Consider the following 109,372-nt stretch of genomic DNA (forward strand, 5'->3'; position numbering starts at 1 on the left):
CGGCCAGTCGGAGGCCGCGCCCTTCTGGATCGACTTCCTGCGCTCGCTCAGCCGGCGCGGCCTGAAGGGGGTGAAGCTGGTGATCTCCGACGCCCACGAGGGCCTGAAGCTGGCCATCGCCCAGGTGCTGGGCGCCACCTGGCAGAGGTGCCGCGTGCACACCATGCGCAACCTCCTGGCGCGCGTGCCCAAGGCCCAGCAGTCGCGCGTCGCGACCATGATCCGCGAGGTCTTCGTCCAGCCGACCCAGGAGAAGGCCCGCGAGCTGTGGCGCGCCATCGCCGCCTCCGCCCACAACAGCCTGCCCAAGCTCGCCCAGGCCATGGAGGCGGCCGAGGACGACGTCCTGGCCTACATGACCTTCCCCGCCGCTCACCGTCAGAAGCTGCACAGCACGAACACGCTCGAACGGCTGAACAAGGAGGTGAAGCGCCGGGCCGACGTCGTCGGCATCTTCCCAAATGAGGCCTCGATCATCCGCCTCGTCGGCGCCGTGCTCATGGAGCAGAACGACGAATGGCAGCTGCAGCACCGCTACCTCAGCCTGGAGCCGCTCGCCGATCTCGGCCAGCCCCCCGACGAGGATCAGATCCTGCTTGTTCCACCCGCCGCAGGGCCCATACTTACACCGCGCTCGGCCTGAGACGTCACACCGCCAGGCCAGCCCAATTTCCACCACTCAGGTGGACGTGACCGGGGGCGGCGCAGGGGTCTGCGGCGTCACGCGTCGGAGCCCCGCTTGGTCAGCGGTCCGAGCTTTCGCCGACCGGCCGAGGACAGTCCTGGCGGGCGGTCAGACCCGATCATGATCGCTGCGGCGCAAGCTGGTGCGATGGCGCCGGGCGATTGGCAGGCGCGCCGCCTGGTCCTTGTCCCGCATGGCGGTCCTGTCCCACTCGGCCGCCAGCCAAAGCAGATACTCCCTCTGTGCGGGATCGACGGCTTGCGCGCGCAACCGGAGTTCGGCCGCGCGCTCGGCGGGCGTGCGACGAATTGGGACGTTCGGAGCAGCGGAAAGCACGGTTGCAGGATAACAGCAAGCCCGTCGTGGGGCCAGGGGATGCTGCCGTCGTGGGCGCGGCGCACCGCGCTTCCGCGGGCATCAATCGGCCTCGGAGCGCTGCCGCTCGCACGACGAATTTCCACGGCCTCCTTGGACGCCACGGCAGTCGTCGTCGCTGCGAAGGCCCTTGCTCGGAGAGACTCGTCATTGCCATGTTACCAACACGGCCGCCCGCCACCGAGGCGCGCCCGCCCCCTGGGGCGTCCCGGAACTGAACGGCGCCGGACAGACGGCGGTGAACGAGAACAGATATGCGGATCAAGATGGACAAGCTCCCCAACGCATGGGTCGAACTCAATGACCGTGTCATCATCGCCCGGGTGAGGGGCGAGGCCACCGAGGAGCTTCTCGCCGAGGTGCAAGCCAAGGTGCTACTCCTGATGGAAGACACCCGCGTTCACCGGATTCTCTATGATACGCTTGAGATGAATTCTCCCACGGTCGAACTCACGCTTGTTCAACAGCAATATAGCGAAAAGATTCACGCCCTGGGGGTCAGGGTCGCGATCCTCGTTCCAACCACAAGGATCGCATATCTCGCCCGCATTGCGTTCGGGCAGGGCGACCACCGTGTCTTCTACAACGATATCGCGGGCGCGCTTCAGTGGCTCGTGGAGGACGGTTCTGCCTGAGATCCCAGCAGTCGCTTCGATGAGGTCCCCGCGATCGCGGCCGCCTCTCCGCGATCCCGCGTATCCGCTCGCCGCTTCTGCATCGCGGGCGTCGCCCCGCTCCTCGTGAGCGAACTCGCGACGAGCGCCAGACGCGTCGCTGAGCATGCGAACCGCCCTGCGCTTCGCCATGCTTCGGAACTGGTGTCGCCCAGGATCGATGTCGCGGCGACCTCCATTCCATGGAGAAGCACCGAAGCGGATCGCCGATGAGCTCGTGCCAGCGGTCGATCGGGACCTGCGTGGTGATGATCGCCGCGCCGCAGCCGTAGCGCTCCTCAAGGATCTCCAGGAGGTCGTGGCGGGCCTGGGCGTTCAGGGGCTCGAGGCCCCAGTCGTCGATGATCAGCAGTTTGACGCCGCCCAGGGCGCGCATGACGCGGGGATAGCGGCCATCGGCCTTGGCCAGGGCGAGGTCCGCGAAGAGCTTCGACGCCCGCTTGTAGAGGACGGAGCGGTTGTTGCGGCAGGCCTGATGGCCGATGGCGCAGGCGAGCCAGCTCTTGCCCACGCCCGTGGGGCCGCTGAGGATCAGGTTCTCGGCGCGGTCGATCCAGCCGGTCTGCAGCAGGCTCATCACGAGCGCTCGGTCCAGCCCCCTCGCGGCGCGCCAGTCGATGTCCTCCGGCGCCGCCGGGTGGCGCAGATGCGCGTAGCGCAGCCGCGCCTGCAGCCGGCGGTCCTGCCGATGCGAGTTCTCGGATTCCAGGATCAGGCCCAGCCATTCGGCGTGGGATAGCGCGGCCGCCTCGGGGTTCTGGGTCAGCTCGGCGAAGGCCTTGGCCGCGCCGCGTAGGCCGAGCTCCTGCAGGCGTTCGACGGTGGGATGGGTGAGCATGAGTGTCTCTCCTTCAGTGGTAATAGGTGGAGCCGCGGATGTTGGCGTGATGGATGGGTGCGGCCTCCTCGGCGTCGGCGGCGAGAGGCCGCCGGTCCAGGCCATGGTCGAGGATCGAGCGGATCGAGCCGTAGCTGCGGGCGCCGATCTCGAGCGCCCGCGCGCAGGCGCGCTCCAGCCGCTCGCGCCGAAGGGGCGCGCCAGGCCCACCACGCCCTGGCAGGCGCGCAATCCGAGGAGCGGGTGGCGTTTAGCCTCGAAGATCAGCTGCACGGCGAGGGCCGTGGCCGGGCCGATCGCTTCGGCCTGACGGCGCACGCTCTCGATGGTCCAGCCGGCGTAGGCGCGATGCGCCTCCGGCATGTGGGCCATGTCGGTCGTGTGCTTGCCGCAGCCGCCCTCGCGGACATGGGCGGCGATCCGCTCGCCCTTGTGGAAGATCTCCACCGTGCGCGTCGTGGCGCGCACCTCCACCTGCTCGCGAACGAAGCGGTGCGCGACGGAGAAATAATCGCCGTCGACGTCGACATGGTAGTCGAGCGCCACCCGGCGGATCTTCCACTCCGCATAGACGTAGGGCTCGGCCGGTAACGGCTTGAGCACGGCCTTCTCCACCTGTTCGAAGAGATCTCGCCGGGAGACGCCGAGCTTCTTCATCAGCCGCGCATTCAGCGTCGCCGTCAGCTCGAAGATCGCCTGGTTCAGCTCGGCCAGCGAGGTGAAGCGCCGGTTGCGGAGCCGCGCCAGGATCCAGCGCTGCACGACCTGGACGCCGACCTCGGCCTTGGCCTTGTCCTTCGGCCGGCGGACCCGCGTGTTGAGGGCGGCCATGCCGTAATGGTCGCAGAACTCGGCGTAGGTGCGCTGCACCGCCGGCTCGCAGATCAGCGCCTTGGCGATCGTCGCCTTGGCGTTGTCCAACACGCTGAGCTGCGGCGCGCCGCCGATCCGCCACCAGCCGCTTCAACTTGGCGTTCTCCTCCTCCAGCGGCTTCAGCCGCCGGATATCCACGCCGCCCATGCCGGCGAATTGCTTCTTCCACCGGTAGAACGTCCCGCCGGAGATGCCCGGCCTGCGGCAGATCTCCTCCACCGAGGTCCCCCCGTCTGCCTGGCGCAAGGCGAAGGCGATCTGCTCGTCCGAGTACCGTTTCCGCTTCATGGCATCCCCCTCCTGCAGGGATCAGGATGCTCGAAAAATCGCGTCCACACCGGACCAGAATTCCGGGTCAGGACCACCAGGCCTCCGCAGCGCAGGTTCGTGCCATCGACGTTCGATCCATCAACGCACCCTGTTCGGGAAGGATACTCGCCGTTCGGCTCGGCCCGTCAGGTGAGTTGCGCCGTTCGGCGCGATCTGGCGCCGCCGTTCGGCGTCGCGGAGCCTGGTGCGGGCGGAGGGACTCGAACCCCCATGCCGTAAAGCGCTCGGACCTAAACCGAGTGCGTCTACCAATTCCGCCACGCCCGCAATGGGGGCAGGTGTATATCCGGCCCGCCGCCGACAACAAGGTCAGTGGTGCGCCTGCGGCGCGCTTTGCTACCTGGGCGCGCTTCGTCGCGCCGCTTTTCGCGCTGCCTTCGGCCGCATGACGTTGATGGCGGAGGCGTCGATGCGGTCCTTGATGTGGGCGGCGTAGAACTGCTCGATCATCTGCACGCTGGTGCGGCAGTTGTTGGCGATCTGGTGGATGTTCGCCCCCTCCATGAGACGCATGGAGATGTAGGTGTGCCGCAGGCTGTAGGCTGTCCGGCGGCGCCCATCGCGGTCGAACTTGAGGTTCTCCTCCTCAAGGATCTTGTTGAAGAGGTCGCGGCTGTAGTCCGGGAAGACCTTCATGGTCGGCAGGAGGCGGGCGATCTCCTCGGCCGACTTGCCTTCATCCTTGAGCTTCTGTTCCCGCCGCGCCCGCAGCGTCTCGAACGGATAAACGGCGTTTGGCATGCTCTTGCAGTAGCCGACGCCGGTCTTTCCGCGCACGTCGATCACGAGGATGGTGTCCTTGGTCACGTAGTCGTCCTCGATGGATACGTCCCGGAATTCCAGGCCCCAGGCTTCGTCGGGGCGAAGGCCGGTGTTGGCCATGATCAGGACGAAATCGTGCAGGTCCTCGTAGCGGCCTTTCCATCCTGGCCGCTTTCCCTCCCTGATCCGGCGGCGGGTCGCCTGATAGAGGCGGGTGTACTCCTCATGGGAGAACCAGGCCCGCCGACCCTTCTTGCCCTGGGTCATGTAAGGCGTGGAGAGGCTGGGGACGTAGGGAATCCAGCCGAGCCCTTCGGCGTGCTTCAGCACCTGCCGGATGAGGACGATCTCCTGGAGCATGGTGCTGCGGGCCGGCGGCTTTCCGGGTGTGTCCGGCGCGCCGTCCTTCCCCTTGATGGTGGTCTTGGCGATCGTCTCCTCGGCGCGCTGGACGCGGTAGCGCTGCACGAGCCCCTTGTTGATCGCCGAGAGCGGCTTGTCCTTGAAGAACGGCAGGACGTGGGCGTTCATCCGCAGCTCCAGCATCTCAACGTAGGAGGGGCTGCGTACGCTGGCCGCGAGGACGCGGACCTCGCGCAGGTAGGCCTGGGCGGCTTCGCCGAAGGTCTTCTCCTTGGGCGCCAGTGGCCCAAGGCGCCCAGTACGGAGCTTGCCGCGGAGGTCGAGATACCATTCCTCGGCCACGTCCTTGGCGCGGTCCAGGGCCATTTCGCCGGTCGTCTGGCGGAAGCGCTGGCCGCCGACGCGGGCGGCGGCTTGCCACGGGCCGGCCGGGGAGCGGCGATAAATCTGTACGCGGCCGTCGAACAGGGTGTGCGTGGTCATGGCTTTCGCCTTTCGGGCTTCGGCTTGTATCCAACGTGTCCGCGGTGCGTCCGATCCTAGGGCGAAGTTTAGTTTTTGTAAGCAGTTGAAGATGTTAGAGGAATCTGGCGTGACTGCTGGACGCACTGGATTTAGGTTCCAGCGCCGCGAGGCGTGGAGGTTCGACTCCTCTCATCCGCACCACCCTTGGCGGAGGCTGCCCTCCGAAGCCTCGTGCGAAGGAGGGCTGCCGCCGTCCGACGTGACAACCGCCCCTCGCCCCGGCAAAACGGCGCCATGTCGGAAGGCGTCCTCTTCGTCCACAACAACTTCCCCGCCCAGTTCGCGGATCTGGCCCGGAGCCTGGTGGCCCGCGGCGTGCCGTGCTGGGCGATCGGCCAGGCCCATGCGCCGGGCGTGACGGGCGTGCGGCTGGCCCGCTACGGCCTGTCACGCGGCACGACGCCCGGCATCTACGAGCCTGCGGTCCGGGCCGAGGCCGACCTCATCCGCGCCGCCGACGCCTATCGTGCGGCCAGGGCGCTGAAGGAGGAAGGCTGCGATCCGGCGGTGATCGTGGGCCATCCCGGCTGGGGCGAGACCCTGCACCTGGCCGACATCTTCCCGGACGCCCGCCAGGTGATGTTCGCCGAGTTCTTCTACCACGGCCGCGGCTTCGACGTCGGCTTCGACCCGGAGTTCGGCCAACCCGACGACAAGGACGTCCAGCGGGTCAACGCCAAGGGCCTGTCGATGGCCTACGCCTACGCACACGCCGACGCGATCGTCACTCCGACCCCGTTCCAGGCCTCCAGTCTGCCGCGCGCGTTCCGGGACCGCGCCCTTGTCCTGCACGAAGGCGTGGACGTCGCGGCGATCCGGCCCGCCCCGCCCGAGCCGTTCGACCTGCCGGACGGCCGGGTGCTCCAGCCAGGGACGCCGGTGATCACCCACGTGAACCGCAGCCTGGAGCCCGCCCGCGGCATCCACACCTTCGCCCGCGCCCTGCCCCGCCTCATGGCCGAAGTCCCCGACGCCCACGTGCTGGTGATCGGTCAGGAGAAGACCAAGGGCTACGGCGCGGAGGCGCCGGACGGCGGCAGCTGGAAGGCCTGGGCGTTCCGCGACCTGGCCACAGACCCGCAGCGGCTCCACTTCCTCGGCAAGGTCCCGCACGAGCGGATGCACGCGGCGCTGCGCCTCGGGGCGGCCCACGTCTACTACACCATCCCCTTCGTGCTCTCCTGGTCCCTGGCGGAGGCGATGGCGCTGGGCTGCTACGTGATCGGCTCCGACACCGCGCCGGTTCGGGACGCCATCCAGGACGGCGTGAACGGCCGGCTGTTGCCCTTCACCGATCACGAGGCCCTGGCGGGCGCGCTGATCGCCGCCTGCCGCGACCCGCAGGCTTCCGCCCCGCTCCGGAAAGCCGCCCGGGCGACGGCCGAGGCCATGTTCGACGGGGCCAAGGGCCGCGCCGCCTGGTTCGACCTGCTGCGCGGGCTGGGGGTGCGGATCCCCTAGCCGCACCGCACCTCTTTGATGATCCCCGTCTCGGCGTCGAAGAGGAAGTTCAGCCGGTTCGGATTGGAGTCCTGCGTCACCGGACAGGTCGTGCAGGCCACCCGCTGCAGCTCGGGCTTGAGCGGCACGGGGATCTCGGTCCTGGGTCGGCCCACCAGATGCTGCACCGCCTGGGCGCCACAGGCGTCGGGCGCGGGGGCCGGCGTCGCCACGGGCGCGGGCGCAGGCGGCGGAGCGGGCTGCGGCGCGGGCTCCGGCTCCGGCGTGGCGCAGCCCGCAAGAGCCAGGATCGCGGCCATCAGGCCCAGACGGATCTCACGCTTCATGCCTGCTTCTCCCAGCCTCTCGCCTGCTGCTTCCAGTACGACACCGAAAGCCCCTGCCCCTTGGCGGCGCTCCACTGCCGGCGCGCCAGCGCGAGCTGGTCCGGATCGCCGCCGTCGAACAACACGACGCAGCGCTGGTAGCCATCCAGCTCCCCCGGCTCGGCTCCGTCCACGAGGAACAGAGCGTCGGCGCCGTTCGGATTGTCGAACTCGGTGGTCAGCAGGATCGGCTGGCGCCCCGCCGCGGCGTCGCCCGCCGGGGCGTGCGGCAGGAAGCTGTCGTCCCGATAGCTCCAGAGCCAGCCGTCCAGATGCTCGATCCGCTCCGGTGCGCCCGAGCGGACGATGGCCTTCCAGCCCCGCTGAAGGGTCTTCTCCAGCAGCTCCGGCAAGGCCTGGTCCAGCCCCGTCCGCTCCAGATGATAGAACCAGACCTCCGCCACGACCGCCTCAGCCCTCGTACTTCTCCTGCACCATCCGGTTCAGCAGCCGCACGCCGAAGCCGGTCGCGCCGTCGGGAATGGTGGGAACCGACGAGGGCTTCTTCCAGGCGGTCGACGCGATATCGAGGTGCGCCCACGGCAGGCCGTTGACGAACCGCTGGATGAACAGCGCCGCGGTGATCGACCCGCCCGGACGGCCTCCGGTGTTCTTCATGTCGGCGATCATCGAGTCGATCTGCTTGTCGTACTGCGGGGGCAGCGGCATCCGCCACAGCGGCTCGCCTTCGAGGCCGGAGGCCGCAAGCAGGTTGCCCGCCAGCTCGTCGTTGTTCGAGAACAGGCCGGCGTAGTCGTTGCCCAGGCTGATGATGATCGCGCCCGTCAGGGTCGCGAGGTCGACCATGAATTTCGGCTTGAAGCGGTCCTGGCAGTACCAGACCGCATCGGCCAGCACGAGGCGGCCCTCGGCGTCGGTGTTGATCACCTCGATCGTCTGGCCCGACATCGAGGTCACCACGTCGCCCGGGCGCTGGGCGTTGCCGTCAGGCATGTTCTCGACGAGGCCCAGGATGCCCACGGCGTTCACCTTGGCCTTGCGGCCGGCCAGCACGTGCATCAGGCCCGAGACGGCGGCCGCGCCGCCCATGTCCCACTTCATGTCCTCCATGCCATCGGCCGGCTTGATCGAGATGCCGCCAGTGTCGAAGCACACGCCCTTGCCGATGAAGGCCACCGGCTGGGCGGTCTTGTCGTCGGCCCCGTTCCAGCGGATCACCACGAGCTGGCTCTCGCGCACGCTGCCCTGGCCGACGCCCAGCAGCGAGCCCATGCCCAGCTCGGCCATCTCCGCCTCGCCCAGGATCTCCACCTCAAGCCCAAGGGCCTCCAGCTCCTTCACCCGGCGGGCGAACTCGGCCGGATACAGGATGTTGGCCGGCTCCGAGACCAGGTCTCGGCTGAACGCCACCGCGTCCGCCAGCGCGGCCAGCGGCGGGAAGGCCGCGAGCGCCGCATCGGCCTCCGCCGTCGCGACTTGGGTCTTCACGATCGAGGGCTTCTTCTCCGCCGGCTCCTTGGTCCGGTACTTGTCGAAGCGGTAGGAGGCCAGGCGCACGCCGAGCGCGGCCCGCGCCGCCAGCGCGGCGTCGCCGTTCGGCGTCTCGATGCGCAGCACGTCGAGGCCCGACGTCTTCACCGCCGCATAGGCCGAGGCCGCCGCGTGCTCCGCGCCCAGGGCGTCGAAGGTCTCACGCTTGCCAGCGCCGACCAGCACCAGCCGCGCGGCCTCGGTCCCCGCCGGCGCCAGGATATCCAGCGTCTGGCCCTTGCCGCCGGTGAACCGGCTGCCCGTCGCCGCCTGGGCCAGCGCCCCGTCCAGGGCCTCCCCCTCGAACACGATCCGCGCCAGGGCCGTCCTGGGCGCGACGGCGGCGGAAGCGGCGACGAATTCGATGTCCATGGAAACTCTCTCGTTGTCTTCGACTGTCTTCGTGGGCGGCCGGCCGACCCCCGCAGGCAGCGTCCTGCGGTTGTCTGTCGCGGCGACGCATGATTTAGAACACCTCCGCGGCCGGGGCAGGCCCTAATCTGCGGGCTCGCCGTTTTTCGCCACGGTTTTCCGTCTCCCAGCCAATGCGCCTGATCGACCGATACCTCCTGCGCCAGCTCCTGGGCCCGGTCCTCCTGGCCACCCTGGCGCTGACCGGCGTGGCGCTGCTCAGCCAGACGCTCTCGGGTCTCGACCTGATCGTGAACCAGCGCCAGAGCGCGCTCGTGTTCCTCAAGGTGACGCTGCTGGCCATGCCGCAGCTCATCAACATGGTCCTGCCGATCGCCGTGTTCGTGGCCGCCCTCGTGGCGCTGAACCGCCTGCACACCGAGCAGGAGATCGTGGTCTGCTTCGCCGGCGGCATGAGCCGCTGGCGCGTGATCTCGCCGGCGATGCGGCTGGCCTGCACCGTCGCCTTGATCGCCCTGGTCATGAACCTGTGGGTGCAGCCCGCGGCCTACCGCGAGATGCGGAACGAGCTCTTCCAGATCCGCACCGATCTGGCCTCTACCCTGGTGCGGGAGGGCGAGTTCACCGAGCCGGCTCCGGGGCTCACCGTCTATGCCCAGGGCGTGGACGGCGCTGGCGATCTCGAGAACCTGTTCATCCACCAGGAGAAGGCCGACGGCTCGGCCACCACCTACACCGCCGAGCATGGCCGCGTGGCGCGCAGCCAGGGGCGGCCCGTGCTGGTCATGCGCAACGGCTCCAACCAGGAATTCTCCCGCACCGGCGTCCTGAACTACCTGACCTTCGACGAGTACATCTTCGACCTCTCGGCCCTGGCCAGCGGGGACGAGCTCGTCCACTACAAGCCGTCCGACCGCTATCTGCACGAGCTGTTCTTCCCGGACCTCCAGCAGGACTGGGAGAAGCGCAACCGGCTCGACCTCCTGGCCGAGGGCCATGCCCGCATCGCCACCCCGCTCTATAACATCGCCTTCATGGCCATGGCGCTGTCCGCCATCATCGGGGGCGGCTTCTCGCGCCTCGGCTATGGCCGGCGCATCGCCATCATGGGCGCCGCGGCGGTCTTCGTGCGGATCCTGGGCTTCCAGGTCCAGGCCGCCGCCGAGGACGAGGCGTGGCTCAACGTGCTTCAGTACCTGGTGCCGCTGATCGCCACAGCTGTCGCCTTCCGCAGCATCTTCCGTCAGCGGGTCAGCCGCTACATCGACATCGCCCGCCGGCCGGCCACCATCGCCGGAGCCGCCGCATGACGGGCGTGGGCCGCCTCGAGCGCTACGTGATGGGCCGGCTGATGGGCGGCGTCGGCGCCGCCCTGGCCGTCATCTCGGCGGTCATCCTGCTGATCCAGTTCGTCGAACTCTCCAGCCAGGTCGGCACCCGCGCGGACGTGGGCGCGAGTTCGATCATGGGCCTGACGCTGCTGCGTGCGCCCTCGCTGATCCAGATCCTGCTGCCGTTCTGCTTCCTGTTCGGCGGGATGGGCGCCTTCGTCGGCCTGAACCGCAAGAGCGAACTCGTGGCCATGCGCGCCGCCGGCATCTCGGCCTGGCGCTTCATCCTGCCCTCGGCGGGCCTTGCTGCGGTGCTGGGGCTTCTGGCGGTGGGCCTGCTGAACCCCGTCGCCTCCTCCCTCAACGCCCGCTTCGAGGCCGAGCGCGCCCGCCTGATGGAGAACTACCTCGGCGACCAGCCGCAGGACGTCTGGATCCGCCAGGGCGACGACCGCACCCAGATCGTCATCCACGCCCGCGACCGCGAGACCCGCGCCGGCACCGTGATCCTGCGCGGCGTCTCGGTCTTCGTGTACGAGAAGGACGGTCGCGGCGCGCCCGAGTTCCGCCGCCGGCTGGAGGCCACCGAGGCCCGCCTGATGCCGGGCTTCTGGCAGCTCAGCAACGTCGCCGAGGCCGGCGCGGGCGAGAGCTCGATTCGCTCCGAGAGCCTGTCGATCCGCTCGACCCTCGACGCCGAGGCCGCGATGGAACGCTTCGCCTCGCCCGAGGCGATCGCCTTCTGGCGCCTGCCCGCCGCCATCCGCCTGACCGAGCAGGCCGGGTTCTCCGCCGCCGGCTACCGGCTGCGGCTGCAGCAGCTCCTGGCGACCCCGGTGCTGTTCGCGGCCATGTCGATCCTGGCGGCCGCCTTCTCGCTCCGGCTGGTGCGGCTCGGCGGCCTGGCCGGCCTGGCCGGCGTCGGCGTGGCCCTGGGGTTCGTCATGTTCTTCTTCAACCAGTTCGCCGGCGCGCTGGCCAAGGCCGACATCATCCCGCTGGCCGCGGCCGCCTGGGCGCCGGTTCTCGTCGCGCTGCTCGCAGGCCTGACCCTGCTTTGCTACACCGAAGACGGTTGAATCATTGTCGGGCCGGGCTATGCATCGCGGCTTGGCCAGCTTCGCCGCGCAACGTCGCGAGAGGGGATACGAGAGCGTCATGAGTCCGCGCCGGCTTACGCCGCCACGAGTAGGCAAGCGCGCCCTCCTGGCCGGGGCTGCGATGGCGATCCTGTGCGGGTCGGCCGCCCTTGCGCAAACCGCCGCCGCGCCGGCCCCGGCCGCCGCCCCGGCCCAGGGCCTCATCGGGCGCGATGGCCTTCAGGAGGGCGAGCTCTACATGGAGGCCGATCAGGTCGTCCGCGAGGACAAGATCGGCCGCACGACGGCGGAAGGGAACATCGAGGTCCGCTACAACGGCCGGACGCTCCGGGCCGACCGAATGGTCTACGAGGAAGGCGCCGGCACGATCCGGGCCTCCGGGAACATCGCGATCGTCAACGCCGACGGCTCGTCCGAATTCGCCGACGAGATCCTGCTGGACGACGAGATGCGCGCGGGCGTGGCCCAGGGCTTCGCCGCCCGGCTGCCCGAGAACGTCAAGGTCGCCGCCGCCTCGGCCGTGCGCCGCAACGAGAACATCCAGGAACTGAATCGGGCGATCTACACGCCCTGCGACATCTGCACGAAGGACGGGGCCTACAAGAAGCCCACCTGGTCGATCTCGGCCGACCGCGTGGTCCAGGACAAGAAGCGCAAGACGATCACCTACCGCAACGCCCGCTTCCACGTGCTGGGCGTGCCGGTGCTGTACCTGCCCGTCTTCTGGCACGCCGACCCGCAGGCCGGCCGCTCGTCGGGCTTCCTGCCGCCCAAGGCTTCCGCCTCGGACCGCCGCGGCGCCTCGTACGAGCAGCCCTACTACTGGGCCATCTCGCCCTACTCGGACCTGACCATCAGCCCGCAGTTCAACTCGAAGGTGAACCCCTTCCTGAACCTGCGCGCCCGCAAGCGCTTCTATTCGGGCGAGGTCGACCTGCGGCTGGGCTACACCCGCGAGCGCGACTTCGACGGCAAAGGCAACGAGTTCGGCGAGAAGACCGACCGCAGCTACATCCTCGGCCGCGGGGCCTTCCAGATCAACGAAGACTGGCGCTGGGGCTTCACCGCCGAGCGCGCCTCGGACGACCTCATCTTCGACAAGTACGAGATCGGCAGCGTCTACGAGAGCCGCGGTCCCTACGTGGCCGACGACCGGCGGCTGATCTCCCAGCTCTACGCCGTCCGGCAGGACCAGCGCTCCTATTTCTCGGTCGCGGCCATGAGTATCCAGGGCCTGCGGTCCTCGCTCGACATCGTCGATCCCGTGACCGGCTTCTCGCCCGGCGAGAACGACCGCGTCTTCCCGGTGATCGGCCCGCTGGTCGAGGGCCGTTACGACGTCGGCCGGATGGCCGGCGGCCGGCTGCGGGTCAACACTTCGGCCGTGGTGCTCAGCCGCGAGCAGTCGCCGACGGACCTCTCCGTCCGCCTGCCCGGCCTCGACAGCGCCCGCGTCACCGGCGAGCTGGACTGGCGGCGCGACTTCACGTCCCAGGCGGGCGTCCGCGTCTCGCCGTTCGTCAACGTCCGCGCCGACGCCTATCGCATCCAGGACATCCTCACCGGCGTGGGTTCGGCCACCCGCAAGGACGACATGACCCGGGCGCTCGCCACCGTCGGCGCCGACATCACCTATCCGGTGTTCCGCCGCTTCGGCGACAAGACCGTGGTGCTGGAGCCGGTCGTCCAGGTCCTGGCCTCGCCCAACGCCAAGCAGGTCGTCATCGGGACCGATACGGCGGGCAAGCCCGTCTACCTCAACGAGGACAGCGTCGCCTTCGAGTTCGACGAGACCACCCTCTTCCGGCCCAACAAGTTCCCCGGCTACGACCTCTACGAGGACGGCGTGCGCCTGAACGTGGCTGGCCGGGCCATGGTGCTGTGGGACGACGGCCGCCGCGCCAACCTGCTGGTCGGCCGGTCATTCCGCACCGAGGAGAACCGCGTCTTCCCCGAACGCTCGGGCCTGCGCGGCAAGTCGTCGGACTGGATCGTCTCCGCCGACGCCCAGCCGTTCCGCGGCGTCTCGATGTTCGCCCGGGCCCGTCTGGACAGCGAGAACCTCGACATCCACCGCCTGGAAGCCGGCGCCAACGTCTACAACAAGTACGGCAACGGCTTCGTCCGCTATCTCACCGACGACTTCGACATCAACGGCGACAAGCGCGAGAACCTCGATCTCGGCGGCGAACTCTACCTGGCCAAGGGCTACGGCGTCAGCTTCTACGGCAGCCGCGACCTGAACCAGGACGCCTGGGTGGTCCGCGACGTCGGCGTCTTCTATCGGGACGACTGCATCCGGGTGGATGTGATCTATCGCCGCGAAGACATCATCATCGGCCGTCTGCTACCCAGCGAGACCGTCTCGGTGCGCCTAACGCTCGCCACATTGGGCGGCACAGATGGCCGTTAGAACTATGGGCGCTGACCGCCCCCTCAAGGAAACGATCCCGTCCATGAAGTCTCTCGTCTCGGGCCCCCATTCCTTCCCGGGCCTGGCGCGAAGCGCGGCCTTGGCCTGCGCCCTTGCCGCGGCGACTTCGCCGCTCGCCTACGCCCAAGCTCCGCAACCCACGGCCCCGGCCGAGGCTCCGCCGGCGCCGGCCCAGCCCGCGCCGCGCTCGGGCATGTCCGAGTCCGTCGCCGCCGTGGTCAATGACGAGATCATCTCCACCTACGATCTCGGCCAGCGGATGCGCCTGCTGATCGCCACCTCCGGCGTCCAGCCCACCGAGCAGACCCTGCCGCAGTTCCAGCGCGAGGCCCTGGTCAGCCTCGTCGATGAGCGCCTTCAGTTCCAGGAACTGCGCCGCGTCGAGCGCGAGCAGAAGATCGACATCGTCGCCTCCGACGAGGAGGTCGATGCGGAAATCGCCGACATGGCGAAGTCCAACAACATGTCGGCCGAGCAGTTCCTGCAGTTCCTGCGCGCCCGCGAGATCGGCGTCGACACCCTGCGCCAGCAGATCCGCGCCCAGATCTCCTGGGCCCGCTGGATCCGCGGCCGCTACGGCTCGCGCCTGCGTATCGGCGACGACCAGATCTCGGCAACGCTCACCCGGATGCAGGCCGACGCCGCCAAGCCGCAGTACCAGGTCTCGGAAGTGCTCATCGACGCCAACCGCGTCGGCGGCATGCAGCAGGCCATGCAGGGCGCCCAGCAGCTCGTCGCCCAGATGCAGCAGGGCGCGCCCTTCCCGGCCGTCGCGCGGCAGTTCTCGGCCCTGCCCACGGCCGCCGCCGGCGGCGACGCCGGCTGGGTCGGCCAGGGCGAGATGCCGCCCGCGGTCCAGCAGGTCCTGGAGCAGATGCGCCCGGGCCAGCTCTCTCAGCCGATCCAGGTCCGCGACGGCGTCTACATCGTCTACCTGCGCGACAAGCGCTCGGGCGGCGGAGCGACGCTGGTCCACCTGAAGCAGGCCGCCGTCGCCCTGCCCCAGGGCGCCGACGAGGCCGCCGCCCGCGCCAAGCTGGAGCAGCTCCGGCCCCAGATCACCAGCTGCGACGCCCTCGAGGCCGCCGCCGGCAAGGTCGAGGGCGTGGTGGCCAGCGACCTGGGCGAGGCCGAGCTCACCGATCTCGCGCCCCAGTTCAAGGCCGCCGCCGAAGGGCTGCAGGTCGGCCAGGTGTCCGAGCCGATCCGCACCGGCGCGGGTCTCCACCTCGTGGCCGTCTGCGGCCGCCGCACCGCCGGCGGGGCCAACATGGATCGCGACGCCATCGAGAACCGCCTCTACGGCCAGCAGCTCTCGATGATCGCCCGCCGGTACATGCGCGACCTGCGCAACTCGGCCACCATCGAGACGCGGTGAGCGGCCCGCCGCTCGCCCTCACACTCGGCGATCCCGCGGGCGTCGGCCCCGAGATCGTCGCCAAGGCCTGGACCGCGCTGCGTGAGAGCGGCCCCGCGTTCGTCGTGGTGGGCGACGCCCAGGCGCTGGCCTCCGCCCCCGGCGCCGCGCCCGTCCGGGCCGTCCATTCCTCGGACGAGGCGACGCGCATCTTCGCCTCCGCCCTACCCGTCCTCGACCTGCCGCTGAAGGCGCCCGTCGTGGCGGGCCAGCCGTCGGCCGCCGCCGCGCCGGCGATCATCCGCTGGATCGAGACCGCCGTCGGCCTGGCGCTGTCCAGGACCGTCTCCGGCGTCGTCACCGCCCCCATCGCCAAGGCGCCGCTCTACGAGGCGGGCTTCAAGTTCCCCGGTCACACCGAGTTCCTGGGCGAGCTCACCACCCAGGCCGCCTTCGACGGCGCCCGCGGCCCGGTCATGATGCTCACGGCCGCCGACCTGCGCGTCACCCTGGTTACCGTCCACGAGCCGATCGCCCGGGTGCCCGCCGCCCTCTCGGTGGAGAAGATCGTCACCGCCGGCCTGGTGACGGCCCAGGCGCTGCGCCGCGACTTCGGCATCGCCGCCCCGCGTATCGCCGTCGCCGGCCTCAATCCCCACGCCGGCGAGAGCGGCGGCATCGGCCGCGAGGAGATCGAGATCGTCGACCCCGCTGTCCGGGCGCTCAAGGACCTGGGCGTCGACGCCCGCGGCCCCTACCCCTCCGACAGTCTGTTCCCCGCCGAGATGCGCGCCGGCTACGACGCCGCGCTCTGCATGTTCCACGACCAGGCCCTCATCCCGGTGAAGATGCTGGACTTCTGGGGCGGGGTGAACGTCACCCTGGGCCTGCCCATCGTCCGCACCTCGCCCGACCACGGCACGGCCTTCGACATCGCCGGCCGCGGCATCGCCCGGCCCGACAGCCTGATCGCCGCCATCCGCCTCGCCGCCGACATCGCGGGCCGCCGGGCATGACCCTCGATCAGCTTCCGACGCTGCGTGAGACGCTGGAGGCGCACGGCCTGTGGGCCAAGAAGGCGTTCGGCCAGCACTTCCTCCTCGACCTCAACATCACCCGGAAGATCGCCCGCCTGGCCGAGGTCGGCGACGACGACCACGTGATCGAGGTCGGCCCAGGCCCCGGCGGCCTCACCCGCGCCTTGGTGGAGACCGGCGCCCGCGTCACCGCCATCGAGAAGGACGAACGCTTCCGCCCGCTGCTGGAGGAGCTGGCCGCCGCCTCCGCCGGCCGTCTCACGCTCATCTTCGGCGATGCGCTCACGGCCGACGAGGCCAACATCGCCGGCGGCGAGCCCGCGCACCTCGTCTCCAACCTGCCCTACAACGTCGGCACGCCGCTGCTCATCAAGTGGCTGACCGGTCCGTGGACGCCCGCGTCCCTGACGCTGATGTTCCAGAAGGAGGTCGCCGACCGGATCACCGCGGAGGCCGGCGACGACGCCTACGGCCGCCTCGCGGTCATCGCCCAGGCCACGGCCCACGCCCGGCCCGTGCTGGACGTGCCGGCCCGCGCCTTCACCCCGCCGCCCAAGGTGGAATCCGCCGTCGTCCGTGTGGAGCCCCGCGCCGACCGGCCCGCGCCCGACCGGCTCGACGCCCTGCAGAAGATCACCGCCGCCGCGTTCGGCCAGCGCCGCAAGATGCTGCGCTCCAGCCTGAAGGCGCTGGGCGGCGAAGCCCTGGTCGCCTCGGCCGGGCTCGACCCCGCAGCGCGCGCCGAGGTCATCCCCGTCGAGGGCTTCCTCGCCCTGGCCGACGCCTGGCTGGCGGCGCGGTAGCGCCGGGGTCTAGTCCTCGCCGTCCTCGATCGGCTCGTCGTGCCCCGGCGGGCTCCATGACGGCGGGTCGCTGGCCGGGAAGCTCTCCTCGCCCGCCTCCTCCACCAGGTCGAAGTCCTCGTCGTCAGGGGTCTTGGGTCCGCTCATGGCGCGGAGCCTACGCCGTTGCCGAACCGCCCTCCAGCCGTTCCAATGCGCTTTCGGAATCGGGGGCCCCTGAATGCTGACCCTGCTGGGCGTCGTGGTCGTGGTCGTGGGCTTCGCCGCCCGCCTCAACCCTCTGCTGGTGGTGCTGATCGCCGCCTTCACCACGGGCCTCTTCGCCGGCCTCTCGCCGCTGGAGGTGCTGGCCGCCTTCGGCAAGGCGTTCAACGAGAACAAGTTCATCACCATCGTCTATCTCGTCCTGCCGATGGTGGGCGTGCTGGAACGCGCCGGCCTGCAGGAGCGCTGCCGGACCCTGATCGCCGGCCTGCGCGGCGTCTCGGTGGGCCCGCTGCTGATCGCCTACCTGGCCTTCCGCCAGATCACCTCGGCCATCGGCCTGCACTCCATCGCCGGCCAGGCCCAGAGCATCCGCCCGATCGTCGCCCCCATGGCCGAGGCCGCCGCCGAGACCGCCCAGGGCAGGCCCCTCGATCCCGGCGCCCGCCAGGCCGTCCGCGCCCAGGCCGCCGCCACCGACAACATCGGCCTGTTCTTCGGCGAGGACATCTTCATCGCCATCGGCTCCATCCTGCTGATGGTCGGCATCCTGGCCTCCAGCGGCATCGTCATCGACCCGCTGCACCTGTCGCTGTGGGCCATCCCCACGGCCATCGCCGCCTTCCTGATCCACGCCGCCCGGCTGATCCTCTTCGACCGCCGGCTGAAGGTTCACGCCCGCGGGGGAGACGCCGCATGATCACGCTCTCGGCGGTCTATGTCCTTACAGGCCTGCTGTTCGCCGCCTTCGCGGTGCTCAGCGTCGGCGACCGCGCCAACGCCCGCCGCTTCGGCAATGCGCTGTTCTGGGCGCTCGTGGCGACCAGCTTCCTTGCCGGCGACCGCATCGGCGACCTCGGCAACGGCGTCGTCGTGTTGGGCCTGGCCCTCCTGGCCGGCTTCGGCCTGCTTGGCCGCGGCCAGCCTGCCACCACCTCGCCCGACGAGCGGCGCGCGCTCTCCGACCGCTTCGGCGCCCGCCTCTTCGCGCCGGCCCTGACCCTGCCCCTCGTCGTCGGGCTCGGCGTCTTCCTCCTCAAGCACGTGCAAGTGGGCGGCCAGCCGCTGCTGGACCCCAAGCAGGTGACGCTCATCTCCCTGGCGCTCGCCGCCGTCGCCTCCCTGGGGGTCGCTCTTGTCCTGCTGCGCCAGCCGCCGCTCGCGCCGCTGCAGGAGGGGCGCCGCCTGATGGATACGGTGGGCTGGGCCGCGCTGCTGCCCCAGATGCTCGCGGCCCTCGGCGCCGTCTTCGCGCTCGCCGGCGTCGGCGAACTGATCGGCCAGCTCGTCACCGCCTGGATCCCGCTGGACACGCGCCTCGCCGCCGTCGCCGTCTATTGCCTCGGCATGGCCGCCTTCACGGTCATCATGGGCAACGCCTTCGCGGCCTTCCCCGTGCTCACCGCCGGCGTCGGATTGCCCATACTGATCAACAGGTTCGGCGGAGATCCTGCGGTGATCTGCGCCGTCGGCATGCTGTCGGGCTTCTGCGGCACGCTGATGACCCCGCTGGCCGCCAACTTCAACCTGGTGCCGCCGGCCCTGCTGGAGCTTCCCGACCGCTATTCGGTGATCAAGACCCAGATCCCGACGGCCCTGCCGCTGCTGATCGTCAATGTGGTGCTGATGTATGTCCTCGCGTTCTGAGCTCACCGCCGAACTCGCCTCGTCCTTCGCGCGGATCGCCCTCGGCCACGTCGCCCGCGAGTACCCGAACAAGCTGGACCACGTGCTCGACGGTCCTCAGGACGCCGAGGGGCCGCGTGCGCTGCACCCGATCTATTTCGGCAGCTTCGACTGGCACTCCTGCGTCCACGGCTACTGGACCCTCGCCACGATCCTGCGCCTCTTCCCGGACATCCCGGAGGCGCCGGCCATCCGCGCCCGGTTCGACGCCGCCTTCACGCCGCAGAACGTGGCCGCCGAGGTCGCCTACCTCGCCCGCCCCTCCGCCCGGGGCTTCGAGCGTCCCTACGGCTGGGGATGGCTGCTCAAGCTCCAGGCCGAGCTCCTCGCCCACGACGGGCCTTGGGCTGGCGTCCACCAGCCGCTCGCCGACGCCTTCGCCCAACGCTTCTTTGATTTCCTGCCCAAGGCCGCCTACCCGATCCGCACCGGCGTCCACTCCTCGACCAGCTTCGCCCTGGCCATGGCGACCGACTACGCGCGTCGCCGCGATCCGGCGCTCCTGGCCCTGTTCGCCGAAAAGGTCCGCGCGTGGCACCTCGCCGACCGCGACGCCCAGGCCTGGGAGCCGTCCCTCGACGAGTTCCTCTCCGCGACGCTCACGACCGCCGAGTGCCTGCGTCGCCTGCTGCCGCCCGACGAGTTCTCCGCCTGGTTCGCCGCCTACCTCCCGGGGATCGCCGATGGGCGGCCGGCCACCCTGTTTACCCCGGCGACCGTCACCGACCGCACCGACGGCAAGATCGTCCACCTGGACGGCCTGAACCTCTCCCGCGCCTGGTGCTGGCGTTCGCTCGCCTCCACGCTCTCAGGCCCGGCCCGCGCCGCCGCCGAGGCCGCCGCCGACCGCCACCTCGCCGCCAGCCTCCCCCACGTCGCCGGCGACTACATGGGCGAACACTGGCTCGCCTCCTTCGCCCTCCTGGCGCTGACGGCCTAGCCCCCCCACCGTCATCCCCGGGCTCGTCCCGGGATCCAGACACGCCGACCTTTGGCGCAGGCCCGCAGCGTCCGGCCCCCGCATCCGGTGGCCGGGACAAGCCCGGCCGTGACGTTCGGAAGGGCGCCGTTGGTGGTGAAGCTTCGAACTTCCGCCTCGGGTCGAATGCAGAGCCTTAGTCAGCGCCGAAAAGCTGATGTTCCGGCTACTCGCGATGGGACGGGACCGGACGCTGAACATAGCGACCCTACTACGCTTCTCGCCCTGATCGGCCTTCGCTGGGATGACGATCATGCTGCCGCGTAGTGGCGGCCGGCGACGTACTGGAGCATTCTGCTGTTCCATGAATATCCGGACTGCTTCCTGCACCTGTGGCGCACTGACGGTCACCGCGCGCGGTGAGCCGCTGAAGATCAGCGCCTGCCATTGCCATGCCTGCCAGCGTCGTACAGGCAGCGCCTTCAGCGCGGCCGTGTTCTATGATCGAGATCAGGTGACGCTGAACGGAACGTCGAAGACCTTCAGCCGTCCGGGCGACAGCGGTCAGAAGGTAGAGTTTCACTTTTGTCCCGATTGCGGGACGAACATCCTTTGGTACCCGGAGTTTCGACCGCGCTATGCCGGAGTGGCGATTGGATGCTTTGCGGATGCTGGTCCCGGCGGGCCTACCCAAGCCGTCTATGAACACCTGCGCCAACCATGGGTTAGTTTGGCGATCGAGGGCGCCTAGCCAGGCTAGCTGCAGAGGGTGATAGCGAGCGCTGCGCTCTTCCATCCCTCAGCAGACTTCACGAACGCCCGCTATCGACCCAAGGCGGACCTTAGCGCGGGAACTAGCCGCCCCGCCCGCCTAGCACCGCCTGCGCCGCTTCGGTCAGCGTCCAGCGCGAGCGGCACGAGGCCTGCGCCAGGCGGCCGTCCCATCCCACGAACGCCAGCCAGCCGCGTTCGCCGAGGGCGAAGCAGCGCCGCTCCCTCTGGAAACCGACGTCGAGACGTTCGCCGCCTTCGTACAGCACGTTCACCAGTTCGCCGGCCGGCAGGGCCTCGCGCAGCAGTTCCCGATTGGGGGGCGAGAGGTCCTCGACGTTCACGGGCGGTCTCCCCTTGGCCGATGATGCGACGCCTAACGAAAGCGCGCTTCGGAGCCGCGGCAAAGCGGCGCATTAACCAAGCCTGTGGAAAGCCGGGGCCTTGCTCGGGGATAAGGCTACTGGAGCGAAAGGATGACGGGGAACGAGCCCTTGTAGACGCCCGCCGCCGCGCCGGCGTCGACACCAACGGCGCCCTGCACCGCGACCGATCCGCTTGCGCGGGCCCCGTACGTTCCAGGCAGGCTGCTCACGGCGCCGGCGGGGGACAGTTGCAGCAGGACCTCGCCCGCCCCGTCCGTGCGCATCAGCTTAAGCGAAGACGGAATGGCCAGGCTGTAGCTGTCCCCGGCGACGCCGCTCACCTCGTAGCGGCCGCTGACCGCCCTTGCAGTGACGCCGCCGGCACGGGGACGGCTGACGGGGTCCACCGAGATCTCCGCGCCCTTTGCAAGGGCCGGCGGGTCTACGATCGTCACCGAGCCCTGCGTCACCACGGAAGCCTGCGCCTGGGCCCACGCCGGCGTCGCCGCCGAGGCGGTCATCAGCCCGATCGAGGCCGTCGTGGCCAGGAGGTGTTTCGCCGCCGTCATCGCGCCAAGGTAGTCGGTACGCATTAATACGACAATGACGACGCCCGGCGTTCCCCAGAATGGGTTGGCGCCCAGATTGCAAACATGAACGAGCGTCGGTATCAGGCGGCTTCGCTGTAAGTTTTCGGCACAGTTTCCGTCCGTACAACTTTAGCTAAGTCTAAGCGCGCCAGATGCCCGTTTAGATTGCGGTTCTACTGAGGTTAAACGTGGCTCAGGCTCGGAAATTCTTCATCGCGGCCCTTGCGGCGACCGCCGCGGCGGCTGCCGCCTCGGCTGCGCACGCCCAGCACACCGCCAGCGTCCAGACCAATTCGACCGTGACGGTCTTCCGGCCGATCACGCTCACCAAGAACACCGACCTGTCGTTCGGCACCGTCGTGCGTCCGCTGACCGGCTCGGGCACCGTCCTGATCAACAAGGACGACGGCTCGCGCAGCCTTACGGGCAGCGGGGCGCTGCTCAACACCGGCAACCCGAACAGCCAGGCGGCCCCCGGCCGGGCGACCTACACCGTGAACGGCGAAGGCGGCCAGACCTTCTCGATCACCGTGCCGCCCACGTTCAACATGACCCGCACCGGCGGCAGCGAGAACATCCAGGTGGTCCTCACGCCCTCCGCGACCACGGGCCTGCTCAGCAACGCGCTGGGCCAGGCGGGCTCGGCCACCTTCGGCGTCGGCGGATCGATCATCGTCGACACCAATTCGGCCGGCGGCGCCTATACGGGTTCCTTCACCACCACGGTCGCCTACAACTAGGGCCATGGCCCGTCTCAGCCCCCTCCTCGCCCTCGCCGCCCTCGCCCTGGGCGGCTGCGCCACCGAGTTCGAGGGCGAGAAGCCGTCGTCCCTCTACGGCCAGCCCACCGATGCGGCCGTGGCGCTCTACGGGCCCTGGGACGAGGCGCTCACCCTGGAGGGGCGACGCTACTACCTCTGGCGGCGCAGCATCGAAACGGAGGATGGGGTCCGCTTCTGCGAGCTGCGGCTCGAGATCACCTCCCGCAATCTCATCGCCCGGCGGCTGATGCAGGGCTACCCGGGCGCCTGCGAACTCTTCATGGCCCGCTTCGTCCCGGCCAAGAACAGCTAGCCGCCGCGCCGGCGGGCCTCGAGCAGGTCGGTCCAGCGCCAGCTTCCGCCGCCGAGCGCCACGCGCGAACCGTCGGCCATCGAGATCAGCACCAGGCCGCGCATCGCCTCGTTCCGGCAGGCCTCGGGCGCGAACGCCACTTCCATCGAGATCGCCTGGCGCACGCCCGCCAGGCCCTTGCCCTCCTGGCCTGGATTGCGCACCCACTCGCCGTTCCAGATCAGCAGCGCCCGGCGTCCCGCGTTGGCGCTCCGGTGCGCGGCGCCGATCGCCGACCGCACCTGCGCGTCCTTGCGCAGCGCCGTCTGCAGGCGCTCGACCATGTCGCAGCCGCCGCCGGCCCCGTCTCCCGTCCCGCTGCCCGTGCCGCCCCCCGACCCCGAACCGGCCGTGCGGGCGCCGGCAAGCTGGGCCTCGCCGACCGTCGCGACCGGAGGCGGATCGGGCGCCGGCGTCTCGGTCACCGCCACGCGCAGCGGCTGCACCGTCGGCGGCGGGGTCAGGGCTGGGCGGGCGCGCGCCTTCGGCGGCGGGGTGGGCGACGGCGCGGGCGTGGGCGACGTGGCCGGGGTTCCGCCCGCGGGGTCCGGCGCCGTCGGCTCCGGCGGCGGAGGCGGCTTCGGCGGCGGCTGGACGAGGCTCACGACGATGGGGTCGAACTCGCGCGGGACCGGCGCGTCGCCCTGGCTCGCGATCAGCACGAACGGAATCGCCGCGTGCGCCGCCAGGCTCAGCGCGATCGCCACGCCGCGACGTCGTCGGCCGGCGGACCGGGTCGTCGTCCGTCCTCCCATCGCCCAAGGCTCGCCCGCGCTTTCGTCAGGATCGTGGCGGCGCTTACGGTCAAGCTGCCCCGTTCTCGCCACGGTCGCGTCATGGCGACGCCACGGCCCCAACTGCACCTTGGCTGCGGCGAAGCGCCTTGGGGTGGGGCCTTGGCTAGAAGGAAAAGAGACTTGAAAGACGGGAAGCTTAGGGTTGCCGCCATCAGCGGCGCGCTGATTTTTGCAGGGATCGCGGCCAGCGGCTGCGCCAGCCATCGGTTCGTCCGCGACCAGGTGGCGGTGGTCGACACTCGCGTCACCACGGTGGAAGGCACGGCGGGAGAGGCCTTGGCCCGGGCCAACGCGGCCCACAAGCTGGCCGAGGGCAAGTTCCTCTACCAGGTGGTCCTCTCAGACGACTCCGTGAAGTTCCCCACGGACGTCCATTCTCTGTCGCCTGAGGCCGAGGCGCGGCTCAACGAGTTCGCCGAACGCCTGAAGACCGAGAACCGCAACGTGTACCTGGAGATCCAGGGTCACACCGACGCCTCGGGCCCGGAGGCCTATAATGACCAGCTCGGCGAGGCCCGCGCCGAGGCGGTCCGCAAGTACCTCGCCAAGCAGGGCGTGGCGCTGAACCGGATGGCGACCATCTCCTACGGCGAGGAAGCCCCGGTGGCGCCGAACGACACGCCGGACGGCCGGTCGCAGAACCGCCGCGTGGCGATCGTCGTCCTGAGCTAGGCGGTGCGAGGCGGCGGCTCCGCATCCGGCGGAGCCGCCCCCTTGCCTTCCGCCGCGGGCGACCTAGGTGAGGCTCCCCCATCCGTGGAGCCCCCCATGACCGAGCAGCCGCTTGTCGCCCTGAACGACGGAAACGCCATCCCGCAGGTGGGGCTGGGCGTCTGGCAGACGCCGAACGACGTCGCCGTCGAGGCGGTGAAGACCGCGCTCGAGGCCGGCTATCGGCACGTCGACACCGCCGCCATCTACGGCAACGAGGATGGCGTGGGCGAAGGCCTGCGCGCCGGCGGCGTCCCGCCCGGCGAGGTGTTCGTCACCACCAAGGTCTGGAACGAGGACCAGGGCTACGACGAGGCCCTGCGCGCCGCCCAGGCCAGCCTGAAGCGTCTCGGCCTGGAGCAGGTCGACCTGCTGCTGATCCACTGGCCCTCGCCCTGGCGCGGCAAGTACCTCGAGACCTGGAAGGCGCTGGTCCAGGCGCAGAAGGACGGCCTCGCCCGCTCCATCGGCGTCTCCAACTTCGAGCCCGAGCACCTGGAGCGCATCGTCGGCGAGACGGGCGTGGTCCCCGTGCTCAACCAGATCGAGCTGCACCCGCGCTTCCAGCAGAAGGCGGCCCGCGCGGCCAACGCCGCCCACGGCGTGCGAACCGAATCCTGGAGCCCGCTGGGCCAGGGCCGCCTGCTCACCGACCCGGTGATCGCCAATGTCGCCCGCAAGCACGGGGTCACCCCGGCCCAGGCGATCATCCGCTGGCACGTCGACAACGACCTGATCGTCATCCCCAAGTCGGTGACGCCCAGCCGCATCCGCGAGAACTTCGAGGTGTTCGGCTTCCGGCTGGACGCCGACGACCTCGCCGCCATCGCCGCCCTGGACGATCCCGAGGGCCGTATCGGCGCCCATCCGCTGCACGCGAAGTTCTAGCGCGGCGGACCCCGCAAAATCCCGGGAGGAACCGGCTGCGGCCACGCTCGTTTGGACGCGGCAGGCTTGAGCCTATGTCGGCTGCCCGCCGTAAGGGCGGTCGGCCTGCGAGTTCGAGTGATCCGCCTCAACGGTTCCAACCTCCTAGGGAGACCCGAATGCTGACCTTCCGCCGCACCCTTCCCTTCGTCGCCGCCGCCGCCGGCGCGCTGAGCCTCAGCGCCTGCGCCACCGTCTCGTCGGTGGAGCGCGCCCAGGCCACCGCCGACCAGGCGTTGTCGACGGCCCAGGCCGCCCAGTCCGCCGCCCAGAGCGCCCAAAGCGCGGCCGATGCGGCCAACGCCGCCGCCGCCCGCGCCCAGACGACCGCCGACCAGGCCGCCGCCGCCGCGGCCGCGGCCCAGTCCGCCGCGCAGCAGGGCGCCGCCCGCCGCGCCGGCGAACGCGGCTAAGGCCGCTAGCTGTAGAAGCTGGCCGGGACCTGCCCCCCGTTCTCGGCCAGCTTCCTCATCACCGCCCTGTGCAGGGCGGTGTTCTGCTCGGCCGAGCCGTGCTCGCCCGCGTGCACGCCCAGCTCCTCGGCCAGTTCCCTCCGCGCCTGCAGGCCGGAATCCATGTGCAGCAGCTTCAGCAGGTCGACGATCGACGTCCGCCAGTTGCCGCCGTCTCCCCCTTGCATCTCGGCCATGCTGGCCAGCACCGCCTCGACGTCGACGGCCGGCTCCGCGGTCGGCGCGGCCTGCGGCTGCGGGGCCGGCGTCGCCTGGACCTGAGGCTGCGCCCCGGGCGACGGCGCGGCCTGCGCCTGGCCTCCGCCTCCGCCCCCGCTCCCGCCCTTGTGGCCGAAGATCTTGTCCTTGATCGCCGAGAATATGCCCATGGGCGGCCTCCTGTGTTCCGGGAAGCTCCGCCAACACCTGGGCCGCCCCGACGGTTCCGCCGGGCGCGCGGCGCCTCAGCTCTGGCCGGCGAGACCCGTCGACTGCTGCCGCTCCTGGGCGATCTGGCGGTCCTTGTCCGGCCCCTCGGCGCTGCGGTCGGTCTGCGGCGGCGAGGCGTCCTCATGGTCCGGACGCACGCCCCGCTCCGCACGCGCCGGGTCGGGGTTCTTCTTATTCTGGCTGGTCATTGCGGCCTCCTCTGACTGCGCAAGGCCAACCGGCCGCTCCCGGGATTGTTCCCCTCCAGGCGGAAGGTGCTAACCTCGCCGCCGCACCGGAGTTCGGCGATGACCACCACGACCAGGCATCGGGTCTATGCGACCAGCTTCGCCAGCGTCTATCCGCTCTATGTCGCCAAGGCCGGGAAGAAGGGCCGCACCCAGGCCGAGGTCGACCGGGTCATCCTCTGGCTCACCGGCTACACGCCCGAGCAGCTCGCCGCCCACATCGCCGCCAGGAGTGACTTCGAGACCTTCTTCGCCCAGGCGCCGATGAACCCGGCCCGCTCGGCCATCACCGGCGTCGTCTGCGGCGTCCGCGTCGAGACGGTCGAAGAGCCGCTGATGCGCGAGATCCGCTACCTCGACAAGCTGATCGACGAGCTCGCCCGGGGCCGGCCCATGGAGAAGATCCTCAGGGCCTGACGCCGCCGCCCTGCCCGCCCGGCCTCAGGTGATCTTCGTCCAGACCTGGCTCTTGCAGAGGAAGCCGCCGATCACGCAGCCCTTGGCGCGCAGCCGCCGGTCGTCGACGGGCTCGGCCACGCCGGTGAAGTTCCGGTTCAGCTCGGGCACGAACACATGGCCCCGCCACACGCCCCGGCGCTCGTCCAGCTCCAGGTTCTTCAGCACCTGGGTGCCCACCAGGCTCTTGGTGCCGGCGTCGCGCGCCTTCGCCTGGGCCTTCGGCGAGGCCCAGATCACCGTGCCGCAAGCCGCCGCGCCACAGGGCCTGATCTCGACCCGGACGTTGTCCTTCGGGTTGCGCCACACGCCGAAGGGATCGGCGGGCGCGGGCTGGGCCAGGGCGGGTTGTCCCGCCGCGATAAGCGCCGCCCCGGCCACGGCGGCGCCGACAGTTCGACGATGCATGCATGCGATCTAGCTCACGGCGCCCAGCATGCAAGATGCTGCGGCGCCGCATGCACACATCCGTGGCGAACGGGTCACACACTGTGCAGGCGGCTAGCGCCCGGGGCGGGATTCGCTTCCGATCGTGCGCGCCTCGGCGATCACCGCCTTGGCCGGCGCCACCACATGCCGGTCCGACTCCTCGCGGAAACGCCGGTCCAGGTGCGCCTGGTCGTCATAGTCGGCCTTCAGCGCCGGGAACCAGGTGCTCTCCTCCTCGAAGATGTGGTGCAGCACCGCGCCCCGGATGTGCTCCAGCTTGTCCTGCCACTCCTTGGTGGTCGGATCGATCCGCTCCAGCTCGGCCATCTGCATCTTGGCCGTCGTCTGCTCGGTATAGGCCAGGCCGGTCGCCGGCTTGTGCCCGGCCTTCGCAAACGCCGGATACAGCACCACCTCCTCGGCCAGCGAATGGCCGTTCAGCACCAGGCCCAGCGCCTGCATGGCCCGCACCCGCTCCGGCCCGGACTTGGCGTTGCGGCAGGCCTCGAACCCCGCCCGGATCTCGTCGTGATGGTCCAGCGCCAGCGACAGCCAGTCCCCCGGCGAAGCCAGCGCCCGCGCCTCCCGCGTCGCCTTGGCCCGCGCCGCCTCGCTCTCCGGCGGCGTCACCGCGCCCAGCGCCTTGTCGATGATGGACATCGCAGTCGTTCCCTCTCGGCTGGTGGACTCAGCCAACCCGGCGGGGAGCGGCGGGGTTCCGGCGATGGCGACGGCGGGCTAGACTTTCCCCGGGGATGGGGGAGCGGCGATGTCAGGCGGCAAGTTGGCGGCAAGTCTCACGGCGCTCGTGCTGGCGATGAGTTCGACCGCGCTCGCCCAAGAGCCGCTGCCTCTCACGGTGAAGGACGTCAAGCCGGCCCTCAAACCATCAGGCTCGCCGCGATTCTATCCGGAGGTCGCCCAACGCGCCGGCGTGGAAGGCCGCGCCACGGCGCTCTGCGACATCGCGAAGAACGGCGACCTGATCAACTGCACCGTATCGGACGAGACCCCTCAGGGGTGCCAGTTCGGCGCCGCCGTCGTGAAGCTGGCGACCGCGATGCGCGTCCCGCGCCGTCTCGAGGACGGCACGCCAACAGCCGGCCGCCGCTATCAATTCGACCTCAAGTTCAAACTTCCGAACGACATGCCGGTTCGGGCGACCAGCTGTTAGGCGGAAGGTCGGCTAGCGACCCAGCAGTCCCCGCTCGCCACGCCCGGGCCACGGATGCGAAGTCAGCGTAGCGCCAGACCTGCCACTTGGTCGCCGGCGCTGAGCATGACGCCGACGAGCGGACCTTCCCAACTTCGCTTTTGAGTCACGAGGAGACGCCCGCCCCTACTCGCTCAGCAATCCCTCCACGAACCCGGGCAGCCAGGGGTTCCGGCCCGGCTTGATCCGCTCGGCGCGGTAGATGTGGCCGAGGTCCGCATAGGCGCGGTCGAAGTTCTTGTTGACGATGACGTAGTCGTACTCGGTCCAGTGGGCGATCTCCTCGCGGCCGAGCCTGAGGCGGGCCTCGATCACCTCGTCGCTGTCCTGGGCGCGGGCCCGCAGGCGCCGTTCCAGGTCGCTCCACACGGGCGGCAGGATGAAGACGCGGACGCTGTCGTCGGGCAGCTTCTCGGCGATCTGCCGCGCGCCCTGCCAGTCGATGTCGAACAGCACGTCGTGGCCGCCTTCGAGGGCGTCCAGCACCGGCTTCTTGGGCGTGCCGTAGTAGTTGCCGTTGACGGTGGCGTGTTCGAGGAACTCGCCGGCCTCGATCATGGCCTCGAACTCGTCGCGGGTCTTGAAGTAGTACTCGCGCCCCTCCTCCTCGCCCGGCCGGGGCGGCCGGGTGGTGGCCGAGATCGACAGTTCCAGGTCCGAGTGGTCGGCCACGAGCCGGCGCGACAGCGAGGTCTTCCCCGCCCCCGCCGGGCTGGAGATCAGCAGCAGCATGCCGCGCCGCACCGTCTCCCACGGCCGCGAATGTTCGTCGTGCAAACTCACCGGGACTCAACCCTCCAAACCCGCTCCTTGAGACACCGGAAAGCGCCGCAAAGGAAGAGAGCAACCCTCAAATCGGCCACCGCCGGACGATCCGCCGCCCGCGACGGCGCAGCCGTCAAAACACCAAGACGCCAAGATCGCCAAGGAGCTCTCTGTGGGCGCCGACCCTTGGCGTCCTTGGCGTCTTGGCGGTTCACTGAACTGGAGCCGCCGCTGCCGCGGCGTCCCGGAAGCGAGCCCCGCCCTACTCCACGTTCTGCACCTGCTCGCGGAACTGCTCGATGGTCGCCTTCAGGTCCAGCCCCGTCGCGGTCAGCGCGGGCAGCGCCGACTTCGAGCACAGGGTGTTGGCCTCGCGCATGAACTCCTGGGTCAGGAAGTCGAGCCTGCGACCCACCGCGCCGTCGGCGGCCAGCAGGCCGCGGGCGGCCTCCACGTGGCCGGCCAGCCGGTCCAGCTCCTCGCGGACGTCGGCCTTCACCGCCATGGCGGCGGCCTCCTGCACGATCCGCTCCTCGGAGGCGGCCTCGCCCGCCAGCTCCTTCATCCGCGCCTCGAAGCGCGCCTTGATGGCCGTGGGCTGCCCCGCCGCCTGTCCGCCCGCATGAGTCACGAGCTCGGCGATGCGGTCGAGCTGGCCCTGGAGCACCCCCAGCAGCTGGCCGCCCTCCTGCCGCCGCGCCGCCAGCAGCCCGTCCAGGGCCCCGCCGATCGAGGCGGCCATCGCCGCCTCCAGCGCCGCCATGGCCTCGGGGTCCTGCTCGCCGTCGTCGGCCTCGATCACGCCGCGCAGGGCCAGCAGCCCGTCCATGGACGGCGGCGCCGCGCGGCCCGCCTCCACCAGGGGCCGCGAGGCCTCCAGATACCGCTCGAGCTGCTCCAGGTTGATCCGCACGGCGCTCGCGGCCTCGGACTTCTTGGCCTGCACGCCCACCGTCACCTGGCCGCGCTGGAAGCGGCCTTGCGCGCCCTCGCGGGCCGCCCGCTCCAGGCTGTCGAAGCCCGGCGGCCCGCGGAACCGCACCTCCAGGTTCCGGCCGTTGACGCTGCGCGCCTCCGCCGCCCAGGTCCACGCCCCCAGCGCCCCCTCGGCCCTGCCGAACCCGGTCATCCCCGAAATGGCCATACGTGAGAACCTCGTTCGAATCCCTTGAATCACCGCGGAAACGCGGATCGACGCGGAAGCTGGACCTGCGCCGCTTGCGCGACGGCGAAGCCGTCAGAAAACCACCAAGACACCAAGATCACCAAGAAGGCTCGGTCTGCGCTGATCCTTGGTGTCCTTGGCGCCTTGGTGGTCCAAAATGACTGAGCCGCCGCTCCCGCGGCGTCTCCTTCAGCGCCCTTCCGCGCTTTCCGCGGTCCCCTCTATCTCCCCTGCGCCGCCGCCGCGCGCTGGCGCTCCACCGCCCGCCAACGCGCGACGTTGGCCTGGTGCTCGGGGTAGGTCCTGGCGAACACGTGCCCGCCCGTGCCGTCGGCCACGAAGAACAGCTCGTCGGTCTTCGGCGGGTTCAGCACCGCCTCGATGGACGCCCGGCCCGGATTGGCGATCGGCGTCGGCGGCAGGCCGTCCACGCGATAGGTGTTGTAGGGCGTCACGGCGGCGACCTCGCTGGCCAGCAGGCCGCGGCCCAGCGGGCGGCCCTTGCTGACGCCGTAGATGATGGTCGGGTCGCTCTCCAGCCGCATGCCGTTGCGCAGCCGGTTGACGAACACCGCCGCCACCCGCGGCCGCTCGGCGGCGACGCCGGTCTCCTTCTCGACGATGGAGGCCAGCGTGACCGCCTCCTCCGGGCTGTCGAACGGCAGGCCCGCCTGGCGCTTGGGCCACAGCTCGGCCATCAGGTCATCGCGGGCCTTGCGCATCCGGGCGATCACCGCCTCGCGGTCGTCGCCCCGCTGCACCTGATAGGTGTCGGGCAGCAGCGAGCCTTCGGGCGGCTCGACGGCCGTCCCGGTCAGCACCGGCTGGCGGTTCACCGCCTCGGCGGCCATGCCGCTGGTCCAGCCTTCGGGGATGGTGATCAGGTGGCGCACCACCTTGCCGGCGCGGATGTCGGCGAGCACGCTGGCCATCGAGGCGCCCGAGGCGAACTCATACTCCCCGGCCTTCAGCTCGGCCGCAGCCCCCGTGGCCCGCGCCGCGAACGCGAACAGGCCGGCCGAGTTGATGGCGCCGGCGGCCTTCAGGTCGGAGGCGATGCGGGCCAGGCCCGAGCCGCGCTCCAGCACGACGACCGTCACCTCGCCCGACCTGGCCTTGGGGCCGGGCCCGCCGTAGCTCCACAGCCCGACAAGGACGAGCAGGACGGCCGCCCCCGCCGCCGCCAGGGCGGCGAGGCCTAGGCTGCGGCGGGCGGGCCGGCGGCTCACGCGTACTTCTTGAAGATCACGCAGGCGTTGGTGCCGCCGAAGCCGAAACTGTTCGACATGGCGACGTCGATCTTCATCGGCTTGGCCTTGTGCGGCACGAGATCGAGCTTGGTCTCGACGTCGGGGTTGTCGAGGTTGATCGTCGGCGGCGCCACCTGGTCGCGGATGGCCAGCAGGCAGAACGCCGCCTCCAGCGCGCCGGCGGCGCCCAGCAGGTGGCCGGTCATCGACTTGGTGGAGCTCATCGCCTTGCCCGGCGCCGAGTTGCCCAGCAGGCGCTCGACGGCGCCCAGCTCGATGCCGTCGGCCATGGTCGAGGTGCCGTGGGCGTTGATGTAGTCGACGTCGCCCGGCGTCATGCCGGCGTCCTTCAGGGCCGCCTTCATGGCCCGGAAGCCGCCGTCGCCGTCCTCGACGGGGGCGGTGATGTGGTAGGCGTCGCCCGACAGGCCGTAGCCCGCGACCTCGGCGTAGATCTTCGCGCCGCGGGCCTTGGCGTGCTCCAGTTCCTCCAGCACGAGGACGGCGGCGCCCTCGCCCATGACGAAGCCGTCGCGGTCCTTGTCGTAGGGGCGGCTGGCCTTTTCGGGCGTGTCGTTGAACGCCGTGGCCATGGCGCGGCAGGCGATGAAGCCGGCGATGCCGACCGGCACGACGCTGGCCTCGGCGCCGCCGCAGATCATCACGTCGGCGTCCCCGTACTTGATCAGCCGGGCCGCGTCGCCGATGGCGTGAGCGCCCGTGGCGCAGGCGGTGACGACCGCGTGGTTCGGGCCCTTGAAGCCGTACTTGATCGAGACCTGGCCGCTGGCGAGGTTGATCAGGGCCGAGGGGATGAAGAACGGGCTGACCCGGCGGGGGCCCTTCTCGTGCAGCTCGATGGCCGTGTCGGCGATGGTGCCCAGGCCGCCGATGCCCGAGCCGATCATCACGCCCGTGCGCTCGCGGCTCTCCTCGTCGTCGGGCGTCCAGCCGGCGTCACGGACGGCCTCGTCGGCCGCGGCGATGCCGTAGAGGATGAAGTCGTCGACCCGCCGGCGGTCCTTGGCCGACATGGTGGCGTCCGGATCGAAGCTGCCGGGCACGTCGGGCCCGCCGCCGCCGCGTCCGTCGACCCGCGGCACCTCGCACGCGACCTGGCAGGCGTAGTCCGTCGTGTCGAAGGCGGTGATCTTCCCCGCGCCCGACGTCCCCGCCAGAACCTTCTTCCAAGTCAGCTCGGTCCCCTGGCCCAGCGGGCTCAGGATGCCGATACCGGTGACGACCACTCGACGCATGGGTGACCCTCAAATGAAAACCGCCGCGGTCTCCGGTCTAAGGGAAGCCGCGGCGGTCGAATTCTCTAGCGATTCGAGCGCCTTAGGCGCCGAGCCGCTCCTGGATGAACTTCACGGCGTCGCCGACGGTCTGGATGTGCTCCGCCGCGTCGTCCGGGATTTCGATGTCGAATTCTTCTTCGAACGCCATCACCAGCTCGACGTTGTCGAGGCTGTCGGCGCCGAGGTCGTCGATGAAGCTGGCCTTCTCGGTGACCTTCTCGGGATCGGCGTCGAGATGTTCGATGACGATCTTACGGACGCGTTCAAGGACGTCGGACATTAGGTAGGTCCCTCAGGGCTTAGTCAGGTGCTTGCATCGACGACGGAGACTTCGAAGTCAACCGCCGCTTTCGGTGATCAAGGTCGGCGGGGCCGTAGCATGTTCCTCTGGACTTTGGCGAGCCTCAGATCATCACCATTCCGCCATTCACGTGCAGGGTCTGCCCGGTCACGTAGGCCGCCTCGTCGCTGGCGAGATAAACGCAGGCCGACGCGATCTCGCTCCCGCGCCCTAGGCGCTGGACGGGAATGGTCGAGAGGATCTGGGTCTTCTGCTGCTCGTTCAGCGCGTCGGTCATCGGGCTCTCGATGAACCCCGGCGCCACGCAGTTCACGGTGATTCCCCGCGTCGCCACCTCCTGGGCCAGCGCCTTGGAGAACCCAATCATCCCGGCCTTCGATGCGGCGTAGTTCGCCTGACCCGGATTGCCCATCACGCCCACGACCGAGGTGATCGCGATGATCCTGCCGTTACGGCGCTTCATCATCCCCTTCACGGCCGCCCGGCTGAGCCGGAAGTAGCTCTCGAGGTTCACCTTCAGAACCGCCTCCCAGTCCTCGTCCTTCATCCGCAGGAGGAGGCCGTCCTTGGTGATGCCAGCGTTGGCCACCAGGATGTCGATCGGCGCGCCTGCGGCCCTCTCGGCCGCCTCCAGCAACCCGTCAACCGCGGCGGCGTCGGAGAGGTTGGCGGGCGCAATGGACACCCGCTCGCGCAGGCTCGTGGCGAGTTCCTGCAGCACCGGCTCGCGGGTGCCGGACAGCACCACATGCGCCCCTTGCGCATGCAAAGCCTTGGCGATCTCGGCGCCGATGCCGCCGGTCGCGCCGGTGACGAGCGCGGTCTTGCCGGTCAGGTCGAACATCTGGGGTCTTCCCTTCAGAGCGTCTTGGCGAAGGCTTCGAGGTCGGCGGGGCCGTTCAGTGGAACCGCTTCGGCGTCGGGCGCGATCCGCTTGACCATGCCGGACAGAACCTTGCCGGCGCCCGCCTCGGCGAAGCGAGTGACCCCGCCCTCGCCGGCCATCCATTGGACGCTCTCGCGCCAGCGCACACGGCCGGTCACCTGTTCCACCAGGAGACCACGGATCACCTCCGGATCGTTCGTCGGCCGCGCCGTGACGTTGGCGACGACCGGCGCGCGGGGCGCCGAAATCGCCGCCTCGGCAAGGGCCTCGGCCATCTCGTCGGCGGCCGGCTGCATGAGCGGGCAGTGGAACGGCGCCGACACGTTCAGCGGGATCGCCCGAGCGCCCAACTCCTTGGCTTTCTCGATGGCCCAGTCGACCGCGGCCTTCTCGCCAGAGATCACCACATTTCCCTGGTTGTTGTCGTTGGCCACGACGCAGACGCCCACCTCGGCGCCAGCCTTCGCCGCCTCTTCCGCCAGCGCAAGATCGGTCTTTGGGCCGATCAGCGAGGCCATCGCGCCCTGCCCCACCGGTACGGCCCGCTGCATCGCCTGGCCGCGCAGCTTCAGAAGCCGCGCCGTGTCCGAGACGCTGATTGCACCCGACGCGGCCAATGCCGAGTATTCGCCGAGGCTGTGGCCGGCGACGAACGCGGCCTTGTCGATCGCGACGCCGAATTCGCGTTCCAGAGCCCGCATGACTGCGACGCTCACCGCCATCAGGGCCGGCTGGGCGTTCTCGGTCAGGGTGAGCTGATCTTCGGGACCATCGCGCATCAGGGTGGAGAGCTTCTGCTTCAGCGCCTCGTCCACCTCCTCGAACACCTCGCGAGCCGAGGCGAACGCTTCAATCAGGTCCTGCCCCATGCCGACAGCCTGGCTGCCCTGTCCGGGGAAGAGGAAGGCGAGGCTCATGAGGAGGCTCCGCTCGTTGTTGATTCCGAAGGCGCGAGGGTTAGGGGATAAGACTAGGCTCTACAAGAATGACGAGCGCGGCCGCCAAGAGCCGCCCGCGAGGGAACAGAGAAACGCATGAAGGCCGTCGTCCGTCGCAACAAGCAGCTCGTCTGTGACGAGGTCCCCGAGGTCATCCCGGAACCCGGCCAGGTCCTGGTGCGCACCCTCGCCTGCGGCATCTGCGGGTCCGACCTGCACGCGCTCCATCACATGGAGCACATGATCGATCTCTCACGTCGTGCGGGCGCGCCGGACAACGGATTCGATCCGCGCGCCGACACCGTCTTCGGGCACGAGTTCTGCGCCGAAATCCTCGACCACGGACCCGGGTCTCCGAAGACGCTGAAGGCGGGGACCCGCGTGGTCAGCGTGCCGGCGGTCATGGCCTCTACCGGTGTCGAGCTGCTGGGTTTCTCGAACCGCCTGCCGGGCGGCTTCTCGGAGCGGATGGTCCTGTCCGAGGCCATGGTCCTGGAGGTCCCGAACGGCCTACCGACCGAGCACGCCGCGATGACCGAACCGTTCGCCGTCGGGCTGCATGCGGTCGCGAAGGCGCGCCTGGAGACCAAATCCGCGTCTCTGGTGGTGGGCTGCGGCCCCGTCGGGCTGGCGGTCATCGCAGCGCTGAAGGCGAAGGGTCACGGCCCGGTGATAGCCGCCGACTTCTCGCCGCGCCGGCGCGCCGCCGCCGAGCGTCTGGGCGCAGACATCGTCATCGACCCCGCCATCGAGGATCCGCACGACCGCTGGGAAGCACTGGGCGTGCCCAAGACCCGCGCCGCCCAATCCATGGTGCAGATGATGGGCGGCAGCTTCGCTCGACCGGTGGTCTTCGAATGCGTCGGCGCGCCCGGCGTGCTCCAGGCGCTGATCGAAGCCGCGCCCGCCGGCGCCCAGATCGTCGTCGCGGGCGTCTGCATGGAAACGGATCGTATCGAACCCTCGATCGCCATCACCAAGGAGATCGAGCTCACCTTCGTACTGGGCTACACGCCTGAGGAGTTCGCCACCACCCTGCGCCACCTCGCTGAAGGGGTGATCGACGTGTCCCATCTTGTGACGGGTCAGGTCGGCCTCGAAGGCGTGGCTGGTGCGTTCGCCGCCCTCGCCGACCCCGAAGCCCACGTGAAGATCCTCGTGACGCCCTAGGGCTGACCCGCTGAGGCCGCCGCCGCGGATTGCGTTCGCTGGCTCTTTCGATAGGCGTTCACCGCTTGCCGGTACTCGGGCGTATCCTGGCCGTCGGTAGGCCCGATGTAGAAGCCCAGCCGGCCAAGCTTCTTCTGGGATTCCGCGATGGTGGCTGCGCCAGGAATCAGCACGGTCTCGTCAGGTTCCGCCATGCCGGGGCGGAAGGCGGCGGCCAGCCGCTCGGCGCCTGACATCTCCTTCGGCGACAGGCGCGTCTCCAAGGACACAGCGCGCTCGCGCGCCTTCAGGTCTCCCGCGTTGGCCGCCACCTGGAACCACCGATAGGCTTCGACAAGATTTCGGTCGACGCCCGTCCCGGCTTCGTAGAGCAGCGCCAGGTTGAACTGCGAGTCGGCGACGCCGGCGCTGGCGGAACGTTTGAACAGGCTGGCGGCCATGACCTCGTCACGAGGCCCGCCACGACCTTCCAAGTAGTAGAGCGCCAGGTTGTGCATCGCCACCGCGTCGCCCGCGTCGGCCGCCCTTGCGGTCCAGCGCCGCGCCTCTGCACTGTCGACCGGCACACCCTTCCCGCTCTCGTAGAGCTTGGCGAGATACATCTGCGCGCGGGACGCCCCGGCTTCCGCGAGGGTGCGCAAGCGAGCCACAGCCCCCGGTCGGCCTTGCTCGGCCGCGGCGATCGCCGACGCGAGCGCTTGCTGAGCCTCCGCATCGGAGAGCGGTGGAGCGCCGCTGGGAGGAGCGTGCTCATCCAGGGCGGCGAAGCGCGGCGGAGCGACGAGGATTGGACCGCGTAGGACGATGTTCGCGGGAGCGCTCACGGCATCTTGCGGAGCAAGGGAGAACGGCGGCTCCAAGACGACGGCAAGGGTCGTGAGACCAAGGCAGGCGACACCGGCGGAGAGCAGCAAGGCGGCGGAGCGGGCGCCGTGACGCGGAGCCGTCGCCCGCGGCGGGACAGACGGCTGCTCGCTCGCGGCCCGCGGGGGGGCTCGAGGCGAGTCGGCGGCCCGGAGTCCCCCGCTCACGACTTCGGCGAGGCGGGCGTCACGAGCGGCGGCGGCGGCATCCCAACGGTCGAGCGGGCCGGTCAGGCGGGCGAGCGCTCGGGCCACATCGGCTTCGGCCTCGGCGATGCGGGCGTCGAGGCGATCGGCGCTGTCGGCGAGTTCGGCGGCGACGCGGCGGAGCACATCCAGACCGGGGTGCTGGGCGGCGATATCGGCGGCGAGGCGGGCGCCGGCGGCGGCGGCGGCGCGGGGCTCCGCCAGCAGGGCGGCGGCTTGGGCGGGATCGGCGGCCTCGGCGCGGCGCTCGGCCTGGGCGACCTGGTCGCGCAGGCGGTCGAACAGCCCGAACAGGGCGTCGTCAGAGGCGGCGCTGTGGAGGCCCTCGGTCAATATACGTCCCTGCCGGAGCGGTCTTCTCGATCGTACGGCGTCCGGCAGATCTCCGGACTTAGGTGTTTATACTAGGGTGACGTCCCTCCATTCCTTTAACACTCGAGGGCCGGCGGCGCACGGAGGCAGATCGCCTCAGACGCGGTTCCCCAAATTGAGTAACGCTGCGAGGCCGGATCTATTCACTTCAGGCGGCGGATGGGCGTATCCGGCACGCGAAGACGCAATCAAGACTCGCGCGTCGGTGGAATTTTCTGAAGTTCACACACCGATCACGCGAATTCGAGCACCTGTCCAGGAGCCCGGATGCATGGATCGGCGGTCGAGCGGCCGGAAAAAGCTTCCGAGTTCTAGCGGTTTAAGACCTTGCTTACCGTCTTTCACTTAACTCAGAGAACGATGGTATCGAACTAACTTGACACTCCCGAAGCGTAGCCTTAGAGCGGCGCCACGGATAACCAACAATTAAAACAACAGTACAACCGGACGTTTACTTGAGGCTCCGAGCTCCCGCCCAGGCGGTGTGGCGCCGGGTTTGCCGGGAGACATCCGGAAAGGTCCAGAAGCGTACCGTTTCGACACACACCTCCCTGGGGGCTGACAACTATGAAGATGCGTTCTCTCCTCATCGCCGCCGCGGCCGTCTCGGCCATCGCCGGCAGCGCCGCCGCTCAGACCAGCGACAGCAAGACCGTCGACGCGAAGGTGAAGTTCATCACCGCGCTGTCGCTGGCCGCGGGCTCGCCGCTCAACTACGGCACCCTGATCCGTCCGACGAGCGCCGGCACGGTGGTCATCGACACCGACGCCGCCCGGTCGGGCGATCCGACGACGGTCGCGGACACGGCCAATGCGCCGACCGCCGCGAGCTTCACGATCACGGCCGAAGCCGGCCAGTCGATCCAGCTCGCGCTCGCGCAGGACAGCATGACGAGCAACTACGCCCTGTCGGCCTTCACCGTTGCGGCGGTGGCGGGCGGTTCGTGCGGCACTGTGACCACGACCTCGGTCGCCATCACCGGCACGGGCTCGCAGAGCTGCACCTTCAAGGTCGGCGCCACCCTCGGCTATCCGGCCAACCCGACCGCCAACGGCAACGTCGGCAAGCTGAAGGCCACGGTCAACTACCAGTAAATCAGGTATAAGCGCGGGCGAGGCTCACCCGAGCCGGCCCGCGCCTCTTCCTTCGCGAGTAGTCATGCGACGCGCACTCATCATCGGATCTGCCGGGATTGCGCTCGTGCTCTGCGCGGCGCAGGCGGCCGTCAGCGCCACCACGGCCACGACGCCCGTCGCGGTGAAGTTCGTCGAGTCCGCCGGCATCAACATCGGCAACGGCCTGACCCTGCCGGCCGTGTCGGTGGCGCCCACGGGCGCGCTCAGCAACGGCATCGGCGGAACCGCGAGCGTCACGACGTCGCGGACGGCGGGTAACAACGCCCAATTAACTATTCGGGGTCAACCTGGCGACGTAGTGTCGACGACCGTGCCTGAGAGCTTCACGGTTGTTCGCAGCGGGGGCCAGGAGACCTTGACCGTCAAGACCAACACCAGCGCCGAATACCAGGTCGGCAGCGGCGACGTCGTGCTCGGCGACGCCTTTGGATCCACTATGAGCGTGGACGTGGGGGGATCGCTGGCGCTTGCGTCGGCGCAGAACCTCGTCCCCGGCCCCTACGAGGGCATGCTCGTGGTTGTGGTCCAATACAATTGAGACGCGCAGCCCTTCTGCCCGCCCTCGCCCTGGTCGCCGCGCTCGGCGCTGAAGCCCACGGTCAACCGGCGCAGCCGCCCGCCCCTGCCGTCACCACGACGACGGTCGGCGCGAACCTGAACATCACGCCCAAGCGGATCACGTTCAGCCCGACCCAACGGACGGGGAGCGTGTACATCTTCAACCAGGGCACCGCCGCGGCCACCTTCGACATCGCGCTGATCGACCGCGTGATGAAGGCGGATGGGCAGATCGTGGCGATCGAGGATGCGCAGGCCGACCCGGCCGACAAGGCCCTCGCCGACAAGGTGGCTTCGGCCAAGAGCCTCCTCCTGGTCTCGCCGCGCCGCGCGACCCTGGCGCCCGGCCAGGGCCAGACCATCCGCCTGCGCGTCGCCAACGTGCCGGCCGACGCGACGGGCGAGTTCCGCACTCACCTGACCGTCACGACCATCCCCCCGCCGACCGTCGGCACCACGGTGGACGACGCGGCCGGCGGCGGCTCCAACGAACTGCGCTTCCAGATCACCTCGGTCTTCGGGCTGAGCATCCCGGCGATCGTCCGCGTCACGCCGCCGGACGTTCAGGGCCGGATCGAGAACCCGCGCATCGAGTACGCCGCCGTGTCGTCGGCCGCCGGGGCCGCCCCGGCCCGTACTCCGATCGTGGTGTTCGACCTGGTGCGCGCGGGCGCCAACTCCCTGTTCGGGAACCTCGAGGTTCGCGTCGCCGGCAAACGCGGCGATCCGCTCGGGGTGGCTCGCGGCGTCGGCGTCTATCCCGAGATCGATCGCCGGACGATGCGCATCCCCCTGACGCGCGCGCCCGCCGCCGGTGAGAAGCTGGAAGTCTCGTTCACCGACGACGACACCTCTCCGGGCAAGCTGCTTGCGACAGCTCAAGTCCCGTAGATGGCTCGCCCTCACCGTCCCAGCAGCGCTTTCGCTCCTGGCCGCCGGCTCCGGCCAGGCGGCTGAAAGCGCCGCACCCGGGACGCCGGCTGCACCACAGGTGCAGTCGACGCCCAGCCTCGTCGATCCCGCGAACCTAATCCTCTACTCGGTCGCGCTGGATCAGCTCACGCTGACAGACGGGCTCGCCGGCTACGGCGACGAGACGGACCCCCTGCTGCCGGTCGGCGAGCTCACGCGGCTCCTGGAGATGGAGGTCGACGTCCGCCCTCCGGAAGGCCGGATCATCGGGCGGGTCGGCGAAGCGCGGCGCGCGCTGGTGGTGGACTTGAAGACCGGCACCGCCCGCGACGGGCCCCGCGAGGTCAAGCTCGCCCCGGACGACGTGGCGGTCACCGCCACCGAGATCTTCATCAAGGCGTCGACGCTGCAGCAGCTGCTGCCGCTGGAACTGAAGGTCGACCCGGCCGGCCTCGCAATCATGATCGTCGCCAAGGAGAGCCTGCCGATCCAGGCGCGGCAGGAACGCGCTGCACGCATCCGGGACCTGGGCGTCGGGCGCTCCATCACCGACACGGAATCGCTGATCGTCGACCGTCCCTACGGGCTGATCGGCTGGCCGGGCTTCGACATCCAGGTGGCGAGCGGCGTCCAGTCCGAGGACCCGCAGACGCCTCTGCGCTACGATGTGCGGACCGCCGCGGACCTGCTCTACGGCAACTTCCAGGGCTATATCGGCTCGGACGAGACCGGCTCGCCCTCCTCCGCGCGGGCGGTTTTCGAGCGCCGCTCACTGAGGGGCGGCCTGCTCGGGCCGCTGAAGGCGCGCGTGGTCGCGGTGGGCGACGTCTTCACGCCGACCTTGTCGCTCGGTCCCCGCGGCGTGGGCGGCCGCGGCTTCATGCTGTCCACGGTGCCGCTGGACCACACCAACGTCTTCAACCGCGTCGACCTGCGGGGCGAACTGCCCATCGGCTATGACGTCGAGCTCTATATCAACGACGTCCTGCGAAGCGGGCAGAACACGCCGGCGGAGGGGCGCTACGAGTTCCTGAACGTGCCGCTGTCGCCGGGGGTGAACGTCGTCCGGATCGTCACCTACGGGCCCCGCGGCGAACGTTCGGAGCAGACCCGGATCATCAATGTCGGCGGCGGCATGCTGCGTCGCGGAGAGGTGCAGTTCGAGCTCGGCGCCGTACAGCAGAATCGCGACGTGATCGTCTTCGCCAGGCCCGATGGCAGCCCGAGGACCGACGTCCGAGGCTATCGCGCGGTGACGTCCGTGAACTACGGGCTCACGCAGTCGCTGACCCTCTCCGCCGGCGCGGCCCTGCTGCCGCTGGCGGAAGACAAGTACCGCATGGTCTACAACGCGGGCTTCCGCACCTCCCTGTTCGGCTTCGCGACCCAGGTCGACGCGGCGGCGGACGACCGAGGCGCATACGGGGGCTTCCTGGGCGTCGCCGGGGACGTCGCGGGCGCGTCCGTGGTCCTGCGCCACGCGGAATTCCGGCGCGGGTTCCTCGACGAGAACGGCCCCGGGTTCGAGCTGACCCGACCGACGCGCCGGCGCACGGAGCTGTCGGCCGACGCCACGCTCGACCTGCGACAGCGCCTGATTCCGATCTCCGGGCGGCTCTCGCGGTATCAGTACGAGGACGGGACGACGACCTACCTGGGCTCCCTGCGGGGCTCGTCCTCGATCGGCAGCTTCCTCGTGTCGTCCGGCTTCGAGTACGAACACACCGAGAGCGCCACCAGCACCATCCAGCGCCTGACGGGCTACCTCGCCGCCTCCACCTTCCGCGACTACGCCTGGCAGATCCGCGCGACGATCGACTACGACATCCTGCCCGAGTTCGCCGCCCGCACCCTGGCCATCACGGCCGACCGGGACATCACGCCGACATGGGCCGTGCGCGTGGGCGTCGGGCAGCCGCTCGATGACTTCGACGCGACCAACCTGGTGGTCGCCAGCGTCCATCGGCTGAAGATCGGCGACCTCGCCCTGCAGGGCGAATACAACAACAGCGACCAGAGCTATCGGCTCGGCGCGCAGCTGAGCTTCGGCCTGAACAACGTGCCCGGCGAAGGCTATCGCATGACCCGCTCGGGTCCCGGGTCGGGCGGCAGCGTCCTGTTTCACGCCTTCATGGATGACAACGGCAACGGCGCCTATGACGAGGGCGAGGCTCCGGTGAAGGACGTGGTGCTGGAGGGCGGCCTTTCGCGCGCCAAAACCGGCGCAGACGGCAAGGCGTTCATTTCCGGCGTGGGCGCGGGCCCCACCTCGCGGCTGGCGGTCAATCTGGAGCAGCTCGAGAACCCGCTCGTGAAGACGCCTCCCACCACCCTGGATCTTCGGCCGCGGCCGGGAGCCACCCTCACCGTCGACTATCCGATGCAGCCGACCGGCGACGTCGTGGTCAAGCTGCTGCTGCGGCGGCCGGACGGGCAGACCGTCGGCCTGGCGGCGGCGCGGCTCGTCCTGAGCGACGACAAGGGCCGCACCTACGAGGCCGGCACGGAGTTCGACGGGACGGCGGTCTTCAGCCAGGTGCCGGTCGGCTCATACCGGGTGGAGTTGGAGCCGGACCAGGCCAAGCGCCTGCGCATGAGGCTGGCCGCGCCGCTGACCGCCGTGGTGAAGAACGACGGCGGGTTCGGAACGGACGTCCAGGGCGAAGTCGTATTCGAAAGTCGGACGCAAGAACAGGCACCGGCGGCTGAGGATTTGTCCCCTCAGTCCGATCAGGTTAATAACTGAAGACGCTCGGGAACCATCAGTTATGCGACTCCCCTCTGGCGGGAAAATCTCTCAACTATTACTTGCATCGACCATCGCGCTGCTTGGCTGCGTCGCGGCGGGCGGTGCGCAGGCCGCCTGCACGCTCACCTATGGCAGCCTGAGCAGCTCCCTGCCGAACCTGGGCAACGTCGTGTCGGCCGCGACCAACGAGACCGTGTTCCGCGTCGCACCCACGACCGGCACCATCACGAAGATCAGCGGCGACGGCGTCCGGACGTCCACGGGCACCTCGGTCGTATCCATGACGATCTCGACCGCCAATCACAACGACTGCAACAACCTGGTCATCGACGCCACCCTCACCGCCACGGGTTCGACGAACCGCGGCAAGAACATGAACAACTTCGACGTCGCGGGCAGCACCAATGCGGTGGTCAGCAACGAGAGCGGGTCCGGCGCGACCCGCACGTTCAAGATCACGATGCAGAAGAACAAGACCGGCACGATCTACATCGGCATGGACTTCCCCATCAAAGGCGACAACGAGGGCGGCGCGACCGGCGCGTCGAACCTGGCCACCTCGTCGTACAGCCTCGCGCTCAATGCGGTGAACGGCAACGACATCACGCGCACCGGATCGGGCCGAGCGACCGTTCGGCGGTCGCTGAAGATCGTGAAGTCGTCGGACCTCTCATTCGGCCGGGTCGTGCGGCCTTCCAGCGGCAGCAACACCGTGGCGGTGAACGCCACCACGGGCCTCCCGGCCATCACCGGCGCCGGCAACGCCGTGCACGTGCCGCCGGTGACGGTCAGCCGAGCCGCCTATCAGGTGACGGGGGAAGGCGGCCAGACCTTCACGCTGGCGGTCCCGAGCTCCGCGACCATGTCCGGTCCCGGCGGGAACCTGACGGTGACGCTGACCAAGTTCCCGAACACGACCTCCGGCACGCTCAGCGGCAGCGCCAACAGCGACGGGACCTACGACTTCTGGGTCGGCGGCAGTTTCCCGATCACCACGACGACCGAGTCGGGGACATACACCGGCGCGTTCACCGTGACCGTCACGTACAACTGACGCAGGCCCGCGTTTTGCGTGCGGAGGCAGGCAAGCCGTGGTAGAGCCGCGAGTTGTGCCATAATGGGGCAAGGGTGGGATGCCGACCTACACGATCGACTTCAACAACGTCACGCCGGCGCAGCTCGATCCGGCGGATGGATCTCCCTATCGCCCCGTCGAGAACTTTCACATCACCTCGGGAGCCGACGTGCTCACCTTGGGCAACGGCCTCTACAATCTCGGGGGCAGTGAGTACATCTTCGTCAACGGCACGCGCGACACGTCGTACCTGACCCGCGAGCCGGTCTATGGCGGCGAGGTCTCGCAGTCGTTCAAGGTGCAGTCGATCGACGTCAACGGCTTCACCTGGAGCAACTTCCAGCCGACCGGCGCGCAGGTGACCTTCGCGTTCACGGCGACGCCGAAGGCCAATCCGGGCCAGACGCTGTACGGCCGCTTCACCACGGACACCGGGGCCGGCTTCCAGACCGTCAACCTGGCCAGCCTGGTGATCACCGACGCCAACGGCAATCCGCTGACGGGCTACACCGGCCCGGGCTTCAACCAGTCGCTCTACACCCTGAGCTGGGTCGTGATCGACGACACCGCAAGCGGCGGCCCGGCCAAGTTCGCGGGATACGACAACCTCGTCGTCGTCCCGAACGCCGCCCCGACCACGACGGGCTTCGTCGGCGGCGTGCAGAGCGTCACGACCTCGCTCGGCGCGGACTTCGAAAAGCAGATCGCCGCCACCGATCCCGACAGCGACCGGATCTGGTATCAGGTCGACAAGGTCGTGGTGAACGGACAGGACGTGACCAGCCAGGCCGGCGACCTGGGCATCACCATCGACAGCGGCGGCGTGCTGCGCATCGCGGCGCAGGAAGGCGACAGCGAGCTTGCCTCGGCGCGCACGGTGCAGGTCACGTATCACGTCACCGACCTGGAAGGCTCATCCGCCGCCAAGACCGTGACGGTGGTGCAGAACTCGGCGGTGCCGGCCGGCGTGAACCTCTGCTGCCTGGGCACCAACAAGCCCGACTACGTCGTCGGCTTCGGCGGCAACGACACCCTGTGCGGCGACAACCAGAACGACACGCTGTACGGCCGCGGCGGCAATGACCGGATGCACGGGGACAACGGCGAAGACAAGCTGTACGGCGAGAACGGCAACGACTGCCTGGACGGCGGCAACGGCAAGGACACCCTTTCGGGCGGCGCCGGCAACGACCAGCTCTGCGGGGACAACAGCTCCGACCGCCTGGACGGCGGCGCCGGCAACGACACACTGTGGGGCGGCAACTCGCCCGACCAGTTCGTCTTCCGCTACGACGGCGGCAACGACGTGGTGATGGATTTCGACGTCAAGAACGAGAAGATGTACTTCGACATCTCGATGTTCGGGGACGACGGCTCGTTCGCCGAGCTGAAGGCCAGCGGCCGCCTGCAGCAGACCCAGTTCGGCACCGTGATCCACTACGACGGCGCCGACGGCGAGGACCACACCATCCTTCTGAGCGGCGTCAGCCTCAAGTATCTGACGGCGGCGAACTTCGACTTCACCATGCCGGGTGACATCTTCGGCTGAGGCGCTAGCATCCGCTCCCGAAGGCCCTGCCCGTTGATGAGGCGGGGCCGCCTCGGGAGATCACGATGCACCGTCCGCTGCTCGCCGCCGCCCTGCTCGGCGCGCTTACCGCCACGCCCGCCGCCGCGGCCCTGAAGACCGGCGCGACCGCTCCCGACTTCACCCTGCAGGGGTTCCAGGCGGGCAAGCCCCTCACCTTCTCGCTCGCCGAGGCCCGCAAGAAGGGGCCGGTGGTGCTGTACTTCTTCCCCGGAGCAGACACGCCCGGCTGCAACATCGAGGCGAAGATGTTCGCCGACGCCATCGGCCAGTTCCAGGCGCAGAAGGCGACCGTCATCGGCGTCACCGCCGGCAAGCTGGATCAGCTGCAGAAGATCTCGGCCGACACCGACAAGTGCTCGGGCAAGTTCCCGGTGCTCGCCGACCCGGGCGCGCAGATCGCCAGGAAGTACGACGCCATCCTGGCCGCCAAGCCCGACTGGTCCGACCGTACCTCCTACGTCATCGGGAAGGACGGCAAGGTCGTCCACGCCTACACCAAGATGGATCCCTCCGAGCACGTCTCAGAGACCCTGACCGCGGTGAAGACGCTGAAGGGCGGGAAATAGCGCGTCAGCGCGCCGGCGGATCCTCGCAGCCGATCTTCTTGCAGAACCTGGCCTGGAGATCGGCCGAGAACTCCGGCGTCAGCGGGTTCACGGCCCTCTCGACCTTGCCCATCAGTTGGGGCGATTTGCGCATGAAGGCCCTGCCCAGCGGCGTCTCGAGGTAGGCCACGGCGGCCTCCAGCTCGGCCTCCGTGAAGTGTTCGGCGACGGCCGGGAGCATGGCTTCCATCATCTTTGGCGTGATGGCTCGCGTGCTTTCGTCGACCGCATCGGCGAATGCGATCCGCACCTCGTTGGTCAGCGGAATGTCCCGGGTCTTCGTCTGTCGCTCGAACATCTGGGTGGCCATGCCTGTGACGAAGGTCGCCAGCATTTCCTCCATGTTCAGGGCCGCCACGTAGCGGCGGGCAAGCTCCAGCGATCTTGCGGAGGGCTGGGCGCCGGCCTGCAGCGGCGTGATCAGGACCGCCAGGCCGGCGGCGGCGGCGGCGAAGAGTCGGAGGGCCATGCAAATCCTCTATAGGGCTCGGCAGGCTCGCCCGACGCCGCGCCGGGCGCAAGCGGCCGAAAAGCCTTGCCCTGATAGGGCTTTTCCCCTAATTGCCCGCCTCTTCACGGAATGCGGTCTCACGCGGAACGCGAATGGGTCGGGAGCCTCCCGGCCGCCGCGCTGAGAGCCATCGTTTCCGGCGGACCTTCCGCCGCCGGGCACGCCGCATTCCACAAAGGAAGAAGGAAAATATGGCCCTCTACGAACACGTGGTCATCTCGCGGCAGGATATCTCGCCGCAACAGGCCGAAGCCCTGAACGACCAGCTCAAGGCCCTCATCGAACAAGGCGGCGGCAACGTCGCGAAGATCGAGTACTGGGGTCTGCGCAACCTGACCTACCGGATCAAGAAGAACCGCAAGGGTCACTACTCGCTGCTCGCCATCGACGCGCCCGCCGAGGCCGTGAAGGAGATGGAGCGCCAGCTGTCGATCAACGAAGACGTGCTGCGCTACATGACCGTCCGCGTCGAAGAGCTCGACCTCGAGCTGTCGCCCATCCTCGCCCGCCGCGATCGCGACCGCGAACGCCGCGACGACGCCCCGCAATTCTAAGAAAGGGAGGGCTCCATGTCTGAAGACACCTCCACCGCTCCGGCCGCCCCGGCCGCCGGCGCCTCCGCGGGCGGCGCGCGCCGCCCGTTCTTCCGCCGCCGCAAGGTGTGCCCGTTCTCCGGCGCCAACGCCCCGAAGATCGACTACAAGGACGTCAAGCTCCTGCAGCGCTACGTTTCCGAGCGCGGCAAGATCGTGCCGTCGCGCATCACCGCGGTGTCGGCCAAGAAGCAGCGTGAACTGGCCAAGGCCATCAAGCGCGCCCGCTTCCTGGCCCTGCTCCCCTACGTCGTGAAGTAAGGGGGAAGAGGCACATGAAAGTCATTCTGCTCGAACGGCTGGAAGGCTGGGGCACGCTCGGCGACGTGGTCAACGTCAAGGACGGCTACGCTCGCAACTTCCTGCTGCCCCGCCAGAAGGCGCTCCGCGCCAACGCGGCGAACCTGAAGGTCTTCGAAGCCCAGCGCTCCGAGATCGAGGCGCGCAACGCCAAGGCCAAGGACGCCGCCGGCAAGGCCGGTGAGAAGCTCGACGGCACGCAGTACGTCCTGATCCGTCAGGCGGGCGAAAGCGGCCAGCTGTACGGCTCGGTCGCCGGCCGCGACGTGGCCGACGCGATCAACGCCGAGGGCGGCAAGGTCGAGCGTTCGATGGTCGTGCTGGACAAGCCGATCAAGACGCTGGGCATGCACGAGGTGAAGATCCGCCTCCACTCGGAAGTGGTCGTCACCGTGACGCTGAACATCGCCCGTTCGCAGGACGAGGCCGATCGCCAGGCCCGCGGCGAGAACGTGATCTCCTCGCAGTTCGAGGAAGAGCGGCTCGCGGCCGACCAGGCGGCGGCCGACCTCCTCGAAGGCGGCGCCGGCCAGATCGCTTCGGAGTTCTCGGACGCCGAGGCCTAAGGTCGCAGGGAAACCTGTCGCAGGCGGCGCGGGAGCGATCCCGCGCCGTTTTGCTTTGCGGCTGTTGCACAATTGTCATTCCCGGCGGCAGCGACGCTTCCTAGCTTGACCCGACCAACGCAGTTCTCCGGATGAACGGAGGCCGCTTGGAGGGGCAAGTTCATGAAATACCGCAACATCCTGTTCGCGGCCGCGTCGGCCGCAACGCTGTGGGCCACGGCCGCCGGCGCCCAGACCGTCAATGCCGAGGTCGAGGAGCTGGTCGTCACCGGCACCCGCACCGAAGGCCGCTCGCGGCTCGACACGCTGGCGCCTGTGGACGTCATCAACAACGAAGCCATCAGCCGCCAGGGGACCTCGACCGAGCTCGCCCAGGCGCTGGCCAACCTGACGCCCGCGCTGGACTTCCCGCGCCCGGCGATCACCGACGGCACCGACCACGTCCGCCCGGCCACCCTGCGGGGCCTGGCGCCGGACCAGACGCTGGTGCTGGTCAACGGCATGCGCGGCCACGTTTCGGCGCTGGTCAACGTCAACGGCTCGATCGGCCGCGGCTCGACCGCCTTCGACCTCAACACCATCCCGACGGTGGCGGTCGAGCGGGTGGAAATCCTGCGCGACGGCGCCTCGGCCCAGTACGGCGCCGACGCCATCGCCGGCGTGATGAACATCCGCCTGCGCCAGGCGCGCGAGGGCGGCGGAGCGACCGTCAGCTACGGCCTGCACGACACCAAGGTGAAGACCTCGCGCGGCGAGCGCGACGTCAACGACGGGCTGCAGGAGAGCGTCTCGCTGTGGCAGGGCCTGCCGCTGGGCGACCAGGGCTTCCTGACGCTGTCGGGCGAGTGGTCGCTGCGCCACGCCACCAACCGCTCGGACTACATCAACCAGAGCACCCTGCCCGCCTACGGCCGGCCGATCGTGCTGGGCCGCTACGGCGATCCCTACGTGCGGTCGTGGGCGACCTACGCCAACGCGGGCCTGCCGCTGAACGAGACCTGGGAGCTCTACGGCTACGCCGGCTTCCAGCACCGCGACACCTCGGCCGCGGCGACGGCGCGCGCGTACAACAACGCCAACAACGTGCCGGCGGTCTATCCGGGCGGCTTCCTGCCCAAGATCGACACCGACATCGACGACTGGAACGTCCAGGGCGGCGTGCGCGGCGAGCTGGCCGGCTGGAAGACCGACCTGGGTGTCTCCTACGGCCGCAACGAGCTGGACTACTACACGACCAACTCGATCAACGCCTCCTACGGGGCGGCTTCGAAGCGCGACTTCTATTCGGGCTCGCTGGGCTATGACCAGTGGCTGGTCAACCTGAACGTCTCCAAGGGCTTCGAGGTCGGCCTGGCGCGGCCGCTGAACGTCGCGGCGGGCCTGGAGTACCGGGAGGAGAGCTTCGAGATCGACGCGGGCGAGCCGGCGTCCTACACGTTGGGCCCCATCACCACGGGCGGCGTTGCGGGCGTGAGCCAGGGCTTCCCCGGCTTCCGGCCGTCGAACGAGGTGGACGTCAAGCGCCACAACTGGAGCGCCTATCTGGACGTCGAAGGGCAGCTCACCGAGAAGCTCGGCTTCGACGTGGCCGGCCGCTATGAGGATTATTCCGACTTCGGTTCGGAGTTCACCGGCAAGATCGCCGCGCGCTACGACGTCACCGATGCGCTGGCCTTCCGCGGCGCGGTGTCGACGGGCGTGAAGGCGCCGGCGCTGCAGCAGCAGTATTTCACCTACACCTCGACCAACAACACGCTGGTGGGCAACACCTTCCAGCTTATCGAGGTGGGCACCTTCCCGGCGACCAGCCCGATCGGCCGGGCGCTGGGCGGCCAGCCGCTGGAGCCGGAAGAGTCGGTCAACTACTCGGTGGGCCTGGTCTTCCAGCAGGGCGCGTTCGAGCTGACGGTCGACGCCTACCGGATCGAGATCGACAACCGCATCGTCCTGTCGGAAGACCTGCCGAACACGAACACGCCGGCGGCCACGGCGGCGCAGATCAGCGCTCTGCTCCAGCCCTTCGGCGTGAGCCGCGCGCGGTTCTTCATCAACGGCGTCGACACCACCACGAAGGGCGTCGACATCGTGGCGCGCTACCGGTTCGACATCGGCGACGAGGGCCGGCTGGACCTGACGGCGGCCGCGAACTTCAACGACACCAAGGTCACGCGCACGCCTGACCTGCCGACCCTGACCAACCTCGCCGAGCCGCCGTTCCTGTTCGACCGCGGCAACCGCCTCGCCTACGAGGAAGGCACGCCGGAGGTGAAGCTGGTGCTGTCGGCCGACTACGAGCAGGGCCCGTGGGGCGCGACCGCCAAGGTCACGCACTACGACAGCGTGCTGATCCCCAACAACAACGCCTCGTTCGACTACGAGACGGGTCAGGCGGCGCTGCTTGACCTGGAGGTCCGCTACGCGTTCCCGATGGGCGTCCGGGCCGCGGTCGGGGCCAACAACCTCTTCGACAAGTACCCGAACTACACGCCGGGCACGATCAACAGCCCGACGGGCTCGATCGGCTTCCCGAGCTACTCGCCGTTCGGCTTCAACGGCCGCTTCTTCTACGGCCGCCTGAGCGTCGACTGGTAAGCCTCTGAAGCCATAGCGCTTCGTCCGACGGCGCGGGATCGGAAGGTCCCGCGCCGCTTCGGTTCCCTCAAAGCCAAGCTTCGTCCACAGCTTTCATCTTGTTGTGGACAGGTGGCCGCAGGCCGCGTGGTCGCAGTGATCGTCCCCAGCCCCTGGGGTATCGGTAACCCATGGCGATCGTACCGGCTCTCGACCTGCGTCCCGTGGCGGACGCCTCCAACGACATCGCGATCAATCGCGCCCCTTCGAACATCGAGGCGGAACAGGCGCTGCTGGGCGCCCTGCTCTTCGACAACGCCGCCTTCGAGCGCCTGGGCGACAACCTGCAGGCGCGGCACTTCTTCGAGCCGTTCCACCAGCGCCTGTTCGCCGCGATCGAGACCTATGTCCGCAAGGGCCAGCTGGCCGAGCCGATCCTCATCGCCGAGCAGTTCGCCCGCGACCCCGCCTTCGAGGAACTGGGCGGCGTCCGCTACCTGGCCGACCTCGTGGACCGCGCCCCGCCGGCCGCCAACGCGCCCGACTACGCCCGCGCCGTCTATGACCTGGCGCTGCGCCGCGACCTGATCCGCATCGGCGGGGAGATCGCCGCCGACGCCCAGGCGGGCGACACCGAGCTGGACGCCCAGGAGCAGATCGAGAAGGCCGAGCAGCAGCTCTACCAGCTCGCCGAAAGCGGCGGCGTAAGCCAGGGCTTCGTGCCGTTCGCCGACGCCATCCAGGGCGCCATCGCCATGGCGGCGGAGGCCCACAGCCGGGACGGCGGCCTGGCCGGCCTCTCCACCGGCCTCGTCGACCTCGACAGCAAGATCGGCGGCCTGCACCCCTCCGACCTGGTGATCCTCGCGGCCCGCCCCTCCATGGGCAAGACCTCGCTGGCCTGTAACATCGCCTTCGACGTGGCCCGCAACTACGCCTACGAGCCGCAGCCCGACGGTTCGAAGAAGACGGTCCGCGGCGGCGTGGTGGCGTTTTTCTCGCTGGAAATGAGCGCCGAACAGCTCGCGCTGCGCCTGCTGGCCGAGGCCTCGGGCGTCTCGGGGGACCGGCTGCGCAAGGGCGAGATCGACGCCATGGAATTCGGCCGGCTGCGCGACGCGGCCCTCGAGATCCAGGAAGCCCCGCTCTACATCGACGCGACCGGCGGCATCACCCTGGCCAAACTCACCGCCCGGGCCCGGCGGCTGAAGCGCATGTTCGGCCTCGACCTGATCATCGTCGACTACCTCCAGCTGGTGACGACGGGCACGGGCGGCCCGGACAACCGGGTGCAGGAGGTCTCGATGATCACCCAGGGGCTGAAGGCGCTGGCCAAGGAGCTCTCGGTGCCCGTCATCGCTCTCTCGCAGCTCAGCCGCCAGGTGGAGAACCGCGAGGACAAGAAGCCCCAGCTTTCCGACCTTCGGGAATCCGGCTCGATCGAGCAGGACGCCGACATGGTGATGTTCGTGTACCGCGAGGAATACTACCTCAGCCGCCTGGAGCCCCAGCCGAATACGCCGGAGCATTTCGAGTGGCAGGAGAAGATGGACAAGGTGACGGGCCTGGCCGAGATCATCATCGGCAAGCAGCGCCACGGCCCCATCGGCACGGTGCGCCTGTCGTTCCACTCCGACACCACCAAGTTCGGCAACCTGGCCCAGACCGGCCGCTACGACCCGCACTGAGGTGGCGGCCGCTCCCCGCGCGCGCCTGACGGTCGACCTCGACGCGCTCGCCCACAACCACGCGATCCTGACGCAGGAGGCCGGCGGCGCGACGGTGGCGCCGGTGGTGAAGTCCGACGGATACGGCCTGGGCGCGGGCCCGATCGCGCGCCGGCTGCACGCCGAGGGCGCCCGCGAGTTCTTCGTCGCCCGCCTCGACGAAGGCGAAACCCTGCGGGCGGAGCTCGGCGACCGCGAGGCCCGGATCTACGTGCTGGACGGCGCCGCGGCAGGAACCCTGCCCCGTTTCGCCGCCGCCCGGCTGACCCCCGTGCTGACCACCCTGCCCCAGGTCACGGCGACCTCGGCCTGGGCGGTCGCGAACGGCGGGCTGGAAGCCGTGCTGCACGTCGACACCGGCATGAACCGTCAGGGCCTGACTCCGGACGAGACCCGGGCCCTGGCGCAGGCGCCCGACCGCCTGCGCGGGCTGGAGATCGGGCTGGTGATGAGCCACCTGGGCTCGGCGGCCGAGACCGGAGATCCACGGAGCGCCGACCAGCTCGCCGCCTTCCGGGCCATCCGGCCGCTGTTCAGCGAAGCCCGCGCGAGCCTCGCAGCCTCGGCCGGCATCTTCCGGGGCGCCGAATACCGGTTCGACGTCGTCCGGCCCGGCGTCAGCCTCTACGGCGGCGGCCCGTTCGACCGGCCGGACGACCGATTGAAGGCCGTGGCCACGCTGACCGCGCCGATCCTCGACATCCGCAACCTGCGGCCGGGAGACCGGCTGGCCTATGGCCGGCAGTACACGGCCGACCGTCCGGTACGCGCCGCGATCGTGGCGGCGGGCTACACCGATGGCGTGATCCGCGCGTCGAACGGCGGCGGCTATGGCTGGATCGCCGGGGCGCGCCGCCCCCTCCTCGCCGTCACCATGGACGTGCTGGCCATCGACATCGGCGATGCCGCGGTGACGGTCGGGGACGCGGTGGAGCTCCTGGGGCCGAACGCGCACCTGGACGACCAGGCCGCCGCGGCCGGCACCGTGGCGCACGAGGTCCTGGTGCGCCTCAGCCGCCGGGCCGAGCGGATCTATCTGGGCGGGGCGTAGCCCTAAGGCGGGGCCACAGGCGAGCGCGCCTGGCGCAGGCGCATCTGTCCGGAGCGGGAGCGGAGGTTCCGCGTTCACCCCCGAAGCCGACGTGTGGGCCGTCGGCAGAGGGTGGATGACCCACGACCGGGCTCAGCGCTGAGGAAGTCCCTCCGGCAGCTCCGGGTGAACGTCCGCAGGATCGTACCAGGTCGCTCCGTCGGACCGCCAAATGTGCCATTGGCGGGCGGCCGTAATGGGCGTGTCCAGGCAACCGAGCCGCAGCATCAGGTGCGAGTGGCCCGGCCGCTCGGCCACGATCTGCGACCCGCAGCGGGAGCAGAAGCGCCTCAGCTTGCCGGGGGACGATTCATACGAACTCAGCAGATGCTCGCCGCGGACCCAGCGAAGCCGGTCCCGTGGAACGGGAGCGATGCTGGAGAACGCGGCGCCGTGCGTCTTACGGCAAGTCTCGCAATGGCAGTGGGCAATGCCCTCGATCGTCGCGTCGACCTCGTAGGAGACCGCGCGGCACAGGCAGCTACCAGTCAGCATCGCGACCGTCCTCCGTTCCGGCGTCGCCACGGGATGGCTTGGGCGTCCACGGTTCCGTGCTTTGCGGTTGTCCGCAATGGGTCGGGACGTTGGCCTCGAGCCTCCGACCGGACATTCCACTCTTGGTCGGAAGCGGAGGTTCCGAGCGTCAGCGACGGGTGGCTAGGGGACTTTGGGCTTTACCACGGTCGGCGCGCTCGACACCGGATTGGCCTCGGACACCGCTTCAGCATCGAGCTGCTCAGCGTGTTTCGCGAGGGAGGCTGGCGCGAGCTGCGCCTGCGTTAGCGCCGTCGACCAAGGGTTCATTCCAATGCAATGGCCGCTGAGATTGCCGCATTGGCGAAGTTCGCCCGTCCGACTGTCGATCGCGACGATCACGTAACTGTCGTCCGCAATGCGCGCCGCTGCCGCTTCCTTCGGCGTGGCCCCCGCCAGTTGCTTCCACATTCGATCAGCTTGGTAGAGCCCCACTCCGGCGTACCGACCAGCACCGTGGCCTGGTGCGCTTCCAGTCAGTTCGGATCGGCTGCATCCAGCAAGAGCTAGACCTGCGAACGCCACGAAAACGAGCGAGTGCTTCACGAAGGCTCCTCCTCGTCGCGAAGTTGCAACTTCACGAACGCGTGATCACCGTAGAGCCATCCGCGCCAGGTCCGCAACGGGTCGGAAGCGGACATTGGCCTCAAGCCCCAAGGCGGACATTCCCATTAGGGCCCGGTAGCGGTCGTTCCGAATGTCAGCGTCGAATGGAAGGCTGCCGTCGCCGCCCGGCGCTCCATCGGACCTCCCCCGCTCGACCCGTTCGACGGATGCGGACGGCTTGGTCTTCCGATCAGACGGTTGGCACGGTTCCGCCGTCGACCACAAGCTCCGCGCCGTGGATGGAGGCAGCCCGGTCCGAAGCCAGGAAGGCTATGGCCTCGGCGACTTCGAAGGGCTCCGCGCCGCGACCGATCGAGATGCCGCCGAGCCCGTCCAAGACCAGCTGGCGCGCGTCCTCGAGAGAGCCGCCGTTGGCGTCCTGCAGACGCTTGAGAAACACGCCCGTCCCCTCGGTCATGATCCAGCCGGGAGATACGACGTTGACCCGTACGCCCTTGGGCCCGAGCTCCTTGGAGAGGGCCTTGCTGTAGGTCCTGAGCGCGGCCTTGGCGCTGGCATAGGCCGTCGTCGACTCGGGCAGCGGCAGGACGGACTGGATCGACGTGACGTGCACGACCGCGCCGGCGCCCCGCTCGATCATCTGCGGGATCAGCAGGCGGTCGAGACGGACCGTGGCCAGAAGGTTGAGGTTCAGTTCGGAGAGCCAGTGATCATCCGTCAGGGCGACGAAGCCGCCGCCCGGCGTGGTCGAGCCGCCGATCACGTGTGCGAGGATATCGACGCCGCCCAGGCGCTCGAGCGCCGCCTTGGCCAGAGCCTCTCCGCCCTGCGGCGTCGTCAGATCCGCTTGCACGAACTCGACGCCGTCGATGGGCTCCAATGCGCCGCGGGCGGCGGTGATCACCCGGGCGCCGCCGGCGACGAAGCGCTCGACCGTGGCGCGGCCCAGGCCCTTGGTGCCCCCACTGATGAGCACGCGCTTGCCGGCGAACTCGGTCGGATCGGCCTTGAGGGTCATGCCCTGATCTCCAGGGCCTTGATGGCGCCGTCTTCGAGCGTGAAGCGGTAGGTGAAGCGGATCGGACTGCCCTTGAAGTCGCCGTGGGCCGGGCCCTCGACCACCAGCCGGCCGTCCTCTCGGCGCGCGGTGTCGGGCGTGAAGATCGCCTTCACGGCGACCACAGCTTCCTCGAAGAGACGCCGGAGTTCGGCGTGGCCCCGGAAGGCGGCGCCGTTGTCCAGAAGCACGGCGTCGGCTGCGAACGGCTCCAGCATGCCATCGACATCCAGGCGGGCGTTCGCAGCCACATAAGCGGCGACGGGAGGTGGCAGTTCGAGCGGCATGGTCGTTGTCCTGCTGACGGCCCGCGCAGCCAACGGCGGCTGCAAGTGGCCCAGGCCGTCAAGGTAGCGATGGACATACCCCGCGATAATCGGGACAAAAGCGTACGGCTCATCACGAAAACCGGGACAATAATGCGGAGCGACCTGGCGGAGCTGGACGCGGTTCTCATGGTGGCGCGCCACGGCAAGTTCCGCGCGGCCGCGCTGGAGCTTGGGATCTCGACGACGGCGCTCAGCAATGCGGTGGGAAAGCTGGAGCGCACGCTGGGCGTGAGGCTCTTCAACAGGACGACGCGGAGCGTCTCGCTGACCGAGGCCGGCCAGCAGTTCGTCGCCCAGGTGGCGCCTGCGGTGCGGGACATCCAAGAGGCCATGGACGTCGCGCGCGCCCGACAGGCCACGCCGTCAGGGACCCTGCGCATCAACGCCTTTCCGACCGCCGCGCGCGAGATCTTCGCTTCGCTCGTCCTGCCGTTCATGCGGGCATATCCGCAGGTCCACATCGACATCGTCACGGAGGGTCGCCTCGTGGACATCGTCGCGGGCGGTTTCGACCTCGGCGTCCGCAGCGCCGATCTCGTGCCGGCCGACATGATCTCGCTCCCCTTAGGCGTGGCGCGGCGCAATGTCGTGGTGGCGACGCCCAGCTATCTGAAATCACGCGGCACGCCGCTCATCCCGCAGGACCTTGCCGGCCACACCTGCCTGCGGGTCCGGCTCCCCAACGGCGCGATCTACCGATGGCCTTTCGAGAAGGACGGACAGGCCGTCCAGATCGACGTCGAAGGCGCCGTCACCCTCGACGAAGCGAGCCTCGCGCGCACCGCAGTCCTCGCGTCCGTCGGCCTGGCCCTGGCGATGGAATCCGACGTGCGGGAGGACATCGAGGCGGGCCGCCTGGTCCGCGTGCTCGAGGACTGGACGCCCGAGCTGGCGCCGCTCAGCCTCTACTATCCAAGCCGGCGCAACCCCACGGCCGCCTTCAAGGCCTTCGTCGATTTCGCGCGGCGGCAAAGCGCAGGCTGACTTCGAGCCTCGGAATGTCGGCTTCCACTCCGATCGCGGACCTTCAAGGACCGGCTCCCCGGACGCCACCCGCCGGAGACCGCGCCGTTCCACGAGCCTGGCTGACGGGACGCCGCATCGGCGACTTGGGCTATTGCTGGCCGCGCTCGGGCACGGCATCCTGCCGCGGTTGTTTGGGGGTGTGTCGCGTGCGTATTCGTTTGGTTTTCGCCGCAGTCGCGGCTGTGGCGCTGCTGCCGCTCGCGGCGCTGGCGGACTCCTGGGACAACTGGCGCTATGCGGTCAAGATGGGCCAGGAGGCCGAGGTCGTGCGGATGCTCGACGCGGGCCAGGACATCGACATGCAGAACGAGGAGGGCTGGACGGCGCTCCACATCGCGGCGGAGGACGGCAACGAGCGCATGGTCCGCTATCTGCTCGCCCGCGGCGCGCGAACCGACCTGAAGACCACGCGCGGGCGCACGGCCTATGATGTCGCGGAAGGCTATTCGGCGATCCGAGCCGCGATCCGGGCCAAGATGGCGCCCCCGGCGGACCCGTTCGCGCCCTACCTCGGCGGCGCTGCGGCTGCGCCTGCGAAGGGACGCCCGGCGGCTCCCGTAAAGGCGAGCAACGGGGCTTGCGCGGCGGCCAATGCGAATCCCGCCAATGACGGCCGCACGCCGGCGACGCGGCCGCGCCTCCAGGCGCGCGACGCCGTTTGGTACAACCAGCCGGCGGACCTCGCCGCGCTCCTCGACGACTGCGTCGGCGTCAATTCCAAGGATACGGACGGGAGCACGCTCCTGCACGTGGCCGCAGAGCGCAACCGGATCGATATCGCGAAACTGCTGATCGCCAAGGGCGCCAGCCGGACCGCCACCGACCACAGCGGGAAGCGGCCCGCCGACTATGCGGCCTCGCCCGAGATGCAGGCGCTCCTCGGGGCGCGGTCGCCGGGCGGGCCGTCGACGCCAGTCCAGGCGGGCGGCGCCAATGAAGCCTACTGCAAGCAGATGTGGCACGAGGCGACGGCGCTTTGCGGCTTGGGCGAAGGGCGCTGCACCAACACCGCCAGCGTCCGCTACAGCGCCTGCCTGAAGAAGGGCACCTGGTACTAGGGCCCGGAGCCTAGCTCGTGGCGAGGCCGGCGAGGAGCTCGTCGAGTTGCCCGAACTGTTCGGGCATGGCGTCTTCCATGCCGATGAAGGCTTCGTCCAGCGCTTCCCTGGAGGGGTAGAGCTCCTGGAGGACCAGCCGGGTCCTGCCGTCCTGCGCCTCGAAGGTGACGGTGGTGACGGCGCCCTCCCCGCCCTCGTCGTTGGTCCAAACGATGCGCGAGAGCGGCACGACCTCCAGGTACTTGCCGAAGAAGGCCATCGACTCGGCCGGCGTATGGCCGAAGACGATGCGGTAGCCGCCGCCGGTGCGGACATCCATCTCGCAATCCAGCAGCGGCACGCCCGCGGACCTGGGCGCCCACCAGAGCTTGAACAGCTCGGGCCTGGTCCAGGCGTCGAACACCAGCCGGACCGGGGCGTCGAAGGTTCGGCTGACGACAAGCTCCCGCTCGGACCTGCGCTCGACCGCCGTGCGGCCGTCACCCGTTCTTTGGCCCATCGCCATTCTCCTTCCGCTTCAAGGCTTCCACGACATCGTCCAGCGCGTCGAAGCGCGCGGCCCACACCTGCCGGCGGGCCTCGATCCAGGCCGCCGCCTCGTCCAGTCCGCGTGGGCCGAGGCGGCATGTGCGCACGCGCCCGACCTTTTCCGTCGCAACGAGACCGGCCTGCTCCAGGACCCCGATGTGCTTCTTCATGCCCGTCAGGGTCATGCCGAAGCGATCGGCGAGCTCGGTGACCGAGGCGTCGGCGCGCCCGAGCTGCTCCAGCACCCCGCGCCGCGTGGCGTCGGAAAGTGCGGCGAAGGACGCATCAAGCGGGGCGGCTACATACTGAACCATTAAGTTCAGTGTTAGCCCGCGGGGAGGCGCGCTGCAACCCCAGCAGGGACGTTGGCGTCAGCCCATCATGAGCGGGCCGCCCAACTCGGCGGCCTTGGCGACGACGGTGGCGCGCAGGACGGCGAGCAGCAGGAAGCCCAGCAGCACCGCGGCGAAGTAGGTCAGGTTGTGCGCCGGGTCGGAGCGCATCATGCGCGGCAGGCCCTGGTACAGCGTCCAGCCGGCGTAGAGCAGCGCCAGGATGCCCACGGGCAGGGCCAGGTTCGGGTAGAGGTGGGCGACGCCCGCCAGCCACAGGACGGTGCCGGAATAGGCCGCGAGCTTGAGGGCCTGGTCCCGCTCCCGCAGGCCGCCGAAGGGCGCGGCGATGGCGGCGATCCACCAGGCCAGGAGCCAGACAACGGCGAAGGTGGTCGCATAGCCGGCGGCGGCCTTGGCCAGGACGCCCAGCGGCGGCTCGCGGACGCCGACCTCGCCGATGCGGGTGGCGAACACCAGCTCTCCCAGCGCGCCGCAGATGGCCGGGATGGCGGCGAGCGGGGCCACGTAGGTCTGCAGGACGGTGCGCGCGTCGCCGGGCTCGGGCCCGATCACGTCCCAGGTCCGCCCCGGACGCACGATCATCGCGCCGGCCCGCGCGGCCAGCCCCGTCCAGTCCATACAGCCCTCCGGTCAGCTCCCGCCCGATGGGTAACACGCCAACGGACGAAAGGGCGACCGGGTCGCACAGACCCCGCTTGCCGCGTCGGCTAGACTCGTTCGTCACCGAATCAGGAGCGTCCCCCTTGGCCCGCGACGGCGCCGTCTATGCCTGCCAGTCCTGCGGCGCGGTCCAGACCAAGTGGTCGGGGCAGTGCCCGGCGTGCGGCGCGTGGAACACGCTCGTCGAGGAGCTGACCAGCCGCCCGCCGGGCGCGCTGAAGCCCACGTCGAAGATCGCGCGCGGCCGCGGCCTGACGTTCGAGGGCCTGGAGGAAGCCACCCCTGCCCCGCCCCGCATCATCACCGGCGTCGAGGAGTTCGACCGCGTGTGCGGCGGCGGCGTGGTGCCGGGCTCGGCGATCCTGCTGGGCGGAGACCCGGGCGTGGGCAAGTCGACCCTGCTGCTGCAGGTGGTGGCGAGCGCGGCGCAGCGGGGCGTGCGCTGCGCCTACATCTCGGGCGAGGAGGCGGTCGAGCAGGTCCGCGGCCGGGCGCATCGCATGGGCCTCGCCGAGGCGCCGGTGAAGCTGGCGGCGGAAACCAGCCTGCGGGCCATCCTGGACGGGCTGAAGACCGACGCCTTCGACCTGGTGGTGATCGATTCCATCCAGACGATGTGGAGCGACGCCCACGAGGCGGGGCCGGGGTCCGTCACCCAGGTGCGGGCGGCGGCGGGCGAGCTGGTGCGGCTGGCCAAGAAGCGCGGCCTGGCGGTGATCCTGGTGGGCCACGTGACCAAGGAAGGCGCCATCGCCGGCCCGCGGGTGGTGGAGCACATGGTCGACGCCGTCTTCGCCTTCGAGGGCGAGCGCGGCTATCCCTTCCGCATCCTGCGCGGCGCCAAGAACCGATTCGGCGCGACCGACGAGATCGGCGTCTTCGAGATGAACGACACGGGCCTGGCGGAGGTGAAGAACCCGTCGGCCCTGTTCCTCAACACCTCCGGAGCCCGGGCGCCGGGGGCTGCGGTGTTCGCCGGCATCGAGGGCTCGCGGCCGGTGCTGGTGGAGATCCAGGCGCTGGTGGCGCCCTCGGCCTACGGGACGCCCCGGCGGGCGGTGGTGGGCTGGGACTCCGGGCGCCTGGCCATGGTGCTGGCGGTGCTGGAGGCCCGCTGCGGCCTTGGTTTCGGGGACCGCGATGTCTATCTGAACGTCGCCGGAGGCCTGCGCATCACCGAGCCCGCCGCCGACCTCGCCGCCGCCGCGGCGCTCGCGTCTTCCGCCTTCGACGAGGCCCTGCCGCAGGACTGCGTGGTCTTCGGCGAGATCAGCCTGTCGGGCGAGGTGCGGTCGGTGAGCCGGATGGACGCCCGCCTCAAGGAAGCCGCCAAGCTGGGCTTCCGTCGGGCGCTGGGTCCCGCCGACGTCGAGGCGGGCGGCGGCATGAAGTTCACCGGCGCGAGCCGGCTGGCGGACGCGGTCCGCCGGATCAACGAGGCGTCCTGGGACTAGGCATGGGATTGGGGCTCACACAGTTCGACCTGATCGTCCTGACGCTGCTGCTGATCTCGGGCGCGGTGGGCTTCGCGCGCGGCGCGGTGCGCGAGATCGCCGCCCTGGTGGCGCTGGTGGCCGCGGCGCTCCTGGCGATCTTCGGCCTCCCGGCGTCGGCGCCGATCGTGCGCGAGGTGGTGCGGCCCGACTGGCTGGGCACGGTCGCCGCCATGATCCTGGTCTTCGCCGTCACCTACATCCTGCTGCGTCTGATCGGCGCAGGCCTTGCGAAACGGGTGCAGCAGACCGACGTGGTGGGCGCGCTGGACCGTTCCGTGGGTCTGCTGATCGGCCTGGCGCGCGGCCTGCTCGTGCTGGGCGCCCTCTACCTGATGTTCAACGCCGCGACGCCCGAGGACCTGCGCCCGCGCTGGATCACCGGGGCGGCCACCTGGCCCCTGGCGGGCGAGATGGGCGACGTGATCGAAGGGCTGGCGCCGAAGGGGCTCGATCTCGCCGAGGCCATGGGCCCGGCGTTCGACAACGCCGTTCGGAACGGGTCAGGTGACAGACGCGTGACGGACGGGTACGACGCGCCGCGAGCCGGCGAAGCGGACGATCTGGAGAGGTCTCGATGACCCTGAAGACGCAGTCCTATGACCGATGGTCCCCTCCGATCCGGGACCCGGATGATGACACGCCGCGCCTGGAGTGCGGGGTCTTCGGCGTCTTCGACACCCCGGCCGCCTCAGCCGTCGCCGCGCTCGGCCTCCACGCCCTGCAGCACCGCGGCCAGGAGGCCTGCGGCATCGCCTGCTTCGACGGGCACCGCTTCCACACCGAACGCCACATGGGCCACGTGGGCGACGCCTTCGGCGGCGGCGACCTGACCGAGCGCCTGCCGGGCCAATCGGCCATCGGCCACACCCGCTATTCCACCGCCGGCGGCAGCTTCATCCGCAACGTGCAGCCGATGTTCGCCGACCTCGAGGCGGGCGGCATCGCGCTGGCCCACAACGGCAACCTGACGAACTTCCTGACGCTGCGCGAACAGCTCGTGGCGGAAGGCGCGATCTTCCAGTCCACCTCGGACAGCGAGGTCATCCTCCACCTCATCGCCCGCTCGCGGAAGCCGAAGTTCCTCGAGCGGTTCATGGACGCCCTGCAGCAGATCGAGGGCGGCTACGCCCTCGTGGCGCTGACCAACAAGAAGCTGATCGGCGCGCGCGACCCGCTGGGCATCCGGCCGCTGGTGCTGGGCGACCTGGACGGCAAGCCGGTGCTGGCCTCGGAGACCTGCGCGCTGGACATGGTGGGCGCCGCCTTCGTCCGCGACGTGGAGCACGGCGAGGTGGTCGTCATCGACGAGGGCGGCATCCGCAGCTTCAAGCCCTTCCCGGCCCAGCGCGCCCGGCCCTGCATCTTCGAATACGTCTATTTCGCCCGCCCCGATTCCGTCGTGAACGGCCGCTCGGTCTATGACGTGCGCAAGCGCATGGGCCGCCGCCTGGCGCAGGAGACGCCGGCCGACGTCGACGTGGTGGTGCCGGTGCCGGACTCGGGCGTGCCCGCGGCGCTGGGCTACGCCCAGGAAGCCGGCCTGCCCTTCGAGATGGGCATCATCCGCAACCACTATGTGGGCCGGACCTTCATCCAGCCGACGCAGGGCCAGCGCGAGCTGGGCGTGCGTATGAAGCTGTCGCCGAACCGCTCGGTGCTGGCCGGCAAGCGCGTCCTGCTGGTGGACGACAGCATCGTTCGCGGCACCAATTCGGTGCGGGTGGTGCGGATGGTCCGGGAGGCCGGCGCCAAGGAGGTGCACCTGCGCTCGGCCTCGCCGCCGATCCAGTGGCCCGACTACTACGGCATCGACATGCCCGACCGCGAGAAGCTGCTGGCCGCCAACCACTCGGTGGAAGAGATCGCCAAGCTGCTGGACGTGGACTCCATGGGCTACCTGTCGGTCGACGGCCTCTACTGGGCCATGGACGCCGACAAGCGCGATCCGGCCAACCCGCAGTTCACCGACCACTATTTCACCGGCGACTATCCGACCCGCCTCCTGGACCGGGAGATCGCCGAGGGCCGCAACCAGGCCGTGGAGCGCCAGCTCTCGTTCCTGGTCGACGCGTGAGCGAGCGGAAGCCGGGCTTCCGCTTCCCGTTCGGAATTCGGCCCGACTGGTACCTGATCCTCATCATCCTGATGGGCGTGGCCGCAACCGTCGCGCCCGTGCGTGGCGACGCCGCGGCGGCGGCCGGCTGGATCACGGATGCGGCGATCGCGCTGGTCTTCTTCCTCCACGGCGCGCGGCTGTCGCGCGAGGCGGTGATCAAGGGGCTGACGCACTGGCGGCTGCACCTAGTGGTGCTGGCCTCGACCTTCGCGCTGTTCCCGCTGCTGACCCTGGGGCTCGCCGCCCTCCCCGCCTGGATCACGCCGCCCGAGCTGGCGACCGGGCTCGTCTTCCTGGGCTGCCTGCCGTCGACCATCCAGTCGTCCATCGGCTTCACGGCCATCGCGCGGGGCAATGTGGCGGCGGCGGTGGCGGCGGCCTCGGCCTCGAACCTGATCGGCATAGCGCTGACCCCTGTTCTCGTCGGCGTGCTGCTGCACGCGCAGGGCGGCATGGACGCCTCGTCGGTGCGGGCGATCGTCCTGCAGCTGCTGGTCCCGTTCGTGGCCGGCCAGGCGCTGCGGCGCTGGGTGGGGCCCTGGATCGCCGCGCGGGCCAAGGTGCTGGGCTGGGTCGACCGCGGCGCCATCCTGCTGGTGGTCTATACGGCCTTCTCCAGCGCGGTGGTCGAGGGCGTGTGGACGAAGCTGGGCGCGCTCGACCTCATGCGGCTGCTGATCCTCTGCGCCTTGCTGCTGGCGGCGATCCTGCTGGCGACCGCAGCCGCGGCCCGCCTCTTCCGCTTCGGCAAGGCCGACGAGATCGCCATCGTCTTCTGCGGCTCGAAGAAGTCGCTGGCCAGCGGCGCGCCGATGGCCGCGGCCCTGCTGCCCGGCGCGGCGGCGGGGATCGCCATGATCCCGCTGCTGGTCTTCCACCAGATGCAGCTGATGGCGTGCGCGGCCATCGCGCAGCGCTATGCGGCACGACCTGACATAGCGGACGATCCCGGCTAGAGAGGCGCCCTCATGTCCGACTTGCCCCTGCAAGACCGCATCGCCCTCGTCACCGGCGCCAGCCGCGGCATCGGCCGCGCCGCCGCGCTGGCCCTCGCCAACGCCGGCGCCCATGTCGTCGCCGTCGCCCGCACCTCCGGCGCCCTGGAGGAGCTGGACGACGAGATCCGCCGGACGACCGGCAAGTCCGCCACCCTCGTGCCGATGGACATCGCCGAGGACGGCGCCCTCGACCAGCTGGGCCTCGCCATCCATCAGCGCTTCGGGCGGGTGGACGTGCTGGTGCATGCGGCCGCGATCCTGGGCTCGCTGACGCCCGTCTCCCACATCGAGCCCAAGCACTGGGACCGGGTGATGGCGGTGAACCTGACGGCGTCCTACCGCCTGATCCGCAGCGTCGAGCCCCTGCTGCGGACCGCGGAAGCGCCGCGGGCGATCTTCCTGACCACGGGCCGTGTGGCGCGTCCGAAGGCGTTCTGGGGGCCCTACGGCGCCTCGAAGGCGGCGCTGGAGAACCTGGTGCGGACCTGGGCCGACGAGCTCGAGAACACCAAGATCCGCGCCGTGCTGCTGGATCCCGGCGCCATGCGCACGCGGATGCGCGCAGAGGCCATGCCGGGCGAAGACCCGGCCACCCTGCCCGATCCGTCCGAGATCGGCCCGCTGATCCTGGAACTGGCGCAGGCCGACCTGGGCCTGCCCACGGCTAACGTGGTCTTTTCGGACTGGAAGCGGCTCGGGACGCTCGCTTCGGCTTGACGCCCGGCCGCGCCAGCTTGGCGTTGCGGCCGCGGGTGGCGACCTTCTTCGGCTTCGCAGGCTTGGGCGGCTTCGGCGGACCGTCAGGCTTGGGCTTGGCCCGCGCACGAGGCGCGGTCTTGGACGGACCCGGCTCCGCGTCCTCGGCGAAGGGGTTCTTGTTCGAGCGCACGGAGACGCGGATCGGCACGCCCGGCAGGTCGAAGCTCTCGCGCAGCGAGTTGATCAGGTAGCGGCGGTAGTGGTCCGGAAGCTGGTCGGCGCGGCTGGCGAACAGCACGAACGTCGGCGGCCGGGCCTTGGTCTGGGCCATGTACTTGGGCTTCACCCGGCGGCCGTTCACCGCCGGCGGCGGGTGCCGCTCGACCGCCATGCGCAGCCAGTCGTTCAGGTCGCGGGTCTTCACCTTGGTCGACCAGTCGCCGTAGGCCTTCAGCACGGCCGGCATCAGGCGATCGAGGCCGCGGCCCGTCTCGGCCGACAGGGCGACGATCGGTGAGCCCTTCACCTGCGGCAGGAGCCGGTTCGTCTCCTCGATGATCTCGGCGAGCTTGGCCTGCTGGTCCTCGACGAGGTCCCACTTGGCCAGCACGAACACCAGCGCCCGGCCCTCGCGCTCGACGAGGTCCGCGATCTGCAGGTCCTGGATCTCGAGCGGATGGGTGGCGTCCATCACCAGCAGGACCACCTCGGCGAAGGTGATCGCGCGGATGGTGTCGGAGGTGGACAGCTTCTCCAGCTTCTCGTGCACCTTGGCCTTACGGCGCAGGCCCGCAGTGTCGACGAGCCTGACGTTGCGCCCGTCCCAGACCCAGTCCACCGGGATGGCGTCGCGGGTGATGCCGGCCTCCGGGCCGGTCAACATGCGGTCCTCGCCGATCAGGCGGTTCACGAGGGTCGACTTGCCGGCGTTCGGGCGCCCGACGATGGCGATGCGGATGGGCTTGTCAGCCTCGTCCTCTTCCTCGAACTCGTCGTCCTCAGACCACACCGCGGCGATGGCGGCGTACAGGTCGGCCATGCCCTCACCATGCTCGGCGGAGATCGGCACCGGCTCGCCCAGGCCGAGGCCCCAGGCGTCCAGGACCCCCGCCTCGCCCTGGCGGCCCTCGGCCTTGTTGGCGGCCAGGATCACCGGCTTGTCCCGCTTGCGCAGGATCTCGGCGAAGATGCGGTCGGCGGGCGTCACGCCCTCGCGGCTGTCCACCACGAACAGGGCGACGTCGCACTCGTCGACGGCGAGCTCGGTCTGAGCCCGCATCCGCGCCTCGAGGCTCTCGTCGGTGACGTCCTCGAAGCCGGCGGTGTCGATCAGCTCGAGGTCGAGATCGCCCAGACGGCCCGTGCCGAAGCGGCGGTCGCGGGTGACGCCCGGCCGGTCGTCGACGATGGCGAGCTTCTTGCCCGCCAGCCGGTTGAACAGCGTGGACTTGCCCACGTTGGGGCGGCCGACGATGGCGAGCTTCAGCGGCATGTCGTCAGCCTAAACGCGAACCTAGCGGAGCGCGACGAGGTTGGCCTCGTCGGTGACCACATAGATCGTGTCGCCCATGGCGATCGGCGACAGCATGGCCGGGCCGCCCAGGTCGACGCGACGCTCGATCTCGCCGGTCTTGGCGTTCAGCACGGCCAGCTGGCCCCGCTGGCCGGCGACGATCAGCTTGTTGTTGGTCAGCATCGGGCCCGACCAGACCGGTCGGGTGATCTTCTGACCGCCAATGCCGAAGAAGCCGCCCTTCTTCTTGGCCTTGAAGCCCTCGTTGAGGTCGCGGATCCAGTAGATCTGGCCGGTCTCGCGGGAGGCGCAGATCACCTCGCCTGCCTTGGAGACCACATAGACCACGTCGGACGCCGGCAGCGGCGAGGTGATGCCGACGACAGGCAAGGTCCAGCGCGCCTGGCCGGTGCGCAGGTCGATGGCGGCGAACACGCCCGAGTGGCTGACCGCGAACACGTCGCCCTGATAGATGACCGGCCGGCCGGGGATGTCGCGGATCTCGGACAGCGCGCTGGTACGGCTGGCTCGCGACAGGGCCTCGTTCCACAGGTCGTTGCCGTTGGCGGCTCGCAGCGCCACGAGCTCGCCCGAGCCGAAGGCCGCCACGACCGTGTCGCCCGACACCGCCGGGCTCGATGCTCCGAGGATGCGGGCCGATTCCGCCAGCGCCTGGTAGGTCCAGCCGGGCTGGCCGGTAGCCGCGTCGAAGGTCAGCAGCGTGTTGTCGAGGGCGACGACCATCACCCGGCCGCCGGCCACGGTGGGCGCGCCATGCACGGATTCGCCGGTCCGGGTGCGCCAGCCGATGGCCCCCGTATTGGCGTCGATCTGCAGGACCTGGCGCCAGCCGGAGGAGACGTAGAGCTTGCCGTCGGCGTAGGCCAGACCGCCGCCGAAGGCGAGCTTGTCGCGCTTGTTGTCGCCGGGATTGGTGCCCGTGCGCCAGATCTGCGCGCCGGTGCGGGCGTCATGGGCCGAGACGCGGCCGTCGGCGTCGATGACGAACACCTTGCCGTCCGCGGCGACGGGCGGAGCGGTGACGTAGCGGCCGCGCTCGGAGCCTTCGCCGAAGCCGCGCTTCCAGACGACGGAGAGGTTGGGGGCCGCATCCACGTGGTCGACGGACTGTTCGGGCGTGCCGCCAGGGAGCGGCCAGGCGGCCACGGTCTGCGGAGTCGGCAGCGAGAAGTCGACGCCCTTCAGGCTCTCGGCCGGCTCCAGCCGCTGGTCTGCGGGCACGATCGAGACGCGCTGGCCTTCGCCGGCGGTTTCCTGCGGACCCTTGTCCCGGTCGAACGGATTGAGGCGGCCGACCGTGGAGCAGCCGCTCGCGCCCAGCGCGGCGATCATGCAGGCGGCCAGAAGGAGATTACGACGCGACGTCATTGCGGTCCGTTGGATTGCGGTTGCGGCTGGGCCGGGGCCTGGGGAGCGCCTTGCGGGCCGAGAACGGCGCCGGGGGGCACCACCATCGGCGGCGGCATGGCGGCGGCCTGCCTGACGATGCCCGGAAGGGCCTTGGCCGCGCCGGAGTCGATGAGGCCGACGGCAGCCTGGGCGCGGGCGCGCACGCCGTCCGGGGCGTCCAGGCTTTGCTGAAGCACCACGAAGTCGCCGCGGGCGCCGGCGGCGTTCCCCGCCATCAGCTTGGCGAAGGCGAGCGCCTCGCGGGCCTGGACCCGGTAGGGGCGGCCGTCCTTCATCAGCGGCGTCAAGCGCGCCTCCACCTCAGTGTACGGGGCCGTGTCGAGCACGGCGAAGGCGGATTTGAGGCGGGCCACGTCGCCCAGGATGTCGTCGGGCGCGGCCGCGGCGGCCTCGTCCAGGAGCTTCACGGCCTCGGCGGTCTTGTTCTCGCGCTGCTGGAAGGCGGCGAGCTGCATCAGGGCCAGGGTCTTGTAGCCGTCGGCGGACGATTTCGAGACCTCGGTCCACAGCGCACGGGCGCGGGCCTCGTCGCCCTGCACGAAGGCCTGGGCGCCGGCGTGGTACTTCTCGGAGGCTTCGGCGACGGCCTTGCTGCGCCACGTATCCCAGCCCCAATAGGCCAGGGCCGCGATCAGCGCGGCGGCGGCGATCGCCAGGATCCACGGGAGGGCCCGGCGCGCAAGCGACCGGTAGCGGTCGGAGCGAAGCTGCTCCTCGACCTCTTCGAACAGATCCGTCACGTGAAGGAGACTCCGGACTCTCTTAGGCGCGCCGTTCAGGCAGAGGCCGGGAACCTATAGCGCGCCGCTTTCGGCCGCAACGCTACCCAGCTTTGGCGAAGTAGATCTCGGCCGGACCGGGGAAGCGGCGCTCCCGCACGTCTTCGGCGTAGGCGGCGACGGCGCGGCCGATCTCGCCGCGCAGGTCGCCATAGCGGCGGACGAACTTGGGCGTCCAGTCGAACAGGCCCAGCATGTCGTCGGTGACCAGGATCTGGCCGTCGCAGCCGGCCGAAGCGCCGATGCCGATGGTGGGGACCTCGACCGCCTCGGTGATCTCGCGCGCCAGGCCCTCGGCCACGCCCTCCACCACGATCGCGAAGGCGCCGGCGGCCGCGGTGGCCTTGGCCTCTTCGAGGATGCGGCGGCGCTCCTCGCCGGCCTTGCCCTTGGCCTTGAAGCCGCCGTCGACCAGCACGGCCTGGGGCCTGAGGCCCACATGGCCCATCACCGGGATGCCGCGCTTCACCAGGTAGTCGATCGTGCCGACGATGGTGGGCCCCGCCTCGACCTTCACCGCCTGGGCGCCGGTTTCCTTCATCAGGCGGGCGGCGTTGGCGTAGGCGACCTCGGCCGAGCCCTCGTAGGACCCGAAGGGCATGTCGACGACCACCATGGCCCGGCGGGCGCCCCGCATGACCGCCTGGCCGTGCAAGATCATCATCTCGAGCGTCACGCCGACGGTGTTCGGCAGGCCGTGGACCACCATGCCGACGCTGTCGCCGACCAGCAGCAGGTCGCAGTGCTCGTCCAGCAGTTCGGCCACCGGCGCGCTGTAGGCGGTGAGGCAGACGATGGGCGTGCCGCCCTTGCGCGCGACGATGTCCGGCGCGGCCACGCGCCGGACGGCTTCCTGCCGGTGACTGGACAAGGGTCAGATCTCCTCGATCACCCGCGAGAGGGCGAAGCCCATCAATAGCACAGCGAGGCCCACCGCGAGCCAGATCCCGAAGCCGCCCGAGAGCGCCGAGATCATCTCGGTGCTGGGCGCGGCCCGCGTCAGGCTGGACGTGAGCGCGCGGGCGGATTCCTCGGCCGTCTCGACGCGCTGGAACAGGTTGGACATCACCAGCTGGCTGGCGCCGGTCACGCCGCCGACGACGCCGCCGGCGCCGATCAGCCAGCGGCGGGTCTGCCAGCCGCGGTTGAGCTTGCTTTCGACGCTCTGGGCGAAGGCTGCGCAATCGGGCAGCTCCGGCGCCTCGCCGAAGAGGCGCTCCAGGCGGCGTTCGAACTCGTCAGCCATTGCCCCGCCTCCCTTCCAGAACCGCGCCGTCGGCCGGCGCCAGTCGCGCTCTGAGCTTTTCCAGACCACGTTTGACATGGGATTTGACCGTTCCGAGCGGCAGGTTCAAGGCCTCTGCCGCCTCACTGTGGGACAGGCCGGCTCCGAAACAGAGCGACACGCACAGCCGTTCCGCCTTGGACAACACCTTCAGGGCCTCGTCGAGGTCGATGCGATGGTCGGCGTCGCCGGCGGAGATGTCCTCGTCCTCGGCGGCGTCGTCGGACAGTTCCGTCAGGCGGCGGTCGCGCTGCAGACGGCGCAGGTACTGCCGCGCCGCGATCCGCTTCACCCAGGCGGCGAAGGTCCCCTCGCCCCGGAACTCGGCGATCCGCTGGAAGGCCGTCAGGAAGGCGTCCTGGGCCACGTCGTCGGCTTCCGCGGCCTGCGCGCCCATCCGGCGCAGCAGGTATCGGACGGCCGAGCCGTGGCGGCGCGCAAGCTCCCCGAAGGCGCGCCCCTCGCCGGCCGCGGCGTAGGAGCAGAGCTCCACGTCGTGCAGGCTGGCGAAGCTCGATGGTTTGCCCGGCATGGGCGTGAACCCCCTACGGCCGGCCTCTAGGACTTCGGCTTGTTGATGAGGCCAAGGACCACGAAGGCCAGGCCGATGAAGCCCGGGAAGGCGGCGAAGCCCAGGAACCAGTAGCTGGCGTCCGGCTCCTCGAAGCCGACGATCAGGCCAAGCGCCACGAGCCCCAGCGCCACGCCCAGCCACACGATGCCCGTCCGCAGGTCGCGCTGGGGCGACGGCGGCAGGCCGGGCGAGCGGACGTTCGTCGACATGGCGTCGACCATCTCTTGGGGCAGCGGCTGGCCGCGCTCGATGGCGGCGCGCAGGGTCTCGGCCATCTTCTGCCGCTCCAGGCTGCGGAAGTAGCGGGGCACGATCACGATCGCCGCGATCATGGCGAAAAACGCGAGTGGGATCAGGATCTCCACGGGTTCTCTCCTCTTCGTCTCGATGCCGCGGGCGGAAGCGCCCGTCTCTGATCAGGAAGAGACCGGGCGCGGCGCGAACAGATGCAGCCAAGCCTGTGAAACTTTAGTCATGATTCAGCCCCAGCGCCGCCTGGGGTCGCCCGCCCAGGACGACGACCGCGGCCGCGGCCAGCGCCAGCAGGGCCGCCGTGGGCGCCAGGTCGTGCGCCAGCTCCGCGATCACCGGCAGCGCCACGGGCCACACCGCCCAGAGCGCCAGCCCGCCCACCAGCGCGCCGCCCGCCAGCACCGTGAGGTCGGCGCGGAACTCGCGGCGCATCACCGCCGCCATGACCTCGGCCTGGAAGGCCGGATCGCGCGCTCGCGGCGCGTCCAGGGCGAACAGCGCCTTCAGCCGGGCGTCCGCCGCATCGTCAGCCATGTCCATCGCGATCCTCCAACACCTGCAGGAGCCGGGCCCGCCCCCGCGTCACATGAGACTTCACCGTGCCCAGCGGAAGGCCGAGCGCCTCGGCGGCCTCCGCATGGCTGAAATCGCCAGCCAGGCACAGGGCCACGCAGGCCCGCTGGTCGGGCGCGAGCTCGCCCAGCGCCGCCTCCAGCGTGAGCCGCTCGTCCTCGAAGCGCGCGCTCACGTGCGCCCGTTCCGCTTCGTAAGCCGCCTCGCGGGCGCGGTCGCGGCGCCCGGAGCGCAGGGCCGAGAGGTGCTTGCGGTAGCCGATGCCGCAAAGCCAGGCCCGGACGCTGGCGCCCGACTTGAGCTGGTCCAGGCGCGACCAGGCGACGACGAAGGTCTCCTGGGCGAGATCGTCGGCCAGCGCCCAGTCGCCGCCGGTGCGCCGCAGGAAGGCGCGCAGGGCCTGCTGGTGGCGCTCCACCAGCCGCGAGAACGCCTCGGCCTGGCCGCGTCGGGCGGCGGCGACCAGCGCCTCGTCCGCCCCTTCCGGCGTCATCGGCCGCGCAGCGAATAGCTGAGGAGGGCGACCACCGCGTGCCCCGCCGCGACGCAGGTCAGGATGATGGCGACCAGCCGGAACGGCCAGAAATCCACCGCCGGACCGGCATATTCCGACGCCAGCCAGAAGCCCAGCGCGACCGCACCGGTCACGAGCGCGGTGCGCAGCGCCCAGTAGGGCGAGCGATAGCGGCGGCGCATGTAGCGGCGCCGCTCGCGCCAGCCGTAGTCGTCGTCGTCGCCGAAATCGTCCTCGCGGACGGCCTTGATGAGTTCGGGCGGCGGGTCCTTGCCCTGGGTGGTGTAGGCCCGCAGCAGGTCGAGCTGGGCCTGACTGCGCTTGTAGGCCAGCCACCGGTCCCAGGCGCCGAAGACGAAGAAGCCCAGGGGGAACAGCAGCCACCAGTAGCTGCGGAACAGGTCTTCCATGACGAAGCTCCAGATGCGGCGGGCCCGTCGCCCCCCGATGGAGCCCCTGCCCGCCTTCACCCTGTAGTCGCCGCCGTCCAGGCGATCGGATGCGGCGCTTGAGCTTAAATCCGCATCGGCCCCGCGGCATAGGCGGAGGCCGGCCGCGCCGTCAGCCGAAGATCGCGGCGTAGGCCTCGGGCTTGAAGCCGACGGTCAGCGTGCCGTCCACGTCCAGCACCGGCCGCTTGATCATCGAGGGCTGGGCCAGCATCAGCTCGACAGCCTTGGCCTGGTCGACACCCTGCCGGTCGGCGTCGGGCAGCTTCTTGAAGGTGGTCCCGGCGCGGTTCAGCAGCGGCTCCCAGCCGACCTTGCCGACCCAGGCCTCCAGGGTGGCGCGGTCGATGCCCGCCTTCTTGTAGTCGTGGAAGGCGTAGGCGACGCCCTTCTGGTCCAGCCAGGTCCAGGCCTTCTTCATCGTGTCGCAGTTCTTGATGCCGTAGAGCGTCACAGCCATCGTGGTCTCCGTGATGTCCAAGATCGAACTTCCGAAAGAGACCCGCGACGCCCTGGCGAAGGCGCTGAGCCGCTATCTGAAGGACGAACTCGACGTGGAAGTGACGGGATTCGACGCCCACTTCCTCGCCGACTTCGCCATCGAGACCCTGGGGCCGCAGATCTACAACCAGGCCCTGGCCGATGCCCAGGCGCTGCTCTCCCGCAAGCTCGACGAAATGGGCGAGGCTCTGTTCCAGCTCGAGAAGCCGGTGAAGCCCTAGCCCTCCAGCGGGAAGCGTTCCACGACCTGGAACTTGCCCTCGCCGTGGACGGCATGGATCAGCACGAATTCCTCCACCGGCCATTCGACCGGATCGACGAACGTCTCGGGCAGGTCGGCGCGATCGTAGGCCAGCGTCATGTGCGGCTCGAACGGCGGATCGCGGCGCGAGGCCATGCCGGCGCGGACGAGTTCGTGGTGGAGGGCGTCGTAGAGCGCCTGCACGCCGATCACGCCCTCCTCGCCCCAGAGCACGACCGGCCGCTCGCCCTCGCCTCGCCCCCAGCTTCCCAGGCGATTGAGCGCCACGGTGAACGGCGCCGCCTCGACCCTGCGGACGACGTCGACCGCCTTGTCCATGATCGGCCCAGGCGGGCGCTTGAAGTGGCCGAGGTTGTAGAGCGAGACGTGCAGGCGAGCGGCGGCGACTGGCTTCCCGGTCAGCCGGTGCTCGCGGCGGACCGCCTCAAGGCGCTGCAAAGCGGCTTCGGCGGCCTCCGGCGTCGGCTGGAGCGCCAGGTAGTAGACGTGCTTGCCCGGGATGGCGGCCACGCGCGCCTAACCTATTCCCACTCGATTATCTTCGAATGCCCTAAGTTTCTGATTAGACGATACATTCTCGCTCACGCGGATTTGAATACCGTCTGAGATACCGTCAGAATCTTTGGCTGGCGGATTGATGATGCGGAGGCACATCAGCAATGGGCGAGAGCAAGAACGGCTCCACGAACCGGAGAATAGCAGAGTCCCCTCCCCGCAGCACGCCTTCGCTGAGAAGGGAACTGGGCAGCCTTGTTTAGAGGTATGCAGGGACCGCCCCTCCCGAAGCTTCGGGCGCGATGGAAGCAGACGCCACCGTCCTCACGCCGGCGCTGAGCGCGCCTCAGGTACTTCACCGGGCGTTGTCATGAGCTACCCGGGAACCGCGGCGGCCTCGTACAGTTCAGCTGCAAGGAGGATAGCCATGTTCAAATCACCCTGGACCCGCTGGGGCGCTGTTCTCGGCTTTGCGCTGGGCGGCTTCTTCGACGGCATCGTGCTGCACCAGATCCTGCAGTGGCACCACCTCCTGAGCCTGGTGCCTGGCATGGCCGACATGCGCCTGCAGGTGCTGTGGGACGGCTACTTCCATGCCTTGATGTACGTCGTCGCGGCGGTCGGCTTGTTTGGCTTGTGGCGCGCCCACAAGAGCCGAGAGGAAGGCTGGGGACGCCCGCTGTTCGGCTCAGTCCTCCTCGGTTTCGGCGTCTGGCACATCGTCGACAGCGTCCTCTCGCACTGGGTGCTGGGCATCCACCGCATCAAGCTCGACAGTCCCAACCCGCTCATGTGGGATCTTATCTGGTTCGCCGCTTTCGGCGCGCTGCCGCTCATCATCGGATTCCTGATGCTGCGGGGCTTCCGTCCGGGCGGACCGAGAATCTCGGGCCCGGCCGCCGCCGTGCTCCTGCTCGGGCTGATCACGGGCGCGGCCGGAGCCTGGTCGCTCAAGCCACCGCCGGACCAGCCGTTCACCACCGTCGTCTTCGCGCCCGGGACGAACCCGAACCAAGTCTGGTCCGCGCTCTCCGCGACGGACGCCCGGCTCGTCTGGACGGACCCGTCCATGGGTGTGGTGGTCGTCAATGCGCCGGCCGACCAGCGGTGGTCCTTCTACCGGCACCGCGCGTTGCTGGTGAGCGGCTCTGGCGTGCCGGCTGGCTGCTTCAACTGGAGCCGGGCCTGAGAGACGCACCTAGGTGCATCTAACGACGCCGCCGGCGAAGCACCGCCCGGACCCGCGCCAGCAACTCCCGGGGATTACACGGCTTGGACAGGTAATCGTCGGCGCCCCCTTCCAAGCCCCTGATGCAGTCTGAAGCACTGTTCATTTTGGAATGGATAATGACGGCGGGCGCGTTCGGCCGTGTGCTGAGACATGAGCACAGCTCAATGCCGTCCTCCGCTTCCGGGAGCGCTAGTTCGATGATGACGAGATCAGCGCCTTGGCTCGCGAGGAGGAAGACTGCTTCGGTCGAGTTGGCCGCAGCCTCGACTTCAAAGCCGTGCTGCTCCAGAAGGCAAGCCAATCGCCGCCGCGCGGTCCCGTCCGGATCTACGACGAGCACCCGGGCGCTGCAGGGGCGTTGAGGCGCGGGGGCCAGCATTTCAGAAGTGTCGCGGCCGCACGTTTCCGCACTGTTTCGGGAAGGCCGGCCCAGCGTACCTTTGGGCTGCGACGCCTTTCGCCCTGGGATCGACGCCGGGTCCCTGCCCGTACGTGTCACCCGCAGGCTTCGCCTCCCACCGCGACGAGACACGCACTCGATCCCAGGCTGTCCCGAGTTCGAATGCTCCGCCGTGGCGCACGGCCCAGTCCGTACAATGTGCAAGGATGGGCGTCCGGAGAGCTCGGTGGTCCCCGCTGGCGGGGCGAGCCCTTTCAGTTGTAGAACGGCTAACGCTTCGGGCGCCGGAAGGCGCTAGGAAGTCAAGTCGAGGCGCTCGTGCAGCGCCGGCGCGGTGCGAGCCACCGCCGGTTTGTGTGGAAGGCGGATGGCGCGGGCAAGGGGCGGGATCGACCATCAAAAGACCACCGCACTCCTGAAGGCCGCAGAGGCCCTGATCTCCCGACGGGGGGTGGGCGTCTCTCTTGTCCAGATCGCTCGGTCGGCCGGAGTGTCCAAGCAGACCCTCTACAATCGATTTGGGGGTCGAACCGGATTCTTCACCGCCCTGGCTGCGGACCAGGCGGCAAACTGTCCGCCGCCCGCGATTGGCCAGCCGGCTGGACGCACGCCGTCGCAGGCGCTGGAGAGATATGCGGTCGAAATGCAGGCCTACCTCAATCGACCGCTAACCCGCGAATTGCTCGCGCCGCGCACGATCGAGACAGAAGCCGCCGGCGCCGCTTGGCGGGAGGATGTGCTGGGACGTGCCCGGCGCGACCTCGAAGGCTGGTTCGTCCAGCAAGCCAACACCGGCCGGTTGCACGTCTCAGATCCAGATGTGATGGCCGCGTTGCTGATCCAGCTGTGCGTTGCCGAGACGCTGGCGCCGATCGTGCTGTCCGGCGAACCGGCTTCGTCTTCGGCGGCGAAGCCTCTGGTGTCGCGCGTTGTCCAGGCTCTCTTCACTTTCGAGGGGCACCCCCGCGGAGCTGGCGAATCCCCATCTCCGCGCACGTAGCGGTGCACCGCAGGCCCGCCCGCCGCCTTGCAAAAAGCCAACAGCTCCCGCGCCAGCCCGCGGAAACGTCGCCGGATTGGGCCAGCATGACGCTGCGCAATCGCCGCGGTGGGATTCGAGCGGCGGTCGCAGGGCCATGGGCACCTTGTCGAGGTGGGGCGGCGGCCAAGGTCAGCGGACGCGGGCCCTCCAAGGCTGCCGACCTGGCGTTCACCCGGCTTGCTAGTCCTAGCGGTCGGAGGCAAGACGACTTCGACCTGCCGAGCTGATCGCCCGCTGCAGTATGATCGTCGGAATGATCGCCGCGACGAACGCGATGGCGGTGAGCAGGAAGCCGTCTCGGAACGCCGCTGCGGATGACTGAGCATAGACGGTTTGTCCCAGCAGCCATCCAGCCGCCGCCCCTTGCTCGGGACCGGACAGGCCAAGCTCGGCCATGATCCGGCTCGCCTGCCCCAGGTATTCTGCAGTCGCGACGTTGTCGGGCGTCTGAGTCGCTGCGAAAGCCTCGCCATGAAGAATCGTTCGCCGCTCCAGGAGGACGGAAAGCAGGCCAGTGCCCAGCGCGCCCCCGAGTTGGCGCGTGAAGTTCATGGCGCCGGAGCCCTGGGCCAGCAGGTGCGGCGGCAGGACCTTCAACGAAGCGGCGCTGAGGGACGGAAAGACCGCGCCCATCCCGATCCGGCTGATCACCGTCCACCAAGCCAGCGTCCAGAACGCCGTACCGGCCGTCACGTGAGATGTCAGCCATGACGAGTAGGCGAACACGGCCAGCCCGAAACCAATCAGGAGGCCCGGCGAAAGCTTGTCGCTGAGCGCGCCAGCCAACGGGAAGACCACGACGAGCGCGAAACCTGCGGGCATCAGCAGCAAGCCGGCCTGCGTCGGCGTGTAGCCCTGGATCTGCTGCACGAAGACCGGAAGAAGGTAGGTCGAGCCAAAGAGCCCGGCGCCGAGCACAAAGCTGACCACGGACGCCGCTGCGAAGGGCCCATTTCGGAAGAGACGCAAGTCCAACAGCGGATCGCGCGCTGTCAGCTCCCGCCACAGGAACGCCGCTCCGGCGGCCAGCGAGAGGGCGAAGCATCCCAGCACGGGATTGGATTCCCAGCCCGCCCGCTGGCCCGAGGATATGCCCTGCAGAAGCGCCAGCAGGAACACGGAAAGGATGATCATAGCCTGCCAGTCGAGCTTCGGCCTCGCAGCAAGGGGATCGCGGACCGGCAAGAACAAGTGCGCCAAGGCCATTCCGCCGAGGCCGAACGGGATCCCGAGGTAGAACAGGAACCGCCAATTGAAGCTGTCCATGAGGAGGCCGCCGACCCAGGGACCAAGCGCCGGCGCAAGCACGACGCCGATCCCGAAGATGCCCATGGCAGCCCCGCGCCGTTCCGGAGGGAAGACCTGAAACATCGTCACCATGGCGAGCGGCTGGACCACACCGGCGGCAAGGCCCTGCAGCACGCGGCTGACCACCAGCACATTCTGGTCCGGCGCGAGCCCTCCGAGGATGGAGCCGAAGAGGAAGAGGCCCAGCGCTCCGACCATGGTCGCCCGCTGCCCAATGGCGCGTTCGCACCAGGCGGTCATCAGCATGGTCACCGTCATGGCGGCGAGAAAGCCAGTGGACAGCCACTGAACCTCCGTCGCGCTCATGCCGAATTCGCCCATGATGGCCGGCACGGCGACGTTGACGATGGTCGACGACAATACAACGGCCACGGCGGAGACCATCGCGGTCACCGTCGCCAGCCAGCGATAGCCAGGTCCGTAGCGTTCGAAGAGCTCGCTAGTCGACCGCATTGATGTTGACCTCAACCATCATGCCAGGCCGTAGGAAGCTATTCGCCTCTTCCAGAACAAGTCGCACCGGCAGGCGCTGGGTGACCTTCGTGAAGTTGCCGCTGGGGTTCGGATTGGGCAGCAGGGCGAATTGACTGGTCGCGGCTCCGCCGATCCGCTGCACCCGAGCTTTGAATTTGCGGCCAGGGTAGGCATCGACCTTTACCGTCGCCTGGGCGCCCACCGCGAGCTTTCGGAATTCCGTTTCCTTGACGTTCGCATCGACCCAGACGTTCCCGGGATTATGGTACATCAGGATCCGGGCGCCCGGCGTGACGAACTCGCCCGCATCGACGAACGTCTGGTCTATCACGCCGTCGAATGCCGCCACGATCTCTCGCCGCGAGAGGTCCAGCGATTGCTGCGCTCTCTTAGCGAGGAGACCGGCGCGTTGCGCGTCGAGAGCTGCGATCTGTTCATTCAGGACGTCAGCGTCATCCCGCCCGGAGGCCGTGACGTAGACGTCCCCCCGAGCCGCATCGACTGCGGCCCTTGCTCGGTCGACGGCCTTTTCGGCGGCCGTCAGGCGCGCCTGGTCTTCCTCGAGCCGACTCCTGGCGAGCAGTCCCTTGCTGTACAGCGTCTGCGTTCGGCCGAAGGCGCTGCGGGCCAGCTTGAGGTCCGCCTGCGCAGCTGCGAGCCCTGCTTCGGCCTGCAGCACTCCAGCATTGGAGACCTCGACGGCGCGTCCGACGCGCGAGTTGATCGCCGCCTGCTGGGCGCGCAGCTGTGCCTTCTGAGCCTCGAGTGCGGCGATGTTGGCCTCGATCTCCTGCAGGGCGAACTCGGCGTCGCGGGGTTCGAGCCGCACCAATACCTGCCCGGCGCGCACCGCGTCCCCCGGGCGGACCTTCAATTCCACCACACGACCGGCCGCTTCGCTCGCCAGCGCCACGACGTCGGATGCGATCCGCGCGTCGTTGGCGTAGACGTGCTGCCCCCGCGCATGGATAAAGCCGCCGGCGCAAACGACGGCGGCAGCGGCGAGGACGCTGGCCAGGGCGATCTTGCGCCTTGCTGCACGGGGCCTCGCCTTGGCGGCGCCGACATCTGTTTGGCTTTCTCCGGACATCTCAACCTACTCCAGACGCTCACTGATGCGGCGAAGGACAGATACGGTCGTGCCGAGATCGTCCTTCGGGATCCCGTGCAGAATTTCCTCCCGCAGCGCGTCGGCGACCTCCGTGATGTGGTCCAACACGGGCTGGGCCCCTGGCGCGAGCTGTACGAGCTTGGCGCGTCGATCTCCGGCGACCGCCTCACGGAAGATCAGCCCGTCGCGTTGCAGGGCGTCGAGCTGACGCACCAGCGTGGACGCCTCGATCCCCACGCGCTCCGCGAGCTCGCGCTGGAGGAGGCCGCCGTCTGCCTTCGACAGGACAAGCAGCAGCTGCCAGCGACTTTGCGTCAGCCCGGTTCTTCGGAGACGCTCGTCCAGGCGGGCGCGCCAGCGCCGGTGGATGAAGGCCAGTCGACGGGACAACTCGGAGTGAGGGTCAGTCAGATGCACTCGCTGCATGGCCAGTAGTTGGCATGCTAACTATCGCGCCGCAACCGGGTGCGGCAATCCGGCGCCCAATCGTCGCCGCTGAAGCCGGCGCTTGCTGACAGGCGCATCCCACGCGGCGCGCGCCCGCCCCTGCTGTAGCCCCTTGAGACCTGAACCCGGGAATGGCGACAAGGCGCGCCGCGTCGATGTCGCTCCGGCTAAGCCAGCCGGCCGTCGTCGGCAAGCCAGCGAATGGCTTCTGCCAAGTCGTTGTAGATCACCCGAAAATTGCCCTCCCCAAATGCCAGCCGGGCGATGTAGGCCAGTCGCGTATTCGGAACCAGGAGCGCTGCGCGGACGCCGCGTCTCCGGAGCTCTTCACTGTTCGGCTGCTGCGCGACGGTCAAATCGACGTCCGGAGGTTCCATCTCGAGGGCGTCATACAGCACCCGTGATCGGCCGCTTTCCGACAGGAGAAGCATGACTTGTGACTGGAGTTCGGTCACATCCTCGGCGGTCAACGCCCCTCGGATTCTTGCAACAATGATCTCGCCGCTGAGCTCGACCCAAATCCGCTGACTCTTCGGCATTTCTCTCACCCACGGTGCACCGTCACATCCGCCGCGGCTTGCGCGCGGATGCAGGCTGCTCTGCCCTGTAGCCCTCCGCCCCAGTTGCAACAACGTCTCAGCATCGAAGCCCCCTCCCATCGCAGCCTCGTCGACATTGTCGGCGGCCCGCGCGTGCAGAGGCGTCGTGGGGTTGAACCCGAAGGCGCCGGGTCATCGGCTGGGCGACGGCGAGGGCAACGCAGGGCGTCGCCAGAACTCCAAGTCGGCTCGGAGGAATAAACGATTGCCGAAGAGCCGCCGAGCGCAGCCGGACCGAGCTGTGAACCCGCCCAATTCCCGCGCACGACGCCACGTAGACGCTCTAGATTCCTTGGTGCGATTCCAATCCTGATCGAACCCGTCTGCGCCGCCTTTTCGATCTTGCCAACCAGGTCGGGAGACGACAGCGCCAATATTCTCAGCACGGCTAGCAGCTTGCCGGCCTCGCCCGGCGCAGGGCTGGTTCGCTCTCGCGTCAGGTCGCTCGCGAGCGGCGCAAGCTTTCGGGCAACGTCAAAAGATGGGTTGCGCAAGTTGCAGCTCGCCCTGCCGCCCTATCTGGCGCTGGTGCTGCGAAACTTCGTCACGGCTAGGGGGTTCGTTCGGCGACTGGCTGCTCATTGCTCGACCGGGCTTGCGACAACGGAAGTTGGGCTATGCCGGCTTCCGAGGACGCGCGGCGTCGGCGCTGACGCTGCGGATTTCACGAATCCAAGGCGCTCGCTTGGGCTTGGCCCGGTCCAACCGTCCCCCAGCTGCTTTAATGCTGTACCATTCGTCCATCTTCGGGACGCGGCGCCACAGTGGATTGGCTGAACAGGACGGCCGGTCAGCAGAAGCGGAGACTTTCGCGATGAGCGGCATTCGCCGGCTGACCGACAGGGATGGCGGCGGCGTCCCCAGCGCTGACATTCTTGTTGCCGGGCTCAAGGCGGCAATGCGGCGCCACGGACGCGCGTTGAAGACGCTCCACGGCTTCATTGGAGCCGCCCTCGATCCCAACCATGCCGACCTGCTACGACCTGGAGAATCCTACCTCTTCCGCCACGAGGACGTTCTGCGGCCGGTAATCGCCGAGGTCGCGTCGGTCGTGGACGCGGGAATTCGCTCCGGAGAAGTGCGCGCCTGCGACTCCGGGGTGGCTGCAAGGGTCGTGCTCGGCCTCACGTTGTTCGCGCCGCTCGTCGGCCCAACCCCACTAACCGGTGCAGGAAGGCGTCGGACAATCGAAGCTCTGCAGGACCTGATCACGTACGGCTGCGTCGGCAATCGCGGAACGTCGCCGACAGGTGAGAGGAATCGGCACCAGCGCTTCCAGCCACTTGAGGCAGGTAGCCGGGACGCAATCCTCGCCAGCGCGTCTTACCTGTTGAACCGGCGCCCCCAGGCTCCCATGGAGGAGATCGCCGCATTTCTGAAGGTGAGCTCCCACACGCTTGGCCTCTACTTCGGCGAACGGGACCATCTCGTGTCCGCCTGCCACTCCCGCACCCTCACGATCTTCCTACACGTGCAGGACGCCACCCTTGCGCCTGGGCCTGTGACGGCTGCGGGCGTCGGACGCTTTGTCCGGGCGACGGCGCTCAGTTATTTCAGCCCCGACGTGCAGCCGCTAAGTCCGATCGCAGCGCTGAGCGGAGCGGACGGCCATAGCGAAGCCCGACGGCGACTACAGTGGGCGGGCCTTTGGATGCTATTACGGCCGCGCTTGATCGACGGCGTCGGCGCAGGCGAACTGCGGGAGCGGCACCATCAGTTGGCGCCCCGCTTCTGGCTGGCCCTTTGCAGTTCTCTCCCGTCCGGGCTCTGGCAGGAGGCGATCCAAGACCCAGACCGCGAGGCAGATAACGTGGCCGAGCTGATCTGCCTCGGATTGGCGCCGGCCGAACGGACGTTTTGATCTGCGTGACGGCTCCGAGCGGCGCACGACCTCGGACGTGGATGACTACTCCGTGGCGCCGTGGGTGCGGGTTCAATGGATGGGGGAGCGGGCAGGCTCAGCCCGGGCTCGTCGGATGGGCGAATGAGAGGGGGGCCGGCTGACCGCCCACCAACGCTCAGCGATGCCAGCTCTCGCGAGCGGTCGGCGCTCCTGAGCAGACGCGCTCGAGTCTTCAACGTGGGCGCCTATCGGTCCAGTTCGGCGCGGCGCCCGCGCCGGCCCCTCAAGGACTCCGACCTGCCAGAACCTGCCGTCCTCGCTCTCAAGGGCCGCCGGTCACCCCTAGTCACGGCCAGCGCCTAACGACCCCATCGCTCGCAGCGCCGGCTGACGTTCAACGGCGGCGAGGCGCAGGTACATCCGCTGGAGGTCGAGGAGGTTCTGAGCGGCCAGTTGGATGACCGCGCCCCGCTCGAGCGCGGCGTCCGGCACGACAAACCCCCGACGAGCCCGCACGCAACTGCCCATTTCGGCAAGGTCCCACAGGCGGCGGCGCGTCGTTTCTATCGGTAAGCGCAGCCGCCGGGCGGCCTGCGAAGCCGTCACGGGCTGCCGGTCCACTTCGGCTCCCAGGCACGCGGTCCGGCAATCGAGTTCGGTGTTCGACCGAAAGACCTCAAACCAGATTGCCGCACTGACCACGTCTCCGAACGCCGCAAGCGCGAGCACCACAACGCGCAAGAGGTACTCGGACCAGAGACGGGCGGCGGCGCGTACCGGGGAGGCCTCGCCTTGGCGAGGCGCTGGCGCCTCAAACACGACGCCCGCTTGAGCGAGGGCGGCGTGAAGCGCCGATAGCGCTGCATATCCTGCTTCGAGTTCGCGATGATGTCCCGGGAAGCCGACACGCGCTGCGGGTATCACCACTATCCCCCCGGGGGCGTTGCGGCAAAGGCCGAGCTGAGCAAGCCGCCGCACCCGGCGACGGACCGTTTCGAACGGAAGCCCGAGGCTCTGCGAAATGGCGTTGATGCTGATCGGCCGCAGCAGGTCGTCCGGCGGCGAGGCGTCGTAGGTGACGAAGGCTGACTGGTGACCCGAATCGGGCATCCAGGCGCCTGAGTTGGCCTGTGTGAGCGTGGCCAGGACCACCGCATCGGTCAGGCTCAGGCCACGACGGGCGTTGACCTGGTCCATTAGGAACCCAGTCGTGATGCTCAAGACGCATAGTGTGTCCGTCATGCACGCCCTTTCGCGCTCGAGTTCACCCCGGGGGGCTGCGGCAGTCCTCGTCTCGCTGGCGCCGGCGCTCCCTTGCCGACAATCTCTTGCGCGGCCAGTAACCTGTGCTGGAAAGCAGCAGCCATGCGAAGCGGTCGCAAGCCGTTTGCGCGAGTTCGTTCCTTCGGCGAAGGTGGCGCCGAATCCCTGGAGACACCCGCGGAAAGATGACGTCACGGCAGAAACAACACCCGAGGGGCGAGTCGGCGTACGCCGCCCAGGTCGAAGGCGCGGGCTTCCTGCTCGGTGACGTGACCCGCCTGATGCGGAAGGGGTTCGATCGACGGGTCCGGGATCTTGGCCTTACTCGCCCTCAATGGCGCGTGCTGGTCTACGTGCTTGAAAATCAAGGGTTGTCACAGTCAGAACTTGCAAGACGGCTCGAGCTCGAGCGCGCTCCGCTCGGGCAGCTCGTGCGAGCGCTGGAAGGCCTGCGCCTGGTAAGCCGCCAACGCTCGCCCTCGGACCAGCGGGAGTGGATCGTGGTTGCGGGAGAAGACGCCCCCTCAGTCCTCCCGCAGATGATAGCGGCGGCGCACTGGCTTCGTGAGATCACCTTTCAAGGCATCAGCCGTGAGGAACAGATCACCCTGCTTCGACTTCTCGATCGCATGAGGTCGAACCTCAGTTTCGAACTCGATCGCTGACGCCATCCTTGCGGCGACTTCCGCTCGGGACAGTGCGACGTCGCCGCAGTTGCCTCGACTCCACGTAGGCCCACCCGCGCAGGCCCAGAGGTGCGCCTCAAGGTAGCGCGCCTCCGAGAACTCGAAGTCCAGAGTTCGGCAACACGCCAATCCCACGCCGCCTAGCGCCGCATCAGCGGCCGCAAAAATTGACCGCGCCCAGAGAGCGCGGTCAAGGGGCTGCTGCGGGGAAGAACGGTGCGCAGCAAGTCAGATAGTAATGTCAGATACAAGCGGCAGGGGTCAAGCTGGGCGCGGCCAGCGGTATGACCTAAGCGGCAGGATCGCGAACAATGGTCTCGCTCTTGACGTGGCGCTGAGACCGACAAAGGATGTCCCATACAATATTAACCGGGATCAATTCGCGGTTGTGGGGAGGAATAGATGTCGAAAAGGCAGTTGATGGCCACAGTCGCCGCAGTCGGCGTGATGGTGGCTCACGAGGCGCGCGCACAACAGGCAAACACGATCGAAGAACTCGTGGTCACCGCTGAGCGCCGAGAGCAAAGTCTACAGGACGTTCCCGTCGCGATTTCAGCATTCACATCTGAGAAGCGCGACCAGCTCGGCATATCGACGGTTTTCGACCTAACCAACTTCACGCCCGGACTGCAATATTCCAGCCAATTGGATCGGGTCAGTCTTCGCGGGGTGGGACGAACGACGAACGTACACGCGGCCGATCCATCCGTTTCGGTTTATTCAGATGGAATTTACACCACCTCGACGGTGGAAGCCGGCAAGACACCGCTGTTCGTGGAGCGGATCGAGGTGCTGCGGGGGCCACAAGCGACGCTGTACGGGCGCAATGCCATCGCGGGGGCGATCAACCTGGTGTCCAAGCGACCTACGGATGAGCCTTACGCCGAGGTCAGGGCGACCTATGCGAACTACAATCGTCACGTGCTCGAGGGCGCCGTTTCCGGCCCAACGACCATTCCCGGCGTGAAATTCCGACTCGCCGCCAATTGGGAAAAGCAGACGGAAGGCTGGTACGACAACATCGTGCCCGGGCAGCCCGATGAGGGCAACGTGATCGACACCAACATCGTCGAGGGCCAGCTGAAATTCGACTTCAACGACAATTTCGAAGGCTGGACCAAGCTCACCTGGATCCAATGGCGCAACGGCTCTGGCGGGCCCGGCGCCCGCGGCACGTTCACGCCGGGCCCCTACGCCAGCTTTGAGGTGGCCAACGGCGCAACGTCCCAGGAGCCGGGTTATGGCTGCAGCGGCCGGGTCACGAACGTGGTCAACCCCTCGCCTCTCGGCTGCGAGAACCCGGCTGACCGCGACCCTCGGAAGATCGCTTCGGTCATACCCTATCAGGTCAAGTTGGACGGCACCTGGATCTTTGCCAGCGAATGGATCTGGCACGCGCCCAGCTTCGACGTGAAGTACACCACCGGTGGCGCGCGCTATCACTACACGCTCAATCGGCCGCCGGACGACACCGTGGCGCCCGTGCAGAGCTATACGTTGCCCGGCGGCCTTCGGGTCTTCCCGCAACAGGTCTACAATTACCAGGAGATCGAGGAGTGGTGGAGCCACGAGCTCACCCTCAGTTCGACCCACGAGGGACCGCTACAGTGGCTCGCCGGCGTCTACTCCTGGAACGAGCACTTTGAGCAGCCCACGTCCACGTACCTGTTTCTTCAGCCACAGATCGCCGCCCCCTTGGGCGTGAGCTGCCCCCGCTTCGGCAACGCATGCCCGCCAAACCCGCTGTTGCAGCGGAGCTATGACGAGCCCAAGTTCCATATCCAGTCGAAGGCGGTCTACGCTCAGGTGGACTATGAGTTCACCGATGCCTGGAAGCTGACGGTCGGCGGACGATACTCGCTCGACGAGAAGTCGGGCTCGGAGGAGGCGCGCGTCCTGTGCTTCGCCTTCTTCGCCTGCACGCCCGGGCTGACGCCGGAGCAGACCGGGCCCTTCACGCCGGCGATCGACCTCACCCAGGCGCTGTTCATCCCCGGAGCCACGCCGCCGAAAGGCGTGTCGCAAGACTTCACATTTGACCCGGCCACAGGTCGCGCTCGGCGGGAGTACGACGCCGATTGGGACGCGCTTACCGGCAACGTCACGCTTCAGTGGGAGCCAGATCCCGCCACGACCGCCTATGTCCGCTACAGCCGCGGCTACAAGGCGGGCGGCTTCCGCATCGGCGTCGATACGGCGCTTACCGCCAACCCCTATACGAAGGCGGAATATCTGGACGACATCGAGGTGGGTCTCAAGAAGACCTTCGGGCGCAACCTGCAGACCAACATTGCGCTGTTCCACTATGACTACAAGAATGCGCAAATCCCGCTAACGATCATCGACACCGCCGGAGGTGTCACCCAGGCCCAGTCGGTGTTCTACAACGTGCCCAAAGCTATCTCGATGGGCGTTGAGCTGGAGACCATCTGGCAGCCGTTGGCTAATCTGCAGATACTCTTCAACTATTCCTATCTGAACTCCGAGATCAGACGAGCCAGCGGGGTGGTCGACCCCGCGGACCCGGCCGCACTCGACCCGGATGCAACCCCGCTGGGTTCAATCGGGGACTGCGTGGCCCGCCAGGCGACCCCGTCGGCCGCGGACAATTGCCCGGCCGACGTGTTCACCGCGCTCACGGGGGGCGGGTTCCAGCTCGGCCAGGACCTCAAGGGTCAGAAGCTGCCCAACGCGCCAAAGCACAAGGTCGCGTTGAATGTGAACTACACTTGGCTGTTCGAGGCCGCTTCGCTGACGGCTTCGGCCAGCTACACCTGGCGTGACGCTCAATACGGATCGATCTTCAACCGCGCCTACTCGCGCTCACCTTCCTGGGAACAGGTTGACGCGCGCGTGACCTGGACGCCTGCCAACGAGCGCTACACCGTCATCCTCTTCGCCAAGAATATCTTCGACGAGGTGGGGTATGAGGGCGGCGCAACGGCGGCGCGGCGAGCCGGCTACGTCGGTTCCGCCACGGCCGGCGGCTCCACAATCATTCCTGTCACTCAGGGGGTTGCGACGAGCTATCCGCTCACGCCGCCCCGAACCTACGGGATCGAGCTGCAGTATCGGTTCTTCTGACGGCCGCTCCAGGTGGGGGCGGCCCTATCCCGCCGCCCCCGCTGACCGGCCCGGTTCGGGCCACGCGCCCGACGAGCCGACCATTGCATCCAGGCCAAACCGTCCCACCAGTCCTTCGCTTTGCACCCCAGATGCGGCAAGCGGCGCTTCGGGCGCGCCGGCTGGGCCTGAATTCGAATCCGTGACACCGGTGATCTCGATGGGACGAGATCCACGAAGTGGAGGTGACCCTAGGTGTGACCCGAAACTTCCTTGTTCGCCGGCTGGAGCGGATCACTCGCCAGCGGCCGACGAAACGTGCTGGGTTCATGTCGAGGCGGAAGTCATGTTCGGGGCGCTGGCCGGGGCCACCGCGTCGGAGGCGCCGCGCCGCGGAGATCTGCGGCCGCGGTCGGTGTTCGGCGGTCTGCGCGAGGCGCGCAACTGCCAGAGCTTCCCGTCCGCTGGTGACCAGACCCGGCGGAAGGATCTTGGAGCCGGCGGCCGCTGGGCAGGTCAGCGACCACCAACCGAGCCTCCGCTGATCCATCTCTGATCGCTGGCTTCGAAGCGAACGGTCGTGGCTCTGAGATTCAACTCACGGCGATCCGATCTCACTCGATCGCCAGCTGCAGCGTTTCTGCGAGGCGGCCGGCCAGGCCCAGGCGATCCGCTTCGTCTTCGAGGCCGTTGTTGTCGATCGCCCGGGACAGGGCAGCGCCCATGATGATCGCCCCTACCGCGCGGGCCCGGATCTGCGCATCCGGCCCACCCAGCCAAGCCTCTATCGGTTCGTAGAACCGTTCCTGAGTGTTCCGCCGAACCAGCGGCCCGGCCCTGGCGGACGACGCCGAGCGCAGGATGATCTGCAGCACCGCCAGCTTATGATCCTCTACGGGATCGAGAAGCAGCATCCGGGCGGCCCGGGCGCCGAAATCCTCGCGCGGGCCCTCCAGGAGGTCTCGAACCGAGCCGCTCTCGGCAAGTACCGCGGCGAGCAACTCCTCCTTCGAGCCGAAGTAGCGCAGCACCAACGCCGGATCGACGCCCGCTTCGCCCGCGATGCCGCGCACACTAGCGGCGTCGTAGCCTTCCTCCGCAAAGCGCGACCGCGCCGCCGAAAGGATAGCGCTCCGTGTGGCCACGGCGTTGCGGGCGCGGGTCGGGCCCTCAGCCTGCGTCATCGAAGTTCCTCCGCCAATGTCCACGCCCGTTGACTTACACCGATGGCGCCCATAGGTCACCGACCGTTGACTGACTGACCCGCGCCTCCCCAGCGCGCTCGAGGGACAGAGACCGATGCAAACCTTCCGAACGCTCGCGCTGATGGCGCTGGCGAGCTTGGCGCTTGTTGGCTGCGGACGGAAGGAAGGACCGCCCGTCGCCGCCGCGCCGGTCGTTTCTGTGGCGGCGCCGCTGAAGGCCACGGTGCGCGACTGGGACGACTTCACCGGCCGGTTCGAGGCGGTGCAGCAGGTCGACGTCCGCGCTCGGACCGGCGGCTATCTTCAGGCCGTCCACTTCCGTGACGGCGAGGTGGTGCGCAAGGGCCAGCTGCTCTTCACCCTCGATCCTCGCCCGGCCCAGGCGCAGCTCGCCGCCGCTCAGGCCCAAGCCGGGCAGGCCCGCACCGAGCTGAAGCGCGCCGAGAGCCTGCTGGCGGCCAAGGCGATCTCCCAGGAGGAGTACGAGAGCCGCCGCTCGGCGGCCGCCGTGGCGGACGCCACGCTGCGCGCCCGGCAGCTGGATGTCGAGTTCACCCGCGTCACCGCACCCACCGCCGGGCGGGTCTCGGCCCGGAGGGTGGATCCCGGCAATCTCATCGCCGGCGGCACATCGGCGGGCGACGTGCTCACCACCATTGTCTCCGCCGACCCAATCCATTTCATCTTCGACGCCTCCGAGGCGCAGCTGCTGAAGCTCCAGCGGCAGGCCGGCGGCGTGACCTCCGCGCCCGTGCAGGTGCGCCTGCAGGACGAGGCGGAATATCGCTGGGAAGGGACCGTCGACTTCCTCGACAACACCGTCGACCCGCAATCGGGCTCCACCCGCGTCCGCGCCCTGATGCGCAACCCCAAAGGCTTCCTGAAGGCCGGCATGTACGGCGCAGCCAGGATGGCCGGCGCGGGCGCCTACGAGGCCCTGCTCATCCCGGAGACCGCCATCGTCGCCGACGGGCCGCGCAAGGTGGCCTATGTGGTGGCCCCCGACGGCGCCCCGCAGAGCCGACCGCTGACGCTCGGCCCGGTGATCGACGGCCTGCGGGTGATCCGCGCCGGTCTGCGTCCCGACGACCGCGTGGTGGTCAATGGGGTCCAGCGCGTCCGGCCGGGACAAAAGATCCAGGCCCGCAACGTCGCCATCAGCCGCCAGCCCCAGGCCGCCGCCCCGCGCCCCGCGCCCAATGCGGCGCCGGCCTCCACCGGCTCCATCCTCCGCTAGGCCGTCCCACATGAAGTTCTCCCGCTTCTTCATCGACCGGCCGATCTTCGCCGGCGTGATCTCGGTGTTCGTGGCCCTGCTCGGCCTGTTCGCCCTGCCGCAGCTGCCGCTCGCCCAGTACCCGGAAATCGCCCCGCCGACCGTGTCGGTGATGGCGAATTACCCGGGGGCCTCAGCCGAGACGCTCGCCGAGACCGTCGCCGCCCCCCTGGAGCAGGAGATCAACGGCGTCGAAGGCATGCTCTACATGACCTCGTCGTCTTCCAACGGCACAGTCCAGCTGACGGTGACCTTTGAACCAGGGACGGATCTCGATTCGGCCCAGGTGCTCGTTCAGAATCGCGTGGCGCTCGCCGAGCCCCGTCTGCCCGCCCAGGTCCGCCAGATCGGCGTCACCGTGAACAAGCAGCAGACCGGCTTCCTGATGCTGATCGCACTGACCTCCAAGGATCCGGCCGTGGATGTCGATTTCGTCGGCAACTACGCCAACTCCACCTTGCGCGACCGGCTGCTGCGGGTGCCCGGCGTTGGCGGCGTGCAGCTGTTCGGCGGCGGCTTCTACTCCATGCGGATCTGGATCGACCCGCAGAAAGCCGCCGCCCGCAATTTGACCTCGCAGGAGATCGTCGCCGCGCTGCAGGCGCAGAACGTCCAGGCTTCGGGCGGCGCGCTCGGTCAGGCCCCGGCCGATCGCGGCGTGGCCACCCAGCTCCCGGTGGAGGTCCAGGGCCGCCTCGGCACGCCCGAGGAGTTCGCGAACGTGGTCATCCGCACCGACGCCGAGGGCCGCGTCATCCGCGTCCGCGACGTCGCCCGTGTTGAGCTGGGCTCGCAGGACTACAGCGTCCGCGGCTATTTCGGCGGCGAGCGCGGCATCGGCGTCGCGGTCATCCAGCAGCCCGGCTCCAACGCACTTTCCACCGCCGCCGGCGTGTTGAACGCGGTTGAAGCGGCCAAGGCCGACTTCCCGCCCGGCGTCGCCTATACGATCCCCTACAATCCCACGGAGTACGTCCAGGCGTCTGTCGAGGCGGTGCAGCATACCCTGCTCGAGGCGGTCATCCTCGTGGTTCTGGTGATCGTGGTCTTTTTGCAGACCTGGCGGGCGGCGATCATCCCCATCCTCGCGATCCCTGTCGCGTTGGTCGGCACCTTCGCCGTGCAGCTCGCGCTCGGCTACGCGATCAACTCGCTGTCTCTGTTTGCGCTCGTGCTCGCCGTCGGAATCGTCGTCGACGACGCCATCGTCGTCGTGGAGAATGTGGAGCGGAACATGCGCGAGGGCCTCTCCCCTCGCGAGGCCGCGTACCGCACCATGGACGAGGTGAGCGGCGCCCTTGTCGCCATTGGCCTCGTGCTGCTGGCGGTCTTCGTGCCCACTGCCTTCGTGCCCGGCATTCCGGGCGAGTTCTACCGCCAGTTCGCGGTGACGATCGCCGCGGCGGCGACCATTTCGCTGCTGATTTCGCTGACGCTGTCCCCGGCCCTCGCCGCACTGCTGCTGAAGCCGCACCGCGAAGGGCACCACGGTCCGCGCTGGCTGCGCCCCCTGCAGCGCGCCGGGGATTGGTTCAACCAGTCCTTCGACGCGCTCTCCGAACGGTACGGTCGCATGACCGCCCGCCTGCTTCGCGCCAGTGTGATCGTGCTGGTCGTCTACGGCGGCCTGCTGACCGTCACCGGCTGGCGTCTCATCGCCACGCCCACGGGGTTCATCCCGCAGCAGGACCAGGGCGTGCTGATCGGCGTCGTCCAGCTGCCGCCGGGCGCCTCCCTGGAGCGCACCGACGCTATTGTTCGGCAGGCTGCCGCCGAGGTCGCCCAGATGCCTGGCGTCGAGACGGTCGCCGCCATGGCCGGCCTGGACGGGGCGAGCTTCTCCAACGCGTCGAACGCCGCAACCATGTTCATCCGCCTGAAGGACTGGCAAGAGCGTGGCTCCGCGCTGGGTGCCGACGCCATCGCGGGCGCGATCATGGGCAAGCTGGGCGCCGTCGAGGAGGCCAACATCTTCGTCCTGTCCCCCCCGCCCGTGCAGGGCCTGGGCAACGGCGGCGGCTTCAAGCTGATGGTCCAAGACCGCTCGGGGCTGGGTTACCGGGAGCTCGAACAGGCGGCCAATGGCTTGATGGGCGCCGCTTCCGGCACGCCGGAGGTCCAGGGGGTGTTCAACCAGTTCAACACTGGCGCGCCGCGCGTCTCCGCCGATGTGGACCGCGACCGGGCGCTGATGATGGGCGTCCAGCCGCAGGCCATATTCGACACCCTCGGAACCTACCTGGGCTCGACCTACGTCAACGACTTCACCCTCGGTGGCCGCACTTTCCGGGTGACCGCCCAGGCCGAGCCCTCCGGCCGGGACGAGAAGGCAGATATCGCCGACTTGCGGGTCCGCTCCGCCGGCGGCGAGATGGTCCCCGTCGGATCGGTGGCGCAGCTTCTGGACGACACTGGCCCCACCCGTGTGGTCCGCTTCAACCTCTTCCCTGCAGCGGAGGTGATCGGTTCGGCCGCCTCCGGCGTCTCCTCGGGGGAAGCCCTCGGAAGCATGGAGCAGCTTGCCGACCGAACCCTGCCCCAGGGCATGGGCTACGAGTGGACCGAACTGGCCTTCCAGGAGAAGGCCGCCGGCAACTCCGGCGCCCTCGTGTTCGTCATGGCCGTGGTTCTGGTGTTCCTGGTGCTGGCCGCCCAGGACGAGGCCTTCACCCTGCCGCTGGCAGTGATCCTGATCGTGCCCATGTGCATCCTGGCGGCGCTCGTGGGCGTAAGCCTGCGGGGCATGGACAACAACATCCTGACCCAGGTCGGCATGGTGGTGCTCGTGGCGCTGGCCGCCAAGAACGCCATCCTCATCGTCGAGTTCGCCAAACAGGCCGAGGAGCGGGACAGACAGAACCGTTTCCAGGCGGCGGTCACCGCCGCCCGGACGCGCCTGCGGCCGATCCTGATGACCTCCTTCGCCTTCATCCTGGGCGTCGTGCCGCTGATGCTGGCCACCGGCCCAGGCCAGGAGATGCGCCAGGCGCTCGGCACGTCCGTGTTCTTCGGGATGCTGGGCGTGACATTCTTCGGGCTGGCCTTCACCCCCGTCTTCTACGTGGTCTGCCGCAAGCTCGCCGAAAGGCTTCCGAAGCGGGCGCCCAAGGCAGCTGCGCCGCAAGCCGAAATTAAAGGGAGCCGCCCGTGAGCGCCCGCAATCTCTCGACCGCGGCCGCTGCGGCCGTCCTCCTCACTGCCTGCGCCACCGGGCCTGACTACAAGGCGCCGGTCGCCCCGCCCGGAACCGGCGGCGGCTTCGTCAGCACCGCGGTCGCTCCGGTGAGCGCCGACCAGCCGCCCGCCGACTGGTGGCGCCTGTACCAGGATCCCGCGCTGGACGGCCTGATCGCCGAGGCCCTCGACAACAATCGCGATGTGGCCGTCGCCGCCGCCAACCTCGCCCAGGTCCGCGCCTCGCTCTCGGAGGCCCGGGCCGGCCGGCTCCCCGGCACGACGATGAGCGCCGCCGCCGCCCGCAGCCGCCAGCCCGACGCCACCGGCCGGATGGTCGAGGCGGACACCCTCTCCACCGGCCTGGACGTATCCTACGAGGTGGACTTCTTCGGCCGCGTCGGCCGCTCGATCGAGGCCGCCCGCGCCGAGCGCGACGCCGCCCGGGCCGCCCTCGACGTGGTCCGTGTCTCCGTCGCCGCTGAGACGGCCCGGGCGTACGCCGACGCCTGCGCTGCCGGCGCCCAGTTGGCCGTGGCCCAGCGCACCCTCGCGCTGTCCGATGAGACGGCCGGCCTGACCCGTCGTCAGATGGAAGCTGGCCGCGGCACTGGCCTTGACCTTTCCCGCGCCCAGGCCCAGGCCGAAACCGCGCGGGCCGCCATCCCGCCGCTGCAGGCCCAGCGCGACGCCGCCCTTTTCCGCCTGTCGGTGCTGGTGGGTCGTCCGCCGGCCCAGGTGTCGCCGGAGGCCGCCGCGTGCCAGGCGATCCCGCAGATCACCGCCGCGCTTCCGGTCGGCGACGGCGCCGCCCTCCTGGCTCGCCGCCCCGATGTGCGTCAGGCCGAACGCCGGCTCGCCGCGGCGACGGCGCGGATCGCCGTAGCTGCCGCGGCGCTCTATCCACAGGTCACCCTCGGCGGGTCCGTCGGCAGCGTCGGAGGCGGCGGGCGGGGCTTCGGCGACCAGGTGTCGTTCAGCGTGGGTCCGCTGATCAGTTGGAGCTTCCCCAACATCGCTGTGGCCCGCGCCCGCATAGCTCAGGCCGACGCCGCGACTCAGGCCGCGCTCGCCACGTTCGAGCAGACCACGCTCACCGCGCTCCAAGAGGCGGAGACGGCGCTCAGCGCCTACGGCCGCGAGCTCGATCGCCGAACTGCCCTGCGCAGGGCGCGGGACCAGAGCGCCGAGGCCGTCCGCCTGGCCCGCTTGCGACATGCGGCCGGTCTCGACAGCTTTCTCACCGTGCTCGATGCGGAACGCACATTGGCCGGCCTGGAAGCCCAGCTCGCCCTGTCGGAAGCGGCTGTGACGTCCAACCAGATCAGGCTCTTCAAGGCGCTCGGCGGGGGTTGGGAGCGTAGGGCTCTGTAGGCGTCGGGAGAGTCCGCCGCTCCCCGCCTTGTGCGCGGCGGCTCGCAGGGGCCCCGCGGCCCGAAGCCCGGGCGGAAGAGCGGCGAGGTGGCATCAGCCGCCGTTGAGTTCACCAGGCAGCGCGGCCTCTAAGTCATATCCATGGCGAACGTTTGGACGAAGCTCGGCCTCTCTCCGACCGCGCTGCATAACCTGCGTCGCGGCCACCCTTTGAACAGCGATGTTGGATCAAGGCCTCGAGGCGCAATCGGGACGCCGGGGAAGCTCGGCGGAAGGCAGGAATGGGCTGGCGCAGGTCGGACGCGCATGTGGGCTGATGCGCGAACGCGATTGCTGACTGGCTCGAGATGCCGGCTCGTGAAGTTCCGTCGGCCCAGCGGCGACCGCCGCACTGGTGCCCATCTTCCCCGCCGTGGAAGAAGGTAGCCTGGACATCCGGCAGCAGGTGCCGGCCGCGATGGCGCTGCGGAATCAGGTGGAAGGCGCCCTCCGCGCCGCGTTCCTCGCCCGGAAGTGGGTCCACCTGCAGTATGTCCAAAGCCGTCTTGACGCCCCGAGCCCTCTGAGGCCGCCCTGGTGGTGGACCTGCGACCGCTCCATTTCATCACCGAGACAGGGGTGCATGGGCACAGCGCCGACGGCGATTGGCAAGCGCGGTTGGAGTGGCTCGGCCGCCGATGATGAACCGGCTCACTTTCCGATCTCTCGCACCGCTCACCAGACCAATTCCTGGGCGGTGGATGGGGTCGCGCGCGGCGGCCAGCCTTGCGTTACGTGATCGAGCCCAGCATCCACGTCCCATGGCGCCCTTGACCCTTTCTCCCAGCGACTATCGCCGTCTTGCGACCGTGCTCCGCACCCTCGCCCGGACCGGTGCTCGACCTGTCATGGTGCGGTTAGGTCTGCTTCGCGGCGCAGCCCCAGGCGAGATCGCTGAGGGCGCGGCATGCGAGGGCTTAGTCGCGGCCCTCGAGGTCGCGCGAGTGGTCGGCGTGCCGGACGCCAAGTGGAGCCCAGGCCGCAGCGAGGGTGGTGGTGGTGGTGGTGGTGGCGTCGGTTCGACGAGGACGACGTGCGCCGGCGCGTACGCGCCAGCCTGGCCGGCCGCAAGACCCCCAAACGGATTCTCGGTGTCCAGGCGCCGTTGCGGGCCTCGAGCGGCAAGGCGGACTACAAGGCGATCACCGAGTTCGCCCGCAGAGACGTGGGGCTGGGTTCATGATCGGCGTTCAGCCGTCGGGGCGGTGGGAGTCAAGCCTGTGGAGGACCTGGATGTCCTGCTATGATCCCAACGAATGCTGGAACTACCTTAAGGCCGCAGGATACGCATCCGACTAAGCGCACGACGCTCTAGATCGGGGGCCAGCGGCACAGTTGATCCTGCAGAGCAATCTGGACGTAGTTTCCGTGTCCCGGCCAGCAGATAAAGCTTTGTCTCGCGGTTCAGCGCTGACTCTCCGGCATGCGGACGATCAGGCCGTTCAGGGTGTCGCTGACTTTGATTTGACAGCAAAGGCGACTGTTCTCCTCGACCCCCTGCGCGAAGCCGAGCATCGACTCCTCCATGGTCGAGCGCGAGCCGACCTGGTCGAGCCAGGCTTCGTCCACAAAGACGTGGCAAGTGGCGCACGCGCAGGCGCCGCCACAGTCGGCGTCGATGCCCGCGATGTTGTTCTTCACGGCGCCTTCCATCACCGAAAGCCCGGCCTTTACGTCCACCACGTGCTCCGTCCCATTGTGTTCGATGTAGGTGATCCTCGCCATGGAACCCCTCACGCGGCCTTAGCCAGCGACCTCTTTCATGGAAACCGACGGGTCCACAAGCTTCGCCTTGTTGACGGGCCGGCGGGAGAGGATGAGCTGCTTCCCGATAATGAACTCGGGCGGCGAGTTGATGGCCTCCACCGCCCGCACCTGGTCCCCGTTGAGGTGGAAGACCGCGAATCTCCCCCCGACCGGGTCGCCGCGCAGCAGCACCTGGTCGGCGTCGATGGGATAGCCGCCGATCTGTAGCTTCAGGTCGTACTGGTCCGACCACTGCCACGGGCACTCTCCGGCGGGCCGCGCGCGGCCGGTGATGGCGCTGGCTGCCTGCTTGGCCTGCTCAAGCGCATTGGGCACGCTCTCCATGCGGAACATGCGGTCGTAGATCGGCATGGGCCGGTAGGACACGTCGCCGATCGCAAAGACCGTGGAGTCGGTGACGGAGCGGGCGTCCAGGTCCACCACCACGCCGCGTGCGGTCGCCAGGCCGGCCTCGGCGGCGATCTCGTCGTTGGGCGCCGCGCCGACGCCGACCACCACCGCGTCGCAGGGAACCACCCTACCGTTGGCCAGTCGCACGCCGACGACCTTGCCGCCTTCGCCCTCGAAAGCGGTTACGCTGCAGCCCAGCTCGAACGCCACGCCGTGTCTCTCGTGATAGCCGCGGAAAAAGTTGGAGAGCGCTGGGCAAGTCACCCGCGCCAGCAGCCGGTCCTCACGCTCCAGCACAACCACCTCCGCGCCCAGAGCGCGGCCGGAAGCGGCCACCTCCAGCCCAATGTAGCCGCCGCCCACCACGGCCAGGCGCCTGCCGGGCCCCATAGCCGCCTTCAGCCGCTCGGCGTCGGCGGCCGTACGCAGGAACATGACGCCTTCCAGGCCCGCGCCGGGGATCCGGAGGGGGGTGGCCCGCGCGCCGGTGGCCAGAACCAGGACATCGTAGGGGAGCCTAGAGCCGTCGGAGAGCAGGACAGTCGTGTCGCTACGCTTGAGCTGCAGGCCCCTCACGCCGGGCCGGAAGTCGATCCCCTGCTCGGCGTAGAACTCGACCGGCTTCAACGCCAGGGACTCGGCGTCGGCCTCGCCCTTGAGCCAGGCTTTGGAGAGTGGCGGACGCTGGTAGGGCGCTAACGGCTCCTCGCCGACCAGCGTGATCTGGCCCTGATGGCCGTACTGGCGCAGCAGAGCCGCGACCGTGCCGCCGGCATGCCCGGCGCCAAGGATCAGCACCTTCATCATGTTGTTGGAACAGGCTGCGACGGGTGAAGCACGGATCGGAACTCCTGAACTGTCGGTCTAACGGCGTCAGCTGATTATTGAGGCCTTCAGCTTTCCAGCTGCGACATAGAACAACCAGCTGGCGACGAACGAGACAGAGCAGAGAGCGATCAGCGCCCATCGCACCCCGTCCGCCGAGCCGAGCCCAAGAGGACCTGCCAGAAAGTCGCTCAGGGCGCCGACGACGACCGGACCGAAGCCAAGTCCGATCAAGAGCACGAAAGTGGCCTGGACGGCCGACGCGGTGCTCCGGACCCGCGGCTTGACCACGCTTTGAAGCGCCGCAAATGTTGGACCTAGCCACATTGCGTGAAGCAGTGCGGGCGGTATGAGCAGCGCTACCGCGAGCCAGCCGGAGGGCGACAGGAATGCGGCGACCTGGAACGGTACGGCCAGGGGAGTCGCGATTGCGGGCAGCAACAGCAACTTCTCGGGCCGATCCTTCATGATGCGGTCGCCGAACTGGCCGCCCAACCAAGTGCCCGTGACGCCGCCCACGGCCGAAATGAGGCCGAGTGCGCCGCCAACGAGCACCAAGGGCCCAAAATCGCCGCCTGTCGCGGCGGAAAGCTTGTTAGAGGCATCAGTAAGGCTGTCGCCATGCACGCGAAGCAGGAACGACCCGAGGAAGGCCACCTGGCCATAGCTAATCATGCCCTTGGCGGCAGATGCGCCATAGATCCACCAAATGATCTTGGTCCGCCCCAGTTCACCCATGGTCGCTCTGACCGAGAGACTGTCTTGCCCCGCCTGTCCGCGCCTTGGGTCCTTGAGGGTCATGAAGGACAGAATCCCCAGCAAGACCCCGGGAGCTCCAGCAACAAGGAAAGCGGTCCTCCAGCCGAACTGATCGGCCAAGATGCCGCCCGCAACCAACGCGAGGAGACCGCCGATCGTAATGCCCAAGGAGTAATGGGCTAAAGCGGATGAGCGTTCTTCCTTCGGCGCGTAGTCAGAGATCAGGGACAGCGACGGAGGCTGGCATCCCGATTCGCCAAGACCCACGGCAAGTCGGGCCAGCAGCAGTTGTGTGAATGTCTGTGCGAGGCCGCAAGCCGCTGTAAAGACGCTCCAGAAGAGCAGCGCTCCGGAGATGATCCGTGCGCGGTTGGTACGGTCCGCAAGCAGCGCGATCGGAATGCCGGAGAACGTGTAAAGCGCGGCGAACGAGAAGCCTGTGAGCAGCCCTAGTTGCCAATCCGCCAATCCGAGATCGCGCTTGATAGGCTCCGCTAGAATATTGATGATCTGCCGATCGAAGAAGTTGATCAGCGCGACAGAAAACAACAGCCAGATCACATATCTTCGGTAGCCCGGAGAGGCGGTCGCCCCGGCTGGACTTGCGATCGCCTCGCCTATGCTCATTCCTGCTCTCCTGCTGTAGCGGCCAGCGCCCGCGGATTTCGCTATGCTGAAAGGCCGCCGGAATCGCTAAGTGCACTACGCCAGCGATCGCTTGTGACCCCAGATGCTCGGCTTGTCGTGTCGAGCCACTCGCCAGGTGTCGTCGTGCACTTCCTGACCCCCCCAGCCGTATTCCACCTCGAACCCGGACGGAGTCTTCACGTAGAAGGACACCATCTGGTCGTTGGTGTGTCGGCCCAGCGTCTGGGCGAGCGGCGCGCCGGACTCGAGCACCCGGTCCAGAGCGAACCCAACGTCGTCGAGGACACGGGCTTGGAGCATGAAGTGCAGCAGACGCTTAGGGGCCCCAACGGGAACCAAGGCCAATGTATGGTGCCGCGGATTGCAGTGGTAGAACTCGAGGTCGAGCGCGCCTGCCTCGCCCAGCCCCATCCGGATGATGTCGGAGAGCCGGAAGCCCAGGAGGTCTCGGTAGAAGTGACGCGTCTCGTCGATCCGGGATGCCGTCAACACGATGTGGCCAAGGCCTTGAGAGTCGGCCACGAACCCACCAGCACCGATCGGCGACACGAACGGTGCGTCCGTGACCAGGGTGGGGCCATAGTAGACCTCGACCCTCAAGCCGTCAGGATCTTGGCAATAGACCAGCTCGGTGACCCCCCGCCGCGCAAGGAGCTCCGGTTCCCCTGGCGTCAGCACGACGCCAGCTTCGTGAAACCGCTCTCGGATGGCTCGCAGGGACGCTTCGTCAGCGACCTCGAAGCCCGCGTACGACAGGTCGTCGCGGTCGCCTTCCGCCAAGTCGATCCGCCACGCCTGCGCGTCGATCCGATAGCGTCGTCCGCTGTCGGCGGAAGCGGCTGGCATCAGGCCCAACACGCCTTCGCAGAACTTTGACCAGGCTGCGAGATCTCGCACCTCTAGTCCGATGTAACCAAGTGCAACGATGTTCATGTCTGTATCCTATCCACTGCGGCCCAGGGCGGCTTGCGCCAGCCGCGGAACGCTCTTTCTGAGGTGCGCCTGGCCCCTAGGCGCTAGGGTGTGCTCCCCCCGTTGACGACGATCAGCTGTCCCGTGATCCAACGGGCGTCCTCCGAGGCCAAGAAGGCGACGACATCGGCGACGTCGTCTGGCCGACCCAAACGGGAAAAGCTCGTCTGCGACAGCGCATGAGCCTTGGCGTCCGCGGACATCGCCGCCGTCATGTCGGTCTCGATCACGCCCGGCAGCACGACGTTGACGGTGACGCCACGTGGCCCGAGGTCCTTCGACAGCGACCGCGAAAATTGCTCGATCGCCGCCTTGGAGCCCGCGTAGGCCGCCGCGCTCGACGCCCACCCTCTCGTCAGACCAGTCGAGACGCTGATGATCCGACCGCCATCAGCGAGACCGGCTGCCGCACATTGGAGGGTGAAGAACACGCCTTTGGTGATCGCAAAGAGACGATCGTAAGCTTCCTCAGTGGTCTCGGCGACCCTGCCGCGGCCGCCGACCCCAGCGTTGTTCACGAGAATGTCGATCTTGCCGAAACGCAAGCAGGCCTGATCGAACATCTGAGGGATTTGCGACACTACCGTGATGTCGGCCTTCAGTATTTCAGCGGTGCCCCCCTTGGCCCGCACTTCGCTCTCCACCGCCCGGGCCGCCGACTCGTTCCCGAGGTAAGTCAGGACAACCGCAGCGCCGTCCGCCGACAGACGCAAGGCCGTTGCACGCCCGATTCCCCGTCCGCCCCCCGTTACGAGAGCAACTTTCCCTTGCAGGCGCCGAGACATACTTCTCTCCCTGTTGACCGGACGGCTGGGCGTTTGCGGCGCCCAGCCGTCCCCCACCGCGGCCATACCCAAGAGTTAGAAACGAACTTCCAAGGCGACGCCGATTTCCCGCGGGCGCTCGTACGTCCCCTGGTCAGTAATGGGGGTCGCCGTCGCCTGCTGGATGATGACTTCGTCCGTCAGGTTGGTGCCGAACACTCTCACGCGAAGGCTCTCGTCTGCGGTGGACCAGGAGACCTGTGCGTTGAGTCGCGTATACGCGGGCTGCCGAAGCCGATTCCCAAAATCGTAGTAGGTCTTCGCGCTGCGAAAGGCCGAAACATTGACGCCGAGCGTGCCACCATAGAGTTCATGGCTCCAATCTGCAGTGAGCGACAGGGTATGCCGCGGCGCTCGAATAAGATCATTACCCGTCGCATCGGCAGTTGTTGTGAGATTGCCAAGAGGTGGTCCCCCGCCGGGCGACATAATGGGCTGGAATACCTGCGCATTCGGGAAGGAGTCGTAGGTCGGATCTAGGACGCTCACCATCGCGCTAAGACGCAAGTTGTCGCTGACGGCAGCCTGCACCTCGAGATCAACGCCGCGCACCTTGGCCTTCGCCGCATTCAGCAGGACGTAGGTGGCAGGCCCGGTAGCGGTGACCTCGCGCGCCACGACCTGCAGGTCGTCGTAGCTGTAATCGAAGACCGCAATGTTGGTGCGAAGCCAAGGCAGTGGGTCAGATTTGACGCCCAACTCGATCGCGTCGACGGTCTCGGGGTCAACATAGTTGGGGACAACCGAGTACGAGTTGAAGACTCCGCTTTTGAAGCCCGTGCTGTACGTCGCATACACATGCGAGCGCTCTGCGAAGAAGTACTGCGCCGTCGCGCGGTAGGTGAAGCTGTCGTCCTCCGCCTGCTGCGGCGAGAACGGCTGGGCGCCATTGAACGTTTGGGTGAAATGGCGGTTTTCGGTGGTATAGCGAGCGCCCAAAGTGACGCTCAACCGGTCATTGACCTCATAAGTGCCTTCCCCGAATGCGGCGAGGGACGTGACGCGAACGCGAGGTTCAATCAGGGTCAGGCGTGCTTGGGCGTAGTCGGGCGGCAGACCTGTGACCCCGTCAGAACGGGCTCGTCCGCGCATGTAGTAGTAGTAGGCGCCCGCGATCCACTTCAGCCTTTCGCTGTCCTGCGACAGCAATCGCACCTCATGGCTCCACGCAGACGTGTAGATTTGCGTAAGATTTGAGTTGATCACCGCGGGTGATCCATCGGTGTCCGACAGCTGCAAGACCTTGTCGCGAAGATAACCGCTGGTCGTCTCAAGGGCTACCGCGCCGAGATCAAACTTGGTCCGTAGAGCGAAGGTCGATTGCTTCACCTCCAAGCGCGGCCGAAAGCTTAACGCCACCTCGTACGGATCGTCCGGCAGTATGTTCCCAGGAACGCGGTTTCCGACTGTGTTTCCGCCAAGCGGCGCGATGATGTTGCCATTTCCGCCGCGCTGATCAGCGAAGCCCACCGTCAGGATTGCTTCGGCTCGGTCCGAGGGGCGGAAGAGTATCTTCCCGCGTGCATTCAGGCTCCTCGCGTCCCCGAGCTCGCCGCCGCGCACCAAGTCGTTCAGGTACGGTCCGGAGTCGGAATATAGAATACCCAGGTCGGCAGCAAGGTTATCCGTAATCGGCCCAGTAATGTAGCCACGCACGCCGATATTATCTGCACCTCCGAACCTACTGTACTGCGCGATAACCCGGGTTTCCGGTGTGAATTTCGGGTCCGGTGTAATGATGTTGACGAGCCCCCCCGTCGCGTTGCGGCCGAAGAGCGTACCCTGCGGACCCCGGAGCACTTCAACCCGATCGATGGCGACAAAATCGACTATATTTCCATTGGCGTGGGGTTGGTAGACGCCGTCGACGTAGATCGCCACGTTTGACTCGTCACCTGGCGAATTCCCGGTGGAACCCACGCCTCGGATCGAAGGCTGAAGCACCCCGAAGTTCCGCCCTCCAGTGAAGCCAGGAACGGTGAACATCACCTGTCGCACATCTGTAACGCCGCTCGCGGCCAAAGCCTCGCTTGTGACGGCGCTGACCGAAATCGGAACCTCCTGCAGCCGCTCTTCTCGACGGGTGGCCGTTACGACGATCTCCTCGAGCGCGGCTGGAGCGTTTGTCCGCGCAGACGGCTCTCCCTGCGCAGCCTGAGCGGTGGCATAGTCGCCGTACGCGAAGGCCGAGGCGCCCGCCAGAAGACCGACACCAGCTTTCAAATGCCTCGTTAGATATGTCATTTCACTCCCCCTTGATTATTGTTTATCTAAGATTTGCCAAGACGGGTTACTTCGACCTTCTTGGCCTCCTGCGAATAACGACCGTCTAGAAGAAGAAGGTAAGATTCTTTGCCAGCAGTACACTTTGATCAATAATGATCGTCCTCCGCGCGATTAGGAAACTGTCCCCCGACCGGCGCAGAAGGTCTACCCTTCTACCCGCGAGGAAATCGGTTTCCGTCTCAAGCCGGTTCCTGTGGACGAGAAACCCGGACTTTACCTCGACCTCCTGGCCATCTGAAAGGTGGGTGACAGACTTGTCGAAGCGAATATTGGTGATGATGTGAGAAACCCGGGATAAGGGTTCTTCGGCCCAATGTATTCCGGTAAGAATCTGCTTCACGCGCTTGGTCAGGAGCGCCTTGTCATCATCTATCCAGGCGGCGTCGTCGGGACCCGTGATGTCCTTATGATGCTCCCGAAACGCCATGTTCTTCCGCATCGGCATCCAGTACCGGAGATCCTCCGCGAAGTACGTCAGCCAACGCTCGAATTCGCGGTTATCCAAAGTATCCATCTCGTCGTAGAGAAAATCTTCGATTTCGCGCGCTAAATTCAGATAGGCGAGTCGATCTGCACTCAACTCGCGGAAACCCATCCCTTGACGGCTGTCCTCAAGCTTACCCATCGCTAAGCCTCCCCCATGTATTCGGCCCATTTCCCGTACAACTTACGGCCATGGAGCTCGCCCTGGCCCATCACCTCCACGGTGGCTCCAGGAAGCTGGTTGGTTGTACTTTCGTTGCCGAGACCTGCGGTATAGTTGTAAGGAAACTTCCGCGCCATGAATCCTTTGCTTGCGTTCGTGGCGTAGTTCCAGTTCTCCATGTCGTCTTGTTCGGTAAGGCCAGCCGGTCCGGAGTATCGGAGGTAGTATCGACGCAAGAAATCCTTGACTTCCTTTGGGGCGTTGCGATCCACGAAGTACTGACGCCACATCTCCGTCTTATCTACACTCACCGGATGGGCGACGAGGACCGTTCTTGGCTGGTTCCCGTGGAAGGACATGTTTGGGAATATGGTGCCCACCGCGGGGCTGATGAGAGCTTGGTCGCCGAGCACGCGTTTCCGCTTGGCATAGCAATCTTGAAAATACTCGGCAGTAATTGCCGATGCCGAGTAGTCGCGGCGTGGATCCTTCGGATCGAACAGTCCAACGATGGCGGCGTGACCTTCCGAGTAGGCGGCCTGCACGTACTGAGCGCTATGGCTGGCGTCACGACGGCCGGACTCCTTGTTGGGACCGATGCCGACAATGTCCACCGACCGGTGGCTGACGACGTGCAGCATGTCACCCGCGAAATTCTCGGCGACGATCTTCCAATTCGATGGAATCTGCCATTTCTGGGTGGAGCCGATGACCTCCAGCTCCCCTTCGCCGTCCCATGCCACGAACGAGAGGTCGAGCAGTTGCCGGGCAGGCCCTAAGTATTCATCGAAATTCCCGTTTGGGTCCCAGGTCGCCCAAACGGTTCCGCCCAAGGTCGCGACCTTGGCCTTGATGAGGCCCCATTGAGCGAAATCGAAGCCGTTCTGCTTGTATTCGCGCTCGTACTCAGTGACGTGTGCGAGAGATCCGTCGAGGTTGTAGGCCCAGCCGTGGTAGGGGCAATAGAACTTTTCGGTGTGCCCTTCGTCGTACCGACACACCCTCATGCCTCGATGGCGGCAGCTGTTGAGCATGACCTGTACTTCGCCCGTCCGGGCGCGGGTCATGATTACGGACTCCTCGCCCATCCGCGAGAGAACAAAGTCGCCAGGCTCCCGAATTTGGCTTTCGTGGCCGATGTAAAGCCACGCCTTTCCGAAAACGCGTTCGCGCTCCTTCTGGTAGATTTCGTCGCTGACATAGACCTCCCGGCTGACGAGACCGGCGTGAGGATCGACAAGTTTAACCTGGGCGTTCATGGATGAGTGCTCCCTTCACGTTCTTCGCGTCTTTGCGTACCTAGTTCGTCTTCTATGAAGCTGGCGGTCCGCAGTTCCAGGGCGTGCTCCTTGCCGAGTTCGAGGCACAAGGAGATGTCCTTTTGGAAAAGCTCCAGAACATGGTCGGACCAAGCGGACCGTGGCAGGCGTTCGCCGACCCGGCTTTGCGCCGCGCCGCTCTGCAGGACGTCCATGATGATGGCGTCGTCCAGGCCCGCGCTGCGCCCGAGCAGCCAGCCATCCCGCGCCGCCATGAGGTTGCCGCAGAGCACCAACTGATGGACCAGCTTTGCCCGGAGACCGGCCCCTATCGGGCCCGCTCTTATGATTTTGCGCGCGGACACTTCTAAGATTGGGCGACACCGCTCGAGAGCGTCCGCATCGCCCCCAACAAAGTAGACGACCGACTTGTTACGCGCGCCCTCCGCGCCACCTGTCAGCGGCGCATCTACAATGGCGATTCCCAGCCTCGCGGCGATTCCGGCATTCCGCTCGACCAGGGCCGCCGAAACGGTGCTGTGGATGACGATCACGCCGCCAGCGGGCATGCTTCCGAGAAGGCCGCCGGCAGCCCCGCCCAGCACATCCGCCAACTGTGCCCCGTCATTGACGCAGACGAGGACCACCTTCGCCCTGTGGCCCACCTCGTCCACCGAGCCGGCGATGCTTGCCCCCGCCTCGGAAAACGGCAGGAGGGCCTCCCGACGGGCGTCGAAGACGACCGGCGCATAGCCGGCCGCCTGCAAGTTCAGCGCCAACGGCGCACCCTGCTCACCCAGGCCGATAAAGCCCAGCGCAACGTCGGCGGCGGCCATGGTCACCGCGCCCCTTCCCTAAGGAAGTCGCTGACGAGGGTGTTGAACTCCTGGGCCTTCTCCCATTGCGCCCAGTGGCCGCACTTGCCGAAGACATGCAAACGCACATCCGGGAGGAGCTTCAGGAGTAGGAAGGCGTTGTCGAGCGTGACCGTTCGGTCATCACGGCCCCAGATCAGCAGTGTCTTTTGCGCGACCGACGGCAGCTTGGGGAATAGCGCCTCGCCGGAGGGCAGACGGGTGCGACTGAACAGCGGGTTAGCCGCAATGGCCGGATCATTGCTGGCGTGGAAGCGCTCTTCGATGAGCTCGTCCGTGAGTTCAGAGGTGTCATAAACCATGACATCCAAGAAGTTCCGAAGCTTCTCGCGAGACGGCCCAGGGTGCTCGTAGTAGTCGAGCAGATGCTTGATACCTTCGCTGGGCGTCGGCGTCAGGATTGGAAGGCTGCCGCCTGCGCCCATCAGGACCAGGCGCCCTATTCTTTCAGGCTGGTCCATCGCCATCTTCAGTGCGATGCCGCCGCCGAGGGAATTGCCGACCAGATCAGCCTTGTCGATCCCCAGCGCCGACAGCAAGCCGAGCATGACCTCCGCATAATAGCTCCAGACACGATCGATCGGCACAGAGAGCTTCGTGCTTTTCCCGAAGTTCGGTAGATCAGCGGCGATAACTCGAAAATGTTCTGCGAAATGCCCCAGGTTTTTCTGGAAGTTGCTCCAACCTGTGGCCCCGGGGCCAGATCCGTGGATGAAAAGGAGGACCGGACCTTCACCAGCTTCATGATAATGAATATCCAGATCTTGAACCTTTACAGATCGGCTTGAATTCTCCTTGTCTACGACCATCTTATCCTCCGCTTTTCGCTTCGTCTTGATTAGATTTAACGAGTTTCTTTTCCCGGCCTTGCCTGGGAGGCGAGATCCAGGGCGACATCGACGATCATGTCTTCCTGTCCTCCGACCATGCCGCGACGTCCGAGTTCCACGAGGATGCTGCGGACATCAACGCCGTAGGTGTCCGCCGCACGCTCTGAATGCCGCAGGAAGCTTGAGTAGACGCCGGCATATCCGAGGGTCAGGGTCTCGCGATCCACGCGAACGGGGCGGTCCTGCAGGGGGCGAACAAGTTCGTCCGCCGCGTCCATGAGCGTGAAGAGGTCGGCGCCGTGTGGCCAGCCGTACAGATCCGCCACTGCGATGAAGACCTCCAGCGGGGCGTTCCCCGCCCCGGCGCCCATACCCGCCAAACTGGCGTCCACGCGGGTCGCGCCAGCCTGGACCGCCGCGACAGAGTTCGCCACGCCGAGGGAAAGGTTGTGATGGGCGTGGATGCCACGTTCCGTCTCTGGCCTGAGGACCCGGTCGTAGGCCTCGAGCCGCGCCGTGACGCCATCCATGGTAAGCGCGCCGCCCGAATCCGTGACGTACACGCAATTCGCGCCATAGCTCTCCATGAGGAGCGCCTGCTGCGCCAGCTCTTCTGGACAAGCTCTATGGCTCATCATCAGGAAGCCGGCGACGTCCATGCCGAGGTCGCGCGCGAACCCGATGTGTTGTCTGGAAATATCGGCTTCCGTGCAATGCGTCGCGATACGAACCGACCGCACCCCCGCGTGGAATGCGCGCTTCAAGTCATGAACCGTTCCGATGCCGGGCAGAAGGAGGGTCGTAAGTGTCGCGTGGGTCAGTTGTTCAGCAGCGGCGGAAATCCACTCCCAATCCGTATGGCGGCCAAAGCCGTAGTTCAGCGAAGATCCGGCGAGACCGTCACCGTGCGCGATCTCGATGGCGTCCACCTTGGCCGCATCCAGCGCCTTGGCGATCTTGATGACGGCGTCCAGACCGTACTGATGGCCTATCGCGTGCATGCCGTCACGCAAGGTGACGTCCTGGATATAGAGCTTCCGCGGCTGCGCAATTGGGGTCACGCGCGCACCGCCCCAGCCCGGGCCGCCGCCACGCGCTCTGCGGTATTGAGGGCGGCTGACGTCATGATGTCCAGATTTCCAGCATAGGACGGAAGATAGTCTCCGGCGCCTTCGACTTCCAAAAACGTCGTAACCTTATACCCGGTGAATTTTTCGCTCATGTCTGGAATATAGATCGGCTGGTTATCTCCAATGCGCTCGATCTGAACTTCTTGTTTTAGCCTGTATCCCGGAACATAGGCCTGAACGCTTTCGACCATCTTTACTATAGCTGCCTTGATCGCCGCAGGCTCTCCCCCTTCAGCCAGGCAGTACACTGTGTCGCGCATAACCAGCGGGGGCTCGGCGGGATTGAGGATGATGATGGCCTTGCCGCGATCGGAGCCTCCCACCGCAGCAATGGCCCGGGAGGTTGTTTCGGTGAATTCATCGATGTTCGCTCGGGTGCCTGGCCCAGCCGACTTCGAGGCGATGGACGCCACGATTTCCGCATAGCGGACGCGCGCCACTGAACTTACCGCGGCGACGATCGGGATCGTCGCCTGGCCGCCGCACGTGACCATGTTGAGGTTCTGTGCGTTGAGGTGAGCGTCTCCGTTCACCACGGGGACGACATATGGGCCGACCGCCGCAGGCGTCAGGTCGATCATGACTTTGCCGTCGGCGAGACAGATCTCCTGATGCCGCGCGTGGGCTGCGGCCGAGGTTGCGTCAAAAACGATTTGGACCTCGGGCCAGCAGTCAAGTTCGCGCAGACCGTCAATGCCGCGGTCGGTTGTGGCCACTCCCAGTCGCTTGGCTCGCGCTAAGCCCTCTGAGGCGGGATCCACGCCCGCGAGGCCCCCCAGCGCGAGGTGGCGAGATCTCCGTAGGATCTTAAACATCAGATCCGTACCAATGTTGCCGGACCCGATGATCGCGACCTTCGTCTGTACGCTCACGCCGCTACTCCGTACTTGAACCCGCAATCGCCGAGGCCGCCGATGGAGACCCCGACTGAATCCCCCGGCGCGAGCGACACCATCGGCCCAAGCGCGCCCGTCAACACCAGGTCGCCCGCCCGCAACGGCTCGCCCCTGGTCGCGAGCGTGCGCGCCAGCCATGCGGCGGCGTTGAGCGGACTGCCAAGGCAAGCGGCGCCAACCCCCATCGAGGCCAGCGCGCCATTGACCTCGAGGATCATTCCGCAAGTCCGAAGATCGAGATCTCGTAGGGGGATACGTTGCCGGCCCAAGACGAAGAATGCTGAAGACCCGTTGTCTGCCACGGTGTCGGCGAACGTTATCTTCCAATCCTCGATACGACTGTCGACTATTTCGATGGCAGGTGAAATGTGATCAACGGCCGCGACAATATCGCCAATGCTTATGTCTAACCCGTCCAGATCCCTGCCCAAAACAATGGCGATCTCCGCTTCCGCTTTCGGCTGAAGAACCTTCTTCGGATCTAATTCTCCGCCATCGATGATTTCCATGTCAGAAAACAAAGCCCCGAAGTCAGGTTGGTTGACGCCGAGCTGCTTTTGCACAGCTTCGGATGTCAGACCTATCTTCTTGCCGATGATCCGGCGGCCGGCCTCTACCCAGTAGCGGGTATTGAGGCTCTGGACGGCATAGGCGCCTTCCATGTCCGACGGAGCAAGGCCGTCTCGCAGGGGCGGAACAGGCCCCCGGTCGTAGGCCTGCCGCAGACGCGCGGCCAAGTTGCCAAATGTCTCAGACGCCATTTGGGCGCCCCTCCCGATTTTGTGTTTTGTTGGGGCAAGCGTAGAGCTCACAGGCATGGACCAGCAATGAGTGCGGAACAGGGAGTCCCACATCGTGAGAACGCCAAGCGAGGCCCCATGGTCTCAGGATCACACGAGCGGCGCCGCAGCTCTGGCGAAAGCGCTGGATCTGTGGCTGCGCCTTACGGCCGAGCCCGACCGATCTCTCCGCGAGGTCGCGGCGGATCTGC

114 protein-coding genes, 1 tRNA gene and 1 pseudogene (1 of these 116 cut by a window edge) are annotated in these 109,372 nt (G+C 68.3%); 52 read left to right on the forward strand and 64 right to left on the reverse strand.

The annotated features are described in order from the left end of the window. Window positions 1-643, forward strand: a 643-nt coding sequence (locus ACO2Q0_RS00005) for an IS256 family transposase (protein ID WP_423349430.1), incomplete at its 5' end; no start/stop codon positions are given. A gap of 150 nt (window positions 644-793) precedes the next feature. On the opposite strand, the gene ACO2Q0_RS00010 is transcribed toward ACO2Q0_RS00005, so the two are convergent. The 5 genes and pseudogenes from ACO2Q0_RS00010 to ACO2Q0_RS00030 all read right to left on the reverse strand — a co-directional run bounded on the left by ACO2Q0_RS00010 (window position 794) and on the right by ACO2Q0_RS00030 (window position 5,384). Next, entirely contained in the window at window positions 794-1,021 is a 228-nt protein-coding gene (locus ACO2Q0_RS00010; RefSeq protein ID WP_423349431.1) for a hypothetical protein, read from the reverse strand. A 537-nt stretch (window positions 1,022-1,558) separates the two neighbouring features. Continuing rightward, window positions 1,559-3,493, reverse strand: coding sequence for an IS21-like element helper ATPase IstB (istB, locus tag ACO2Q0_RS00015; protein ID WP_423349432.1), 1,935 nt, complete (start codon window positions 3,491-3,493; stop codon window positions 1,559-1,561). Between the two features lie 25 nt (window positions 3,494-3,518). Continuing rightward, a pseudogene (locus ACO2Q0_RS00020) lies at window positions 3,519-3,734 on the reverse strand (transposase); the annotation flags it as partial. Between the two features lie 224 nt (window positions 3,735-3,958). Continuing rightward, window positions 3,959-4,043: transfer RNA gene (locus ACO2Q0_RS00025), tRNA-Leu, on the reverse strand. Between the two features lie 69 nt (window positions 4,044-4,112). Next, the gene (locus ACO2Q0_RS00030) at window positions 4,113-5,384 is read right to left on the reverse strand and encodes a tyrosine-type recombinase/integrase (RefSeq protein ID WP_423349433.1); all 1,272 of its coding nucleotides are present in this window, start codon (window positions 5,382-5,384) and stop codon (window positions 4,113-4,115) included. A gap of 276 nt (window positions 5,385-5,660) precedes the next feature. Here ACO2Q0_RS00030 and ACO2Q0_RS00035 point away from each other — a divergent pair, with 276 nt between their 5' ends. Beyond that, window positions 5,661-6,887, forward strand: coding sequence for a glycosyltransferase (locus ACO2Q0_RS00035; RefSeq protein WP_423349434.1), 1,227 nt, complete (start codon window positions 5,661-5,663; stop codon window positions 6,885-6,887). Here the strand turns inward: ACO2Q0_RS00035 and ACO2Q0_RS00040 are convergent. From ACO2Q0_RS00040 to ACO2Q0_RS00050, 3 genes are read right to left on the reverse strand one after another with little or no spacing between them, the layout of a single operon-like run. Continuing rightward, window positions 6,884-7,213 carry a peptidase inhibitor I78 gene (locus ACO2Q0_RS00040; protein WP_423349435.1) on the reverse strand — a complete coding sequence of 110 codons (330 nt, stop codon included), beginning with the start codon at window positions 7,211-7,213 and terminating at the stop codon, window positions 6,884-6,886. The genes ACO2Q0_RS00035 and ACO2Q0_RS00040 overlap by 4 nt on opposite strands. Then, window positions 7,210-7,656 (reverse strand): DNA polymerase III subunit chi, encoded by a 447-nt coding sequence (locus tag ACO2Q0_RS00045; RefSeq protein WP_423349436.1) that lies wholly within the window; start codon window positions 7,654-7,656, stop codon window positions 7,210-7,212. Before ACO2Q0_RS00045 ends, ACO2Q0_RS00040 begins: the two co-directional genes overlap by 4 nt. 7 nt (window positions 7,657-7,663) lie before the next feature. Continuing rightward, window positions 7,664-9,115, reverse strand: coding sequence for a leucyl aminopeptidase (locus tag ACO2Q0_RS00050; protein ID WP_423349437.1), 1,452 nt, complete (start codon window positions 9,113-9,115; stop codon window positions 7,664-7,666). Between the two features lie 173 nt (window positions 9,116-9,288). Here ACO2Q0_RS00050 and lptF point away from each other — a divergent pair, with 173 nt between their 5' ends. The 6 genes from lptF to rsmA all read left to right on the forward strand — a co-directional run bounded on the left by lptF (window position 9,289) and on the right by rsmA (window position 17,177). Next, complete coding sequence (lptF, locus tag ACO2Q0_RS00055; protein ID WP_423349438.1) at window positions 9,289-10,425, forward strand: LPS export ABC transporter permease LptF; 1,137 nt, start codon at window positions 9,289-9,291, stop codon at window positions 10,423-10,425. Further along, window positions 10,422-11,525 carry an LptF/LptG family permease gene (locus ACO2Q0_RS00060; protein WP_423349439.1) on the forward strand — a complete coding sequence of 368 codons (1,104 nt, stop codon included), beginning with the start codon at window positions 10,422-10,424 and terminating at the stop codon, window positions 11,523-11,525. The genes lptF and ACO2Q0_RS00060 overlap by 4 nt, the downstream gene beginning before the upstream one ends. A 79-nt stretch (window positions 11,526-11,604) precedes the next feature. Beyond that, complete coding sequence (locus ACO2Q0_RS00065) at window positions 11,605-13,959, forward strand: LPS-assembly protein LptD (protein ID WP_423349440.1); 2,355 nt, start codon at window positions 11,605-11,607, stop codon at window positions 13,957-13,959. 43 nt (window positions 13,960-14,002) lie between these two features. Then, complete coding sequence (locus ACO2Q0_RS00070) at window positions 14,003-15,358, forward strand: peptidylprolyl isomerase (protein ID WP_423349441.1); 1,356 nt, start codon at window positions 14,003-14,005, stop codon at window positions 15,356-15,358. Then, a complete protein-coding gene (pdxA, locus tag ACO2Q0_RS00075) occupies window positions 15,355-16,353 on the forward strand; it encodes a 4-hydroxythreonine-4-phosphate dehydrogenase PdxA (protein WP_423349442.1) in 999 nt (332 codons plus the stop codon). The genes ACO2Q0_RS00070 and pdxA overlap by 4 nt, the downstream gene beginning before the upstream one ends. After that, on the forward strand, window positions 16,350-17,177 hold the full coding sequence (rsmA, locus tag ACO2Q0_RS00080; RefSeq protein ID WP_423349443.1) for a 16S rRNA (adenine(1518)-N(6)/adenine(1519)-N(6))-dimethyltransferase RsmA: 828 nt from the start codon (window positions 16,350-16,352) through the stop codon (window positions 17,175-17,177). Before pdxA ends, rsmA begins: the two co-directional genes overlap by 4 nt. 9 nt (window positions 17,178-17,186) lie before the next feature. On the opposite strand, the gene ACO2Q0_RS00085 is transcribed toward rsmA, so the two are convergent. Further along, window positions 17,187-17,324, reverse strand: a complete 138-nt coding sequence (locus tag ACO2Q0_RS00085) for a hypothetical protein (RefSeq protein WP_423349444.1) — start codon at window positions 17,322-17,324, stop codon at window positions 17,187-17,189. Between the two features lie 73 nt (window positions 17,325-17,397). Here ACO2Q0_RS00085 and ACO2Q0_RS00090 point away from each other — a divergent pair, with 73 nt between their 5' ends. The 4 genes from ACO2Q0_RS00090 to ACO2Q0_RS00105 all read left to right on the forward strand — a co-directional run bounded on the left by ACO2Q0_RS00090 (window position 17,398) and on the right by ACO2Q0_RS00105 (window position 20,737). After that, on the forward strand, window positions 17,398-18,081 hold the full coding sequence (locus tag ACO2Q0_RS00090; RefSeq protein ID WP_423349445.1) for a DUF969 domain-containing protein: 684 nt from the start codon (window positions 17,398-17,400) through the stop codon (window positions 18,079-18,081). Beyond that, entirely contained in the window at window positions 18,078-19,028 is a 951-nt protein-coding gene (locus ACO2Q0_RS00095; protein WP_423349446.1) for a DUF979 domain-containing protein, read from the forward strand. Before ACO2Q0_RS00090 ends, ACO2Q0_RS00095 begins: the two co-directional genes overlap by 4 nt. Beyond that, complete coding sequence (locus ACO2Q0_RS00100; RefSeq protein WP_423349447.1) at window positions 19,012-20,007, forward strand: DUF2891 domain-containing protein; 996 nt, start codon at window positions 19,012-19,014, stop codon at window positions 20,005-20,007. The genes ACO2Q0_RS00095 and ACO2Q0_RS00100 overlap by 17 nt, the downstream gene beginning before the upstream one ends. A 283-nt stretch (window positions 20,008-20,290) precedes the next feature. Continuing rightward, window positions 20,291-20,737 carry a GFA family protein gene (locus tag ACO2Q0_RS00105; RefSeq protein WP_423349448.1) on the forward strand — a complete coding sequence of 149 codons (447 nt, stop codon included), beginning with the start codon at window positions 20,291-20,293 and terminating at the stop codon, window positions 20,735-20,737. A 103-nt stretch (window positions 20,738-20,840) separates the two neighbouring features. Here the strand turns inward: ACO2Q0_RS00105 and ACO2Q0_RS00110 are convergent, their stop codons facing one another. Together ACO2Q0_RS00110 and ACO2Q0_RS00115 are read right to left on the reverse strand one after the other, a co-directional pair. Further along, window positions 20,841-21,101, reverse strand: coding sequence for a hypothetical protein (locus tag ACO2Q0_RS00110; RefSeq protein WP_423349449.1), 261 nt, complete (start codon window positions 21,099-21,101; stop codon window positions 20,841-20,843). 116 nt (window positions 21,102-21,217) lie between these two features. Further along, window positions 21,218-21,715 (reverse strand): hypothetical protein, encoded by a 498-nt coding sequence (locus ACO2Q0_RS00115; protein ID WP_423349450.1) that lies wholly within the window; start codon window positions 21,713-21,715, stop codon window positions 21,218-21,220. Window positions 21,716-21,900: 185 nt separating this feature from the next. On the opposite strand from ACO2Q0_RS00115, the gene ACO2Q0_RS00120 reads away from it, so the two are divergent. Both ACO2Q0_RS00120 and ACO2Q0_RS00125 read left to right on the forward strand, forming a co-directional pair. Then, a complete protein-coding gene (locus ACO2Q0_RS00120) occupies window positions 21,901-22,452 on the forward strand; it encodes a DUF4402 domain-containing protein (RefSeq protein WP_423349451.1) in 552 nt (183 codons plus the stop codon). A 4-nt stretch (window positions 22,453-22,456) separates the two neighbouring features. Further along, window positions 22,457-22,786, forward strand: coding sequence for a hypothetical protein (locus tag ACO2Q0_RS00125; RefSeq protein ID WP_423349452.1), 330 nt, complete (start codon window positions 22,457-22,459; stop codon window positions 22,784-22,786). Here the strand turns inward: ACO2Q0_RS00125 and ACO2Q0_RS00130 are convergent. Beyond that, window positions 22,783-23,532 carry a hypothetical protein gene (locus ACO2Q0_RS00130; RefSeq protein WP_423349453.1) on the reverse strand — a complete coding sequence of 250 codons (750 nt, stop codon included), beginning with the start codon at window positions 23,530-23,532 and terminating at the stop codon, window positions 22,783-22,785. The two genes, ACO2Q0_RS00125 and ACO2Q0_RS00130, sit on opposite strands and share 4 nt — an antisense overlap. A gap of 210 nt (window positions 23,533-23,742) precedes the next feature. On the opposite strand from ACO2Q0_RS00130, the gene ACO2Q0_RS00135 reads away from it, so the two are divergent. The 3 genes from ACO2Q0_RS00135 to ACO2Q0_RS00145 all read left to right on the forward strand — a co-directional run bounded on the left by ACO2Q0_RS00135 (window position 23,743) and on the right by ACO2Q0_RS00145 (window position 25,673). Continuing rightward, window positions 23,743-24,294 (forward strand): OmpA family protein, encoded by a 552-nt coding sequence (locus ACO2Q0_RS00135; RefSeq protein ID WP_423349454.1) that lies wholly within the window; start codon window positions 23,743-23,745, stop codon window positions 24,292-24,294. Window positions 24,295-24,390: 96 nt separating this feature from the next. After that, window positions 24,391-25,221, forward strand: coding sequence for an aldo/keto reductase (locus ACO2Q0_RS00140; protein WP_423349455.1), 831 nt, complete (start codon window positions 24,391-24,393; stop codon window positions 25,219-25,221). 158 nt (window positions 25,222-25,379) lie between these two features. After that, entirely contained in the window at window positions 25,380-25,673 is a 294-nt protein-coding gene (locus tag ACO2Q0_RS00145; protein WP_423349456.1) for a hypothetical protein, read from the forward strand. 5 nt (window positions 25,674-25,678) lie between these two features. Here ACO2Q0_RS00145 and ACO2Q0_RS00150 read toward each other — a convergent pair whose 3' ends face one another. Both ACO2Q0_RS00150 and ACO2Q0_RS00155 read right to left on the reverse strand, forming a co-directional pair. After that, window positions 25,679-26,101 (reverse strand): DUF3597 domain-containing protein, encoded by a 423-nt coding sequence (locus ACO2Q0_RS00150; protein ID WP_423349457.1) that lies wholly within the window; start codon window positions 26,099-26,101, stop codon window positions 25,679-25,681. Window positions 26,102-26,176: 75 nt separating this feature from the next. Then, complete coding sequence (locus ACO2Q0_RS00155; RefSeq protein WP_423349458.1) at window positions 26,177-26,350, reverse strand: hypothetical protein; 174 nt, start codon at window positions 26,348-26,350, stop codon at window positions 26,177-26,179. A 99-nt stretch (window positions 26,351-26,449) separates the two neighbouring features. On the opposite strand from ACO2Q0_RS00155, the gene ACO2Q0_RS00160 reads away from it, so the two are divergent. Then, window positions 26,450-26,806 (forward strand): DUF2200 domain-containing protein, encoded by a 357-nt coding sequence (locus tag ACO2Q0_RS00160; protein WP_423349459.1) that lies wholly within the window; start codon window positions 26,450-26,452, stop codon window positions 26,804-26,806. Window positions 26,807-26,830: 24 nt separating this feature from the next. Here ACO2Q0_RS00160 and ACO2Q0_RS00165 read toward each other — a convergent pair whose 3' ends face one another. Next, complete coding sequence (locus ACO2Q0_RS00165; protein ID WP_423349460.1) at window positions 26,831-27,253, reverse strand: DUF2147 domain-containing protein; 423 nt, start codon at window positions 27,251-27,253, stop codon at window positions 26,831-26,833. A gap of 93 nt (window positions 27,254-27,346) precedes the next feature. After that, the gene (locus ACO2Q0_RS00170; protein ID WP_423349461.1) at window positions 27,347-27,934 is read right to left on the reverse strand and encodes a hemerythrin domain-containing protein; all 588 of its coding nucleotides are present in this window, start codon (window positions 27,932-27,934) and stop codon (window positions 27,347-27,349) included. A gap of 109 nt (window positions 27,935-28,043) precedes the next feature. On the opposite strand from ACO2Q0_RS00170, the gene ACO2Q0_RS00175 reads away from it, so the two are divergent. Continuing rightward, window positions 28,044-28,448 carry a TonB family protein gene (locus ACO2Q0_RS00175; RefSeq protein ID WP_423349462.1) on the forward strand — a complete coding sequence of 135 codons (405 nt, stop codon included), beginning with the start codon at window positions 28,044-28,046 and terminating at the stop codon, window positions 28,446-28,448. Window positions 28,449-28,613: 165 nt separating this feature from the next. Here the strand turns inward: ACO2Q0_RS00175 and gmk are convergent, their stop codons facing one another. From gmk to fabD, 7 genes are all read right to left on the reverse strand, one after another. Further along, entirely contained in the window at window positions 28,614-29,219 is a 606-nt protein-coding gene (gene gmk / locus ACO2Q0_RS00180; protein ID WP_423350503.1) for a guanylate kinase, read from the reverse strand. A gap of 295 nt (window positions 29,220-29,514) precedes the next feature. Continuing rightward, window positions 29,515-30,396 (reverse strand): YicC/YloC family endoribonuclease, encoded by an 882-nt coding sequence (locus tag ACO2Q0_RS00185; RefSeq protein WP_423349463.1) that lies wholly within the window; start codon window positions 30,394-30,396, stop codon window positions 29,515-29,517. 242 nt (window positions 30,397-30,638) lie between these two features. Continuing rightward, window positions 30,639-31,646: an endolytic transglycosylase MltG gene (gene mltG / locus ACO2Q0_RS00190; protein ID WP_423349464.1), complete on the reverse strand. Its 1,008-nt coding sequence runs from the start codon at window positions 31,644-31,646 to the stop codon at window positions 30,639-30,641. Further along, complete coding sequence (gene fabF / locus ACO2Q0_RS00195; protein WP_423349465.1) at window positions 31,643-32,923, reverse strand: beta-ketoacyl-ACP synthase II; 1,281 nt, start codon at window positions 32,921-32,923, stop codon at window positions 31,643-31,645. Before fabF ends, mltG begins: the two co-directional genes overlap by 4 nt. An 82-nt stretch (window positions 32,924-33,005) precedes the next feature. Further along, window positions 33,006-33,245: an acyl carrier protein gene (locus ACO2Q0_RS00200; protein WP_012522113.1), complete on the reverse strand. Its 240-nt coding sequence runs from the start codon at window positions 33,243-33,245 to the stop codon at window positions 33,006-33,008. Between the two features lie 124 nt (window positions 33,246-33,369). Then, complete coding sequence (fabG, locus tag ACO2Q0_RS00205) at window positions 33,370-34,110, reverse strand: 3-oxoacyl-[acyl-carrier-protein] reductase (RefSeq protein WP_423349466.1); 741 nt, start codon at window positions 34,108-34,110, stop codon at window positions 33,370-33,372. Between the two features lie 14 nt (window positions 34,111-34,124). Further along, window positions 34,125-35,069 carry an ACP S-malonyltransferase gene (gene fabD, locus ACO2Q0_RS00210; protein WP_423349467.1) on the reverse strand — a complete coding sequence of 315 codons (945 nt, stop codon included), beginning with the start codon at window positions 35,067-35,069 and terminating at the stop codon, window positions 34,125-34,127. A 117-nt stretch (window positions 35,070-35,186) separates the two neighbouring features. Between fabD and ACO2Q0_RS00215 the strand changes: the two genes are divergently transcribed. Next, entirely contained in the window at window positions 35,187-36,260 is a 1,074-nt protein-coding gene (locus ACO2Q0_RS00215; RefSeq protein WP_423349468.1) for a zinc-binding dehydrogenase, read from the forward strand. On the opposite strand, the gene ACO2Q0_RS00220 is transcribed toward ACO2Q0_RS00215, so the two are convergent. After that, window positions 36,257-37,174: a tetratricopeptide repeat protein gene (locus tag ACO2Q0_RS00220; RefSeq protein WP_423349469.1), complete on the reverse strand. Its 918-nt coding sequence runs from the start codon at window positions 37,172-37,174 to the stop codon at window positions 36,257-36,259. The two genes, ACO2Q0_RS00215 and ACO2Q0_RS00220, sit on opposite strands and share 4 nt — an antisense overlap. A gap of 18 nt (window positions 37,175-37,192) precedes the next feature. Between ACO2Q0_RS00220 and ACO2Q0_RS00225 the strand changes: the two genes are divergently transcribed. The 8 genes from ACO2Q0_RS00225 (at window position 37,193) to ACO2Q0_RS00260 (ending at window position 46,290) form a co-directional block, all read left to right on the forward strand. Continuing rightward, the gene (locus ACO2Q0_RS00225) at window positions 37,193-37,738 is read left to right on the forward strand and encodes a hypothetical protein (protein ID WP_423349470.1); all 546 of its coding nucleotides are present in this window, start codon (window positions 37,193-37,195) and stop codon (window positions 37,736-37,738) included. Between the two features lie 537 nt (window positions 37,739-38,275). Continuing rightward, window positions 38,276-38,797, forward strand: coding sequence for a DUF4402 domain-containing protein (locus tag ACO2Q0_RS00230; RefSeq protein ID WP_423349471.1), 522 nt, complete (start codon window positions 38,276-38,278; stop codon window positions 38,795-38,797). 64 nt (window positions 38,798-38,861) lie between these two features. Beyond that, on the forward strand, window positions 38,862-39,377 hold the full coding sequence (locus ACO2Q0_RS00235) for a DUF4402 domain-containing protein (RefSeq protein ID WP_423349472.1): 516 nt from the start codon (window positions 38,862-38,864) through the stop codon (window positions 39,375-39,377). Next, complete coding sequence (locus ACO2Q0_RS00240; protein WP_423349473.1) at window positions 39,374-40,288, forward strand: hypothetical protein; 915 nt, start codon at window positions 39,374-39,376, stop codon at window positions 40,286-40,288. Before ACO2Q0_RS00235 ends, ACO2Q0_RS00240 begins: the two co-directional genes overlap by 4 nt. A gap of 100 nt (window positions 40,289-40,388) precedes the next feature. Then, entirely contained in the window at window positions 40,389-43,055 is a 2,667-nt protein-coding gene (locus tag ACO2Q0_RS00245; RefSeq protein WP_423349474.1) for a hypothetical protein, read from the forward strand. 22 nt (window positions 43,056-43,077) lie between these two features. Beyond that, window positions 43,078-44,112 carry a DUF4402 domain-containing protein gene (locus tag ACO2Q0_RS00250; RefSeq protein WP_423349475.1) on the forward strand — a complete coding sequence of 345 codons (1,035 nt, stop codon included), beginning with the start codon at window positions 43,078-43,080 and terminating at the stop codon, window positions 44,110-44,112. 79 nt (window positions 44,113-44,191) lie between these two features. Next, window positions 44,192-45,682, forward strand: a complete 1,491-nt coding sequence (locus tag ACO2Q0_RS00255) for a calcium-binding protein (protein ID WP_423349476.1) — start codon at window positions 44,192-44,194, stop codon at window positions 45,680-45,682. A gap of 65 nt (window positions 45,683-45,747) precedes the next feature. Continuing rightward, window positions 45,748-46,290 (forward strand): peroxiredoxin, encoded by a 543-nt coding sequence (locus tag ACO2Q0_RS00260; RefSeq protein WP_423349477.1) that lies wholly within the window; start codon window positions 45,748-45,750, stop codon window positions 46,288-46,290. A 4-nt stretch (window positions 46,291-46,294) separates the two neighbouring features. Here ACO2Q0_RS00260 and ACO2Q0_RS00265 read toward each other — a convergent pair whose 3' ends face one another. Next, the gene (locus tag ACO2Q0_RS00265; protein ID WP_423349478.1) at window positions 46,295-46,798 is read right to left on the reverse strand and encodes a DUF2059 domain-containing protein; all 504 of its coding nucleotides are present in this window, start codon (window positions 46,796-46,798) and stop codon (window positions 46,295-46,297) included. Window positions 46,799-47,031: 233 nt separating this feature from the next. Between ACO2Q0_RS00265 and rpsF the strand changes: the two genes are divergently transcribed. From rpsF to alr, 6 genes are all read left to right on the forward strand, one after another. After that, window positions 47,032-47,394, forward strand: a complete 363-nt coding sequence (rpsF, locus tag ACO2Q0_RS00270) for a 30S ribosomal protein S6 (protein ID WP_309092397.1) — start codon at window positions 47,032-47,034, stop codon at window positions 47,392-47,394. Window positions 47,395-47,409: 15 nt separating this feature from the next. After that, window positions 47,410-47,694 (forward strand): 30S ribosomal protein S18, encoded by a 285-nt coding sequence (rpsR, locus tag ACO2Q0_RS00275; RefSeq protein ID WP_423349479.1) that lies wholly within the window; start codon window positions 47,410-47,412, stop codon window positions 47,692-47,694. 14 nt (window positions 47,695-47,708) lie between these two features. Further along, complete coding sequence (gene rplI, locus ACO2Q0_RS00280; RefSeq protein ID WP_423349480.1) at window positions 47,709-48,299, forward strand: 50S ribosomal protein L9; 591 nt, start codon at window positions 47,709-47,711, stop codon at window positions 48,297-48,299. 162 nt (window positions 48,300-48,461) lie between these two features. Then, on the forward strand, window positions 48,462-50,891 hold the full coding sequence (locus ACO2Q0_RS00285) for a TonB-dependent receptor plug domain-containing protein (protein WP_423349481.1): 2,430 nt from the start codon (window positions 48,462-48,464) through the stop codon (window positions 50,889-50,891). A gap of 170 nt (window positions 50,892-51,061) precedes the next feature. Beyond that, a complete protein-coding gene (locus ACO2Q0_RS00290; RefSeq protein ID WP_423349482.1) occupies window positions 51,062-52,558 on the forward strand; it encodes a replicative DNA helicase in 1,497 nt (498 codons plus the stop codon). A gap of 1 nt (window position 52,559) precedes the next feature. After that, complete coding sequence (gene alr / locus ACO2Q0_RS00295) at window positions 52,560-53,648, forward strand: alanine racemase (protein ID WP_423349483.1); 1,089 nt, start codon at window positions 52,560-52,562, stop codon at window positions 53,646-53,648. A 132-nt stretch (window positions 53,649-53,780) separates the two neighbouring features. On the opposite strand, the gene ACO2Q0_RS00300 is transcribed toward alr, so the two are convergent. The 4 genes from ACO2Q0_RS00300 to ACO2Q0_RS00315 all read right to left on the reverse strand — a co-directional run bounded on the left by ACO2Q0_RS00300 (window position 53,781) and on the right by ACO2Q0_RS00315 (window position 56,132). Continuing rightward, the gene (locus ACO2Q0_RS00300; RefSeq protein WP_423349484.1) at window positions 53,781-54,182 is read right to left on the reverse strand and encodes a GFA family protein; all 402 of its coding nucleotides are present in this window, start codon (window positions 54,180-54,182) and stop codon (window positions 53,781-53,783) included. A 162-nt stretch (window positions 54,183-54,344) separates the two neighbouring features. Continuing rightward, a complete protein-coding gene (locus ACO2Q0_RS00305; RefSeq protein WP_423349485.1) occupies window positions 54,345-54,632 on the reverse strand; it encodes a hypothetical protein in 288 nt (95 codons plus the stop codon). Window positions 54,633-55,017: 385 nt separating this feature from the next. After that, window positions 55,018-55,806: an SDR family oxidoreductase gene (locus ACO2Q0_RS00310; RefSeq protein WP_423349486.1), complete on the reverse strand. Its 789-nt coding sequence runs from the start codon at window positions 55,804-55,806 to the stop codon at window positions 55,018-55,020. After that, complete coding sequence (locus ACO2Q0_RS00315; RefSeq protein ID WP_423349487.1) at window positions 55,803-56,132, reverse strand: nuclear transport factor 2 family protein; 330 nt, start codon at window positions 56,130-56,132, stop codon at window positions 55,803-55,805. The genes ACO2Q0_RS00310 and ACO2Q0_RS00315 overlap by 4 nt, the downstream gene beginning before the upstream one ends. 132 nt (window positions 56,133-56,264) lie before the next feature. Between ACO2Q0_RS00315 and ACO2Q0_RS00320 the strand changes: the two genes are divergently transcribed. Together ACO2Q0_RS00320 and ACO2Q0_RS00325 are read left to right on the forward strand one after the other, a co-directional pair. Then, entirely contained in the window at window positions 56,265-57,158 is an 894-nt protein-coding gene (locus tag ACO2Q0_RS00320; protein ID WP_423349488.1) for a LysR family transcriptional regulator, read from the forward strand. Window positions 57,159-57,346: 188 nt separating this feature from the next. Then, entirely contained in the window at window positions 57,347-58,258 is a 912-nt protein-coding gene (locus tag ACO2Q0_RS00325) for an ankyrin repeat domain-containing protein (protein WP_423349489.1), read from the forward strand. Window positions 58,259-58,268: 10 nt separating this feature from the next. Here the strand turns inward: ACO2Q0_RS00325 and ACO2Q0_RS00330 are convergent, their stop codons facing one another. Genes ACO2Q0_RS00330 through ACO2Q0_RS00340 form a run of 3 tightly spaced genes read right to left on the reverse strand, consistent with a single transcriptional unit; the run spans window position 58,269 to window position 59,760 of the window. Further along, the gene (locus tag ACO2Q0_RS00330) at window positions 58,269-58,757 is read right to left on the reverse strand and encodes an SRPBCC family protein (protein ID WP_423349490.1); all 489 of its coding nucleotides are present in this window, start codon (window positions 58,755-58,757) and stop codon (window positions 58,269-58,271) included. Continuing rightward, window positions 58,738-59,100 carry an ArsR/SmtB family transcription factor gene (locus ACO2Q0_RS00335; RefSeq protein ID WP_423349491.1) on the reverse strand — a complete coding sequence of 121 codons (363 nt, stop codon included), beginning with the start codon at window positions 59,098-59,100 and terminating at the stop codon, window positions 58,738-58,740. Before ACO2Q0_RS00335 ends, ACO2Q0_RS00330 begins: the two co-directional genes overlap by 20 nt. Before the next feature lie 57 nt (window positions 59,101-59,157). Further along, window positions 59,158-59,760 carry a Yip1 family protein gene (locus ACO2Q0_RS00340; protein ID WP_423349492.1) on the reverse strand — a complete coding sequence of 201 codons (603 nt, stop codon included), beginning with the start codon at window positions 59,758-59,760 and terminating at the stop codon, window positions 59,158-59,160. A gap of 125 nt (window positions 59,761-59,885) precedes the next feature. Here ACO2Q0_RS00340 and radA point away from each other — a divergent pair, with 125 nt between their 5' ends. From radA to ACO2Q0_RS00365, 5 genes are read left to right on the forward strand one after another with little or no spacing between them, the layout of a single operon-like run. Next, window positions 59,886-61,256: a DNA repair protein RadA gene (radA, locus tag ACO2Q0_RS00345; RefSeq protein WP_423349493.1), complete on the forward strand. Its 1,371-nt coding sequence runs from the start codon at window positions 59,886-59,888 to the stop codon at window positions 61,254-61,256. A gap of 2 nt (window positions 61,257-61,258) precedes the next feature. Next, a complete protein-coding gene (locus tag ACO2Q0_RS00350; protein WP_423349494.1) occupies window positions 61,259-61,876 on the forward strand; it encodes a CvpA family protein in 618 nt (205 codons plus the stop codon). After that, entirely contained in the window at window positions 61,873-63,372 is a 1,500-nt protein-coding gene (purF, locus tag ACO2Q0_RS00355) for an amidophosphoribosyltransferase (RefSeq protein ID WP_423349495.1), read from the forward strand. The genes ACO2Q0_RS00350 and purF overlap by 4 nt, the downstream gene beginning before the upstream one ends. After that, window positions 63,369-64,370, forward strand: coding sequence for a bile acid:sodium symporter family protein (locus ACO2Q0_RS00360; protein ID WP_423349496.1), 1,002 nt, complete (start codon window positions 63,369-63,371; stop codon window positions 64,368-64,370). Before purF ends, ACO2Q0_RS00360 begins: the two co-directional genes overlap by 4 nt. A gap of 12 nt (window positions 64,371-64,382) precedes the next feature. After that, complete coding sequence (locus ACO2Q0_RS00365; RefSeq protein WP_423349497.1) at window positions 64,383-65,129, forward strand: SDR family NAD(P)-dependent oxidoreductase; 747 nt, start codon at window positions 64,383-64,385, stop codon at window positions 65,127-65,129. Here ACO2Q0_RS00365 and der read toward each other — a convergent pair. From der to ACO2Q0_RS00420, 11 genes are all read right to left on the reverse strand, one after another. Further along, window positions 65,077-66,603 (reverse strand): ribosome biogenesis GTPase Der, encoded by a 1,527-nt coding sequence (gene der, locus ACO2Q0_RS00370; RefSeq protein WP_423349498.1) that lies wholly within the window; start codon window positions 66,601-66,603, stop codon window positions 65,077-65,079. The genes ACO2Q0_RS00365 and der overlap by 53 nt on opposite strands. A 21-nt stretch (window positions 66,604-66,624) precedes the next feature. Beyond that, complete coding sequence (locus tag ACO2Q0_RS00375) at window positions 66,625-68,013, reverse strand: PQQ-binding-like beta-propeller repeat protein (RefSeq protein ID WP_423349499.1); 1,389 nt, start codon at window positions 68,011-68,013, stop codon at window positions 66,625-66,627. Further along, window positions 68,010-68,795, reverse strand: coding sequence for a tetratricopeptide repeat protein (locus tag ACO2Q0_RS00380; RefSeq protein ID WP_423349500.1), 786 nt, complete (start codon window positions 68,793-68,795; stop codon window positions 68,010-68,012). The genes ACO2Q0_RS00375 and ACO2Q0_RS00380 overlap by 4 nt, the downstream gene beginning before the upstream one ends. 82 nt (window positions 68,796-68,877) lie before the next feature. Further along, window positions 68,878-69,705, reverse strand: coding sequence for a 3-methyl-2-oxobutanoate hydroxymethyltransferase (panB, locus tag ACO2Q0_RS00385; protein WP_423349501.1), 828 nt, complete (start codon window positions 69,703-69,705; stop codon window positions 68,878-68,880). A gap of 3 nt (window positions 69,706-69,708) precedes the next feature. Next, complete coding sequence (locus tag ACO2Q0_RS00390; protein WP_423349502.1) at window positions 69,709-70,080, reverse strand: hypothetical protein; 372 nt, start codon at window positions 70,078-70,080, stop codon at window positions 69,709-69,711. After that, entirely contained in the window at window positions 70,073-70,651 is a 579-nt protein-coding gene (locus ACO2Q0_RS00395) for an RNA polymerase sigma factor (RefSeq protein WP_423349503.1), read from the reverse strand. The genes ACO2Q0_RS00390 and ACO2Q0_RS00395 overlap by 8 nt, the downstream gene beginning before the upstream one ends. 26 nt (window positions 70,652-70,677) lie before the next feature. Further along, window positions 70,678-71,058: a DUF6249 domain-containing protein gene (locus ACO2Q0_RS00400; protein WP_423349504.1), complete on the reverse strand. Its 381-nt coding sequence runs from the start codon at window positions 71,056-71,058 to the stop codon at window positions 70,678-70,680. 103 nt (window positions 71,059-71,161) lie between these two features. After that, entirely contained in the window at window positions 71,162-71,485 is a 324-nt protein-coding gene (locus ACO2Q0_RS00405; protein ID WP_423349505.1) for a hypothetical protein, read from the reverse strand. Beyond that, window positions 71,472-72,011, reverse strand: a complete 540-nt coding sequence (locus ACO2Q0_RS00410; RefSeq protein WP_423349506.1) for an RNA polymerase sigma factor — start codon at window positions 72,009-72,011, stop codon at window positions 71,472-71,474. The genes ACO2Q0_RS00405 and ACO2Q0_RS00410 overlap by 14 nt, the downstream gene beginning before the upstream one ends. After that, window positions 72,008-72,442, reverse strand: coding sequence for a hypothetical protein (locus ACO2Q0_RS00415; protein ID WP_423349507.1), 435 nt, complete (start codon window positions 72,440-72,442; stop codon window positions 72,008-72,010). Before ACO2Q0_RS00415 ends, ACO2Q0_RS00410 begins: the two co-directional genes overlap by 4 nt. Window positions 72,443-72,593: 151 nt before the next feature. Beyond that, complete coding sequence (locus ACO2Q0_RS00420; protein ID WP_423349508.1) at window positions 72,594-72,941, reverse strand: ArsC family reductase; 348 nt, start codon at window positions 72,939-72,941, stop codon at window positions 72,594-72,596. A gap of 13 nt (window positions 72,942-72,954) precedes the next feature. On the opposite strand from ACO2Q0_RS00420, the gene ACO2Q0_RS00425 reads away from it, so the two are divergent. Beyond that, the gene (locus ACO2Q0_RS00425; RefSeq protein WP_423349509.1) at window positions 72,955-73,203 is read left to right on the forward strand and encodes a DUF2164 domain-containing protein; all 249 of its coding nucleotides are present in this window, start codon (window positions 72,955-72,957) and stop codon (window positions 73,201-73,203) included. On the opposite strand, the gene ACO2Q0_RS00430 is transcribed toward ACO2Q0_RS00425, so the two are convergent. Continuing rightward, the gene (locus ACO2Q0_RS00430) at window positions 73,200-73,754 is read right to left on the reverse strand and encodes a 2'-5' RNA ligase family protein (RefSeq protein ID WP_423349510.1); all 555 of its coding nucleotides are present in this window, start codon (window positions 73,752-73,754) and stop codon (window positions 73,200-73,202) included. The genes ACO2Q0_RS00425 and ACO2Q0_RS00430 overlap by 4 nt on opposite strands. A gap of 412 nt (window positions 73,755-74,166) precedes the next feature. Here ACO2Q0_RS00430 and ACO2Q0_RS00435 point away from each other — a divergent pair, with 412 nt between their 5' ends. After that, complete coding sequence (locus ACO2Q0_RS00435) at window positions 74,167-74,928, forward strand: DUF2243 domain-containing protein (protein WP_423349511.1); 762 nt, start codon at window positions 74,167-74,169, stop codon at window positions 74,926-74,928. Window positions 74,929-74,947: 19 nt separating this feature from the next. Here ACO2Q0_RS00435 and ACO2Q0_RS00440 read toward each other — a convergent pair whose 3' ends face one another. Further along, on the reverse strand, window positions 74,948-75,310 hold the full coding sequence (locus ACO2Q0_RS00440) for a response regulator transcription factor (RefSeq protein WP_257817830.1): 363 nt from the start codon (window positions 75,308-75,310) through the stop codon (window positions 74,948-74,950). Window positions 75,311-75,737: 427 nt separating this feature from the next. Here ACO2Q0_RS00440 and ACO2Q0_RS00445 point away from each other — a divergent pair, with 427 nt between their 5' ends. Continuing rightward, window positions 75,738-76,370 carry a TetR/AcrR family transcriptional regulator gene (locus ACO2Q0_RS00445; RefSeq protein WP_257817829.1) on the forward strand — a complete coding sequence of 211 codons (633 nt, stop codon included), beginning with the start codon at window positions 75,738-75,740 and terminating at the stop codon, window positions 76,368-76,370. Window positions 76,371-76,598: 228 nt separating this feature from the next. Here the strand turns inward: ACO2Q0_RS00445 and ACO2Q0_RS00450 are convergent, their stop codons facing one another. The 4 genes from ACO2Q0_RS00450 to ACO2Q0_RS00465 all read right to left on the reverse strand — a co-directional run bounded on the left by ACO2Q0_RS00450 (window position 76,599) and on the right by ACO2Q0_RS00465 (window position 80,291). After that, window positions 76,599-78,113, reverse strand: coding sequence for a DHA2 family efflux MFS transporter permease subunit (locus tag ACO2Q0_RS00450; RefSeq protein ID WP_423349512.1), 1,515 nt, complete (start codon window positions 78,111-78,113; stop codon window positions 76,599-76,601). Between the two features lie 46 nt (window positions 78,114-78,159). Further along, on the reverse strand, window positions 78,160-79,284 hold the full coding sequence (locus tag ACO2Q0_RS00455; RefSeq protein WP_423349513.1) for an HlyD family secretion protein: 1,125 nt from the start codon (window positions 79,282-79,284) through the stop codon (window positions 78,160-78,162). Between the two features lie 6 nt (window positions 79,285-79,290). Continuing rightward, on the reverse strand, window positions 79,291-79,731 hold the full coding sequence (locus tag ACO2Q0_RS00460) for a MarR family transcriptional regulator (RefSeq protein WP_423349514.1): 441 nt from the start codon (window positions 79,729-79,731) through the stop codon (window positions 79,291-79,293). A gap of 188 nt (window positions 79,732-79,919) precedes the next feature. Next, the gene (locus ACO2Q0_RS00465; protein WP_423349515.1) at window positions 79,920-80,291 is read right to left on the reverse strand and encodes an STAS/SEC14 domain-containing protein; all 372 of its coding nucleotides are present in this window, start codon (window positions 80,289-80,291) and stop codon (window positions 79,920-79,922) included. A 784-nt stretch (window positions 80,292-81,075) separates the two neighbouring features. Between ACO2Q0_RS00465 and ACO2Q0_RS00470 the strand changes: the two genes are divergently transcribed. Continuing rightward, the gene (locus ACO2Q0_RS00470; RefSeq protein ID WP_257838460.1) at window positions 81,076-82,212 is read left to right on the forward strand and encodes a hypothetical protein; all 1,137 of its coding nucleotides are present in this window, start codon (window positions 81,076-81,078) and stop codon (window positions 82,210-82,212) included. A 324-nt stretch (window positions 82,213-82,536) separates the two neighbouring features. On the opposite strand, the gene ACO2Q0_RS00475 is transcribed toward ACO2Q0_RS00470, so the two are convergent. Continuing rightward, on the reverse strand, window positions 82,537-83,391 hold the full coding sequence (locus ACO2Q0_RS00475; RefSeq protein ID WP_423349516.1) for a hypothetical protein: 855 nt from the start codon (window positions 83,389-83,391) through the stop codon (window positions 82,537-82,539). A 251-nt stretch (window positions 83,392-83,642) separates the two neighbouring features. On the opposite strand from ACO2Q0_RS00475, the gene ACO2Q0_RS00480 reads away from it, so the two are divergent. Beyond that, a complete protein-coding gene (locus ACO2Q0_RS00480) occupies window positions 83,643-84,122 on the forward strand; it encodes a MarR family winged helix-turn-helix transcriptional regulator (protein ID WP_257838463.1) in 480 nt (159 codons plus the stop codon). 423 nt (window positions 84,123-84,545) lie between these two features. Next, entirely contained in the window at window positions 84,546-87,227 is a 2,682-nt protein-coding gene (locus tag ACO2Q0_RS00485) for a TonB-dependent receptor (protein WP_423349517.1), read from the forward strand. Between the two features lie 593 nt (window positions 87,228-87,820). Here ACO2Q0_RS00485 and ACO2Q0_RS00490 read toward each other — a convergent pair. Next, a complete protein-coding gene (locus tag ACO2Q0_RS00490; protein WP_257838465.1) occupies window positions 87,821-88,390 on the reverse strand; it encodes a TetR/AcrR family transcriptional regulator in 570 nt (189 codons plus the stop codon). 115 nt (window positions 88,391-88,505) lie between these two features. Here ACO2Q0_RS00490 and ACO2Q0_RS00495 point away from each other — a divergent pair, with 115 nt between their 5' ends. The 4 genes from ACO2Q0_RS00495 to ACO2Q0_RS00510 all read left to right on the forward strand — a co-directional run bounded on the left by ACO2Q0_RS00495 (window position 88,506) and on the right by ACO2Q0_RS00510 (window position 95,457). Next, window positions 88,506-89,648 (forward strand): efflux RND transporter periplasmic adaptor subunit, encoded by a 1,143-nt coding sequence (locus ACO2Q0_RS00495; protein WP_423349518.1) that lies wholly within the window; start codon window positions 88,506-88,508, stop codon window positions 89,646-89,648. A gap of 10 nt (window positions 89,649-89,658) precedes the next feature. After that, complete coding sequence (locus ACO2Q0_RS00500; protein ID WP_423349519.1) at window positions 89,659-92,838, forward strand: efflux RND transporter permease subunit; 3,180 nt, start codon at window positions 89,659-89,661, stop codon at window positions 92,836-92,838. After that, window positions 92,835-94,235 (forward strand): efflux transporter outer membrane subunit, encoded by a 1,401-nt coding sequence (locus ACO2Q0_RS00505; protein ID WP_423349520.1) that lies wholly within the window; start codon window positions 92,835-92,837, stop codon window positions 94,233-94,235. The genes ACO2Q0_RS00500 and ACO2Q0_RS00505 overlap by 4 nt, the downstream gene beginning before the upstream one ends. Before the next feature lie 1,006 nt (window positions 94,236-95,241). Next, window positions 95,242-95,457, forward strand: a complete 216-nt coding sequence (locus ACO2Q0_RS00510; protein WP_423349521.1) for a hypothetical protein — start codon at window positions 95,242-95,244, stop codon at window positions 95,455-95,457. A 221-nt stretch (window positions 95,458-95,678) separates the two neighbouring features. On the opposite strand, the gene ACO2Q0_RS00515 is transcribed toward ACO2Q0_RS00510, so the two are convergent. The 13 genes from ACO2Q0_RS00515 to ACO2Q0_RS00575 form a co-directional block, all read right to left on the reverse strand. Next, window positions 95,679-95,999 carry a 2Fe-2S iron-sulfur cluster-binding protein gene (locus ACO2Q0_RS00515; protein ID WP_423349522.1) on the reverse strand — a complete coding sequence of 107 codons (321 nt, stop codon included), beginning with the start codon at window positions 95,997-95,999 and terminating at the stop codon, window positions 95,679-95,681. 18 nt (window positions 96,000-96,017) lie between these two features. Next, entirely contained in the window at window positions 96,018-97,235 is a 1,218-nt protein-coding gene (locus ACO2Q0_RS00520) for an NAD(P)/FAD-dependent oxidoreductase (protein ID WP_423349523.1), read from the reverse strand. 69 nt (window positions 97,236-97,304) lie between these two features. Continuing rightward, window positions 97,305-98,642 (reverse strand): spinster family MFS transporter, encoded by a 1,338-nt coding sequence (locus ACO2Q0_RS00525; RefSeq protein WP_423349524.1) that lies wholly within the window; start codon window positions 98,640-98,642, stop codon window positions 97,305-97,307. A gap of 75 nt (window positions 98,643-98,717) precedes the next feature. Further along, window positions 98,718-99,596 carry a VOC family protein gene (locus ACO2Q0_RS00530; RefSeq protein ID WP_423349525.1) on the reverse strand — a complete coding sequence of 293 codons (879 nt, stop codon included), beginning with the start codon at window positions 99,594-99,596 and terminating at the stop codon, window positions 98,718-98,720. Window positions 99,597-99,679: 83 nt separating this feature from the next. After that, window positions 99,680-100,486, reverse strand: a complete 807-nt coding sequence (locus ACO2Q0_RS00535; RefSeq protein ID WP_423349526.1) for an SDR family oxidoreductase — start codon at window positions 100,484-100,486, stop codon at window positions 99,680-99,682. A 9-nt stretch (window positions 100,487-100,495) separates the two neighbouring features. Then, window positions 100,496-102,703, reverse strand: a complete 2,208-nt coding sequence (locus ACO2Q0_RS00540; RefSeq protein ID WP_423349527.1) for a TonB-dependent receptor — start codon at window positions 102,701-102,703, stop codon at window positions 100,496-100,498. Between the two features lie 85 nt (window positions 102,704-102,788). Next, on the reverse strand, window positions 102,789-103,370 hold the full coding sequence (locus tag ACO2Q0_RS00545; protein ID WP_423349528.1) for a 3-phenylpropionate/cinnamic acid dioxygenase subunit beta: 582 nt from the start codon (window positions 103,368-103,370) through the stop codon (window positions 102,789-102,791). Window positions 103,371-103,372: 2 nt separating this feature from the next. Next, window positions 103,373-104,650 carry an aromatic ring-hydroxylating oxygenase subunit alpha gene (locus ACO2Q0_RS00550; protein WP_423349529.1) on the reverse strand — a complete coding sequence of 426 codons (1,278 nt, stop codon included), beginning with the start codon at window positions 104,648-104,650 and terminating at the stop codon, window positions 103,373-103,375. Beyond that, entirely contained in the window at window positions 104,647-105,486 is an 840-nt protein-coding gene (locus ACO2Q0_RS00555) for an NAD(P)-dependent oxidoreductase (protein WP_423349530.1), read from the reverse strand. The genes ACO2Q0_RS00550 and ACO2Q0_RS00555 overlap by 4 nt, the downstream gene beginning before the upstream one ends. 2 nt (window positions 105,487-105,488) lie before the next feature. Beyond that, the gene (locus ACO2Q0_RS00560) at window positions 105,489-106,334 is read right to left on the reverse strand and encodes an alpha/beta fold hydrolase (RefSeq protein WP_423349531.1); all 846 of its coding nucleotides are present in this window, start codon (window positions 106,332-106,334) and stop codon (window positions 105,489-105,491) included. A 35-nt stretch (window positions 106,335-106,369) separates the two neighbouring features. Continuing rightward, window positions 106,370-107,416, reverse strand: a complete 1,047-nt coding sequence (gene dmpG / locus ACO2Q0_RS00565; RefSeq protein ID WP_423349532.1) for a 4-hydroxy-2-oxovalerate aldolase — start codon at window positions 107,414-107,416, stop codon at window positions 106,370-106,372. Further along, window positions 107,413-108,357: an acetaldehyde dehydrogenase (acetylating) gene (locus ACO2Q0_RS00570; protein WP_423349533.1), complete on the reverse strand. Its 945-nt coding sequence runs from the start codon at window positions 108,355-108,357 to the stop codon at window positions 107,413-107,415. The genes dmpG and ACO2Q0_RS00570 overlap by 4 nt, the downstream gene beginning before the upstream one ends. Further along, a complete protein-coding gene (locus ACO2Q0_RS00575) occupies window positions 108,354-109,043 on the reverse strand; it encodes a 2-keto-4-pentenoate hydratase (protein ID WP_423349534.1) in 690 nt (229 codons plus the stop codon). The genes ACO2Q0_RS00570 and ACO2Q0_RS00575 overlap by 4 nt, the downstream gene beginning before the upstream one ends. A gap of 193 nt (window positions 109,044-109,236) precedes the next feature. Between ACO2Q0_RS00575 and ACO2Q0_RS00580 the strand changes: the two genes are divergently transcribed. Beyond that, window positions 109,237-109,372 carry the 5' end (the start) of an IclR family transcriptional regulator gene (locus ACO2Q0_RS00580; RefSeq protein WP_423349535.1) on the forward strand. 695 nt of this gene lie beyond the right edge of the window, so 136 of the gene's 831 nt are visible here — the first part of the coding sequence; it begins with the start codon at window positions 109,237-109,239; the stop codon falls past the right edge of the window.

The sequence above is a fragment of the Phenylobacterium sp. VNQ135 genome, assembly GCF_049445735.1.
In the GTDB taxonomy this organism is placed as follows: domain Bacteria; phylum Pseudomonadota; class Alphaproteobacteria; order Caulobacterales; family Caulobacteraceae; genus Phenylobacterium.

Bases quoted from the DNA above. Each gene is read 5' to 3' on its own strand.
- ACO2Q0_RS00255 (WP_423349476.1), top strand. From the start codon at position 44,192: ATGCCGACCTACACGATCGACTTCAACAACGTCACGCCGGCGCAGCTC.
- ACO2Q0_RS00475 (WP_423349516.1), bottom strand. From the start codon at position 83,391: ATGGACCAGGTCAACGCCCGTCGTGGCCTGAGCCTGACCGATGCGGTG.
- ACO2Q0_RS00575 (WP_423349534.1), bottom strand. From the start codon at position 109,043: ATGGAAGGCGCCTATGCCGTCCAGAGCCTCAATACCCGCTACTGGGTA.
- ACO2Q0_RS00315 (WP_423349487.1), bottom strand. From the start codon at position 56,132: ATGCCGCTCGAACTGCCACCTCCCGTCGCCGCTTATGTGGCTGCGAAC.
- ACO2Q0_RS00140 (WP_423349455.1), top strand. From the start codon at position 24,391: ATGACCGAGCAGCCGCTTGTCGCCCTGAACGACGGAAACGCCATCCCG.
- ACO2Q0_RS00495 (WP_423349518.1), top strand. From the start codon at position 88,506: ATGCAAACCTTCCGAACGCTCGCGCTGATGGCGCTGGCGAGCTTGGCG.
- ACO2Q0_RS00290 (WP_423349482.1), top strand. From the start codon at position 51,062: ATGGCGATCGTACCGGCTCTCGACCTGCGTCCCGTGGCGGACGCCTCC.
- ACO2Q0_RS00090 (WP_423349445.1), top strand. From the start codon at position 17,398: ATGCTGACCCTGCTGGGCGTCGTGGTCGTGGTCGTGGGCTTCGCCGCC.
- ACO2Q0_RS00500 (WP_423349519.1), top strand. From the start codon at position 89,659: ATGAAGTTCTCCCGCTTCTTCATCGACCGGCCGATCTTCGCCGGCGTG.
- ACO2Q0_RS00395 (WP_423349503.1), bottom strand. From the start codon at position 70,651: ATGCCGGGCAAACCATCGAGCTTCGCCAGCCTGCACGACGTGGAGCTC.
- ACO2Q0_RS00555 (WP_423349530.1), bottom strand. From the start codon at position 105,486: ATGGCCGCCGCCGACGTTGCGCTGGGCTTTATCGGCCTGGGTGAGCAG.
- ACO2Q0_RS00480 (WP_257838463.1), top strand. From the start codon at position 83,643: ATGACGTCACGGCAGAAACAACACCCGAGGGGCGAGTCGGCGTACGCC.
- ACO2Q0_RS00410 (WP_423349506.1), bottom strand. From the start codon at position 72,011: ATGACGCCGGAAGGGGCGGACGAGGCGCTGGTCGCCGCCGCCCGACGC.
- ACO2Q0_RS00215 (WP_423349468.1), top strand. From the start codon at position 35,187: ATGAAGGCCGTCGTCCGTCGCAACAAGCAGCTCGTCTGTGACGAGGTC.
- ACO2Q0_RS00175 (WP_423349462.1), top strand. From the start codon at position 28,044: ATGTCAGGCGGCAAGTTGGCGGCAAGTCTCACGGCGCTCGTGCTGGCG.
- ACO2Q0_RS00490 (WP_257838465.1), bottom strand. From the start codon at position 88,390: ATGACGCAGGCTGAGGGCCCGACCCGCGCCCGCAACGCCGTGGCCACA.
- ACO2Q0_RS00545 (WP_423349528.1), bottom strand. From the start codon at position 103,370: ATGGGTAAGCTTGAGGACAGCCGTCAAGGGATGGGTTTCCGCGAGTTG.
- ACO2Q0_RS00320 (WP_423349488.1), top strand. From the start codon at position 56,265: ATGCGGAGCGACCTGGCGGAGCTGGACGCGGTTCTCATGGTGGCGCGC.
- ACO2Q0_RS00445 (WP_257817829.1), top strand. From the start codon at position 75,738: ATGGCGCGGGCAAGGGGCGGGATCGACCATCAAAAGACCACCGCACTC.
- ACO2Q0_RS00310 (WP_423349486.1), bottom strand. From the start codon at position 55,806: ATGACCCTCAAGGCCGATCCGACCGAGTTCGCCGGCAAGCGCGTGCTC.
- ACO2Q0_RS00460 (WP_423349514.1), bottom strand. From the start codon at position 79,731: ATGCAGCGAGTGCATCTGACTGACCCTCACTCCGAGTTGTCCCGTCGA.
- ACO2Q0_RS00115 (WP_423349450.1), bottom strand. From the start codon at position 21,715: ATGCGTACCGACTACCTTGGCGCGATGACGGCGGCGAAACACCTCCTG.
- ACO2Q0_RS00415 (WP_423349507.1), bottom strand. From the start codon at position 72,442: ATGGAAGACCTGTTCCGCAGCTACTGGTGGCTGCTGTTCCCCCTGGGC.
- purF (WP_423349495.1), top strand. From the start codon at position 61,873: ATGACCCTGAAGACGCAGTCCTATGACCGATGGTCCCCTCCGATCCGG.
- lptF (WP_423349438.1), top strand. From the start codon at position 9,289: ATGCGCCTGATCGACCGATACCTCCTGCGCCAGCTCCTGGGCCCGGTC.
- der (WP_423349498.1), bottom strand. From the start codon at position 66,603: ATGCCGCTGAAGCTCGCCATCGTCGGCCGCCCCAACGTGGGCAAGTCC.
- ACO2Q0_RS00530 (WP_423349525.1), bottom strand. From the start codon at position 99,596: ATGAACATCGTTGCACTTGGTTACATCGGACTAGAGGTGCGAGATCTC.
- ACO2Q0_RS00305 (WP_423349485.1), bottom strand. From the start codon at position 54,632: ATGTGGAAGCAACTGGCGGGGGCCACGCCGAAGGAAGCGGCAGCGGCG.
- ACO2Q0_RS00035 (WP_423349434.1), top strand. From the start codon at position 5,661: ATGTCGGAAGGCGTCCTCTTCGTCCACAACAACTTCCCCGCCCAGTTC.
- ACO2Q0_RS00330 (WP_423349490.1), bottom strand. From the start codon at position 58,757: ATGGGCCAAAGAACGGGTGACGGCCGCACGGCGGTCGAGCGCAGGTCC.
- ACO2Q0_RS00540 (WP_423349527.1), bottom strand. From the start codon at position 102,703: ATGACATATCTAACGAGGCATTTGAAAGCTGGTGTCGGTCTTCTGGCG.
- ACO2Q0_RS00160 (WP_423349459.1), top strand. From the start codon at position 26,450: ATGACCACCACGACCAGGCATCGGGTCTATGCGACCAGCTTCGCCAGC.
- ACO2Q0_RS00085 (WP_423349444.1), bottom strand. From the start codon at position 17,324: ATGAGCGGACCCAAGACCCCTGACGACGAGGACTTCGACCTGGTGGAG.
- ACO2Q0_RS00065 (WP_423349440.1), top strand. From the start codon at position 11,605: ATGAGTCCGCGCCGGCTTACGCCGCCACGAGTAGGCAAGCGCGCCCTC.
- rpsR (WP_423349479.1), top strand. From the start codon at position 47,410: ATGTCTGAAGACACCTCCACCGCTCCGGCCGCCCCGGCCGCCGGCGCC.
- ACO2Q0_RS00525 (WP_423349524.1), bottom strand. From the start codon at position 98,642: ATGAGCATAGGCGAGGCGATCGCAAGTCCAGCCGGGGCGACCGCCTCT.
- ACO2Q0_RS00535 (WP_423349526.1), bottom strand. From the start codon at position 100,486: ATGGCCGCGGTGGGGGACGGCTGGGCGCCGCAAACGCCCAGCCGTCCG.
- ACO2Q0_RS00340 (WP_423349492.1), bottom strand. From the start codon at position 59,760: ATGGACTGGACGGGGCTGGCCGCGCGGGCCGGCGCGATGATCGTGCGT.
- ACO2Q0_RS00455 (WP_423349513.1), bottom strand. From the start codon at position 79,284: ATGTCCGGAGAAAGCCAAACAGATGTCGGCGCCGCCAAGGCGAGGCCC.
- ACO2Q0_RS00050 (WP_423349437.1), bottom strand. From the start codon at position 9,115: ATGGACATCGAATTCGTCGCCGCTTCCGCCGCCGTCGCGCCCAGGACG.
- ACO2Q0_RS00095 (WP_423349446.1), top strand. From the start codon at position 18,078: ATGATCACGCTCTCGGCGGTCTATGTCCTTACAGGCCTGCTGTTCGCC.
- rplI (WP_423349480.1), top strand. From the start codon at position 47,709: ATGAAAGTCATTCTGCTCGAACGGCTGGAAGGCTGGGGCACGCTCGGC.
- ACO2Q0_RS00145 (WP_423349456.1), top strand. From the start codon at position 25,380: ATGCTGACCTTCCGCCGCACCCTTCCCTTCGTCGCCGCCGCCGCCGGC.
- ACO2Q0_RS00150 (WP_423349457.1), bottom strand. From the start codon at position 26,101: ATGGGCATATTCTCGGCGATCAAGGACAAGATCTTCGGCCACAAGGGC.
- fabG (WP_423349466.1), bottom strand. From the start codon at position 34,110: ATGTTCGACCTGACCGGCAAGACCGCGCTCGTCACCGGCGCGACCGGC.
- ACO2Q0_RS00420 (WP_423349508.1), bottom strand. From the start codon at position 72,941: ATGGCTGTGACGCTCTACGGCATCAAGAACTGCGACACGATGAAGAAG.
- ACO2Q0_RS00185 (WP_423349463.1), bottom strand. From the start codon at position 30,396: ATGGCCATTTCGGGGATGACCGGGTTCGGCAGGGCCGAGGGGGCGCTG.
- ACO2Q0_RS00250 (WP_423349475.1), top strand. From the start codon at position 43,078: ATGCGACTCCCCTCTGGCGGGAAAATCTCTCAACTATTACTTGCATCG.
- ACO2Q0_RS00235 (WP_423349472.1), top strand. From the start codon at position 38,862: ATGCGACGCGCACTCATCATCGGATCTGCCGGGATTGCGCTCGTGCTC.
- ACO2Q0_RS00100 (WP_423349447.1), top strand. From the start codon at position 19,012: ATGTCCTCGCGTTCTGAGCTCACCGCCGAACTCGCCTCGTCCTTCGCG.
- ACO2Q0_RS00300 (WP_423349484.1), bottom strand. From the start codon at position 54,182: ATGCTGACTGGTAGCTGCCTGTGCCGCGCGGTCTCCTACGAGGTCGAC.
- ACO2Q0_RS00425 (WP_423349509.1), top strand. From the start codon at position 72,955: ATGTCCAAGATCGAACTTCCGAAAGAGACCCGCGACGCCCTGGCGAAG.
- ACO2Q0_RS00040 (WP_423349435.1), bottom strand. From the start codon at position 7,213: ATGAAGCGTGAGATCCGTCTGGGCCTGATGGCCGCGATCCTGGCTCTT.
- ACO2Q0_RS00465 (WP_423349515.1), bottom strand. From the start codon at position 80,291: ATGCCGAAGAGTCAGCGGATTTGGGTCGAGCTCAGCGGCGAGATCATT.
- ACO2Q0_RS00285 (WP_423349481.1), top strand. From the start codon at position 48,462: ATGAAATACCGCAACATCCTGTTCGCGGCCGCGTCGGCCGCAACGCTG.
- ACO2Q0_RS00375 (WP_423349499.1), bottom strand. From the start codon at position 68,013: ATGACGTCGCGTCGTAATCTCCTTCTGGCCGCCTGCATGATCGCCGCG.
- ACO2Q0_RS00165 (WP_423349460.1), bottom strand. From the start codon at position 27,253: ATGCATCGTCGAACTGTCGGCGCCGCCGTGGCCGGGGCGGCGCTTATC.
- ACO2Q0_RS00405 (WP_423349505.1), bottom strand. From the start codon at position 71,485: ATGGACATGGCTGACGATGCGGCGGACGCCCGGCTGAAGGCGCTGTTC.
- ACO2Q0_RS00030 (WP_423349433.1), bottom strand. From the start codon at position 5,384: ATGACCACGCACACCCTGTTCGACGGCCGCGTACAGATTTATCGCCGC.
- ACO2Q0_RS00520 (WP_423349523.1), bottom strand. From the start codon at position 97,235: ATGAAGGTGCTGATCCTTGGCGCCGGGCATGCCGGCGGCACGGTCGCG.
- ACO2Q0_RS00435 (WP_423349511.1), top strand. From the start codon at position 74,167: ATGTTCAAATCACCCTGGACCCGCTGGGGCGCTGTTCTCGGCTTTGCG.
- ACO2Q0_RS00265 (WP_423349478.1), bottom strand. From the start codon at position 46,798: ATGGCCCTCCGACTCTTCGCCGCCGCCGCCGCCGGCCTGGCGGTCCTG.
- ACO2Q0_RS00105 (WP_423349448.1), top strand. From the start codon at position 20,291: ATGACGATCATGCTGCCGCGTAGTGGCGGCCGGCGACGTACTGGAGCA.
- ACO2Q0_RS00230 (WP_423349471.1), top strand. From the start codon at position 38,276: ATGCGTTCTCTCCTCATCGCCGCCGCGGCCGTCTCGGCCATCGCCGGC.
- ACO2Q0_RS00070 (WP_423349441.1), top strand. From the start codon at position 14,003: ATGAAGTCTCTCGTCTCGGGCCCCCATTCCTTCCCGGGCCTGGCGCGA.
- ACO2Q0_RS00335 (WP_423349491.1), bottom strand. From the start codon at position 59,100: ATGGTTCAGTATGTAGCCGCCCCGCTTGATGCGTCCTTCGCCGCACTT.
- gmk (WP_423350503.1), bottom strand. From the start codon at position 29,219: ATGCTGCTGCTGATCTCCAGCCCGGCGGGGGCGGGGAAGACCTCGCTG.
- ACO2Q0_RS00170 (WP_423349461.1), bottom strand. From the start codon at position 27,934: ATGTCCATCATCGACAAGGCGCTGGGCGCGGTGACGCCGCCGGAGAGC.
- fabD (WP_423349467.1), bottom strand. From the start codon at position 35,069: ATGAGCCTCGCCTTCCTCTTCCCCGGACAGGGCAGCCAGGCTGTCGGC.
- rpsF (WP_309092397.1), top strand. From the start codon at position 47,032: ATGGCCCTCTACGAACACGTGGTCATCTCGCGGCAGGATATCTCGCCG.
- ACO2Q0_RS00125 (WP_423349452.1), top strand. From the start codon at position 22,457: ATGGCCCGTCTCAGCCCCCTCCTCGCCCTCGCCGCCCTCGCCCTGGGC.
- ACO2Q0_RS00260 (WP_423349477.1), top strand. From the start codon at position 45,748: ATGCACCGTCCGCTGCTCGCCGCCGCCCTGCTCGGCGCGCTTACCGCC.
- rsmA (WP_423349443.1), top strand. From the start codon at position 16,350: ATGACCCTCGATCAGCTTCCGACGCTGCGTGAGACGCTGGAGGCGCAC.
- ACO2Q0_RS00060 (WP_423349439.1), top strand. From the start codon at position 10,422: ATGACGGGCGTGGGCCGCCTCGAGCGCTACGTGATGGGCCGGCTGATG.
- ACO2Q0_RS00485 (WP_423349517.1), top strand. From the start codon at position 84,546: ATGTCGAAAAGGCAGTTGATGGCCACAGTCGCCGCAGTCGGCGTGATG.
- ACO2Q0_RS00390 (WP_423349502.1), bottom strand. From the start codon at position 70,080: ATGGCTGACGAGTTCGAACGCCGCCTGGAGCGCCTCTTCGGCGAGGCG.
- ACO2Q0_RS00155 (WP_423349458.1), bottom strand. From the start codon at position 26,350: ATGACCAGCCAGAATAAGAAGAACCCCGACCCGGCGCGTGCGGAGCGG.
- ACO2Q0_RS00550 (WP_423349529.1), bottom strand. From the start codon at position 104,650: ATGAACGCCCAGGTTAAACTTGTCGATCCTCACGCCGGTCTCGTCAGC.
- ACO2Q0_RS00470 (WP_257838460.1), top strand. From the start codon at position 81,076: ATGCTGTACCATTCGTCCATCTTCGGGACGCGGCGCCACAGTGGATTG.
- fabF (WP_423349465.1), bottom strand. From the start codon at position 32,923: ATGCGTCGAGTGGTCGTCACCGGTATCGGCATCCTGAGCCCGCTGGGC.
- ACO2Q0_RS00365 (WP_423349497.1), top strand. From the start codon at position 64,383: ATGTCCGACTTGCCCCTGCAAGACCGCATCGCCCTCGTCACCGGCGCC.
- ACO2Q0_RS00350 (WP_423349494.1), top strand. From the start codon at position 61,259: ATGGGATTGGGGCTCACACAGTTCGACCTGATCGTCCTGACGCTGCTG.
- ACO2Q0_RS00200 (WP_012522113.1), bottom strand. From the start codon at position 33,245: ATGTCCGACGTCCTTGAACGCGTCCGTAAGATCGTCATCGAACATCTC.
- ACO2Q0_RS00560 (WP_423349531.1), bottom strand. From the start codon at position 106,334: ATGGTCGTAGACAAGGAGAATTCAAGCCGATCTGTAAAGGTTCAAGAT.
- ACO2Q0_RS00515 (WP_423349522.1), bottom strand. From the start codon at position 95,999: ATGGCGAGGATCACCTACATCGAACACAATGGGACGGAGCACGTGGTG.